Raw genomic sequence first — 115,343 nt, 5'->3', positions numbered from 1 at the left:
AATCCGTGAAAAATATCAAGAGCACCTAACTGAAAAAGGACATGAACCGTATTTTCTCGAATGTGTCATACGCTGGAATGACACCATGGAAACGCTGGAGGCAAGAATCGTCCTGAACATGGATTCCGATACGGAAATGGATGATGAAGTCTTCTTCCACTGCGATACTTTAGACAGCCTGCTGTCGCTGGCTGACAAAAGCGGGGAAGATTTTGTCATAGCAGGATGTTTCGGCTTCGGTGAATATGAAGAACTATACAGGCAAAATAAAAAGAAATAAATATGATAATCAAATGTCTAATCAACTACTAAGTCTTTTTTTTATTACGACAAACAACCATATACACGAGCATAAATATAGAATGAAATTAGGTACTAAATGTCTTACCACCGCTCCACTTTCTTCATAAACTTTATCTCTTTCTTTGTCATAAAAGAGTTTTATTTTTTGTGGATCAAACTGTATGCATTTATCTCTGGCAACTGCTACATAATATTGCTTTCCATTGAACTCTATGAGTATGGATGATGAAGTTCTACGGCGGCAATTAACTTCCAGTACAGAATAATTTTGTATTGGTTCCTCACTATGGATTATCGTTTGTCTACGGTCGTATATGAGCCACATATAGACAGCAGCTGCTAATAAGCCAATATTTATCAATATGACACTTATAAGTTCCTTATTAGTAACACGTTTCATTTCCTTGTTTTTATGAGTAAATCACGACTATTGATAATCATAGTATATCAAGAAAAACATATTCCTAAAATACCAGCTAAGATTAAGAGAAAAACGGCACACCACATTCTATTCTTGCCATAATTATTATCATACAATGCTTTATCTACTTTTGTTCGAGGCGTATTTACACCTGTGAGAAAATTTGAATATATAACTTTTTTCCTCTTAACATATTTATGTAAATCTTAATAATGCCCCCAAATAATCTGTTATCCATGCTTTTATCATATTTTCATTCTTATTGCTTTTCCTCCTATATTCCAGTTGATTTATTTAGATTGTTTCAGTAACGTACAGTTTTCATCTTTATAGTCTTGTAGCTGGGAATTGCATATTAACAAATCCAGTCTTTTATGATTTAAGACCTCCAATGCAAAGGCAATTGAAATAGAATCTGTATCTATACAATATGTAGAATCGCATTGATAAAGCTCTGTTTCATCTGTACTATTATAATCAGACCTGAGACTTCCTTCAGGTATTTCTCCATCAATCATAATTAATGACGGAGTAAAAGCCAGTTTAGAGTTTGTCTCTTTATTTGAAATAATGAAACCTACAATGATATTGGACTTTTGTTTGAGCGTAATTTTGTATTTTTTATTTTCATAATTTTCATATGAAATACGTGATGAACAAGAACATGATAGAAGCACATTAAATAGCGCGATTAGATATAAAAAAAGTTTCATAATTCATATACTATTATTTGTTTCATTATTGCTTTCATGATTGCTTATATTTATCGGGATTAACACCAATATTTCTAAATACAATAAATTACGGAGTGTTATCTATATAATTTACAATATCAAAATCACTTATATCAATTTGAGGTTGTATGTATTTTTTATCAGTCATTGGCTTATCAGAGTTCGGTGTGGTATGTGTCCCTATAATTTTATATAAATACATACCATCTTTATCGCATTTAAAATAAAAATGACGACTGTATAAATTGTTACCTCCTCCATAAAAACATTCAAGTATTACCCCTTTTCTGTGTTTCTTTATTTTCACACTAAAATTCTTTATATCTTCTGAAGAAGGGAATTTTATCTTTGCAATAGTTTTCTTGTTTTTTTCAACAAAAAGAGATTTATTATAAAATCCTTCTTCTGTAAATCTACAAAATAATTGAACAGAAAAATATGTTTTTTTATCTGTTCGTATGATAATAGCTGATTCTTTATCAACCATTTGTGGCACATATTCATTGCCTTTCACTATTTGAAAGGAATAGGTAATGAATATGATTATTATTATCAAAATACATCTCATCTCCTAAATTATCTATGATTATTCTTGGTTAGTACTATTTCTACCAAGTTAACGCCAAAGATATTATAAATCAATGGCTATCTACAAAGATATGAAACATTCCATATAATCTCTCATAAAAGACAGACTATCTTTATAATGATTGAAAATTATTCAGAATCACATATTTAGTTGAATCTTCGTTTGTATTTATGGCGAAATGATAAAATATAATATACTGAAAGTTTTGACTTGCTGTCGCTTGCTGACAAAAACGGGGAAGATTTTGTCATAGCAGGATGTTTCGGCTTCGGTGAATATGAAGAACTGAATCGATAACTAAAAACGAATGAATATGATAATTAAATGTCAGGAACACTATAACAAGGAGATGGAATACGCAAAAAGTATAGATGACAATACCTTACAACAATGCATCGAACGATTGCAACAGTGGGAAAAGAACTCGAACGGGAAATATGAAATTGAACTCTACCGGGACTTCGCACCCCATTCGTTCGGATTCGCCGAACGAACTCCCGACGGACGGACAAGAGTTGTCGGAGGAGTGCTCTATCATGGCAAACCGGACGAATCATACGCTATAATGCTTAATCCGTTCCATGGATGGAGCATACATACATGAAATCAACAATATTATTGATAATCAATAAAAAACACTATTTATTTTTGTACAGACGATGCTTCATAGTTATCTTTGTAAATATGGAAAATGCTATGGTAGTTATAACATACCTTATGAACATATGTAAGGATAATCTATTATGGCTTTCTGGACTTTCTTCAATCGAACATAAATTATAATTAATATGCTCAACCATTTAAGACAATTTTCCGTTTCATTTATGATATTACTATCATTAACTTTCTTTTTACTTTCATCTTGTACTACCGGATATGAGAATGATGGTAAAGAAGTTAGATGGCATACGTGGGATGAAGGTCGTGGACATCAGTCTTATAAAGTAAATGCGGATCCAAAGACATTCGTGACTCTGACCCATGATTATGGAAAAGATAACGTGCATGCCTTTTATTGTGGTCAAATCATAGAAAAAGCTGACGGAAAAACATTCAGAGCTATAAATAACTCTTACGCTTGTGATAAAAACTATGTGTATTCATTTGAAAAAATTATCATTGGTGCAGATCCGGCTACATTTAAAGTCCTCAGCACTTATCTGTCAGAAGACAAACATGATTATTATTGGGAAGGCAGAGCAATAACAGTAAAAGATAAGTCTTCATTTGTCCTATTAGGAAAAGATAACGACTGGCAGACGCAATGGGCAAAGGATCAGTATAATGGTTACTTTTTGCCAGGTGGAAGTATTTCAGGGATAGACTATGAAACTTTTCATCCTGCTCCAAAAACTTCAACAAACCATAGTGGAAACTACGCAGTGGATAAGAATCGAGTATATTTTGAAAATAAAGTTGTAACCAATGCGGATCCCGGTTCATTCAAAGAAGTGGATTGGAATATTGGGCAGGACAAATTTAGAGTATATAAAGGTGAAAGACCCACTCAATTAAAGGACTATAATAGTTTGAATAAAATAGGTAGGTTAATGTACACAGATGGCACTTCAATTTATGACGCTGACTTTTACATTTTGCCTGATGCTGATGCCGCTACTTTTGAATGTGTAGGAGAAAACTGGTATAAAGACAAGAAGCATGTATGGTGGAATACCTTGTCACTTCCTGATGTGGATGTAGCCACATTCAGACCAATCAAAAATTATGGTTTCAGATATGGGGAAAAAGAGGAGTGCAATAGTTGTGATTTCAATTATGGAAAAGACGCACATCATGTCTTTTTTCAGGATTCCATCATCTTAGGTGCAGACCCTAATAGTTTTGAAATAATTGATTTTCCTGATTCTGAGAGTTGGACGATATTTGATAAAAATCGTATTTATTCAGGCAATAAGACTCCCCAGTTACAGGAATATTTGATAAAAATGTATGGAAAACAATAAGGGGAAAATGTATTTTAACAGAGCATGACTTATGGCAAAGAATAAATCAAAAATCCTATTAAAGTTGCTTGTCGGATTTGTTCTCATAGCCAGTTTAGGCTTGTATTTCAATTCAGTTCTCAAAAATTGGGATATAGAACAAAATTTGGGTAGTAATTATATTTTGTGTGCCGACGGTGAAATTATTTATCAGCCGATCGATGAGAAGCCTGCCGAATATGTCATACCTTTTGGTACAGCAAGATACGGTTTTGATGATCGTTGGATTGTAGTTGAGACGAAAACACGATCAGGGTTTCATCAAACTCTTCCTCAAGATACTATTGCTGGTGAAGTATCTAACTATTGGATTATTGATAAGTCCATACCGGTTGATACAGAAAATCCTTCAATATTCGGAGATATTTATTATCAAGGTAATATTTATTCTGTTATAAGGAAAAGTCTCATAGGTCCCCTGGATTCTCTCGACTTTGAAAAAGAGACCGGAAAACGGAGTATAAAACTCATTTGGCGTAAAAAGAAATAAGCCAACAAAAATGAAACATCACAAGACTGATGACTAACTTATTGAAATAAAGGAATTCGCAATGAAACTGAGAGATAAACAATTTTGGCTTTATGAAGCAGTGGTTATTATCTGTTCTGCCATCAGTATGGTCATTTTGTGGGCCAACCATTTGTTTCACCGGTTGTTCCTCATATATCTTGGTGCAGCTTTTTGCTCCCTGTTTTTTATCGGTGGTATTATGGCGTGGAAACTATACAAAGGCAACCAATGGTGGAAACTGGCAGGATATATGCTTCTCGTCACAACCGTGATTCTTGTCATTGTCTTGTTCGGTTTTGTGTGGGACTGGCATGACATAGGAGGTCGTCCGGCAAATTTACCGCCTGATGTGGGTACATATATTACTAATAATGAATTGGTAGGAATTCTAATATTACTATGGGTAATCGTTGCACCAATCCTCTCATGCGTAATCTCATATATAACCAAACTGATTATAATATATCATGTTGGTGAAAAAGCTCGTCATTAAAAAAATGATACAAATACCGATTTGAATATACTGAAAATATTACAATGGCAATATGGCAACGATTTCAATAATAATATTACTTGCGTTACTCTTTTATTTGTTCTATTTTTCTGAACGGATGAAACGGATCAGAGAAATTGTAGCCCGCCCCATTATTGGCCTGACAATCATTGCCATTGCCAGTGTACTTTTTTTTAGTGGCTGATTACAACGGCAGATATTATGGACTAAGTCCGATAATTTTTAATCCGGTTCGCCTGCCGCAAGATGTTTCCATCATGATTGATAGATACTACAATCTCTATATAACCGGAGAAGACGAATTGGAAATTTTAGGTCCCGGTTTCCAAGAGGCCGGAACACGTCCCCTCGTTGAATCGATTCAAGATTATTCAGTCAAGGATTCAACCCTGTATATTCGTTGCATGACGGACCAAGGTATCGAAACCTATCGGTTGGATAAAGGGGAGCTTTTCTGTAAAGCAGAGAAAATAAACAATGCCAACTGGCGTACTCATCTTATCGAGAACTATAAAATATTTACTTTCATTCGAATAATGTCTATTCTTATATTCTTGATAGGTATTAGTTTGTATGGCTTTGGATTGCGCAGAAGGTAACAGATTATTTCTCAATTATCTATTAACTTATATATATTCTGAAGTTGCCTAATAAACAGAGAACTGGTAAGCGAAAACTCTCCATCATCTTTAAGTCTAATATAATATTTGTCGTGCTTGTACAAATTATAAGATTCTTTTTTATACCAAGTATATACTTGCTTGTTGGTATGATCCAATAAAGCAAAAGATATGGTATTTATTCTTGTAAGATTGTTGTCCATTATGAACGGAACATTCTTTACTGTTATATTTTCTTCAAATGGACCTCTATAAATTACCCCTTGCCGTATTATCATAAATTCATAATTTATAGATGTCAAATCAATGGAAACACCCATATCAAAGACAAATGATATGTCTTTTAGCAGGATAGAATCTGCATCGTATTTTTCATAAAAATCGGAAGTTTTGTAATAGAGATATCCCATATAATCATCTTTCGATACAAGCGAATAATCGTTTGCTTTCTTATTCGGAAAGAAAGCCAACAAACTTATAACATATACCGATAAGCATAACAACAAATATAAGGCCTTACGTAGTGACATGATAATTTAATATTATTTGAATTGCCAAGCATTACTATTCCATTTCTTTGATCCTGATATAATCTCCTAATAATCCAGTTGATTTATTTAGATTGTTTCAGTAACGTACAGTTTTCATCTTTATAGTCTTGTAGCTGGGAATTGTATATAAACAAATCCAGTCTTTTATGATTTAAGACCTCCAATGCAAAGGCAATTGAAATAGAATCTGTATCTATAATTATGATAGTCTAATACATTTTTTACACTCTCAAGTTTTAGTTAAAAACGAGCCTATTAAACTTTGTATTAGCCATATAAGCCTTTACAAAATGCTCTGAAACAGGCCCGATTATTGAATCATTATTACAGCATTTCAATTTTTCACCAGATGATTTTATAACCCACCAATTATACATTCTCCCTTTGCGTCTAATTATTATAGTTGAATCATTCCAATAAACTGCACGTACACTATCGATTACAGGGTCATGATCACTTGACAATTTACATTTTAAATAATGTGTAGCATAATAATTGTCAGGAGAATATATATAGTAGTCATCTACCAGTTTAATACTGGTTGGTGAACAACTTATAAGAAAAAAAAACAATATAAAATTAAACAATGCGCCATTCTTTGAATGAGTAACTCCCAAATGAGAGAATCGCATCAACTGTTTTTCTAATTCCTTCTTGTCCATGACTATTCTTTTGTCTGACGGTTAGTACTATTATTTCCGAATTATCGCCAAAGATATTGTAAATCAATGGCTATCTACAAAGATATGAAACATTCCATATAATCTCTCATAAAAGACAGACTATCTTTATAATGATTGGAAATTATTCAGAATCATTCGATTAACTTTTCTTTTACGGTGTCGTTTGAATACCTCTGATTTCCACGACAGACTAAATGAAATGACAGACAGATAGGCTTCTGCAATCCTTATTCAAAAACATACGGTCATAAGCCCCGCTTCACTTGATAAGTCCCTTCAGAGAAGTTAACTCGGAGGGCGAATACCTCCACGTTCAAGCCTCCGGTTTTCGGGACACAAAATTCCCTGCGGTAATTTTCCGCCCGAAAAAACGCTCCGGTATTGCCGTCCGAGTTGAGGAAAGGACCGGGACTTAGCAAGCGAAGCGACCTACGACGCATAGATACAGGTCAACATAAAAAAGAATCTGGCGGGAGAACCATGCTCCCGTATGCCTTCCCAATGGATTACGCGATCCGATTATTCCCGTAAACAGAAATCCGCCTCCTGTCACAAAAGGACACATCAATGGGGGACAAAAGCAGCTCGCTCCCAACTCTGCATAATTACAGTTTTTCCTTTTCTTCCGTGCGGTAGTGCGTACCGCCACGCCCGTGTCTGTCCGGCATGTTCCCGTCTTTTCCCTTTCCTTTTCCGTCCCTTGTTTTTCTTCCTTTCCAGCCGTTTTCTCACGCATTTTCGCTCCGTTTTCTCCGGCCTGCGGTGTAATGTGATGACACATGATGTAATGTATATCCTAACGCATTGCAAATCAATTATTTATCAAATTTTCTCCTATATATTTGCAGTGACAACATGAGTTATCAACACTAAAAATCAAATGTTATGGCAAAAAAAAATGCAAGGGAAGAACCCCCGAAACCGCAGGTCACCGAAAATGAGCAGATGAGTGACATCGTGTTCATCCTCGACAAGATGGAGCTGATTCTTGAAGCGGTATCTCAAATCGGAAAGGACGGAAAATTCAACACGGTAGCCGCCGACAAGCAGCACCGCAATTCCTTCCTGAAGATTGACCGCTATGCCGACGCCTTCGAGAACTTCATCAAGAACTTCTGGAGCCAGTTGAAAGACCCGACACGCTTCGGAATCCTCTCCGTCAAGGAAGACAGGCTGGACGACCCTGCCGTGCAGCAGGCCATCGAGGACATCGCCGCAGGAAAGAAGACAAAAGCCGTGGAGGAATTTCTCAAGCAGTACGAGATTGTTCCGCGCAACAAGGAAAACCAAAGTATCAACCAAAAAAATCAAGAAGAAATGGCAAAGAAAAATGAAACCCAGCAGCAGGCTGCCGCAGCCGACAGCCAGCCGCAGACCCAGTCCCCCCAGTACCGTTACAACGAGTCCATGATCAACTGGGAACAGCTCAAGAATTTCGGAATCTCCCGTGAATACCTCCAGGAACGCGGACTGCTCGAACAGATGCTCAAGGGCTACAAGACCAACCAGGTCGTGCCCATCAGCATGAACTTCGGCTCGGCCGTCCTGAGAACGGATGCACGTCTGTCCTTCCAGCAGTCCATGGCGGGCGAAGTGGTGCTCGGCATCCACGGTATCCGGCAGAAGCCCGACCTCGACCGACCGTACTTCGGACACATCTTCTCCGACGAGGACAAGAAGAACCTGCTTGAAACGGGAAACATGGGGCGTGTCGTGGAGCTGAAAGGACGCAACGGGGAATACATCCCTTCCTTCATCAGCATCGACAAGCTGACCAACGAGGTGGTCGCCATGAAAGCGGAGAATGCCTTCATCCCAAAGGAAATCAAGGGCGTGGAACTGACCGAGCAGGAGCAGAACGACCTGCGTGAAGGCAAGAAGGTCTATGTCGAGGGCATGATCGCCAAGTCCGGCAACGAGTTCAACGCCTTCATTCAGGTGAACGCCGAGCGCAGGGGCGTCGAGTTCATCTTCGAGAACGACAAGCTCTTCAACCGCCAGACACTCGGGGGCGTGGAACTGACGCAGAAGCAGGTCGAGGACCTGAATGCCGGAAAGGCCATCTTCGTGGAGGGCATGCAGCGCAAGGACGGCGAGGTGTTCTCCTCCTACGTGAAGCTGGACGAGGCGACGGGACGTCCGTCGTACACCCGCTACAACCCGGACTCACCGGAAGGCGCACGCGAAATCTATATCCCCAACGAAATCAACGGAGTGAAAATTACGGCGGAGGAACAGCAGCAGCTCCGTGAAGGCAAGGTGATTTTCCTCAATGACATGGTGAACCGCAAGGGAGAGGAATTCTCCTCCTTCATCAAGGCCGACCTGGAGACGGGACGCCTGAGCTACTCCCGCACACCCGACGGATTCGAGCAGCGGGCCGACTTCAAGATTCCCGAAAAGGTCTGGGACGTGCCTCTGACAAGAAAGCAGCGTGCCGACCTGCAAAGTGGAAAGGCCGTGCTGGTGGAAGGCATCAAGGGCTATGACGGGAAGACTATCTCGCAGTACGTCAAGGCCAATTTCAACCAGGGACGCCTGGACTTCTACAACGAGAATCCCGACCGCAAGCGTGACGCCTCGCAGCGCAACGTGGTGGCCAACAATCAGCGACAGGAACAGGGCAACCGCAAGTCAAAGGGAGCCAGCATTTCCTGATGACGGGCAACTGAAAAATGAATGTTGAATCAAAAAAGAAAGAAATATGAAAAAGGAAAACGGAAACGACATGCCTTTCAAGGCAGAAGACGTGAACTGGGACGAACTGCACGACATCGGCATCATGAAGGACGAGCTGGAACTCTCCGGTGAGCTGGACACCCTCCTCAAGGGAGAAAAGACGAAAGTGATGCCCCTGAAACTGGTACTACTCGGCGTGGACGTGGTGATGGACGCCACGCTCCAGCTGGTCCGCAAGGACGAGGCGCCGCTGCTGGAGATTCAGGGCGTGACGCCGCTGGGCAGATAGCCTGAAAACATTTATCAAGTAAACCGATGTCTTACCGCCGTTTCCTGTCTTCCCATGGAAAACGGGAAACGGCCTTAATTTTATCCGAACATTATGATAGCAATCATCGCAGAAAAACCGAGCGTAGGCTTGGACATAGCCCGTGTAGTCGGGGCTGATACAAGAAATGACGGCTACTGTTCCGGCAACGGATACATGGTAACCTGGGCGTTGGGACACCTCGTGTCGCTGGCCATGCCGGACGTTTACGGTTACACGAAAACGACGGCGGAGGAGCTGCCGATGCTGCCCGTACCGTTCCGCCTGGTCTCCCGCCAGATACGCACGGACAGGGGCATGGTCACGGACATCGCCGCCACGAAACAGCTGAAGGTCATCGACAGCGTGTTCTCCAAGTGTGACAGCATCATCGTGGCTACCGATGCCGGTCGCGAGGGGGAACTTATCTTCCGCTGGATATACACTTTCCTGGAATGTACGAAACCGTTCCGCCGCCTGTGGATCTCCTCGCTGACCGACGAGGCCATACGGAAAGGGCTGGAGGAACTGAAAGACGGTACGGAGTACGACAGCCTGTATGCCGCCGCCGACAGCCGCGCGAAGGCCGACTGGCTGGTGGGCATGAACGCGAGCCGTGCCCTGGCCATCGTCTCCGGCTCGTCCAACAACTCCATCGGACGGGTACAGACGCCGACGCTCGCCATGATATGTAGCCGCTACAGGGAGAACCGGAGCTTTGTCTCCACACCGTACTGGCAGCTGCACGTCACCCTGAAGAACGGGGATTCGCACCGCCGCTTCTTCCACACGGCGAACTTCAGTGACCGACAGGAAGCTGAGACGGCCTACCGCCGTATCTCTTCCGATTCCCGTGCGACGGTCACGAAGGTGGAACGCAGGAGAACCCTGCAACAGCCGCCGCTGCTCTACGACCTGACGGCACTCCAGAAGGACTGCAACGTGCATCTCGACCTGCCCGCGGCAAAGACGCTGGACATCGCCCAGTCGCTCTATGAGAAGAAACTCATTTCCTACCCGAGAACGGGAAGCCGCTACATCCCGCACGACGTGATGGCCTGCGTGCCCGGACTGCTGGAAAGAATCCTGGTCATGCCGGGATTCGCCGCCTGCGCCGGAATCCTCGACCTTGCACGTCTCAACACCCGCAGCGTGGACGACAGGAAAGTGACGGACCACCATGCCCTGATTACGACCGGCATCGCTCCCGAAGGGCTTTCTGAGGCGGAGACCGCTGTCTATACGCTGATAGCCGGACGTATGCTGGAGGCGTTCTCGCCCTGCTGCGAGAAGGAAATGCTCCTCATGGAGTGCCGTCTGGAGGGGATGGACTTCCGCTCGAAGGGTTCTTCCGTGGTCAGCCCGGGATGGCGCGGCATCTTTGGCCGGAAAGAGGACCGGGAGGATGACGAGCCGGAAACCGACGAGGGTACGGCCGTGTTTGCCGAAGGGGATACGGTCCCGGTTTCAGGCCACGGACTGGCCCAGAAGAAGACCATGCCCCGACCGCTCTATACCGAAGCCACGCTGCTGGCGGCCATGGAAACCTGCGGCAGGGAGATAGCCGACGAGCAGGCACGGGAGGCCGTGAAGGAGCTGGGAATCGGAACGCCCGCCACGAGAGCCGCCATCATTACGACCCTGTTCAAGCGCGACTACATCACCCGATCGGGCAAGAGCATCGTCCCCACGGAAAAGGGGCTGCATATCTACGAGGCGGTGAAGGAGATGCTTGTGGCGGATGTCTCCCTGACGGGAAGCTGGGAAAAGGCCCTGCTGCAGATCGAGCGGCACACGCTCACGACCGAGGCTTTCATGGCTTCCATCACGGACTACACACGCAAGGCCACCCGCGAAATCCTGAACCTCAGCCTTCCGGCAGCCTCTACTCGCACGTTCACCTGCCCCAAATGCAAGACCGGACATATCATCGTCAGGGAGAAGATTGCCCGCTGCGACAATAAAGGGTGTGGACTGACCGTGTACCGCAGGTTCCTGAACAAGGAACTGACGGACCAGCATCTGGAACAGCTCTTCTCTTCCGGCTCCACACGGCTCATCAAGGGATTCAAAGGGAAGAAGGGCGTGGCTTTCGACGCTTCGGTCACATTTGACGCCGGCTTCACCCTGACACTTTCGTTCCCCAAAAACGGGAAAAAGAAGAAATGACGTAGCCATCCCGATTCGCGGGGCAAAGGTCGCAGCCCGCCCGTTTCCACCGGCAAGGTCGGGCCTGGCGGTTTCTGGGAAAAATCATCCTCGCTGCGCTCCGGTATTTTTCCCGAAAACCTTGCCTGTGGAGGCGGACTGCAAGAAGGCCCCCGAAAACGGGAATGGCATTCCCACTAAAACATGAAGATTATGAAAGCAAAAGAACACATCAAAAAGATAGCGGGCAGCAGATGGGCAAGAACCCTCGCACTGGCCGTCACGGCAGCCGTCATTTTCAGCTGGCTCTATACACACGGCATATCTCCCGTATGGACCGCCGTAGCCATCATCTGTTTCAGGGGATTCTTCAGGTTCCTCTACCGTGTAGCCTGTCTGCTTGTGGCACTGGCCATCCTCCTGTGCATCCTGAGTTTTCTGGTCTTCTGAAATCTGACAGCATGAAACATACACGGATTTTATACATGAACCCGAAAAGTTGGACAGTTTAACATTATCAAGAGGCTCTTTTAGACAGGAACAAAGCTCGGTATTTTACCGGGCTTTATTCATTTAGCCTCAATTTGATTCAATCATAGTTAAAGTTGCGTATGAAGAGTTATATAATCGTCTAATATCAAATATTTTTGTTTATTTTGTAATCATACCGTTTCACTCTTTAATCGTTAATGTCATGAAAACGATGATTGTATTTCTAACTTGTATTTTCATAGTAGGTTGTGCAAGCAAGTCAAAACAGAAAGTAGAGGGTGCTTCAGAAGCATCCATAAACAATACAGTCGAAAAGAATGATACCTTAGAACTTTTATCGGACAATCAACAGGAAGTTACGATAAAAGAATCCGAGAAGCAGGAACAGCTTTCGGGGACAATGACATATAAACTTAAGCCCATTCCTCGTGATATTCCTACGGGGCAAGCTATCAACTCTGATTCTCTTTCCATGCGGACTGAATATGATTATTACCCCTTATCAACAACGAAAATAAAAGTAATCATAACCAATCTCTCCCATCACGAATATGAATGTGGTGAAAGCTACAGCCTTGCCTATTTCGACGAGCAGAGGAATACTTGGGAGACTTTACCAACCAATCCGATCATCAACAATATATTATGGATTTTTGTACCAGAAAACCCAACCCATGAGCAGACTATTGAACTCTATACCTCCGAAATCCCTAATCGACCGGGCAAATATCGTATTTACAAGGCTTTCAATAGAGAAACGAAAGTCGCTTATGCGGAATTTGAGTTGGTTGATAAGAAAGGAGTTAAAAGGCTTCGTGAACGAATTGACAATTATTGGAGAAAAAACAGAATGGTCTCCAACGATACCACAGCGCAAAACATTCATTCAACCTGGATTCAAAATGATGATGGCGATACGATTTATGTGGGCTTAATGAATAATACCCCTCATTTTCAAGAAATGTTCAGAAGAAAAGTCGTAAGTTATTCGGCAGTCAGTCATGGCGCAATACGATATAACGTGCCTTTTACCCAATCTGCGTCTTCCGACACTTTACACGTAACCATGCGAACCGAACTGCCTGTCTATCCGGTAGGTACTGAAGTCGTATCGGTAGAATTAACCAATAATAATCCTGGTATCTTGTTTTTTGGAGAACAATACCATGTCGTGCGCAAAGAGGGAAATCGCTGGGTATTTCTCTATGATGGCGGCGTGTGGAATGACCTTGGTCATGGATTGAAACAAGGAGGTACATCCCACTTTAAGGCCAGACTTCGCCCAGTTGTCAACGACAACAAGCCGGGAATTTATAAAGTAATCAAGGAAGTAGGTTTCAGTGGTTCTTCCCAAAAGTGGTTTATGGGTGCAGAATTTAGAATCAAATAAAGACAACTCAATGCCATCAAACATCTTTTGGCATCTCAAAAGCTGATAGTGCACCTCCGGTCAGTATACTGGACATACACTTCCAGTATAGACCTTATTGTAAACACCATTCTGAACATCGTAAGGGTCATCCATGCTTTCTTGAAGAGGATATCAAGATTATGTTCCAGCCTTAGCTTCTGGATAACTTCCGTCCAGTCTCATGCAGACTGGCTTCCCTTACTTCTACTAAAGTCTTCACTTTTTTAACAGTACATCCTCGGTACTGAATCCTTTGACTTCCTGCTGGAGCCTTTCCAGCTCAGTCATTTCTTCCAGCTTCTTTTTCCTTGATCTTCCCATAGCATCACTACTTGCCCGTCCGCAATTGCCGATCCGTAGGGCGGCTATATCAATGATTGCTGCATATTTGACATGAGCGTTAGCCAAATGCTGGGCTTCTTGTGTAATGCCGGAGGACCGTCGCACAAATACAAATTATGGAGGGATATGAGGAATCTCTCATTATTTTCCAAAAGCCGTAAGAATATATCTATAACTATCTTCCTGTTCCAATAGTCCCATGTAATGGAGACGATTTAAATAACTGTATTTTTTGACATAATAAAACCCCGAAAGTTAGATAAAAAACTTTCGGGGTTTTGAGGTTCATGTCAGATACGGGCAACTCTTTTTATATCCGTCACATTCGGAAACGATACACCAGAAAGAGGGAAAGGACGGAAAACACAGACATTGGCACTCCGGAGAACTACAGGGCAAAGTTGGCAGACGCTTCTTGTCGGACGGCAAGGTCAGGCCGCAAGCGGTTTCGGAAAAAATCATCCTCGCCGGAGGCTCCGGTATTTTTCCCGAAAACCCTGCCTTTCCGGAAGCGTCTGCCGTTGGGCCCTTGTAGTTCAGCGGGCTGCCAAAGCCCGAGTATTCACACTTAAAAAATAAAGAGTATGCAACAAGCGATCATCACCAGACAGTCACCAGCCCCGATAGGGATGCCCGTGACAAGAAGACCGAAAGTACACGTTCCGCAGCCCTCCATCAAACTGCCGCCGAGAGGAACAACCGGTCCGGTTCACATCTCAAAACTGCTGAACCCCATTCAGGAAATATGCAGACATCCGGACAGGAACAGGCTGCTGGCAGAATTTTTCAGCGAATATTGAAATTTATCGTCTAATCATTTAATATCTGAAATTATGTTTTTTACAGCAATCCACCAGATGATGACGGAAAGCGTGGACCTCACGATCGTCATCCGCAAAACAAATGGACAACTGACCGTTTCCACATTACCAAAATCGAACGGACTCAAGGACGAGGCCCAGAACCACATCGTGCCGCTGACCGTCACGGGTACACCGCAGGAACTCGACACGGGATTCCTGCAGGCCATAGCAAGACCGATACAGAAGACATGCGGACTCCTCTCCAACATGGCACAGTTCGAGGCACAGGCGGACAAGGCCGCAGCCAGCAGCAAGGCCGCCAAGGAAGCGAAATCCAAGGAGACGAAGGAGGAGCGCGAAAAACGCGAGAAGTACGAGAAACTGATGAAGAAGGCCAATGAACTGATGGCCACAAAGAACTTCAGGGAAGCCGTCAGCATGCTCACACAGGCAAAAGCCTGCGCGGACACCGCCCAACTGAAGGAAATCGAGGAGAAGATAAAGGCGGCCGATACGGAAATGAACAAGGGAAGCCTCTTCGGACTGATGGAGCAGGAAGCGCAGCCGGAACCGGCACCACAACCGGAACAACCCGTTCCACAGCAGCCTGCATACACGCAGCCACCTGTGACGGAACAGCGAAAGCCGCAGGTGCAACGTCCGCAGCAGCCGGCATACAACAGGGCACCACAGCCACCGGCACCGGGACAGGCACGGCCTGCACCTCAGAGACCGCAACAGACATACACGCAGCATCCGCAACAGCCCGGAATATGGCCGCAACAGCAGGCTCCGCAACCAGGACAGCCATTGCCGCCACAGGCGCAATACCTGAAGCGGACAACCGGACAGCAGCCTCCCCAGCCACAATATCCGCCGCAGCCTGAAATCAGGGACTGGCAGGAAGAGAGATTCATGCAGGAGGAGGAACAGCAGCAGGCGTATCTGGACGACCCGGAATCCCCGACATATAGTGAGAAGGACTACGAGGAATATGTTGATTTCCCGCAGTCCATGCTGGAACCCAAGTATTCACCTTATCATACAGTTTAAGCCATGGCACTCGAAATTAAAGGAATGACACGCTCATTCAGATTCAAGAAAGGAACAGAGTATATCACCCTCCAGGACCCTGATCCGAACATCTCGCCGGACATGATCATGAGTTACTATTCCAACCTGTATCCGGAACTGACGACGGCCACCGTACACGGTCCGGTCATCAGGGAAGACATGACGGTATATGAGTTCAAAACCACCATCGGGACAAAAGGATAAAAGGATATGGCAAAGAACAACGGAAAAAAGAAGGAATCATGTGTACGATTGGACGGATATCAGGCGGAACAGCTCGCGAGACTCATCATTGCGGAAACCGAAAGGAAAGTGCATTACGGCACGGAAAGGAAGAAACGGATTGCGGCACCCAGCGGTGCCGTAATTCTTTTCTGAACGCCACATTCCTGCCGATGTCTCCGCCGGAACTGTTCATTGACGGTACTGACGGGAAACCGCACAATCTCATCACGCAGGAAAACTACAAGTTCCTGCGTGATTCCTTTTTCAGGTATGCAAGCCTCATGAAAAAGGAGGCGGTACATGTTCCGGGGCGTACGCCCGGAGAAGGCATCGCCCGACTGCACGAAGAGATGTGCAATCTTGTAGGCAGTGACATGAATGTCAACATCGAACAGGACGGGGAAAGGCTGCTGTTCTGCCTGTGGAAATGCCACCAATGGGGAGAGTTCACGCTCTATTACTTTCCGACGAAGTTCCTGGAAAGGCTCGGGCCGGAACTGAGATGCATATCCGTCACCTTCATCCACAACCTGATGCGGGCGAACGGGATAAGTACCGTACTGGACGAGGATGACATGGACTATGCCCTGACACTGATGTCGGAGGTGGACCCGGGAGAAACGGCATCCGACCGGAAAAAGAGACGGCGGCTTCTGCACTCCTATAAGGAAGGCAGGATACACGCACTGCTTCGCAGGGTGGAAAACAAATGCTATTACAAGAACCTGCCGAAAGTGCTCGACCGGTATGAGCCGAAGGACGGATACGAACAGTCACTGGTCTCTCTTATGAAGGAAGGACTGGAGTTCCTGACGCCCGAACACGGCATCATGGAATACGGCTACGACCCATTCTACGAGGAGGAACCGGACTTCCTGCCCATGTATCTCAGCAAGCAGATCCGGGTCGTCTATGACTGCACCGACATGATAACGGAATATCTCTCGGACTATTACAACTCCTACAGCCAGGAGACATACGACATCATTCCGATCACCACCTGTGAACTGTCTCCGGAAACGGAGGAGCTGTTCCATATGGACGACTACCCGGAACGCTTCTTCAGGTGGGCGGAAAAATTCATCAACATCACAATATAAACCAATCTGAACGGATATGATAGACAGCAACGAACTGACCAGAAAGATCAAGACGCCGCTCAACCCCAGGGCGGCACTCATAGCCTATGCCTCGGAGGGGGACAAGAACTTCTTCCTTGAAATCCGGGGTATTGACGAACGGGAAAACATGACCGAAGGAAGACCGGTGACCATAGATTTCATGAACGCGCTGGTGAAGGGATACTCGGAAAGGCACAGCACCACTCCGTATGGCAAGATACCCTCCAATCTGCTCTATTGCGACCCGCGCAAGGGAAGCGAGAGATACGTGTGGTACAATCCTCCGCACAAGAGGATGATGTTCTTCAGCCCCGCGCTCAAAATAGAAAACGCGGAATATTTCCTGCCGGGAGTGATTTACGAGGCCGGTGAACACGGAATGAGAATCTATGCCTACAAGGGAAATGTTCCAGGTCCCGATACCGAGCTGTACGCCGCGCCCTTCTTCAACGTGACAGGTTCCAGCGTATGCCTGGGAAATCCCAGGATAGAACTGCCGAAGGACCTGACCTACGAAAGGCTGCTCATGTATTGGGAGAAGAAATTCTGGCTGACGGAATTCACACACTTGGGAAGCAACGGGAACCCGACAAAATCAAACCTCGTACTGGTAACAAAGGCGGCACGGGACAGAGACTTCAACCTGGACGAGCTCAAACCGCTGAACAACATGAAACTTAAAGACATACTGAAATGAAAAGGGTACATTACATCGACAACTATCTCATAAACCCGCAGCATCCGGTAACGGTAAACCTTATCGGAGCGGGAGGAACAGGCTCGCAGGTACTTACCTGCCTGGCCAGGCTTGACACGGCACTAAGGGGACTCGGACACCCCGGACTGTTCATAACCGTGTATGATTCCGACATCGTGACGGAGGCCAATATCGGACGGCAGCTCTTCAGCCCCTCGGACATCGGCCTGAACAAGGCTCAGTGTCTCGTCACACGCATGAACAACTTCTTCGGCAACGACTGGAAGGCGGTACCGGACATCTATCCGGCAGCTCTGAAGGACGCCAGACGGGATAATCTGGCCAACATAACGATTACCTGCACGGACAACATCAAGTCCCGTCTCGACCTGTGGAACATCCTGAAAGCCGTGCCGGTATCGGAATACAGAAGCTACGAGACACCCCTGTACTGGATGGACTTCGGGAATACGCAGGATACGGGACAGGTCATCCTCGGAACCGTACCGAAGAACATCAAACAACCAGCATCTAAGCTGTACGAAACGGTGGAGTCACTGAAAGTGATTACCCGCTACGTGAAATACGCGAAAGTAAAGGAGAAAGACTCCGGGCCGAGCTGCTCACTGGCAGAGGCTCTGGAAAAGCAGGACCTGTTCATCAACTCCACACTGGCACAGCTCGGCTGCAACATCCTGTGGAAAATGTTCCGCAACGGCATGATCGAGCATCAGGGGCTGTACCTGAACCTTTCAACCTTGAAAATGAATCCGATACCTGTCTGAACGCGGCTTTATGGCCTATAACATGTTAAAACTTGTTTGAAATCAAGACAAACATATATTAACTTCATTGCAGTTAGAGACAAATGTATATATTTGTATTTTGGAATATTATACAATAGGACAGCGTATTGTCTTGCCGGAACTTCCGTAATTCAGGCAAACGAAAACAGGGTCATCCGCGTTTCCACACGGGACTATAACAGGGGGCCTTATTTTTTCCTGCATCGGGAAATACGGAGAAACAGAAATATGGACTGACTGTAAAAGATAGAGTATGGACAAGATATTGGATACCCGAACCAGAGAATCTTCTGCCGACAGCTGCCGGCAGAAAGGAGAATCATGCGGGCAAACCGTCGCCCGCCAAGGTTATAACAGGCCGGAGTGCATTCTGTGTACGACGGGATAGCACGTCGGGGTGACATCCAAATTACTCACGTCCCGGAAGACTGCGCCCCACAACTTTCCGGGATTTTTTATCATAAGGCGTATGAGGAAGCTAAGTGGAATTTCATTGCAGACAAAAATCATAGCTGGTTATCTGATATTGCTGGCAGTCATCGGAAGCATGATTGCCATACTGCTCCATGAGCGCAAAAAAATGCATGACATAGCAAACGGAACCGCAGAAATACGTGAGATCCGGAATGAAGTCAACGCCATACGCCGCCACATCGTCGGAATCGCATTGCTGGGGGAATCCGCCATCGGATGGGACAGTGAGGACTTCTCGGCATACCGGAACAGGCGCCTGCACATAGACAGCCTGCTGGAACGGATGAAAGACAACGGCCTGGACCTGGTGAGCCACGAACAGATAGACACATTGCGACGGCTGCTGGAAGAGAAAGAAAGCCGCCTGTACCATCTTACGACGGTTTTTCAGGAGCAGAGGACCTCAGACAGCCTGCTCTACAACCGTCTGCCCGAGGTCATCAACAAGAGTACCCGTACACGCACAGTCACCCGCCGGAAAAACGGCATAGCAGGTTTCTTCGGCAAGAAGGAAACCGTACAGGTACCGGCTTCCACGACAGAACTGCGGCAGCTCAACCGCCAGCTGATAACCATGCAGGAAGAGCATGACAGACATATCGGACTCTATGTTGACAGCCTGCGTCTGCAAAACCTGAAACTGAACAAAAGACTGAACTCCTTCGTCACCGCCCTTGACGAACAGGTCCAGGCCGCTTTCCAAAACCGGGAAACAAGGATTGCGGAGGCAAAGGCACTTTCATTCAAGCTGTTTGCGGCCACCATCATAGTTGCCATTGTCCTGCTGATCATATCCCATCTTGTCATACAGAGGGACATACGGCGCAAGGAACATGACCGCAGTAGACTGGTGGATACGCTCAAACAGAACCGGGAACTGTCCGAAATGAGAAAGCGTATCATCGTAACGCTATCCCATGACATAAGGGGACCGCTGAACGCCATCTGCGGCAGTGCGGAACTGGCCATTGACACCAGGGAAAGAAAACGCCGCAACACCTACCTTGACAACATCATCAAATCCTCACGCCATATCACAAGACTTGCCAACAGTCTGCTTGACCTCTCCAGGCTGGACGAAGCGAAGGAATCACTGAACAGGATACCTTTCAACCTGAAAGCCTTCGTCGATGACATCAACGTGGAATACACTTGTGCGGCCAATGACAAGGGGCTGGTCTTCAAAACGGAAGCAGAGGACACCGACATCGTGGTATGCGGAGATGCGGACCGCATCCGTCAGGTGGCGGACAACCTGCTGACCAACGCGCTCAAGTTCACCCGCAACGGAACAGTCTGTTTCCGGGTAAGCTACAAGGACGGGGTAATGACCATGGAGGTGGAGGACTCGGGCATCGGCATGGACAAGGAGACGGTAGAACGCATATTCCGGCCGTTTGAGCGGGCGGCGCCAGACATTTCGCCGGAAGGATTCGGGCTCGGCCTCCCGATAACCAAGGGACTTTTGAACCTGCTCGGCGGCAGCATCTCCGTATCGAGCCATGTCGGGAAAGGCAGCCTGTTCCACACGGAAATCCCCCTTGCCATTTCCACTGAACCGGTAAAGAACAGCGTCATGCCGGCTGTGAGAAGATACAGCCTTCCCAAGCGTATCATCCTGGCGGACGACGATCCGATACAGCTGCGCATCGTCATGGAGATGCTGGAGCGGAACGGAGTATCATGCCGGACTTGCATCGGGGCGAAGGACGTGGCCGGCGAACTGCGGAAAGAACCGTATGATCTGCTGCTGACCGACATCCAGATGCACGGTACCAGCGGTTTTGACCTGCTGTACCTCCTGCGTCATTCCAATATCGGAAATTCACGCACCATCCCGGTTGCCGCCATGACCGCCCGCAACGACGTGGACGAGAGCCGCTATACAGAAGCCGGCTTTTCCGGGTGCATACGGAAACCGTTCTCCATGAACGAACTGCTGGCTTTCCTTTCCTCCATAATGGAAAGGTCGGGACAGCAGCAGGAGCAGAAGGCGGATTTCAATGCCCTGGCCGCAGACACGGGGGACATGGAATGGATGCTCAATGCCTTCATCAAGGAATCGCTCGACAACAGGACAGAACTGAAAGAAGCCCTTGAAAGCATGAAAACGGACACGGAGCGTATGAAAAACACCCTGCACCGCATGTATCCCACCTGGGAACAGCTGGGGGTGGCCTGCGAACTGGAGACATACAGCAGAATCCTGCATGACGATACTTCCGATGACCTGACCATCAGTACATATACAGAGGCCGTCATCGTAAGAATAGACCGGCTGGTAGGCGACGCGAAGAACCTGCTTTCGGAAATCAGAAGACTTGACTTAAAGAACTATACGGATGAAACACAGAATACTCATAGTTGAAGACAATATCCTGCTGGCCGGACAACAAAAGAAATGGTTCGAAAAATCCGGCTATGAAGCAGTGACAACCATAGACGAACCCGGTGCAAGGCGGCTTCTGAAAAAGGAGCCTTTCGATCTTGTCCTTTCCGATGTCCGTCTTCCGCAGGGGGACGGCATATCGCTGCTCGAATGGATGCAGAGAGAACGGATAGATGTTCCCTTCATCATCATGACCGGATATGCTTCCGTGCAGGATGCCGTCCGTGCCATCAAGATGGGAGCAAAAGACTATCTGGCCAAGCCTGTTCAGATGGATGAGCTGCAAAGTCTGATAAAGAATATCCTGCATCCACGCTCAGTCATATACGGAAAGGACAAGGGTATCCTTCCCAGGAACAGCAGGCAGATGAAAGAAGTGGAAAATCTGGTGCGTACGGTCGCGCCATTTGACATTTCCGTACTGATTCTTGGCCCGAACGGTGCAGGCAAGGAATCCGTAGCACAACGTATCCATTATTCCAGCGAACGCAGGGAAAAGCCATTTCTGGCAGTAAACTGCGGGGTCATTCCCAAAGAGCTTGCGCCCTCGCTCTTTTTCGGTCATATGAAGGGGACGTTTACGGGGGCGGACACAAACCGTGAAGGTTTTTTTGAAACGGCCCGTGGCGGGACCCTGTTCCTTGACGAGGTGGGAACATTGTCCATGGAGGTACAGAGCATGCTCCTGCGTACCTTGCAGGAAGGCACCTATATCCCTATAGGCAGCAACCGTGAGAAACACGCCGACGTAAGGATAGTGGCGGCAACCAACGAGGACCTTCAGTTGGCCATCAGGGAGAGACGCTTCCGGGAAGACCTCTACCACCGTCTGGGGGAATTTGAAATCGTCCTGCCGGCCCTGCACGAATGCCCGGAGGACATACTTCCGCTTGCCGAACATTTCAGGGAAAAGTTCTCCGGGGAACTCAAACGGCAGACCGACGGATTCAGCCGTGAGGCGGAACAACTGCTGCTCTCATACGGCTGGCCGGGAAATGTGCGAGAATTGCAAAACAAGGTCAAACGGGCCGTCCTGCTGTCCAAACAGCCGATAATCGAGTCAGCTTGTTTGAACATAAGAATCGAGGATGAGGAAGAGGGAATCTTCCTTTTTCCGGAAAATGAGACACAGGAAAAGCTGTCTATCATCAGGGCCTTGAAAATATGCACGGGCAACCGGAAACGGACGGCGGAGATGCTGCACATTGATCCGTCCACGCTGTACCGGAAAATGAAGAAATACGGACTGAACGACAAATAAAGGCAATATAGACCGGAGATGTTTTCCAGTCTGGAATAAAATGCCTACTTTTGCATAAGTCTGGCAAAATGTGGAACACATACTGCCAGCAGGAACATAAGAAAATACCGGCAGGGCTGACAGCCTCGCCGGATATTATACATAAGTCGCAAGACGTCTCAGGTAGGAATCTGGTAAATTTCAAATTGTAGAGACTTTTGCGTGTTGCTTATGCTATGCCTAATAGCGTGAGCTCATGCATGACTCTACAATGGGCTTACCAGAGCCCCTACCTGATAATGCGTGAGTCTCACGCTTTTCATTTGGAATATCAAGGTATGGCAAAGTTACAGGTTCTGATAGCAATGACATTGAACGGTTCCGTCCCTGCACGGAACGATTCCCTGCTGCAATGGATACAAAACAGCGATGACGGTTTCCCCTGCTGGCGGGACCGGTACACCCGCATGCTGTATCCGGGCTATCCGCTGGTCGACCTCATCTGTGACAAGGAACAGTCTGCACCCTCTGACATATATCTGGCTGAAATCTATGACGACAGCAGCGCGGAACTGCTGCGGGGACTGTCCCTGTACCACCTGATAGACGAGATGGTCATTTTTCTTCTTCCGATAATCAGTTCCGAAACGGTTCCCGTATCAAAACATATCTCCACGGACAAATGGGAACTGGTCAGGACAAAAACATTCAGAAACGGAATCTGCCGCCTTACTTATCGCAAAACATTGCAATAAGAGATTGCACGCCCTTGCATTTGCAATACCCCAATCAGCCCCGATTTTTCGCGGCTGATTTTTTATTTCTCTGTTTTTCAGCAATTTGCCATATTATTATGTAGCAATATGCTCCGTTGGTCCACGTTTTGGCCTATATCAAATGAAACCTGTTGCGCAACACGGTGTAAATAACGGAATTATTACACTAAAAACAGAATTCATTATGATACAGATAGACAGGGAGACATTCCAGATGATGCTCCAGAAGATAATGGAACGGTTCGACAGAATCGATGACAGGCTGAACCGCATGAACCGGCAGACAGCCGCCCTTGAAGGGGACAAGCTGCTCGACAATCAGGACATGTGCGAACTGCTTGGCGTTACAAAGCGTACCCTTGCCCGTTACCGCCAGAAGAAACTGGTTACCTATTACATGATTGACGGGCGGACCTACTATAAGGCTTCGGAGGTGCAGGAGTTTCTTAACCGGAAAGGGAAAGTCCTGCCCCTAAGAATAAAGAAAGAACTCGGTCTTGAACCCTAATCAGATGATGGTATGGAAATTATATGTATAGACAAGCGGATTTTCGACGAGTTGATTGTCCGGCTCAGTGAGATAGAGAAAAAAGTAACCCGCCTGTGCAGTCCGGCAAAAGATGCGGGACTGAAGAAATGGATGGACAACCGGGACGTGTGCGAGGTTCTCCGCATATCCAAACGCACGCTTCAGGTCTACCGTGAAAAGGGTCTGTTGCCTTACACCCGAATCAAGAACAAGATTTTCTACAGGCCGGAGGATGTGCAGAAACTGTTGGAATCACGTGATCACCCTCAAAGAAAAAAGCCATGAGTTACGATCTTATTAACAAGCAGGACCCGCGGATTGATGCCATTTTCAAAAGTCTGGAAAAGATGGAGCAAATGATAGATGGACTACAGACGGCACCAAGGCCGGCATTTCACGGTGATTATTTCCTCACGGACGAGGAGCTGTCGAAAGTATTGAAGGTCAGCAGGCGTACCCTGCAGGAATACCGTACCCTCGGCGTGATACCTTATTACCTTGTACAGGGAAAAGCCCTTTATAAAGAGTCGGACATACAAAAAGTTCTTGACGACGCTTATAAAAGATGCAGGGAAGAACAGCGATGGGTATGATGAAACGAAAGAGGCCGTCTCAAAGTGATTGGAGACGGCCTCTTTCGTTTCCGCACATGTAGAGTATTGAAAAATACTAAAGTATATAAGCAACAGAAGCTCCTAATGTTCTGTTCTTAGGACTCCCATAAATAGGATGTACAGAATTTATTCCAAGTTCATAGGAACATTTAAGTCGAACCTTTTTGTATTGAACATTTAGACAGAATATAGGACCTGTATCAATTCTATTGAATGGTCTGTACTGACTTATACTGGGTGCTGAAAAGATGTCTATACCCATTGTATAGGGCTGATTATAATTGTCTATACCGGATAGTTGTCCGCTTCCTTGAACTCCCATATTTAGAAACCATCCTATTTGTGGAATGAATGATATTTTGTTCTTTATATCCACTTTGTACCCAACAGATACAGGTATATTTAGATAATCAGCATGTGAAACCTCAATTTTTGAGATTTTTTGAGAAGCTAAATTAGTACCCTCAAGCTTTCCACCTTTTCGTTCATATGCTATTCCTGTTTCAATTAAAATGTTACTTTTAAAATTATAATCAATAATTCCACCTACTTTGAAACCGCTTTGAGGATGTGAATCAAGGCCCTTCGTTTGGAACTTATTATTAGTATATCCAACTTCTATGCCATAATTCCAATGCTGGCTATAGGCGGATATACACCAAAATAACATAGCGATAAAAAAAAGATTTTTCATATTCATATTGCTGTATTAATTAAATAGAATCAATTTACTTTTAGAGACTGACAAATGTGTCCTTCTTTTTCACAACAACTAAACTCGATTGCCACTATAGCAATAGCAGGATAAAATAATTCTTTCATTGACTTCATATTTTAAGGACGTTTTTATTTGAAACGCAGAATACCATTGATACCCCTATTTCGTAATGTTAAAGCATCTGAATTAACTGTTAATTTAGAACTAACTCCATCCTGGAAATACGATAAGAAGTCTCTGTCATTATCCGATCTGTATTCCAAGGTCGAAAACTGATCATGACAATAATAATTTGCTTCATGCCATTTCGGGGTAAAACAAAGGACACTTCTTTTACAGGACATCTCCTTTATTTGCAGACTGCCATACGTTTTTCTGTCTACGTTTTCCGGCGTTTGTCTCTTCTTCATAAAGGTCAAGATTCGTGTTCACCCCGGATTTTCTCAGACGTCTCATATCTTCGTCCACTTTCTTATCGGTTACATGAGCATAAATCTGCGTTGTGTCAAACCGGCAATGTCCCATCATCTTACTGACAGTTTCAAGAGGCACTCCCAGTGAAAGGGTGACATGCGTTCCGAAATTATGTCTTGCCTGATGGAATGTCAGATCAAAGCCATAGACTTTGCCCAATTCTCTCGTGAGCAGAATGGTATACTCACGTTTGTACAAATTGAAAACTTTATCACCTTGACGTTCTCCACGATATTTTTCTATTATCTTCAACGGAATGTCCAGTAGACGGACAGAAGAAAGCGTACCGGTCTTCTGACGATGGATATGGATCCACCAGGAGCCGTCACCTGACTGCGTAATGTCATTTACCGTCAGTCTTTTCAAATCCGCATAAGCCAGTCCTGTAAAGGTGGAGAAGATAAACATGTCACGGACAAATTGCAACTGCGGTTTTTCCACAGGAGTTGCAAGCAATGTCTTCAAATCCTCCAGTTTCATGTGGCGGCTTTTCCGTTTGGGCAGTTCCGGATGCAGACGGCAGTACGGGTCCCGTCGGATTGTACCCTGGCTTACGGCACGCATGGTCATCTTCTTCAACCTGTAAAGATGTTCATGCACGGTTTTTAAACTTAGATTGCGGTCTGTACGCAGAAAAAGTTCAAAATCATCATAAAACACACGGTCAAGATTCCGGAGCATGACATCTTCAACGCCACGCTTCTGCTGGACGAAAGCCGAAAGATGCTTGTATGAGCGTAGGTAAGAGTCATACGTCTCTTTTATCCTGTCTATGCCAACACGTTTTTTGAACTCCTCATTATGCTCCCTGAAAAGAGCCAGAAGTGTAAGGGGCTTTTGGCCGACACCCATCACGGCATTCTTCACTTGCTCGGCCGTGATGAATCCCAGGTTGCTCTTTATACGTTGATAATGCCCTTTGATTTCTTTAGTCAGATCATCTATAGCTCTGTTGACGATAAGAGCATTCCCACTACGCCCGTCAGCCCGTCCTTTTTCAGGGTTCCATATGGCCGGGTTGACAGATACCTTTGTACCTATCTGTACCCATTGAGCATCTATGCTTATCTTGCACAGCAATTGACACGTTTTGTCCTTGCGGATTTTAGTGCGGTTTATATAAAACAGTATCGCAAACGTACTGCGACGCTTGATTTCCGTATTATCCGTATTCATTTTCATAATCTTCATTCTTTAATAGGGTTATTAAATGACCACTGAAAAGCGTTCTGCAATCTTCTCGTTCAGGTTTCTTGTATCCGTATCAATCTTGTCATCTGTAACTTTGGCATAGATTTGGGTTGTCTTGATTTGTCTGTGTCCCAGCATCTTGCTGACTGTCTCAAGTGGAACTCCATGAGAAAGTGTGATTTCCGTCGCATAGGTATGACGGGCTGCATGAAAGACCAGCTTACGCTTTATACCGCAAATTTCAGCAATATGCTTCAAGTGATAATTCAGCACACAGTTTGAATACATCGGAAGCAGTTTTCCTTCAGGGGCAATATCCCGATATTTCTCTAAGATACGAAGCGGAAGTTCCATCAGCGGTATTTCAAAATCCACTCCGCTTTTTTTACGTGCGCTCTTAATCCACCATACACCGTCTTCTGCAAGAGACAAGTGTTCATTTGACAGAAGACACATGTCTATGTATGAAATCCCCGTGAAACATGAAAAGAGGAACAGATCACGCACATGATAAAGAGTCCGGTTATGCAAAGGCGTAACCATAATACGATGCAATTCTTCGGACGTGAGATATTTCTGTCTTGGCTTTGGACGGGCCAGCTCATAACCGATGAACGGATTTGCCGTAATTATACCGTCGGCGATTGCTTCGCCGACTACCGTCTTCAACCGGACGGAATGATTGACAATAGTAGACTGTGAGAGATTGCATTCTGTACGTAAATACAACACATACTTCTCGATAAATGAACGGTCCAGAGCGGTAAACGGAAGGTCTGTTACCTTGTATTGCATTTGTAAAAAGACGGCAACATGATTGTAGGAATTACGATAAGCATATAAAGTTTTTTCTGTTCGGTTAACACCTACACGCTTCTCAAAATTCCTCATGAAGTATCTGTAATAGCTCAACAAGGTTTCCTGACCTGAAGCCATGCCCAAAAGCTGATGCTTCACTTCCTCCGCAGTCACATCTTCACGGACTGCGGACATTTCCGCATAAATGCCGAGAGCTGTCGCTCGGATTTCATCAAGCTTGCTGTTGATTTCCCTGGCCGCAACACTCTTTCCACACGCCCGTCCTGATGACCATAATGATTGTGGCACACGCAGCTTTACACTGAAAGCCGTTTCAGAGTGTTTGCCGACAATGAGCCGTGCCATCACTGGGCAGTTCCCACTGGCATCCGCCTCGCTCTTTTTAAGGTAGAACGAAACCTTCACATCTTTCTGATTCATAACCTGTTCCATTGTTTGCAAAATTAATGGAGACAGAGTTGATCATCGGCATGTTAAATATCGTCAGACATCGACAAAGCTATCATCATTGACTTACAGAACCCATATTTTTCATATTTCAAAAAAAATAAGTACCTTCGTTAAGCCAAAATGATGAAACTGCGCTCTTTACGGTCGGAACAGAAAGGATTTTCAAACAATTCCATGCAACAGGAATGGGCAACGGATAGGTAGCAATTTTTCTGCTTAACTATTCAAAAAACGGCTTCAAAGCACACTTTTACGAATGTAGAATAATGCTACATAAATCCCTGAAAACCCAATAGTTTACATTATTCTTCTTAAATCCATCCGAAATCGGGCGAGTTTCACTATATTTAATAAGTACGGGGAATTTGATTCAAGTTCCCCGTCTTAAATTTGTAGAATCAATACTAAACTATATAATACGATGAAAACAAAGTTATCATTATTGGCGGCAGCCTTGTTGTTTGCATTTACAACTATTCATGCGGAAAATGAGATTACTATCGGAGTGATTCAATATGATTTGAGTGATATCGATAAAAGTTTTAAGGATTTACATGATCAGGGATTTGGCTCTTGTGAGATAAATTATAAGAGTAATACATTGACGAAAGAGTTTGCGGAACAGGTAAAGGCGGCATCTAAGAAACATCAGATCAAGGTGACTACAGTTGTGGGTGTTCCTGGTTCTAAGAGTGTCTGGAATTTCCGGCAGGGACCTGCAACGATCGGTCTGGTTCCGACAGAAGAAAGAGCAGAAAAGATAAAGGTTTACCATGAAATGATAGATTTCTGTGCAATGGCAGAGGTGCCGGCTATGCATTCTCATTTTGGTTTTATTCCGGAAGATCCGTCTTCTGCCCAGTATAAAGATTTCATCAAAGTCATGCAAGATTTAGCTAATTATGCAAAAGAACGGAATGTGATGATTTACTTTGAGACGGGTCAGGAAACACCGACTACATTGATTCGTGCCATAAAAGATATAGGTACAGGTAATGTGTTTATCAATTGTGACTTAGCCAACTTATTGATGTATGGTAAAGCTAATTCTTTGGATGCTGTGAAATTGTTTGGTCCGCTGATTAAAGAGTTTCATGCAAAAGATGGAAAATATCCGGATCCGAATAATCCATATGAATTAGGAGCCGAAGTGCCAATCCCAACAGGGGAAGTAAATTTCCCGGCTGTTATTGCCGAATTAAAGAAACAAGGCTTTAAAGGTGCGGTCACTATTGAATGTGAATTAAATGGTACACGCCATGATTATGTGGTTAAAACTCGTAAATATCTGCAGGATTTGCTGGATAAATAATATATTTGACAAATTATTAGCAGATACATCAAAAATTGTACAGAATATAATTGTTAATCAGTAAAAATAGTTACTATGGGAACGAATAGAAGGGACTTCCTGAAAACCTTAGGAGGCGTCGCATTATTTACTATTGTGCCGCGTCATGTGTTAGGAAATGGTTACATTGCACCAAGCGATCAGTTGACTAAAGGTATTATTGGTACCGGTGGTATGGGACGAGGACATGTGAATTATGGTGGAACTCGTTTGGTGGCCGTTTGCGATGTTGATGAGAATCATTTGGAATTAGGAAAGAATTTGGTAAAAGAAAAAATAGCTGCTTATCATGATTTCCGTGATTTGATATTGGATCCGAATGTGGATATTGTGCATATTGCTACACCTCCTCATTGGCATGGTATTATGTCGGTTGAGGCAGCCAAAGCTGGTAAAGATATTTGGTGTGAAAAGCCTATGACAAGAACAATCGGAGAAGGAAAACGGGTGATGGAAGCTGTAAAACAGTACGGACGTATGTTCCGTCTGAATACATGGTTCCGCTTTACCGACCAATTTTATGGTTTGGGAACACCGGTAAAACCGTTGAAGAAATTAGTACAAAGCGGATTGTTGGGTTGGCCGTTGAAAGTAACGATCAGCAAGCATACGGGCTTTGACTGGAAATTCTATTGGGTAGGTAAAGAATATCTCGAACCGCAGCCTGTACCTAAAGAATTGGATTACGATATGTGGTTAGGTCCGGCTCCTTACAAACCTTATAATGCGCATCGTGTTCATCAGACTTTCCGTGGTTATTGGGATTATGATGGTGGCGGTTTAGGTGATATGGGACAGCACTATATTGATCCGGTACAATATATATTGGATAAGGACAACACCAGTCCGGTGAAAGTAGAAGTAGATGCTCCTCAACAACACCCGGACGCTGTAGGTACATGGCGTTCGATTACTTATACATACGAAGACGGATGTCAGATTGTTTTGTGGGGCGGTGATTTCGGTGATCCGAATACGCCGTATATAGCAGGACCGAAGGGGAATGTTTATAAGAACTTTGTATGTGACATTCCTGATTGGGAAAAGAAATTATCAGACTATCCGGAACCGGAACCGCAGGTAACTGATTTTATTGAATGTATCAAGACTCGTCAGCCATTTGCCCTGAATGAACAGAATGGTTTTCGTTCTGCTACGATTGTGAATATGGGAGCTGTTGCTCTTCGCTTGAATCGTACGTTGGAATTTGATCCGGTGAAATTAGAGTTTATCAACGATGAGGCCGCTAACCGGTTGTTAGATCAACCGATGCGTGCACCATGGAATATTTAACCCATAAATTAAAAGCAGAAAAGATGAAAAAGGTATATATTTCAATCAGCGCCTTGTTGTTGTGTGCTAATTTATCGTTTGCTCAGACTCCGGCGAACCGAACAGCAAAGACCATTGCTGCAGACGTATTGGCTCAGATGCCAGCAGAACAACAGGCTGAATATAATAAACAAATCAGTGAACTGAGTGCAGCTGGTGAAGAAGCTGTATTTACGTTGATCAATATGATCAATGCTCCGGGTAAGGGCAGTAATGCTAAAGTAGATTATGCATTGAGCGGCTTAAGCCATTTCGTGATGGCTAAAGGTCAGGAGAATGCTCGTCAGGTAGTAGCTAAAGCTTATATCCAGGCATTGGATAAAGTAGAAGAACGGGAAACGAAAGCATTTATCATCCGACAGCTGCAAATCGTTGGACAGGATGATGCTGTCGAAGCACTTTCTGCCTATTTAGGTAATCCGGAATTGAGTGGACCTGCAGCACGGGCATTGGCAGCTATTGGTACTGAGAACGCCGGACAAGCCTTGAAAGCAGGTTTGATGCGTCGGATGGGAACTGCCGAAACCCAGAAAGATATATTGGAAGCCATTGCAGATGCTCAGGTAGCAGGAACAGAAGACTTGGTTAAGACTTATATTAATAATGACGATGCAGCGACAAGAAAAGTAGCCAGATACGCTTTAAGCCGTGTTGGTTCGGCTGCTTCATTATCTGTATTGGCAGATGCTGCTAAGGCTGTTAATTATACGATGGAGCCAAGTGGTGCAAATGAGGCTTACATTGCGTTGATTAAGCGTGTAGCGTCGCAGGATTCTAAAGCTGCGGAAAAGGCGGCTAAGGATTTACTGAAGCGGGCAACGAAGGCTGGTAAAACGCAGACTCGTGAGGCTGCATTACAGATATTGATTTCTTTAGCTGAAGATAAAGAGGCTGCTACCAAATTAGTCTTGACAGCATTGAAAGATGATTGCAAGGATTATCGGAATGCGGCATTAAGATATGCTTCTGATTTTGTAGATGAAGCTTCTTATATTGAAATAGCGAAGATGATGGCAAAGGCTAAGCCTGAAGTGAAAGTTGATGTCTTGAATTGGTTGGGCCGTGAAGTTAAGTGTCCGAAGAAACATGATACAATCCAGAAGTTGATGCTTCGCTTTGACCAATCATTGGCTCAGGTTTTAACCCAGCAATTGAAAGAAGATGACTTTGCTGTGCAACAGGCTGCTGTCTGGGCGATGGTGAAAATCGGAGACAAAGGTTATATTCCTACATTGGCCAATTTGTTGACAGATGCTGATAAACAAATTATTCTGCTGGCTCAAGATGCTTTGTTGGCTTTCCCGGGAGATATAGATGATGCGGTAGCAAAAGCGATCAACAAGGCTTCGGATGCCGGGAAGATTGCAGGACTGGAGTTATTGGCTGTCCGGATGGCAGACTCAAAGATCAATACCGTATTGGAACAGACAAAGTCTTCATCAGCAGAAGTAAAGAAAACAGCTTATGCTACTTTAAAGAGTGTTGTCGCAGCAAAAGACTTTACCCAGATTTGCGGTATGCTGGAATCTTCTGGTGATGAAGAAAAGGCTGATTTGCAGAATGCGGTAATTGCTTGTGTTCATTATATGCCGGAAGCAGAACAGGTAGAAACGGTTACACGCCGGATGTATCAGGCTGGTAATGTAAAGAAAGATTTATATTATAAGGTATTGGCGTCAACGAATGATCCAAAGGCATTGGAGATTATCATTGACGGATGTGAAAAGAATACTGGAGCCGGAAAAGAGGCAGCTATAGAAGCTTTGTTGGAATGGAAAGGTATTGAAGCGGCCGATTATTTGTATCAGGTGGCTCAATCTGACGGCCAATTGGCTTCCAAAGCTTTGACTCGTTATGTGAATCTGGTGGCTTCGTCGGATATGACGGGTGAGAATAAGCTGCTTCGGTTGCGTAAGGCGATGGATATTGCCAAGAATAATGAAGTAAGAGGCTTGATCTTATCGAAGGTACAGGATACAGGTACGTATTTGGCTCTGTTGTATGCTGGAGAATATCTGGATGATAAGGCCGTTCAACAACCAGCAGCCAATGCGGTGATGAACATTGCTTTGGGCCATAAGGAATATACCGGACAGAATGTAAAAGCTCTGTTGGAAAAGGTTATGCAGGTGTTGGATAATCCGGATGCTCATTATCAGAAGGAAGGTATCAAGAAACATTTGGCTGAGATGCCGGATGAAGTAGGGTTTGTTTCCATGTTCAACGGAAAGGATTTGACTGGCTGGAAAGGTTTGGTGGAAAATCCGATTGCCCGTGCAAAGATGAAACCTGCTCAGTTGGCAAAAGCTCAGGCGAAGGCAGATGAACAGATGCGTAAGGACTGGAAAGTTGAAAACGGTTGTCTGGTATTTGAAGGTTCAGGCTTTGATAACTTGTGTACCGAAAAGCAATATGGCGACTTCGAGATGTATGTAGAATGGATGCTTGATCCGGCCGGACCGGAAGCTGATGCTGGTATTTATTTGCGTGGTACGCCTCAGGTTCAGATTTGGGATACTGCTCGGGTTGATGTAGGTGCTCAGGTTGGTTCTGGTGGATTGTATAATAACCAGAAGAATGAAAGCAAGCCGACAAAGGTGGCTGATAATAAGTTGGGCGAATGGAATACGTTCTACATCAAGATGGTGGGCGACCGTGTTACCGTAGATTTGAATGGAGAACGGGTTGTCGATAATGTAATCTTGGAAAACTATTGGGATCGTAGCCTGCCTATCTTCCCGATTGAGCAGATAGAACTGCAGGCTCACGGCAGTAAGTGTTCTTTCCGTAATTTGTATATTAAGGAACTGAAACGGCAGGAGCCATTCCAGTTGTCTGAACAGGAAAAGAAAGAAGGTTTCCAAATTCTGTTCGATGGCACGAATATGTACGAATGGCAGGGTAATACAGTCGATTATGTATTGGAAGACGGTTGTATCGCCATGAATCCTTCCAAGAGTTTTGGTGGAAACTTATATACGAAGAAGGAATATGCCAACTTTATCTACCGATTTGAATTCCAATTGACACCGGGTGCTAATAATGGTGTCGGCTTGCGTGCTCCGCTGGAAGGCGATGCTGCCTATGTTGGTATGGAAAGTCAGATCTTGGATTGTGAACATCCGATTTATAAGGATATTACTCCGCTCCAGCATCATGGTTCTATTTATGGAATTATTCCAGCTAATGAAAATCATAAGAAAGCCATTAAGCCGGTAGGTGAATGGAATGAAGAGGAAATTGTTTGTGACGGAGATAATATAAAGGTAACGGTGAATGGTATTGTCATCGTAGAAGGCAATATTCGGGATGCCGTGAAGAACGGAACTCCTGACGGTCACGAGCATCCGGGTTTGTTCAATAAGAAAGGACATATCGGATTCTTAGGACATGGTTCTCCTGTTAAGTTCCGTAACATTCGCATTAAGGAACTGAAATAACAGTTACTCGATACTAAGTTTGCCGGAGTTTCTGGTGGATGGGCTTTGCCTCCACAAGAAGCTCCGGCTTTTTTATATCCGTAGTTTAGGTGATCCGTTCGAATGGAGGTTGGCTTTTCGAAAGGAAAGTTGTACATTTGTGCATCATCATTCTAATCTTAAATATAAATGTCTATGAAATCCGTATTGATTTTAGGAGCGGCAGCTGCTTTATTGGCTTCCTGTTCTTCCCAGTCAAAGAAAGAAAAGTCTTCTGCAGATATACAAAAACCGAATGTGATCTTTTTAGTGGCCGACGATATTGGCTTTGGCGACTTTAGTTGTAATGGCGCAACGGAAGTAAATACGCCGAATGTAGATAAGCTGGCTGCACAAGGTATTCGTTTTACGGATGCGCATGCGGTTGCCGCTACCAGTACGCCTTCGCGTTATTCGTTGTTTACGGGGCATTATGCCTGGCGAAGAAATGATACGGGTATTGCTGCCGGCAATGCGGGTATGGTAATTCGTCCGGAACAACCAACTGTGGCTGACATGTTTCAGTCGTGTGGTTATGTGACGGGTGCTGTCGGTAAATGGCATTTAGGGCTGGCTGATAAGACGGGCGGCCAGGATTGGAATGGCTTTATTACTCCGGGACCGAAAGATATTGGTTTTGATTATTCTTATATTATGGCGGCAACAGGCGACCGTGTTCCGTGTTGCTGGGTAGAGAATCAGCGGATTGTTAATTTGGACCCGAATGATCCGATTGATGTTAGTTATACAACCCCGTTTCCTGGGGAGCTATTGGGAAAAGACCATCCGGAATTGCTGACTAAGTTGAAACCGAGTCCGAATCACGGGCATGATCAGGCAATTGTGAACGGTATTTCTCGTATCGGATATATGAAAGGAGGTAAACAGGCTTTGTGGGAAGATGAGTTTATTGCAGACAGTATCACGACGAAAGCTGTACAGTTTATCGACCGCCATAAGGATGAACCGTTCTTCCTCTATGTCGGGACGAATGATGTGCATGTGCCCCGTTATCCGAATCCTCGCTTTCAAGGGAAAAGTGGACTGGGATTACGCGGAGACGCTTTGCTGCAGTTTGACTGGACTGTAGGTGAAATTGTGAAGGCGTTGGAGAAGAATGGCCTGACTGAAAATACATTGATTGTACTTACCAGCGATAATGGTCCGGTTGTTGACGACGGATATCAGGACCAGTCTGTTGAATTGTTGGGAAATCATCGTCCATGGGGCGATTTCCGTGGTGGAAAATACAGTAATTTCGAGGCAGGAACGCGTGTGCCGCTGATTGTTGTCTGGCCGAAGCAAGTCAAGCCGGCTGTATCGGATGCGTTGGTTTCCCATATTGATTTGTATGCTTCGATGGCGAAGTTAATGGGAAAAACACTTGAAGCAGGAGCGGGCGTAGACAGCCGGGATTATCTGGATGCTTTCTTGGGGAAGGATTTAAAAGGACGTGATTATGTAGTTGAGTTTGCCGGTGCGTTATCTGTTTCAGACGGTCAGTGGAAATACATTACCCCGAATGATAAACCGGCTTATAATAAACTGACGAATACGGAATTGGGAAATAGTCCGGAAGATCAGTTGTATGACCTGAAAGAAGATGTAGGCGAGAAGAAGAATGTAGCCGCCGAGCATCCGGAAATAGTAGCGAAGTTAAAACAGATTCTGGAAGCGGAGACCAATAAGTAAATACATAGAAAGAAGATGATGAAGGTTTTTTTATTCTCGGTGCTGCTGGCCTGTTCCTGGCAGGCAGCAGCCTTTAGACCCATGATTCAGGAAGAGAAACGTGCTGCCGAATATGTAAATCCCTTTATCGGTGCGAGTACGAATGTCCGGGATGCCGGTGCCTATCATGGCTTGGGTAAGACAATCCCGGGAGCGACTTATCCTTTTGGATTGGTACAGCTGAGCCCGAATACGATTACCGGCGGTGATAATGGTTCGGGGTATAGTGATGAGCATGAAAGTATCGAAGGTTTTGCCTTTACGCAGATGAGTGGAATCGGCTGGTATGGCGATTTAGGGAATTTCTTAGTCATGCCAACAACCGGACCGATGCATACTAATTCCGGAAAACTGGAGAATCCGGATGCCGGTTACCGTTCGCGTTATGATAAATCATCTGAACATGCCCGGGCCGGATATTATTCCGTTTATCTGTCGGACTACCGGATTCGGACAGAAGCGACGGTAGCTCAGCGGGCAGGAATGCTTCGGTTTACTTTTCCGGAAGGAAAGGATTCACGTATTCAAATTGATTTGGCACGCCGCGTAGGCGGAACTTCTACTTGGCAGGAAATCAAAGTGGTGGATGATCATACGATTTCCGGAAAGATGATTTGCACACCTGATGGAGGCGGTTGGGGAAATGGTGATGGAAAACCCGACTATACAGTTCATTTTTACGCGCAGTTTTCCAAACCGTTGAAGAATTATGGCGTTTGGTCGGTGGCTATTCCTGAAGGACAATCCCGAAAACGGGAATTTATTGAATCGGAAGCGTTTCAACAGCTGACTGCCGGAGCCGAGATTCACCGGCAGGTTTCTTCGTTTGAGGGAAAACATCTTGGTTTCTTTACCGAGTTTGCAACCAAACAGGATGAAGTGGTATTGATGAAAGCCGGAATTTCTTTCGTCAGCGAAGAGAATGCGCGTGAGAATCTGGAAAAGGAAATAAACGATTGGGACTTCGAACGGGTATTGCAACGGAATCAGCAGGCTTGGAACGAGGCTTTGTCGAAAGTGGAAGTCGCTTCGGATGATGAAGAGCTGAAGCATATTTTCTATACGGCCTTGTATCGCACCATGATTGATCCGCGTTTGTATTCGGATGCGAATGGCGAGTATATGGGCGGAGACAAGAAGATACATCAGACGGGTAGTTTTCAGAAACGGACGATCTTCAGTGGTTGGGATGTTTTCCGCAGCGAGATGCCGCTCCTGACTTTGATTCGTCCGGATGTGATCAGTGATTTGCTGAATTCGCTGATTACGTTGGCTGATGAGAGTGGAAAAGGATACTTGGAACGCTGGGAGTTCCTGAATGCCTATAGTGGATGTATGATCGGAAATCCGGCTATTTCGGTACTGCTTGATGCGTATAAGAAACAAATCCGGAACTATGATCTGGAGAAAGCCTGGCAATATGCGGAAGAGTCTTCGCGCCTGTTTGGTAATGCGAAGTACGGTTATGTGCCGGGTTCGATTTCTTCGACGCTTGAGTATGCTTATACTGAATGGTGTATGGCTGAATTGGCCAAGGCTTTGGGCAAGACTACCGAAGAAGAGTATTACCGGAAGCTGTCAAAATCGTATCAGCATATTTATGATGCTGAACACCGCAGTTTCCGCCCAAAGGATGAAAAGGGAAATTTCCTGCCTTGGCCTGAAAACGGAAGACTGACGGAAGGTTATGGTTGTGTGGAAACAAATCCTTTTCAGCAGGGCTGGTTTGTTCCGCATGATATCGAAGGTTTGGTACAGCTGATGGGCGGACGGGAAAAGGCAATTGAAGAATTGGATTATATGTTCGCCAATACGCCGACCGACTTCCTTTGGAACCAGTTCTATAACCATGCGAATGAGCCGGTACATCATGTACCTTTCCTTTTCAATCGGCTAGGACAACCTTGGAAAACACAGTATTGGACACGCTTTATCTGCCAGAAGGCTTATAAGAATGAGGTGAAAGGTTTGGTGGGGAATGAAGACGTCGGACAGATGTCGGCCTGGTATGTGTTGGCATCTATCGGGATGCACCCGATTTGTCCCGGTGATACACGAATGGAACTGAGTGCGCCTTTGTTTGACGAAGTAACGCTTCGGTTGGCCGGAGGCAAGGTCTTTACGATTCGTGTCAACGGACAATCTCCGCAGAATACGTATATTCAGTCGGCCACGCTGAACGACAAACCTTATACAAAATGCTATATTGATTATCAGGATGTCGTGCAAGGCGGTGTCTTGGAGCTTACTTTGTCTGCTCAACCCAATAAGAACTGGGGCGTAGGGGAATAAAGAGCTCCAGAATAGTTGGTTGAAGAAAAGAGAATTTGAGTTCAATTCGTTTTGCGATGAAGCAGGCCTTTTTGCAATTACATCTTGCCATTTTGTTGGCTTCTTGTTCCGGCATCTTCGGAAATCTTATTTCATTGGATCCGGTGTTGATCACCGGATATCGGATGCTGTTGGCAAGTGTGATGCTGTTACTCCTTCTGGTCATAAAATATGGCAGGATCGTTGTCGATAAAAGTAATCGTCATATTTTATGGCTAGGAGTATTATTGGCTTTTCATTGGGTATTTTTCTACGGAAGCATCAAGTATGCGAATGTATCGGTTGGAGTAGTTTGTTTTTGTTTGTCAGGTTTCTTTACGGCTCTTATTTCACCGTTGGTGAACCGGAAAAGGATTTCATGGGTCGAACTGTTGCTCAGTTCACTGACTTTGGCGGGAATCCTGCTGATTTTCCATTTTGATGCTTCTTTCCGCACTGGTATTGTATTAGGAATCATCTCTTCATTGCTGTTTGCCCTCTATGCTACGTTGAACGAACGAGTTAACCAGTCGGGACAGGTTATAAAGACGACTGCCTTACAAATGGTTGGCGGAACTTTGGCCATGGGATTGCTGTTGCCTTTTTATCGTGCGAGTAAATCTTCGCTTTCCTTGCTTCCTACATCCGAAGATTTTGTATTTCTGTTCCTGTTGGCCTTGGGCTGTACGGTTTGTATGTGCCTGTTATTAAACCGGGCTCAGAAGGTGATCAGTGCTTTTACCGTGAGCCTCAGTTTTAATTTAGAGCCAGTTTATAGTATTCTGCTGGCAGTTCTTTTGTTTGACGAAGATAAAATGTTGGGAACAGCCTTTTATATGGGCTTGGCACTGATTGTCCTTTCGTTGGTTCTTCAGATGGTGTATCAAAAATTCTCCTCTCAATAAAATTCATTTTTATGACTTAATAAAACAGATGATGCGAGATGCTTTGCCCTTTCTTTCGTTTGTCAATGCCAATATAAACGGACTTTATTCCGATTTCCCGTTATATTTTTATCGTTTCACCTTTGTGATACGATCGTCTCACGTAGGTGGAACGATCGTTCCACAGCTGTGAAGAGATCGTTCCACCCGGGTGAAACGATAAAAAATTGTCATTTAATAGATTTAGTTGACTTAAAATCTCTTTATAAATAAAAGGGGTTGACTCTAGTTTAACTTATTTATATACTGAGTTGACTCATCATTTTATGAATTTAGTTTACTTGTCGTCTATCTTCTTCCGTAGGTAGTATAAAGGAACCACAGCTTGTCCCATATTGATACTTTTATTTCGGGGATCCGATAACCTAATTTGGTCGGGTTGGAACCTTAAACTATCCATTTGCTCCACCAAGTTTGCCAAATGTATTTCTAGATCTTTCACATGTTTGAAAGTTTCTTCGGCATCGGGCACATAAAAATAGCTATGTCGACAAGTTCCATCATGGAACATCCAAATATACCATTTAATATGTTTTAAATAAGTATACTCTTCATCACTGATATTCGCGAATTCCTTTTGAAACAGTTGCTGGCAATCTCTAAACCATTTTAAAGTGCCTTCCTTTTCAAATCCCATAGGGACAATTTTTTTAGGTATTTTTTTCCGAAACTTTTCATCCTCTATTGAATAAAGGCAAACCGATTCTTTCATTTGTCGCTTTTTAAATCTTACTATTTCTTGGCCAACCGAATTCAAAGGGAAAATGTAGGATAGCGATAATAATATTAAAAGTATTCTCATCATAGGATATTTGTTTTAGTTGATAATTAATATTCGGTGGCATATATTGGGGCTATTATAAATAAATTTTATTCTTTCTCCTCTTCCTCCAATGGTCCGATTTCCGGAATGATTTTTCGGGCATCTTCGGCACTTAATGTATCCACATCTTTCAGGCGGCGTTGGATTGCACGGGTACGAACTCCCAAGACATTGTCGATTTGTCCGTTGGCAGTTTCCAGATGTTTCTTTGCCTTTTCCAGCATTCCGCCCATCGATTCAAATTCTTTTTTGACGGCTCCCAGTATCTTCCAAACCTCACCCGAATATTTCTGAATAGCAAGGGTTCGGAATCCCATCTGCAAACTGTTCAGAATAGCGGCTAGCGTAGTCGGACCTGTAACAACGACAAGATAATTGCGCTGCAAATCTTCCAGCAGGGCCGACCGGCGAACCACTTCGGCATATATTCCTTCGAAAGGCAGAAACATAATTCCGAATTCGGTCGTAGCTGGCGGATGAGGGTGAATCGCACATTACGACACACCCTTTCCTATGAATAGTTTATTACTTGTCGTCTATCTTCTTCCGTAGGTAGAAGAATGGTACGATAGTTTCTCCCATACTTTTATTTTTATATCGGGGATCCCATACCACAATTTGATCGGGTTGAAATCTTAAACTATCCATTTGCTCCACCAAGTTTGCCAAATGTATTTCCAGATCTTTCACATGCTTGAAAGTTTCTTCTGGTTCTCGTATAAGAAATGAACTGTGTTGACAAGTTCCATCATCGCAAATCCATATATACCATCTAATATGTTTTAAATAAGCATATTCCTCGTCACTGACATTCGGGAACTCCTTTTGCAATAGTCGCTGGCAATCTCTAAACCATTTTAGAGTACCTTCCCTTTCAAATGAAAAGCCTCCAAGTTTATAAGTGCGTTTTTTTCCCTCTAACTTTTCATTCTCTATTGAAAGGAAAATCGCGTCATTAACTTTTAGCTCCTTGAATTTCACTTTTTCTTGACCACCCGAAATCAAAGGGAAAATGTAGGATAGCGATAATAATAATAAAAGTATTCTCATCATAGAATATTTGTTTTAGTTGATAGTTAATATTCAGTGGCATATATTGGGGCTATTATAAATAAATTTTATTCTTTTTCGTCTTCCTCCAGCGGTCCGATTTCCGGAATGATTTTTCGGGCATCTTCGGCACTTAATGTATCCACATCTTTCAGGCGGCGTTGGATTGCACGGGTACGAACTCCCAAGACATTGTCGATTTGTCCGTTGGCAGTTTCCAGATGTTTCTTCGCCTTTTCCAGCATTCCGCCCATCGATTCAAATTCTTTTTTGACAGCTCCCAGTATCTTCCAGACTTCACCCGAATATTTCTGAATGGCAAGAGTACGGAATCCCATCTGCAAACTGTTCAGAATAGCGGCTAGCGTAGTCGGACCTGTAACAACGACATGATAATTGCGCTGCAAATCTTCCAGCAGGGCCGACCGGCGAACCACTTCGGCATATATTCCTTCGAAAGGCAGAAACATAATCCCGAATTCGGTCGTAGCCGGCGGATCCAGGTATTTGTCTGAAATATCTTTCGCCATCTTCCGGATAGTTGTTTCCAGGTTCTTCCCGGCTGTTTCGATTTGTTGCGGGTCGGCTGTATCGTACGCATCGAGTAGTTGTTCGTACATATCCTTCGGAAACTTAGCATCGATGGGCAGGTAAACACAATCAGTGAGTTCGTCTTTACCAGGCAGCTTGACGGCAAATTCGACCAACGCGTCCGAGCCTTTCTTGGTTTTTACGTTAGCTTCATACTGTTCGGGAGCCAACAGTTGCTCAAGCAACATACTTAACTGTATTTCTCCGATGTTTCCCCTCGTCTTGACATTGCTCAATACCCGTTTCAATCCGCCTACATCCTGCGCCAACGTCTGCATTTCCCCTAAGCCTTTCTGTACATTCTCCAGTTGTTCGTTGACGATACGGAACGACTGGCTGATACGTTCGTTGAGGGTTTTCTGCAGCTTTTCTTCCACCGTGATGCGGATTTCTTCCAGTCTTTTTTCCGTATGATTCACCAGAAGCTGTTGTTGTTCGTTCAGCGAAGCGAACTTTTCCCGTTGCAACGCATTGAAACTGGCGATACCGCGGTCGAATGCTGCCCGGAAGTCATTCATCGAATTTGTCAGTTCTGCCCGGTTCTCTTTGGCTACCATACGACTTTCCTCGCGGTTCAGTTTGAAATCTTCCCGAAAATTCTTTTCAATCCGGTCGAAAGCCTGCTGCATATCGTGGCGCAGCAGATCCGTTTGATTTACTGATTCCTTCTCCGACAACCGTTTCCAGATAAGAAACAGGAAAATCAGATTCAGGACTAATAAAACAAGTATGATCCAATCCATATCTTTTGTAGTTTAAATATTATCTGAAGATTCGTTTATTATTTTTGCACTGCCAAAATTAATGAATGTTTTGCAGGAACAACAAAGGCAGAATCTATTTTTCTTATAGATGATAATCTGCTTAAAAGAAGTTAAAGGGAGGAACTTTTTAAAGAAATGCTTGTTTTGTAAATGAAAAGCGTATTATATTTGTAACGCTTTGGTATTGTTGATATAATATTAAAAACAAAATCATGGCAGAAATAACATTTAAAGGAATGCCCGTTCATACGAACGGTGTTTTACCGGAAATAGGAGCAATGGCTCCCAACTTCAGAGGAGTGAAAATCGATTTGTCGGAATTGTCGTTAAGTGACTTGAAAGGCAAACGTGTCGTATTAAACGTATTTCCCAGTTTGGACACACCGGTGTGTGCCAATTCGGTAAGACGGTTTAATAAAGAGGCCGCTTCTCTTCCCAATACAGTGGTATTGGCTGTTTCAAAAGACTTACCTTTTGCTCACGGACGTTTCTGTACGACAGAAGGTATTGATCATGTAATTACCTTGTCGGCTTTCCGTTGTTCTTGTTTTGAAGACGGTTATGGCATGTTGATGACAGATGGTCCATTGAAAGGTCTTTTGGCTCGTGGGGTTATTATCGTAGACGAAACAGGAAAGGTTATTTATGAAGAACTGGTTTCTGAAGTCGTTAACGAACCGAACTACGAAGCAGCTTTAGCTGTATTGAAATAATGTAGATTATTGTTTTTCATTGGTTAAAGTTAAGGGTTAGTGTAGGAGGCTGCTGGATGTGAATCTCGCAGCCTTTGTTTTTTTCTATGCGTAAATAAACAGGTTCTTGGTCATTCTCTGTATATCTTCTGCTGTTTTTCAGAAAATAATCGTTTATTTTGCACCCGATTTAAATGATACGATAAAGTTATGTTGAATTTCATCAAGAACTGGACCTTGCCCATTGCTATGCTGGCAGGTGTCGTGGGATATCTATTGTTTGTAAATGTTCCTTTGTTAGAGCCAACTAAGCCCTTCGTAAATAGTTTAATAGCCTTCTTGACTCCTACATTGATTTTTGCCCAGTTACTGCTTACCTTCTGTAAGGTAAATGTTCGGGATTTACTGCCGGTGCGCTGGCATGGCTGGTTGCTTCTGTTTCAGATATGCTCTTGTTTGCTGATGGTAGCTGTTTTGTTACTGAGTAAACTAGATGTGGCTTATCGGGAAGTGTTTGAAGGAGCGATGGTTTGTCTGATCTGTCCTACGGCTACGGCTGCTGCGGTTATTACCGGCAAATTAGGTGGTAGTGTTTCTGCTCTGACAACCTATACGTTGTTATCCAATATTTTGGCTGCTGTGGCTGTTCCTTTATTATTCCCATTGGTCGAACCACATGCCGACTTGTCTTTTTTTACTGCTTTCCTAAAGATATTAAGTAAAGTCTTTCCATTATTACTGTGTCCGTTCTTTGCTGCCTGGCTGATTCGTTTGTATTTACCGAAACTACATCAATGGTTATTGAATTTACATGACTTGGCTTTTTATTTGTGGGCTGTCGCTTTAACCATTGTAACGGCGCAGACTTTTAAATCGTTGGTAGAAAGCGATACTCCTGCATCTGTTAAGATGCTGATTGCCTTAGCTGGCTTGTTTGCTTGTGCTGTTCAGTTCCTGTTGGGAAAGAAGATTGGTGCGCATTACCACGACCGGATCAGTGCAGGTCAGGCTTTGGGACAAAAGAATACCGTCCTGGCAATCTGGATGGCTTATACGTATTTGGATCCGGTATCGTCGTTGGCTCCCGGTTCATACGTTTTATGGCAGAACATCATCAACAGCTATCAGCTTTGGAAGAAACGGAAGAAGGAAGGGAAATGACTTTCGTAGGTAGAAATAGTGGAATACTAAATTCAGAAAGTGGGGTTATAAACGATACCCCACTTTTAGCATCAGGTCGTATGTAGCGTAATCTACTGTATCGTGATATTTGTAATCCGTTTTCCGGTTGAAGAAACGATTGGAAAGGGCTATGCTCCATTGTTTCTTGAACTGATAGGCCAGAAGAATGGAGAATACCGTCAGTCGGGCATTGCTCTTGTCGCCTTGCACACTTAATTCATTCGGATCAACCGTGCTCCAGTCTAAGTCCGGATCGTATCCTTTCCAGGTAAATATATGATAGTTTTCCAGGTTTAACAAGAGAGCTAACTGTTTGTTATAAATCAAACCGGCTCCGCCTTTAATACTGTATCCGCTTCCCAAGTTATAATCGCGTTCGCCTAACTTCATATAATCTGATAAACTGGCTCCTAATGCAATTCCGTTGGTGTACAATTCGCCATAAACCAAGGTTTTGTTTCCTGCTTCCGGATTCCTGTAATAAATTGCACCCAAACCGGCAGCCGCCGCTTCGGATATACGGTAAGGAGCAATTTGCTGGTTGTTTTTCGTGTTGATGTCAGAATCGTAGTAGTCGAAATGCTGGAAGATTCCGAACATCAGCGAACGGTTGTCTTTCTGCCATACATTCTTGCCCCACAAGGCTCCGATGGCATTCACCTGATTGATGAGCGGTTGGTGGATAACATCCAGACCTAACTTGAAACGGAACCATTCATAAGGGGCGTAATTCTCATCGTTGAAAGGATTACCATAATTCAAGGCTAAATCGAAATGCAGACTGGAAGAGCCTTTCTTTGACTTTTCTTCATCGGCTAAGAATCGGGGCCCCATGCTGAGGATCAGGTTGACAGGAACATTCGAATAACTGCGACCTTTATAACTTTTCCGTTTCCAAGATTCTCCGGTGATGAGGCGGTTGATTCCCCGCATGGGCGAAATGATGCCGGTAAGTATTTCCCGCCCGACACGTTCCCAACCGGTTGCCCGGTTGTCAATAAACAGATCTGACAGCCGATAGGTGATTTCTCCCAAAGCAACTCCACCGAAAGTAGTGGCCAACATATCATTAATCGAAGGAGCTTCATTCTCCATGAAAAATTCCCACAGCAGGCTTCCACCGGCCGAATAAGGAATAGATTGCCAGAAATTCAGACCATTGCTGCGTGCCGCGTTGAAGTATAATCCGCCATGATAAGGATGAGCAAACAGGTTGGTGGTAAATTTATCGCTGTCCCATACCGGACCGCGCCTGAAGTTACTTTTGATGGTGTTCCAGTTGATGCGGGCCCAGCTTTCTTTTACGACATACCGGTCGAATGCCCAGACAGCCAGATTCGTTCCAATTACTTCACCGGCAGCCCGAAAAGGTTTGGGTTTGGCAAAGGAAGTCGAATCGCTGATGAAATAACGGGATTCCATCTGTGGCAGATATTCTTGTCCGTAACTGTATTGAAAACAGAGAATGGAAAAGAAGATTATATAGATATATTTTAGTTTCATACGTATTTTACAAGTATTCAGTTTGCAAATATCTGTAAAAAGTAGAGCTTGGTATTGGTCTGTATGGTGAAAAAACTGACCAGTTTGTAAAGACTGGCACTTTTCTTCTGTTGGCAAAGGCTTTTTTATTCCATAAGTTGGCTGGGATAGGAAACACTTCTTATCTTTGCAGTCAAAAAGATAAAATGATAGACTTCATTACTTTATGTGATTATGTAGGAACATTTGCTTTCGCCATTAGTGGAATTCGCCTGGCTTCGGCAAAGAAATTTGATTGGTTTGGAGCCTATGTTGTAGGTGTTGTTACTGCTGTTGGCGGCGGAACCATTCGGGATGTATTACTGAATGCAACGCCATTCTGGATGATGCAGTTGTCTTATTTGGTTATTTCTGGGTTAGCGCTTCTATTCGTATTGATTTTCCGGAAATATGTAGTTCGTCTGAATAACACATTCTTTATATTTGATGCGATCGGGCTGGGGCTGTTTGCCGTGGTCGGTATAGCTAAAACCCTTGAATTTGGCTTTCCGATGTGGGTAGCCATTGTGATGGGAACGATTACCGGAGCATTTGGCGGTATGATGCGAGACATTCTGATTAACGAAGAGCCGCTTATCTTCCGGAAAGATATTTATGCCTTGGCTTGTGTATTCGGCGGGTTGATTTATTATATCTGTGTCTGCTTGGATGTTCCATTGTATTTTACACAATTCGTCTCGGCCGTATCTGTCTTTATCGCACGTGTCGTAGCTGTCAAGTATCATATCAGTTTGCCGGCTTTGAAAGGGGAAGAATAAAGAGCAGAACTGTTCTCGGCTGTCCTTTCTGAAAGGAACGAGTATCCATTTCGAAATTATTGAGAATTGATTTTGATTCTCGTTGGAATCAAATTAGAAAGTCAATAGGGTAGATTCTTTTCCTAAGATGAGTATATTTCCACTAGTTTCGTTATCTTTGTGATTCAAAAATAGAGAATATGACGGATAATAAGCAGCAGGCATCTATCTTATTGATATATACAGGTGGAACAATCGGTATGATTGAGAACCCCGAAACCGGATTGTTGGAGGTATTCGATTTTCAGCATCTGGCCGAAAATGTTCCCGAATTGAAGTTCTTGGGACATCATGTGGATACCTACCAGTTTGATCCGCCATTGGATTCGTCGGCTATGGGACCGGATTCGTGGATGAAAATCGTAAAGATTATAGCTGATACGTATCAGAAGTATGATGGATTTGTAATCTTACACGGAACGGATACCATGTCATATACGGCTTCTGCCTTGAGCTTTATGCTGGAGAATCTGGCAAAGCCGGTTATCCTGACGGGTTCCCAATTACCTATCGGCATGCTGCGGACAGATGGGAAAGAAAACCTGATTACCGCTATTGAAATAGCTGCCGCCAAAGAGAACGGGTTCCCGATTGTCCCGGAAGTCTGTGTGTTTTTTGAGAATGAATTAATGCGCGGAAACCGGACCTGCAAAGCCAATGCCGACAATTTCAATGCTTTCCGTTCGTATAATTATCCGTCGTTGGCACATGCCGGAATCCATATCAAATATGATGTGACACAGATTTATTATCCGGTATCCCGTCGTCCTTTAAAGCCTCATTACTTGCTGGATCGGAACATCGCCATTCTGAAACTTTTCCCGGGAATATCACCTTCTGTCGTGGAATCTATATTGAACATTCCCGGATTGAAAGGAGTTGTGATGGAAACATTCGGCAGTGGTAATGCTCCACTCAATAAGTGGTTTCTGGAAATGCTGGAAGATGCAGTCGGACGCGGGGTAGTAATCGTAAATGTTTCGCAATGCCGGGCAGGAAGTGTAGAAATGCACCGGTATGAAACCGGACAGAAATTGCTTGAGATTGGTGTCATCAGCGGATATGACAGTACGACAGAAAGTGCTGTAACCAAGTTGATGTTCTTGTTCGGACACGGATTGACTCCGAACGAGGTGAAAGAGCACATGAATTGTTCGTTGATTGGTGAAATCACCATTCCAGACTCATTTGTGCGCCCTTAAAAAAGTATAAAAATAGAACAACATATGAAATTGATTTTTTTTAGCCTCGCTAGTGGCAGCAGTGGTAATTGCTACTATTTGGGGACACCGGAGTACGGAATGCTGATTGATGCCGGAATAGGTATCCGTACCATTAAGAAGGTGTTGAAAGATCGCTCAATTGATATGTCGCAGATAATGGCAGTGCTGGTTACTCATGACCATGCTGACCATATTAAGACGGTGGGCTATCTGGGAGAAAAAATGAATATTCCGGTTTATACAACAGAAGGGGTTCATCGGGGAATAGCCAAAAGCCGGTATGTGGAGGAAACTCTTACCAATTCCAAACGTGTGATCGAAAAAGAGGTCCCGTTCTTTATCCGTGATTTTGAGATTACAGCTTTTCCGGTTCCTCATGATAGTACCGACAGTGTCGGATATTATATAAAGTATGGAAAGCATCGGTTTACGATTGCAACAGACGTAGGACATATTAATGAGAAAGTAAGCGAATACATCTGTAAGGCAAATCACCTGGTGCTTGAAGCCAATTATGACGAGGAAATGCTGCGATATGGAAATTATCCGCAGTTCCTGAAAGAACGGGTGGCCGGACCAATCGGGCATTTAAGTAATCAGGAAGCGGCCGAGTTTCTGGCGACACATTATTCACTTGATCTGAAGAATATCTGGCTCTGCCATTTGAGTAGAGACAACAATCATCCGGAACTGGCGTATAAAACAGTAGATATCCGTCTGTTCGAGGAAGGTATCCGGGTCGGAAAGGATGTTTCTCTGGTTGCCTTAAAGCGGACAACGCCTTCAGATGTTTATGAGTTTGATGATTAATTTGCAGAAAAAAGGAATGAAAATTTTGGTTTTTCCAAAATTGTTCCTATCTTTGCACCCGCAATCGAGAGGAAGATTGCGGTAAAGGTAATGACTTCGTAGCTCAGCTGGTAGAGCAAATGACTCTTAATCATTGGGTCGAGGGTTCGATCCCCTCCGAGGTCACCTTTAAGAAAAACAGAAGAATGACTTCGTAGCTCAGCTGGTAGAGCAAATGACTCTTAATCATTGGGTCGAGGGTTCGATCCCCTCCGAGGTCACTCTTTAAGAAAAAAGCAGAAGAATGACTTCGTAGCTCAGCTGGTAGAGCAAATGACTCTTAATCATTGGGTCGAGGGTTCGATCCCCTCCGAGGTCACAATTAGGGGATTATTAATAGAAGCCTTTTACAGGAAAATTGCTGTAAGAGGCTTTTTTGTTGTTGATTATGACGAAAACTATCTTACCGCTTTTTGTAGATTCGTCTAAAAAAGCGTATTTTTGTCGCGCAAAGAATGGATATTTTAAATATGGAAAATAAAAATAGTGGACTATTGTCGGCAGCCATGTCTTATGGATTTTCTTTGGGAATATTCTGGATTGTGAAATATTTATTCTATATGTTCAGCTTACGCTTTTCCTTTTTGGTTGTTATCTATTGGGGAATGTCGTTAGTTGTTCCTTATCTGGCTTATTTGCTGACGAAACGATATCGTGAAGATTTGGGAGGGATGATTTCTTTCGCTCAGGCGTGGCGTTTTGGCGTATTGATTTATTTGTTTGCCGCCATCTTAGTTTCCATTATGCATTATTTGTTTTATCGTTTTGTGGCTCCACCAGATTTCTTAACCTCAGCAGTGACGCAGACGATAGAATCGTTAAAGCAGATGCAGGTGGATAGCAAGGTGATCTCGTCTATCGAAGCCATGAATTTTTCACCCATACATATGGCTCTTCAGGGAATAATAAACAATATATTTTATGGTATAGTATTGTCTATTCCGGTAGCAGCCTTAGTTAGTCGGAAAGACAGTCGATCAATATAGAATAAAGAAACACAGTTATAAATAAAATAATATGGATATATCAGTTGTAATTCCGTTATATAATGAAGCTGAATCACTTCCTGAACTATATGCTTGGATTAAACGGGTGATGGAAGAAAACCATTTTTCGTATGAAGTTATTTTTGTGGATGATGGAAGTACCGATAATTCATGGGAAATCATAGAAGGGTTTCACCAGAAATCTCCGGCAGTCAAAGGAATTCGTTTCCGCAGGAATTATGGGAAATCTCCGGGTCTGCATTGCGGGTTCCAACGAGCTGAGGGTGATGTGGTAATCACGATGGATGCAGATTTGCAGGATAGTCCGGACGAAATACCTGAATTATATCGTATGATTACAGAAGACGGATATGATCTGGTTTCCGGCTGGAAGAAGAAACGGTATGACCCTCTTTCGAAAACCATTCCTACCAAGCTGTTTAATGCAACGGCTCGTCGTTTTTCTGGAATTCATAATCTGCATGATTTTAACTGTGGTTTGAAAGCCTATAAGAAGATTGTGGTGAAGAATATAGAGATTTATAATGATATGCATCGTTATATCCCTTACTTGGCTAAGATTGCTGGTTTTACGAAGATAGGAGAGAAGGTTGTTCACCATCAGGCCCGTAAGTATGGAACAACGAAATTTGGGTTGGATCGCTTTGTAAACGGCTATTTGGATCTGATTACACTTTGGTTTACTTCAAAGTTCGGAAAGAAGCCAATGCATTTCTTCGGATTATGGGGTAGTGTGATGTTCTTTGTCAGTTTCATCTCTTTGTTGATTGTCTTAGGAGCTAAAATGGTTTCCTTAATGGCGGGAATGCCTATGCGACTGGTAACAGATTCTCCTTATTTTTATGTGGCATTGACGGGTATGATTTTAGGAACTCAGTTATTCCTGGCAGGCTTTGTTGGAGAACTGATCTCCCGAAGTTCTCCCAATCGGAATAACTATAAAATAGCTGAAGAAATATAATCTGATTCTATACAAAAGGTTGTGTCTGAAAATCTCGGACACAACTTTTGCTTTTTAAGCATCTTAATATCCAATTTATCTGCTATGTCATTTTTGGAAATATTATTATTGGCAGTCGGACTGTCAATGGATAGCTTGGCCGTATCGGTAACCAGTGGAGCAATCATGAGGGAATGTTCCGCGTATCGAGTAGTTAAGGTCGCATTTGTTCTGGCCTTTTTTCAGGCAGCATTTACGTTGATTGGTTATTTGTTGGGTTTCAGCTTTCTGAAACTGATTGAAACTGTTGATCATTGGATTGCCTTTGCCTTATTGCTTTATTTAGGCGGACGGATGATTTGGGAAAGTCGTCAGGAAAAAGAAGAGGATGAAAAGATGAATCCTCTCTGTCTGAAAACTCTTTGTGGCTTAGGGATTGCTACAAGTATTGATGCTTTAGCGGTTGGTGTTTCGTTAGCGCTAATGCAAACCTCGTTGTCTGTCATTACTACTACAATTGCTATCGTCACATTCTTATTCTCGGCATTTGGTGTCTGTTTTGGGGCGAAAGTAGGAAATAAGATAGATCTGAAATTAGATTTGATAGGCGGACTGATTCTGATTGCTATTGGTGTGAAAATACTGATAGAACATTTGTTTTTAAGCTGATAGTTCTTTTTGAGATACTTCTTACCGGTAAGAACCGTAGTTAGTAGTGGATATTCTACTAACTACAATTCTTTGTTATTTAAGTTTCTTATTCATACGGACATCCGCTCCCCACATCAGTTTTTCTCGAAGCGTCTGGTAAAAAGTATGATTGTATCGTTTAATGACTTTGGTTGTATAATCAGCTTTGCTTACCTTTAGTTGGATACCTGTAGGAAATATTTCTGATCTTCCGTCTAACGAAATGAGGAATGTCCGATTCCTGCTTTCAACACCCAACGTGATTTCAAAGTCATCTGGAATCACCAAAGGACGTACGTTTAAGGAATGAGGAGCAACCGGGCTCAATACGATACTGTTATCTTGAGGAAGAATGATCGGACCATTAACACTCATGGAATATGCCGTTGAACCCGTTGGAGTCGCAATAACTAATCCGTCGGCCTGATAGGAAGTTAGGTATTCTCCATTCAGGGATGTGTGGATCGTGATCATGGATGAGGTGTCACGTTTTAACACGGCTATTTCGTTTAGTGCATAATTGTAGCCTTTATAGGCACGACTCTCTGTTTCCAGCCGAAGCAAGAAACGTTCTTCTACTTTATAATAATGCTTGAAAAGTTCTTCGAGAGTGTCTTCTACTTCTGTACTACCTATATCCGCCAGAAAACCGAGCCTGCCGGTGTTAATCCCTAAAATGGGAATATTCTGGCGATTGACTCTAGCTGCCGTTCGGAGAAATGTTCCATCGCCACCAAGACTGATAGCCACATCCAGGTCGAATATGTCGCCCGAAATAAGTCCGGCAACACAGGGTTCGAATCCAAAAGCATCCAGCAAGTAATCATGAAAAATCGTATCCACATATACTTCAGCCTCTAATGAAGCCAGTTTGCTGAATACACGCCGGATGATACTCTGTTTTTCCTGCTGATATTGACTACCGAAAATTCCTACTTTCATATATTCATGTAATGTATTAATTCATTCATTCGTTGTTGGAAAATATCATCTACCATTCCATTTTCCATAAAATGCCATACGACCGTATAATTAAAACGCTCAAAGCTCCGGATAACGGCCGAAGCATCTTCTGCATCAATTTTCAGGGTGATTAGAAGCTGTCCGTTGGTGTCTTCCGGATGGGTTTGCAAGGATAGTATATGTGCATTATTTGATTCTATGATGCGGGCAATATCCGTTACCGAATAATCGGTAGGGCTGACTTCCAGTATGATTGTACTTCCTGGAGCATCTGCCTGACAGAAATCAGCGCATACGTCAACAAGGCGTTCCCGAGTCACAACTCCTTCGTATATATCTTGATCTGATATGACTGGAAGAAGGCTTAGCTTATTCCGGGTAATCAGAGCCAGTACTTCTAATAAATGAGTTTCAAGCCTTACTGACGGCGATTCTGCTAAATATATATTCCCGATATTTACGGATAAATCCGAATATGAAAGCAATTCTTTCTCTGAAATGATTCCTTTATAGTAGAAGGAATCATCAGAAACCACCGGTAAATGCTTTAATTTGTAATCATCCATCAGGGTCAATGCATAGTCTCCCGTATCAAAACTTTTTAACACGGGGATTTCCTTTGTTATGAAATCTTTCACCAACATTTGTCTGCTTATTTCCTAAATACTGCTAATTTTGCAAATTACTAGGTACAAAAGTAATCAAAGAAAAAGATTTAATGATATACGATGACAAATTTAAGTGTAAACATTAACAAAGTAGCAACAATCCGCAATGCCCGTGGAGGTAATATGCCGGATGTGCTGAAGTTTGCCCAGGATGCAGAAGCATTCGGTGCACAAGGTATAACGGTTCATCCTCGTCCGGATGAACGTCATATACGCTACAGTGATGTGTACGGCTTAAAGCCGTTGATCAGGACGGAGTTTAACATTGAAGGATATCCGTGTGATAAATTCATTGATCTGGTATTGAAGGTAAAACCTACGCAGGTTACATTGGTGCCTGATGCTCCTGATGCGATTACTTCCAATGCCGGTTGGAACGTAAAAGATAATTTTTCGTTCCTGACAGATTTGGTAGAGCGGTTGACGGGTCATGGTATTCGGACTTCTATATTTGTGGGTACGGAGCTGGAGAATATTGAATGGGCTGCTAAGACGGGAACCGACCGGATTGAATTGTATACGGAACCTTATGCTTCTCTTTATCCGTCAGACAAGGAAGCTGCGGTTGCTCCATTTGTAGAAGCTGCTCGTTTTGCCAAAAATTTAGGATTGGGAGTAAACGCCGGTCATGATTTAAGTTTGGTGAATCTGGCATTTTTCAGTAAGAATATTCCTTTTTTGGATGAAGTATCCATTGGTCACGCTTTGATTTGCGATGCATTGTACTTGGGGTTGCAAGAAACTATCAAACAATATAAAGCTTGTCTGGAACAATAAATATTAATAAAAACCTATTTAAACGATGAGTCTATTTCTTTTATTGCAGTCAGCCGCTCAGGCTGCTGATCAGATGCCTGATTTGACACAGGTGGCAGAAACAACAGTTCCGACGGAAGCTCAGATAAATATCATTGATCTGGCTTTCAAAGGAGGGTGGATTATGGTCGTGTTGTTGTTATTGTCGTTACTGGCTATCTATATTTTTATCCAGCGTTTTCTGGTTATTAAACGGGCCGGTAAGGAAGATGAAAACTTTATGAATCGCATCAAGGATTATATACATGAAGGCAAGGTAGAATCAGCCTTGAATTTATGCCGTTCGACGAATACTCCTTCTGCTCGTATGATCGAGAAGGGTATTACTCGTTTGGGACGTCCGATGAATGATGTACTGGTTGCTATTGAAAATGTAGGTAACCTGGAAGTTGCCAAGTTGGAAAAAGGATTCCCAGTAATTGCAACGACAGCAGCAGGTGCTCCTATGTTAGGCTTCTTAGGAACTGTAACCGGTATGGTTCGTGCCTTCTTTGATATGGCAAATGCGGGTACGAATGTAGATGTCTCTCTATTATCGAGTGGTATTTATGAAGCCTTGGTAACAACTGTAGGTGGATTGGTTGTGGGTATTATTGCTTTGTTTGCATACAACTATCTGGTATCGCAGGTTGACAATGTAGTCAATAAGATGGAAGCCCGCACGATGGAATTTATGGACTTGTTGAATGAACCTGCCAATTAACGTCAAGTTCGTCCGTATTTAATTTGATTGGCTATGGGATTAAAAAGAAGAACCAAAGTATCGGAGGCCTTCAGCATGGCATCCATGACGGATGTGATTTTCCTGCTGTTGATCTTCTTTATGGTGACATCGACGGTCGTAATTCCGAATGCAATCAAGGTAACTCTGCCGCAAGCACAAAAGCAAACGGCTGCTAAACCATTAACTCGTGTTACCATCGATGCTTCGTTGAATTATTATGTGGCATTCGGCAAACAGAAGGAAGTGCAGGTTTCTTTCCAGGAGATTACGCCTTTCTTACAGGACTGCTATGCCAAAGAGCCGGAAATGTATGTGGCTTTGTATGCAGACGAAACAGTTCCTTATAAAGAAATTGTTAAGATTCTGAATATTGCAAACGAGAATAAATTCAAAATGGTACTTGCTACCAGACCGCAGAAATAATCGGATTTGGATATGTTTAATAAAGATGACATATATGGAGCAATCGGATCGTTGGCTTTCCATGCGGTCATTTTTCTGATTCTCTGGTTTACTGTCTTGAAGACGGTCGTTCCTGAGGAAGACGGAGGCGTTTTGGTTAACTTTGGAAACGTTGATTCTTCTGCCGGAACTTTCGAGCCGCAATATACAGGACAGCAACTTCCGCAAGAAACTACAACTCCGCCTCCTCCAACGCCCACTCCGAAAGTGGAAACACCTAAAGAAGATTTGTTGACGCAGGATTTGGAGGAGAGTGTTTCTTTAGATGACAAGAAGAAAAAGGAGGAGAAGCGGAAGAAAGCAGAAGAAGAGAAGAAACGGAAAGAAGCCGAAGAAAAAGAACGTATCCGTCAGCAGAAAGAAGCCGAGGCCAAGCGTATTGCCGAAGAACAGCGTAAGAAGGCCGAAGCCATCAGTAATAAGGTGGCAGGTGCGTTTGGTATTGGTAGTGCCGAAGGAAATAACCAGGGTGATGCTGAAACCGGTACAGGTAATCAGGGAAGTCCGTTTGGAAACTCCGATCATGGAGAAAATGAAGGTATCGGCGGATATGGATCCTTCAATTTGAATGGCCGTTCGATCGGTGCCGGAGGTCTGCCGCGTCCTGCTTATACGATCCAGGAAGAAGGAAAAATTGTAATTAATATAACTGTTAATCCAAAAGGAAAAGTTATATTTGCAGAGATAGGTCGAGGTACAAACATTGATAATGCTTCGATGAGGAAAAGCGCTCTTGAAGCGGCAAAGCGGGCTACTTTCAACAGTATCAGTGGAGCCAATAATCAAAGTGGTACAATTACCTACGTATATAAACTTAAATAAATTGACAAGAAGATGAAATGTGCATTTGTATTTTTAGCTTCTGGTTTTGAAGAGACAGAAGCTTTAGGAACTGTGGATGTGTTACGTCGGGCAGGCATTCAGGCTGCCACTGTTTCCATTACGGGAGAAAAGGCTGTAACAGGTTCTCATCAGATAACCGTTGAAGCAGATTATCTGCTGGAAGAAGCTCCACTGGCAAATGCTTCTGCCTTGATATTGCCGGGTGGACTACCAGGTGCAACCAATTTGAATGCTTGTGTTCCGTTGAAAGAAGCATTATTGCAGCAGTATCGTGAAGGAGGTATTGTAGCAGCTATTTGTGCGGCTCCGATGGTTTTAGGCGGATTAGGATTGCTGAAAGGACGGAAAGCTACTTGTTATCCGGGCTTTGAAGAACATCTGATTGGAGCAGAGACTCGTGGAGCTGATGTGGAAGTCGATGGAAATGTCATCACCGGAAAAGGTCCGTCGTTGGTATTTAAATTTGGATTGGCTTTGGTTGCAGCCATTAAGAGTGAGGCTGTTGCCGAAGAAGTTGCTGCTGGAATGTTGTTATAGTTGTTTCGTATAAATATTTGATCCCGGAGAGATTTTGTCTCCCGGGATTTTTTTTGTCCCAGAGCTTTGGGGAAAAGATCGTTTTTTCAGAAATTTGCCGCTCATTGGTTGAAGAGTAAAGTCATGAACAATTTGAAAGGTTTCTTTTACGGAATAGCTACTTCCGTAACATTCGGACTTATTCCGTTATTTACGTTGCCATTGATGGCGAAAGGATTAATATTTGATTCCATCCTGTTTTATCGTTTCCTTTTGGCAACGATGGCACTTGGCTTCATGATGCTGATAAAGAAAGAGTCTTTTCGGATTCAGCTGAAGGATATTCCTGTCTTGATTCTGTTGGGTTTCCTCTATACCGGCTCTGCCATGTTCCTATTTTGGGGATATAATTTTATGGGAGCCGGAGTGGCTACCACCATTCATTTTACGTATCCCATATTTGTAACCTTATTCATGTTTATTTTCTTTCGGGAAAGAGCTACGTGGATTACATGGATGGCAATTTTGCTGGCTGTTGCAGGAGTCGCTAAATTATCGATCAAAGGGGATGAACTGTCGTTTGATCCGCTGGGTATATTCATCGTTATCCTTTCTGCCGTGTCGTATGCTTCTTATATTATTGTCGTAAACAAGTCGCGTGTACATTCGATGAATGGACGAAAATTGGCCTTTTTTGTCTTTATCGTCAGCACGTTGCTTTTTGCTGTCAAAGCGTTGACAAACGAAGGCATTCAATCTGTTCCGGACAATCTGTCGTGGGTTAATTTGTTCTTGCTGGCTGTTGTCCCGACTGTGATTTCGAATATCACTTTGGTATTGGCCGTTCATCATATAGGAGGGACCTTGACTTCCGTATTAGGTGCTATGGAGCCGGTAACCGCCGTTTGTATCGGTGCCTTTGTCTTCCAGGAAGAATTTACCTGGCAATCCAGATTGGGTATTTTATTTATTATTACGGCTGTTACCTTGATAATCCTTTCCAAGACAATTCAAAAGACGTTGTCGACTGTTGTCCGGAAAATCCGTCCCCGCCATGCTTAATTGCGAATGTATCTGTTTATTTGAAATATACCGGGTTTGATGCCATGACTGGTTTATTTGAAAATGAAACTCACGAGAATCAAAAATGTTTCCCGTGAGTTTCGTTTTTGGTTTTCGGGAGTTTTGTAGTATCTTTACCTCACTTAATAGAAAGGAAATGAGATGAATTATTTGGTAAAACTTCGTCAACGGTGGGTGAGCTTTCTGCATAATGAAGCCTTGAAGGAGAAGATTTATTCTATTGTTTTCGAATCAGATACTCCGAAAGGAAAGCTGTTTGATATTGTGCTGATCGGAAGTATTATTCTGAGTATATTGCTTGTGATCTTGGAGAGCATGCATTTTTTTCCGTATTCGGCCTATGTCGTTTTGCGTGTGCTGGAATATTTGCTGACTTTGTTTTTTACTGTTGAGTATTTGGCCCGTATTTATTGTCTGAAGCAGCCGTTTAAATATATATTCAGCTTTTTCGGTATTGTTGATTTACTGGCGACTTTACCGGTTTACTTGAGCTTCTTTTTACACGGTTCTCATTATCTGTTGGTCATTCGGGCTTTTCGCCTGATTCGGATCTTCCGTATTTTCAAACTCTTTAAGTTTATTCACGAAGGTAATTTGCTATTGCGTTCTTTATGGATCAGTGCACCCAAGATTTCTATCTTTTTCTTCTTTGTTCTGATTCTTGTCACTTCAATGGGAACGATCATGTATATGATAGAAGGAACGCACCCTGATAGTGAATTCAATAATATTCCTAACAGTATTTATTGGGCGATAGTAACGATGACAACTGTCGGATATGGAGATATTACGCCGGTAACACCAATCGGACGGTTTTTCTCGGCAGTGATTATGCTGATAGGTTATACGATTATTGCAGTCCCGACAGGTATTGTATCAGCTACCATGGTCCGGCAGCATAAGGCTTTGGAAAAACGTCGCTGTCCGCGCTGTCATCGTGACGGACATGAGCCGGAATCTCTCTATTGTAAATACTGCGGGGCCAGACTCCGGCGTGAAAAAACGGAGGTAAAAGAGGCTGATGTGCGGAAAGAACAGGAATCATAAATATAAAGAATACTGAATATGAAAGGAAAACTGATTTTTATCACGGGTGCAACAAGCGGAATTGGTGAAGGTTGTGCCCGTAAGTTTGCTTCAATGGGAAGCAACCTGATATTGAACGGACGGAATACCGAAAAGCTGGAAGCCTTGAAACAGGAACTGACAGCACAAGGAGTGGACGTTTTGACATTGCCTTTCGACGTGCGAGACCGGCAGGCGATGCGGCAGGCCGTCGATTCGCTGGAAGGTAAATGGAAGCATATTGATGTGCTGATCAACAACGCCGGACTGGTAATTGGCATGGATAAGGAATACGAAGGCTCTTTAGACGAATGGGATGTCGTGATAGATACCAATATCAAAGCTTTATTGGCCATGACGCGGATGATAGTACCCGGAATGGTAGAACGGGGTTGCGGTCATGTAATCAATATCGGTTCCATTGCGGGTGATGCTGCTTATGCCGGTGGTAGTGTGTATTGTGCAACTAAGGCTGCTGTGAAAGCTTTATCCGACGGATTGCGGATTGATTTGGTTGATACACCTGTGCGTGTGACCAATATCAAGCCGGGCATGGTAGAAACGAACTTCTCTGTTATCCGTTTCCGGGGTGATAAGCAGAAAGCTGATGCTGTGTATGATGGCATCCGTCCGTTGACAGGTGATGATATAGCCGATGTTGTTTATTATGCCGCTTCGGCTCCGGCACACGTGCAAATAGCCGAAGTCTTGGTGATGCCTACTTATCAGGCTACAGGAACTGTGTGCTATCGGCAAAAATAAGCAGAGATGCATGTGATTCGTTCTCTGCTTGTCTGGCTTTGCTTCATACCCGTCGCCATCCTGAACGGCGGGTTGAGGCAGTATGTTCTTGACCGACCAAGATTATTGTCTGCCTACAATCCCATGACAGGTAATTTATGGCTGTTGGTAGTCGTAACTACTTTCGGGGCACCAAGACTTGTATATGAAAAAGAAAGGAGATAATGCAAATGGCAAAAAAAGAAGGAACAAAGCAGCATGAACTACGAAGAATACCGAACGTAGGCGTTCAGACCCAACGGGATTTGATCGCGATGGGTTACACGACGATAGACTCTTTGAAAGGTAAACGGGCAGAAGAACTTTATGCGGAGGAATGTCGTCTGCGAGGTTGTGCTATTGACCGTTGTCAACTTTATCTTTATCGGGTTGTAGTATATTTTGTGAATACTGACAATCCTGATCCTGCCAAGTGCAAATGGTGGTTATGGAAAGATGATTTTGTGAATCCATCGCCTTGTGGGGCTGTATGTACAGAATGTAACTATTATCCTTCGGCTTGTGCCGGTTGCCGAAAGATTCGGGGAAAAGCTTTTTGGTTGCCTTATACAGGAGATGATGTTTGTCCCATTTATCAATGTTGCCGGGACAAAAAGAAACAGAATTGCGGTGGATGTCCGGAGTTGCCTTGTGCTCGTTTCATGAAAGATCCGACAATATCGGACGAAGAGAATGAAGCTAATTTACGACGAATGTTGGAAAGGTTAAAGGCCTGGAAGGAATAAAAGCCTTATCCTTTGCGCTTCTGTCTGAAAAATACTATCTTCGCAAGAGGAAGATAGTTAATAATCCACGATTATGGCAAAATTATATCCAGTTGGCATACAAGACTTCAAGAAGATCCGTACGGGCGGATATGTTTATGTGGACAAGACGGCACTGCTTCATCGTCTGGTTAGTACCGGTAGTTATTATTTCTTCGGCCGTCCGCGCCGCTTTGGTAAGAGTCTGATGATTTCTACATTGGAAGCATACTTTGAGGGTAAAAAAGAACTTTTCAAAGGGCTTGCGATGGATGAGTTGGAAAAAGACTGGATTGAGCGTCCGGTTTTGCATATCGATCTTAATAGCCAGGAATATAACTCTCGTAAAAGCTTGGAAGATATTCTGGATGGTTACTTAACGCGTTGGGAAGAACAGTACGGTCGTGATCCGGGAGGTAATTCATTATCCCTTCGTTTTGGAGGTGTTATCCGTCGTGCTGCCAAACAGACGGGTCAGAATGTGGCAATTCTCATTGATGAATACGACAAACCTCTTATTCAGGCTTTAGGTAATGAAGAGTTGCAGGATGAATATCGTAATATTCTGAAGGCCTTCTATGGCAATTTGAAATCGTGCGACGGCTATATCCGCTTTGCGTTGCTGACAGGTGTGACGCGTTTCAGCCGAGTGAGTATCTTCAGCGACTTGAATAACCTGAATGATGTAACGATGGATCCGCAGTATGCTACGATGTGTGGAATTACCGAATCCGAACTTTTACCCAATTTTGAGGAAGATATTCAAGAATTGGCACAGCGACAGAAGATCAGTTTCGAGGATGCTTGTACGCTCTTACGCAATAAGTTTGACGGATATCATTTCGTTCCCGACGGTGAAGGAATCTACAATCCTTTTAGTCTGCTGAATACCTTCTACCGGATGTCGCCGGATAATTATTGGTTCAGTACCGGTACGCCTACGATCCTGGTGAAGCTCTTGCAACAGAACCATTACAATTTGAGTAACTTGGATGGAAACGTAGAAGCTTCTGCCGATAATCTGACAGGTTTGGAGAATATACAGAAGAATCCTATCCCATTATTGTTCCAAAGTGGCTATTTGACAATTAAAGATTACGACTCTCGTTTCCGCATTTATACGTTGGGTTTCCCGAACGAGGAGGTGGAACAAGGTTTTATTGACTTTTTAGTTCCGACGTATGTGAATCTGAGTGATGGTAATTCTGCTTTCCAAATTAGGAAATTTGTGGAAGAAGTAGAGAAAGGTCGTGTCGACGACTTTATGGTGCGTTTACGAAGTTTCCTGGCCGATACGCCTTACGAGCTTATCCGTGAACAGGAATTGCACTACCAGAATGTACTTTTTATTGTCTTTAAGTTATTAGGTTTTTACACCGAGGCGGAATATCATACTTCACAAGGGCGTATTGATCTTGTGGTGAAGACTTCCGACTATATCTACGTAATGGAATTCAAATTCCAGGGAACGGCAGAGGAGGCGTTGGCACAAATCAATGCCAAGAATTATGCCACTCCCTTCGCCGCCGATCCACGCACGCTTTATAAGATTGGCGTGAACTTTAGCAACGAGACACGCAATATCGAGCGGTGGGTGGTGGAGTAAAGGACTTTAATAGCTTTAAGCAATGAATTGTGATGCTTATTATGATGAATCAGTTCTCAAGATTAAACTTCAAGTAGAGATGCCATCTTTTGTCATTCGTTCTTTACAAGTAAACGAAACGCCTCTGTTGCGCGATTTCCTCTACGAAGCCATCTATGTGCCGGAAGGAGTGGTGCCGCCGCCCCGCAGTGTGGTGGACTTACCTGAATTGCAAGTTTATATTAAGGACTTTGGTGATAGGAAAGACGATTTATGTTTCGTTGCAGAGCAGGATAATCAGATAATTGGCGCTGTATGGACTCGAATAATGAATGATTATGGCCATATTGACAATCATACTCCGTCTCTTGCCATATCCTTATATGAACCATACAGGGGTAAAGGTATTGGAACTTTATTGATGAAAACCATGCTTACTGCTTTAGAAGGTAAAGGTTATCCGAAAGTTTCGCTCTCTGTCCAGAAAGAAAATTATGCAGTAACATGGTATCGAAAATTAGGATTTGATGTGGTGAGGGAGACAACAGAAGAATACATCATGGTGAAAGAATTTTAGAAAGGATTCAGAATAAAATGGTAGTTATAAAAAAGACAAAAGGAACAAACAAAGAAAATGACTTTATCTGTTCCCTGCCTACTCATTCTCGCATTCCTTCTATTTCCATCGTTTGCATTTGTTTCTTGCTTGTTCCGAATCGTTTGCCATAACGTGTCCAGTAAATATCGGCTGCCCATTGGAATAACTTCTTGGGTAAAGGCATCGTTGCCTTTATAATCTGATATTTCTGGTTGGCTATTGAATAAGCCAGTTGTTTGATGTTTCGAGTAGCGATATATTTAAAGGGTGTATTTAAAATAGCTTCTCCGCTGCCTAACATCAAAATGGAGCCGATGGTATATTGGTTTTGCCGGCAAAAGAATCGCATCATTTGAATGGCAACATGATTTTGCTGGTATTCCAAAAATCCACAGTTGATCAAGATGGAAATAACCGGTTTCCGGGAAGGCGGATTGGCTTCCAAGGTCTTCAGGAAGTGAAGAAATCCAACCGGAAGCGCATCTGCATAAAGCGGAAAGACGAAAAGTACATCCTGAAATTCATGCATGGCTTGACAAAGTTCCTGATGATTCTTGATTGTTATATGCTTGTAGATTGTTTCTTCCGGATAATACCGGCTAAAAATCTCAGCATAGCGTTTGGAATTGGATTTCGGAGCTCGGGGACTACCGTTTATGATTAAGATTTTTCCCATTTTTCAAGTACGGTTTTAACCATGCTGTCAAGCATGGCTTCTGTTACAAAAATGATTTCATAGCTGGTGAAGCTCATATTATGAGCATTCCGGGCAATCAGTTGTCTGAAGATGCCTTTTTCTTCGTTTGAAATATCGCCATAGGCAATGATCGTAGCTTGTTTGGCCTTTACAGCCCGTTGTACATGGTGCGTTTCACCTTGGTGAATCCGAATAAATGCCTGTTGAACCGGAATAGCCCGTTCTAACATCGTTTTCATAATGGTGTCGTATCCGCCGTATTTCAAGCGACTGATGTATAAAACTGCATTGCTTTGCGCAATGTAAGGATATACTTGGGTGGCATCATCGCGGATAACACATCGTCCCGGGGTTTTGGTCCAACATCCGAAACATCCCATGCAGTTGGCAATAGTCAGAGACGAAAGATCGATGTGCTTGATCTCGTCGGTGTGCTGAATAGATATATTCAGCGGCTTGTCACTCATGATTAATTTCATAGTTTGTTATTCTATTGTTTGTAGGGAAAACAGATTTTGGGCCGGATTTGTTTATTCTTAAAGATAAATATCTTCTTGTGTGAAGTCGATAGCTTCAGAACTTATTGGCCAGCCAATATCAATGGCCCGAAGATTTCCCATAATCCCATGTACCGCATGATAAATTCAACTCCGCAGGTAGCATGTTTAGGCATCTCTAAATCAGTCAGACTGGTGGCAGGCCAGGCTGCATGCGCATTTACTGAGTTAGAGTAAGGCACTTGTTCATCTTTTGGTGAATGATATAGATGGATGTATGCCTGTGGTTGAGGCGAAGCATTTAAGAGAGAGTTCTTACGTAGGGCTTCGACGATGGCTAAAACATCCGCATTGCCATTGAAGGACGGTGGCGCAAAGAAGTCGGGATGTAGTACGTGGGTTATATCGGTGCCTAATGCCTGATGCCATTCCGAAAGCGGACGAGTAGAGAATAGTTCGTTCAGCCCGTTGCTGATTACTTCCGGCGCGTATAAATTCTCATCCCGTACATCTAGTTGCTCGCCATATGCCATGCCACGTATCAGGTAAGGCGCGTAGCCGGTCCGTGAATAGGAATCTGGAGCATCGGTAGGAGAGATGAAGGTTTGCAAGGTCATTTCCAAGTCGTAAGCTCCTCCACCAGCATGGACAGCGCGGATGCTGTTCCCATTGCCGCGCCGTTCGAGTTCGAGCACGGTAGCGATGGTTGCCTGTCCGCCTTGCGAATAACCTATCAGTTCGAGGCTGTCAGTCTCTTCCTTAATTCCCTTCTGCTGCAAATATTGGCGGGCGGCCTCGATCATATCGGCACAAGCTGTTCCGGTCAGCCGGGCATGCAAGTACGGATGTTGCCGGTCAGAAGTCTGACTGGAACCATAACCTAAATAATCAGCCATGACGACAATGTGGCCGTTTACTACCGGTATCAACTCATAATAGAAGTCCTGACGTGATGGAGCCTGGTCGATATCCAATGTCACATGCTGGATGCTGAGCAAATGGTTGTAGTAAGTTGTCCCACTTGGTATGGCAATTACTCCTGAAGCCGTTACTGTAGAACCGTCGACTCCAACCGTATTATATTCGATTGCTGCCACATCAATATCGCACAGCAAACCGAGGATCAGCGCTTCGGGCAGTTGAATGCCTTCGTCTCCGATAAAGTCTGTTATCTGTGCCGCTAATTCTGTCTTATCAATATGTCTTTCTTCGATGATGTTGGTCAGATATTGGTCCTCTTCGGGCATGTCGAAAGATTCCTCTTTGCTGCAGGCAACAAAAAAGACCATCAACATTACAATCCACAGTTTGTTTGTCGTATTCCAAGTCATTTCCGTAAATTATTAGTGGTAGCTCTTTACAAAAATAGTAATTTTATAAGAAATGCTTATAAAACTTTCCTATCTTTAATCGCTGAAGTTGCTGAAGCTGAATGTGAACAGCCGATGCAAGCCAATCATTTATGGTTGACGAATTATCGAATGAGAAAAACAATAAAAACGAATAGTCATGAAGAAAGTAAAGATTACAGTGTTGAGGAAAACTCTTATTGAAGATTTAGTTAAGGAATATGGTGCCGAAGGATTAACCAAGTGTCCGATGTTGCAGGAAGGACAAGTCTTTTATGCCGACTATGCCAAACCGGAAGGATTCTGTGATGAAGCCTGGAAGGCTATTTATCAGTATGTATTCGCTTTGGCTCATGGAGCCGGTAATCAGTTATTCTATTATGGCGATTGGATTCGTAAACCGGGAGTGGCTATCTGTAGTTGTAACGATGGTTTGCGTCCGGTTATCTTTAAGTTGGAAGCTACCGATGAAGAGGCGGAAATTGATTATACTCCAGTGAAAGATTAGAGAGAGCCCTAAATATGGAGATCAGAAAACTACATGAAACTGAACAGGTACAGGCAATCTCGTTGGCATTGGATGTGTATCTCATTTGTGGAAAAGCCGACTATGATGAAGAAGGCTTAGGCGTGTTTAAGAGTTTCATTCATGATGAAGACCGTCTGCAGGAACTAACCTTTTGGGGAGCATTCGAGGAAACCGGGGCGTTGATGGGAATGTTGGCGATGCGGGAAAAAGACCAGCATCTGTCGATGTTTTTCATTCATCCCGATTATCACCGGCAAGGAATTGGACGGGCTTTGTTTACCTTTGCGATACAAGAACATCCTTATCGAAGTATTACGGTGAACTCTTCTACTTATGCCGTGCCTTTCTATAAAAGCTTGGGGTTTCTTCCTTTGGATGGACCGCAGAATTATCATGGATTGATCAGTGTGCCGATGAAGCGGACTTCTTTTCGGCTTCGCCCCTGGCAGAAATCGGATACAACGTCGTTGGCCCGGTATTTGAACAACAAAAAGATCTGGGATAATTGCCGGGATCGTCTTCCTTTTCCTTATACGGAAGATGACGCTCGTACTTTTATCGATTATGCAGTGGCCCAGCAGGGATGGAATGAGTTCTGTATTGAAATCGCTGGCGAAGCTGTCGGAAATATCAGTTTTATGCGGGGAACAGATGTGGAACGCTTCAATGCCGAAGTTGGGTATTGGTTGGCAGAACCTTTCTGGAATCAGGCTATTATGGGCGAGGCTTTGCAGGAAGCGATGCGTATATATGGGGAAAATTCAGATATAAAGCGTTGGTTTGCCCAAGTGTACGAAGGTAATAGGGCTTCCATGCGTGTTCTTGAAAAAGTAGGTTTCCGCCAAGTTGCTGTTCTTCGCAAGGCTTGTTTCAAGAACGGAGACTTTATGGATTTAAATTATTTTGAATGTTTGAAAGACGAATGGACTGGCAAATAAAACAGGTTACAACGAATAAAAAACAATTCCTCTCTTTGCTTCTTTTGGCGGACGAACAGGAATCGATGATCGACCGTTATTTGGATCGGGGCGATCTGTTTGTGATGTATGTGGATGAAGAATCGTGGATTGCCGTCGCTGTGGTAACGAATGAGGAAGAAGGTGTCTATGAACTGAAGAACCTGGCGGTCGATCCTGCCTATCAACGAAAGGGAATCGGAAGACAAATGGTTGATTTCCTTTGCCGCCATTATCAGCAAACGGGACATACCATGCTAGTGGGTACGGGCGATAGCCGACAAACGGTTTCTTTTTATCAGAGTTGTGGTTTTACTTATTCGCATACGCTTCCCGGTTTCTTTACGGAGAATTATGATCACCCGATTATTGAAGACGGGAAAGTCTTGACAGATATGATTTATTTCCGGAAAAGATTGTCCTGAGCTGTTTTTAAGTAATCGATCAGAAATATTCAATGGAGTGGAACAAGTTGAGGAGATTCTCCGATGAACGACTTTGAGACAACTTACTTCTTTCGGCAATTTTACTTGGAAAGTTCCTGCGGTATTAAAGGTTGTTTTTTCTTATAGATGATTTTGTTTTTCGTTTCTGCCTGGAATCTGATTCGAATCTCGTAGGATTTTAATTGTTTGACAGTAGTCGAAAAGCTTTACTATATTAGTCAAAAAGCTTTATTACATATATGGAAAAGCTTTATCACAGCTGTCAAACAATTAAAAGCTCACTATTTTATACGTAGATATAATATGAAACGAATTACATTCTCGTTATTTTCAGTATAAAATCAGAAAGACAGACAGCAGGATGGAGAAGAGCAAGACATTGCGAGCTGTATGGGCTAACGTCGGGTTCAGCTCTTTTCCGTTTTTGTGTCTCATTTCCTGCCAGGTCGCTATGAACAGGACAAAGAAGAGTCCGAAGGCGGCCAATATCCAAGAACTGGCTTGCAGCAAGAAAGGTAGAATCAGCAACAGGGCAATGATTCCGTTCAGCAGATACAGAATTCGCCCGAAACGACGCCCGAAAATAACAATGGTCGTCCGTTTGTTTGCTGCCTTATCCTGTATATAGTCCCGGTAATTGTTGATAACCAGAATATTGACTGATAATAAACCGACAGCAACAGAGAGAAGCAATGACAGCAACGAGAAATGCAGTGCTTGTACATAGTAAGTAAAGCAGACGGGAATAATACCGTAAAACAGCAGGACACAAACATCGCCCAGTCCGTTGTATGCCAAAGGAAACGGACCAGCAGAATAGGCAAGTACACACAAGGCAATGGCAATCCCTACCGGAATCAGTTCCCAGCCGGCAAAGAAAAGAAGCATACATCCACAAAAGCAGGCCAGCCCTAAGGTGATGAAAGTACCGGTCAGCATGCTTTTAGGCTGAATCCAGCCTTGGGCGACAGCCCGTTCTGGACCGAGGCGGTCGGCACCGTCGGCACCTTTCTTGAAATCGAAATAATCATTGGCGAAATTGCTGGCTATCTGTGCCAATAAGGCTACTAACACACAAAGTAGGGTAGGAATCCATTGGAAGTAACCGTCGCGGAAAGCCAACGCTGCTCCGACCAATACCGGACTTAAAGACGCCGGGAGCGTACGGGGACGAGCCGCTTCCAGCCACGCTTTTCCTTTACCAGGAGATGATAAATTCTTCATAACATTTATTTTGAGCACAAAATTATAACTATTTTACCAATCCACTTTTCCCTATTCCGAAAAAACATCCTATATTTGCGGCATGAAACAGTTTCTTGTCATAATCGGATTTGTGTTGAGCGCTGTGCTTTTCTTCAATCGGAATGAAAAAGTGCAGATGTTCGCCATGTCTATTGCCCAGACCAATGAAACTGTCATGGAAGAACCGGCAGATCATGATATGGAAACGTGCATAGCCGTTCTGAGCAGTGATCTGAAGAACAGTAATCTACTATCTCCGCGCCGGGTGGTTCAGACAATCACCTATAATTTTAATCTGCGGACGCAGAATCAGGTAGAGAAAACCTATCAGTTCTTGCGCTTAAAAGGACACGATTTGATTTCCAGACTACTGGAAAACGTATCTATAACTCACCATATTAATTACTCCGCCTTACTTACCCGTAACGGATATCATGTCTTTGCGTTACGGAAATTGCTGATTTAGCTTTTTTGTGATTGAAAAGGGATTAGAATGTCCCCGGGGAAATTATGCTTTCCCGGATGCGAATGGCTGTATTTGATTCTGTTTAAAACGCTGAAGAGCCTGTTCGTAGACGTGTTTTCCCATGCGTTTATCCGTTCTTATCAGGTCGCGGAGAAAGCGGCGTGACCATATGTTATTTACAAATCACAAAAAAGAAAATTATCATGGCAAAAAAATCAAATAAATTCAATCTGTTAGTTTCTATCGTATTAATCTTAGTAGGCTGTGTTTTAGCATGTAGTTCTATCATTCCAAATGATTATGTGAAGCTGATCGTTGTTTTGGCAGCTTTGGCCTATGGTTTGTATGGTATTATGAAAGCTTTAAGCTCTTCAGAAGAAACCGATGTTGTCAATAAATAATTACGAGGAAAGAATAAAATCAACTATAAATACAATCGAATAAAAAAGACGAGGAGGAAATTATCATGAAAATAAATAAAGATTTAGCTGATGCAGTAATGATGGTGGCATGTATTGTGCTGGTATTAGTCGGAACAACAACATTTGAATCTGCATCAACAAAGGCTATTATCATGACAGTACTGGCCGTTTTGGCTATTTTAATGGGTGCTGCCAGATTTTTAGGTGGTAAGAAACAGACACACTAACCCTTTTGGAAAAGTACAATTGTTGCTATTCCGTCGGGATGCCGGGATTATCTGTCGCTTATTTTTCTGCCTATTTTAAACTTGCTATAAATCATCAGATATGGAGATTATTCCAGGCGACATGTGTACCAATATGGAGAGGCTGAGGTTGAAACTTCAGCCTCTTTTTTGTCTGTTCACCATGAAATGGTCTGCATCTGGAAAAGTTTTACTATTTTTGCGCTTTCTTAACGTAAACAGACTGAATATGCGGAAATTCTTTGTTTGTGCCTTACTTTCATTGGCTGTATGGGCCGGAAAAGGGCAAAATGTGCAATTACATTATGACTTTGGCGGAGCTTTGTATGATAAAGACTTAGATGGCCGTCCGGTATTGACCAGTACGGTTGAAATGTTTAAGCCCGATAAATGGGGAAGTACTTATTTCTTTGTGGATATGGATTATACTTCTAAGGGAATTGCTTCGGCTTATTGGGAAATATCTCGTGAGTTGAGTTTCTGGAAAGCCCCATTCTCTATACATGTTGAATATGATGGTGGACTCAATAATCAGTCTTCATTCAATAATGCCTATTTAGGCGGTCTGACTTATACATTCAATTCGAAAGACTTTACGAAAGGCTTTACTTTTACCGGTATGTATAAGTATATTCAGAAATCCGAGAAACCGAATAATTTCCAGCTGACAGGAACTTGGTACATTCATTTTGCCAAGAATGGCCTCTGTACCTTCTGTGGTTTTGCCGACTGGTGGCGTGAAAAGAATCCTCATGGTAATTTTATCTTCCTGACAGAGCCACAATTTTGGTTGAATCTGAATAAATTTGAGAAAATAGACGACAAATTCAAGCTCAGCGTGGGTACGGAAGTTGAGTTAAGTCATAACTTCAGTTTCCGGAACGGATTTTATGCCATACCTACATTGGCTGTCAAATGGTCGTTTGATTAAAAGTCTACCAGCAAGCGGACATTAATTTGTCGGCCGGTCAGATAATTCGGAACGGCAAACTGATTATTGTCCGCACGTGTAATCCAATAATAGGAATTGACATTCTTCATGTCAAAGAGATTAAATACATCCAGTCCTAACCAGGCATTCTTCAGGTAGCGGAAGAAACCACGGTCGCGGATGGCATCGTCTTTTTCTATCAGTTGATAAGAAATACCCATGTCTACACGTTTATAAGCAGGTGTGCGGAAATAACCGTCTTCGTATCCTTTATTGGGAATGGTCACCGGCAGTCCACCTGATAAAACACCTTTCAGGTTCAGCTGAACACGTTTGTAACCTGGAAAGTAGTCTTGGAAGAACAGACCGATATTATAACCCGGACTGTTGGGAAGCGGGGCTTTGGTTGTTTCCCGAATTGTTTGTTCTGCTTTCATCAAAGAGAAACTGATCCAGGAGTCGGTTCCCGGAACAAATTCGCCAAAGAACTTAACATCGACACCTGCCGCGTATCCTTTGGCACAGTTCTCACCATAATATCTGATTTTTACATTATCAACCGTATAAGGAATCAGATTATCCAGTTTCTTGTAATAGAGTTCTGCCGTAACCTTAAAGTTCCGGTCGACGGCGCGAAATGTATAATCACCTCCGGCAATCACATGAATAGAACGCTGGGACTTGAGCTGGTTATTCAGTTTGACAATATCGTTTCCCTCTTCATCTGTAACAACCTGTCTTAATTCTTTATAGAAAGGCGACTGGTAATACAGACCGGTAGCTAGGCGGAACGTCAGGTCCTGATTGGCGTTGGGAATAAATCCAACCGAAACACGCGGACTGAAGATGAATTCCTTGTTATAACTCCAGTAACTACCTCGCACACCGCCTGTCACACTGAAAAGACCTTGTTTGGTGCGGAACTTGAATGCATCTTGCACGTATGCCGACAGGCGGGTACTTTCCAACTTGTTTTGTGAATATAAATTAGAAAACAGATTTACGCCGTCGCCGGTATGAGGAAGAGAGTAACCTGATGAGTCACGTTTTTCCCATTCAACAATTTTATCGCTAATCCGTTCCATTTGTACCTGTGCGCCCCATTTGATGGTGTTGTTCAAAACGCGCGCACTTCCATAATGCCCTACATTCATGACATTCGAGTGGAGACGGTTGCGGGCATGTTCCTGATAACGCCCAACAGAGAGAGCCGAGCTTCCGGCATCCATCGTTGAGTTGTCGCCGCTTCCATCATTCAGCCAGTATTCTCCGGCAATATCATATCGTTCGTCTTCTTCACTGTTGAAAGCAGAAGCCTGTATGCCCAATGTGGTATTGTCGTTAGGCTTATAGGCAAGCGTTAAGGCGCCGAATAAGGTCTGGAACTTATCGTTTTCATTACTGTTTGGAAACCAGACGGTAAACTTCTGGCTGTTTTCGATGGTCCCGAATGTAGTTTCACGGCTATGAGGCACGAAACGGTATTTGTTGGTAGCAAAGTTGCCTAAGAAAGTAGCTTCCCATTTGGGTGAAAACGCATAGGTCATATAGGTTTGTAAGTCCATGAAGCGTGGATCGTATTCCGCATCGGTATCCATTGTTCCTAATAATGAACGACCGCTTTTATAACGGAAACCAGTAACTTGGGTAAATTTCCCGGTTGAACTCCCAACATACACATTTCCTCCTAACAGACTGGCAGAAGCAGAACCTTCAAACTCTTTGGGCTTCTTGTATGTAATATCCAAAACAGAACTCATCTTGTCACCATAACGGGCTTCAAAACCACCGGCCGAGAAATTAACTTCCTGTGTCAAATCCGGATTAACGAAACTCAAGCCTTCCTGTTGTCCGGAACGGATCAGCAGCGGACGGAATACTTCAATACCATTCACATAAATGATATTTTCATCGTAACTTCCTCCACGAACGGAATATTGGGAACTCAATTCATTATTAGAAGAGACACCGGCAAAAGTAACCACCAAGCTTTCTATGCTGCCTCCAGAAGGATCGGGAAGTAATTTTACTTTGTCAGCTTGCATGGTTTCCATGGTGGATGTTTGTTTTCGGATAGCTGTCACGGCAAAGTCGCCCAAGTTGATTGATGTATAATTCATCTTTACATTGAGGCGCATGTCGGCTTGCAGGGAAGGAATAATGCGTTCAGCCTTGTTGTAACCCAGGCAGGAATAAATAAAGGTAACAGAATCTCCGGGTGTAACATTCAATGAATAGAAACCTTTTTCGTTGGTCATAGTACCATTCAGTGAATTCTTTACCAGAATGTTTACCAGTTCCAGCGGATTACCGTCGGCATCTCGCACATAACCGGTCACCTTTACCCTTTTCTGGGCATAAATTGTTGTGGATACAAGTATGAATAGCAAAGAAATAATCGTTCGTATTTTCATATTTTATGATGTTCGTCAGTTTGATGTCTGCATTCAGCTTTCTGGTTATCAACAGTCAGGTATGAATGCTGTTCTAAATGTATAAACGTAAAAAAGGTTAGAAACGTATAATCTTTCGTTTTTTTATTTGTGCAAAGGTACGCGATTCATCCTAAAATATCAAGAAAAGAACGTAAAGGCGAGTCCGCTTGGAACACCACATGGCGGATGATACAATGTGAGATAGGTTTTGATTGGTATAGTAAATGCGGATATTCCAAGCGGACTCAATAGCTGTGTGTTAATAACCGCCGCCTAATGCGTGGTATAGGTTGATGACACCTTGTATTTCATCAAAGCGGTCGGACGCGACATCCAGTTCGGCCTGTAACAGAGCCTGACGGGCAGTAAGTACTTCCAGATAGTTCTGAGAACTGTGTTGCATTAGTAATTCAGAACTGCGCAAGGCCGACTGAAGGGAAGTTGCCTGTTGTTTATCCAGCTGAATCCGTTTACGGGCTGCCTGCCATTGTACGAGGGCATCATTTACTTCGGCTCCGGCATTCAGCAGACTTTGGCGGAAAGACAGCAGAGCCTCTTCCTGTTGCGCTTTGGCTATTTCCAGGTTTGCTATGTTTTGTCCTCTATTAAATAGCGGCTGTACCAGTGAGCCGACCGCCGATAATAACCATTGTCCGGGATTGGTAATGGCCGCACCACCAGCATTGGTCCAACCGGCCGATCCGCTTAATGTAATATTCGGATAGAAAGCTGAACGTGCTGCATTTGTTGCATAATAGGCTGCTGCTAACTGAGCTTCACACTGCTTGACATCTGGCCGTCGGCTTAACAACTGTAGAGGTACACCCGTTGAAATGGAGTCGGGAAAGACCTGAGCATCTAATGTTGAACGGCCAATTTCTTGAGGGTTCATGCCTAGTAAAGTAGACAAAGAATTTTCCATCTCGTTGATTTGTTGTTCAAGTGAAAGGATAGAAGATTCTACTGAGAGTTTACTGGCTTCAGTTTGTGCCACTGCCATTTCCGTCGTTTGTCCAGCACGTTTCAATGCCTTCATTGCCCGCACATTTTCATTCCAGGTTTCAGCTGTACGTCGCGTAATATGCAGTTGTTCGTCTAACATGAGTAAACTATAATAACTGTTGGCGATTGTGGCGACCAGTTGAGTTTGTACAGCTTGTTGATAGGCTTCACTTTGTTCAAGAGCCGCTTTCGCACCTCGTTTGGCATTGAGTAACTTGCCAAAGATGTCGATTTCCCAATCTGCCGAGACTGCCAAGTCATAAGTCTTGGTGGCTTTTGCCCCATCCAAACTGCTGACAGAACCTTGCGGTGTGAACGATACAGCCGGAAGATAAGCCAGACGTGAAGTCATCAGTAGTGCTTCTGCTTCTTTCACTTTCAGATATGCGATCCCCAGATCTGTATTGTTGTTAAGGCCTGTTTCAATGAGCCGTTGTAATTGCGGATCAGTAAAAAGCTCTTTCCAAGAAAGTGAAGCTAATGACGTGGTGTCTGCAATTGGAACAGACTGGCGGTAGAGACTGTCGGAAACAGCTATATCCGGCCGTTCGTATGCCCGGTAAATATGGCAGCTACTTAGGGTTATTATACCCCATATGCATAACAATATCTTTTTCATATATCATTCTCCTTTATTCGTTTCTTTTTCAGGTTGTGGCAACTGACGTGCAGGCATGAGTTTCTCTTGTAAATATTGGAATACCATGAATAACGGTGGTACGATAAACAGCAATGCAATTGTACCAATAAGCATACCACCAACTGTACCTACACCGATAGAGATATTGCCATTGGCTCCAACACCGGTTGAGAACATCATAGGTAACATACCAAAGATCATGGTCAATGAAGTCATCAGAATCGGTCGCAAGCGAACTTGAGCGGCCGAAATGGCTGCCTGAATAATACTCATGCCGTGATGACGGCGTTCGGAAGCATATTCAGTAAGCAGGATTGCCGTCTTGGAAAGTAAGCCGATCAACATAATCAGTCCTGTCTGTAAATAAATATTGTTTTCCAGTCCGAACATCTTGGCAAAGAGGAAACTTCCAGCCAATCCGAAAGGTACAGAAAGAATCACGGCCATCGGAACAAACAGACTCTCATAAAGAGCACAAAGAATCAAATAAATAAAGACAACACAGATGACAAATACAAGCGTTGTGGTGTTACCGGTACTGGATTCTTCACGAGACATACCACCGAATTCATAACCGTATCCAGTTGGTAAAATTTGTGCTGCTACTTCCTTTACAGCTTGGATTGCCTGTCCGGAACTATAACCGGTTGCTGGTGTTCCATTGACCTGAATAGCCGAGAAAAGATTGAAGCGAGTCAGAATCTCAGAGCCGTAGATGCGGGTTAGTTTCAAATATTGATTGATAGGTGTCATTTCGCCAGAACTATTCCGTACATATATATTATGTAGAGCTTTTGTATCCAGACGAAATTCGGGTGAAGCTTGTACCATGACTCGATAGAGTTTGGAAAAGCGGTTCATGTTAGAGGCATAACTACCTCCGATATATCCGGATAAGGTATTTAAGACATCTGAGGGTGATACTCCATTTCGTTTACAAACTGCGGCATCTACCTCTACAAGATACTGTGGAAATTTTGTATCAAAAGAAGTAGTAGCTCTGGCAATTTCTGGGCGTTTATTCAGGGCATCAATTAACTGGCGAGTATATTTTAAATTCTGAACGGTTTCGTCTAACCGTTTGATGAATAAACATTTAACGGAGTATCTGAAAAGTAATGGTAACGACTAGGAAACCGTGCGATTTTCAGCGTTTTGCGGTGTTTTACTATCAAATAACTCTTTCAGGTGCAAAGATACGACAAATCTTTGATATAGTATCCAATACAAACAGTATTCGCCATTTTTTGCCTTTCGATATATACCTATTTGCTTATGCCGTTATTTTTTGCAGATTTGGATAAAAAAGGAAAGGCAAAATTCAGGAAGCATTGAAATTCTTTACTTTAGTTAGTGCAAAAATCGAATAATTTATTGTAACTTTGCAGCGGATTCGGTGTGCATATAATACCATCCCAATTAAGATAAGTCGCAACATATATAGTGGTTTTCAATATGATTATGAACAATTGTACAATATTAACAGGTAAAAACACCGTTAATATTGCATATCATAAACCTTGGTAATTTTTCCACATTCAAATCTAATTAATTCGATTTGAATGTCATTGTCTTTGTAATCCGGCATGCTATTTCAGGCTTGTCGAGAGATTTTTTGTGCTATAAAATCAAGAAACATTCAAAAGATAAAAGGAAAAATTCAAATGGAAAAAATCAGAAATTGGAAACAAGATTTCTATACAATATGGGCGGGGCAAGCTGTGTCCCTGATAACAAGTGGGGTTCTTCAAATGGCCATCATCTGGCATCTGACAAATACAACAGGGTCTGCGATGGTGTTGTCAATGGCGACCTTGGTTGGGTTTCTACCTCAAGCGGTTTTAGGTTCTGCAATCGGAGTACTTGTTGACCGCTGGAACCGGAAAATGGTCATGATTGGTGCAGATGTCATCATAGCTTGTGCTGGACTGGTACTTACCGTAATTTCCCTGTCAGCGGAACTACCTGTATGGATAGTAATGCTCATCCTCTTCATTAGAAGCGTTGGCACTGCATTCCATTCCCCTGCGTTAAGTGCGGTAACACCTCTTTTAGTGCCTGAAGAACAGTTAGTCAAATGTGCCGGCTACACCCAGTCCATCCAATCGGCAAGTTTCATCCTAAGTCCGGCAATTGCCGCTTTTCTCTATGCAAAATGGGGGTTGAATTCTGCGGTTGCCCTTGACGTATTCGGAGCAATAATTGCCTGTATCACTGTTGCAATGGTTCACATCCCAAAACAACCGATTGAAGCGCTGCAGCAAGAAAACTTTTTCACCGAACTGCGCATTGGCTATAACGCAATACGACAAAATAAAGCTCTTTTCACATTGCTTTGGATAGGAGCAATCAATATGTTCATTTATATGCCAATCAATGCGCTATTTCCGCTGATGAGTATGAATTATTTCGAGGGAAGTACCTTGCATGCTTCCGTGGTGGAAATTGTTTTTGCAGTTGGTATGTTGTTGGGCGGACTTCTATTGGGCGCATGGGGAGGTTTCAAAAAGCGCATGGCAAATATCATCGGCTCTATCTTTCTTATGGGAGTGTCATTGACTGTTTCCGGCTTGCTACCAACCAATGGTTTTATGATATTTGCGATATGTTGTACGTTGATGGGCTTTTCTGCCCCATTCTATAATGGAGTACAGACCGCGCTATTTCAAGAACAGATACAACCCGAGTATTTAGGGCGTGTTTTCGGACTTCTTGGCAGCATCATGTCGTTTGCCATGCCGCTTGGGTTGGTAGTGTCGGGTGCATTTGCAGACCAAATCGGGGTAAACCGTTGGTTTTTGTTCTCAGGTATGGCTATTCTGCTTCTCGCTATAATAGCCTTATGTCTTCCACAACTTAGAAAGGTCGACAATCAAAAACAAAAATCATGATTTATGAAACGTAACTAAATCTAAACAGCAATAAGCCTCTGATAGGGAAATACGATTATCGGAGGCTTATTGCAATCTGTTTTAACTACTTATGTAATTCCTCTACTTTTCCTTTGTGGTTGAATTGGCTGTCGTATGCTCTGCCGTAGCCTGTCGAACTGTTCCCTGAACCATTCGCCTATGGGCTGGCGGTTGATTACGAGTGTCAGTTTAGACTTGTCCGCAGGGTCTTTCACCACTTGAAAGCCTGCTCTTTCTGTCGTAAAACTCCGATTATGTTCCTCCGAATAAAGTTTGCCCTCGTATATCAAAGGCTTACCATAAGTCAATGTCGTGGTCTGCCTTTCATTGAACCCGACAAGGCGGCACAGGCTCTCTATTCTCATAATTTCCTTTGCCATAGGAAACCATGCACACAGCTTTTCGATAATGCGTTTCAAACCTGATACTTCATCTTTGTGTCTGACACTTTTTTCCGCCATCTCCTTACGGTGATTCTGCTGTATTTCCAACAACTGGCGGTTGTGCTCGGTTTGCATCGTGTGTATGCGGTTTTGCAGTATCTCAATGGTTTCCTCATGGGTGGCAACTTCCCGATACAGGGCGGTGTTCTCCCTTTCCAAAGTCTTGACCTTGTTGCTCCCGAAAAGAGAACCGACACTTTCAGCTATGTAGGTCGCTGCGGTGGTGGCTGCACCTTTCAGTTTCTCGGTCTGTACCTCTTTCTTGGCTTGTCTGAGTTCCTGTTCGGTTTCGGTTTTCTGCTCCTGTAACCGCTTGTTTTCTGCATCAAGGGCAGCGTTCTTTTTCTGTATGTCCCGATAATACTGTGTCGTGGTGGTGTGCCGTGCTTCGGAACCTCGCACACCTCGCTGTAATCCGTATTTAGCCATAACCCTTGCATAATTGTCGTGGTACGCAATCAAGGTCTGACGGTTGAACAGGTCATCGGCACACAAACGGACGGTATTTGCTTTCTTGTGATACTTCCGTTTGCCGTCTTCCTGCTCTTTCTTGGCTTTGCGCCTTTCACCTGTCACGATGGGAACAATGGCTGCATGGATATGCGGTGTCTTCTCGTCCATGTGAAGATGGGCGGCAACCACGTTCTCCCTGCCGAATGTGGCTTGCAGCCATTGGATGCTGTCGCTGCACCATTCGTCAAGTCTTCCGTTTTCCTGTATGTCCATCATGTCCTCATGTGTTCCCGACAGAACCACTCGGACTACACGGACTTGGTCATGTGTAATCTTCCGCTTGATGCCTGCCGTGTTCAGCCTGTGGGCAATCGCTTCATCCCTGCCATGAACGCCATCGGGGTATTCTATAAGTACCCTGTTCAGATGCGTTCTTGTCGGGTCTGCGTTTTTAGGTATGATTCTTCTCTCTATATGGTCGGATTGTACGGTGTCCGATGAACCTTTTGCTTTCTTTATGTCCAATGAAAAATATCCCATGTAGTTTGATTTTTACGGTTATTGTTATGAGTGTATTCTCTGCCTGTGGCATTGGCTCTCAGGGTTTCCAAAGGGATTTCCCTTTGGCTCGATAGGGAGTTTTTAGCATTACCGTGTAATGCGTGAAGAAAACGCCCTATTAAGCTATGGTATTTCTGTCTAAATACCCTTGGGAAAGCGAACCTGTTCCCCTCTATATTTTCAGCCCTTTCTTTTTCGGTGGCTGCATCATCCGCCTTGCGGATTGTACTTGCTTCTCCTCCTTTATCGGCTCTGTCGATTGGGACAAGAGTTTTTTGCACAGGTACTCGTTCAAGTCATTATACCCTGCATAGTGAACCGACATATCCTGCAAGCGGTCACCCAACATCCGTTGCAGGTTGGCGTATGCGTTCCGTCCTGCTGTGTCATTGTCAAGGAAACAGCCGATTCGGGTATAGGTTGCCAATATGCTTTCCGCTTTCGAGAGGTTGGAAACGGAGTTGAGAATGACGTAATCCTGTGCATTCAATCGTGGGTGTTGCGGATTGTTCTTTACTCGGATGGTCAGGAACGAGAGATAATCCATGAAGCCCTCGAAAAGATAACAGACGGTTCGTGGCTCTTTTTGCTGTCGGATATGGGTGATGTCCTTCGGGGCGACACATCCCTTGAAGTATCTATTACGCACTTCATACCCTCTTGCCATATTCGGGAAGCCGATGGCGAAATAGGGTTTGTCGGCATTCTCAAACCGCAGTTCCTTACACTCCCTTTTGGCGAGTTCAATGTCTATCCCCCTTTCTTGCAGATAGGCAATGAGCGCAGGTGATGACAGCTCGCCAACTCTTAATACCCGATAAGTGCGGTTGTCGGATTGCTGCTTGCCAAAAGAAAACGATGCAGGGCGGATGTATGGTGTCCGTTCCTCTATGCGCTTCAACAGGCAGGTTACATCTTCCGTATGGTAGAGTTCCGCTGCCAATGCGATGATGTTACCGCCCTTGCCAAGTCCAAAATCGTACCATTTGTTGAGTTCTGTGTTTACCTTGAAAGATGCGTCCGTTTCCTCTCTCAGCGGTGATTTGTACCAAAAGCTGCTGCCCTGTTGCTTGACGGGCGTGTAACCCAAACTTTGCAGATAGTCTGCGATTCTGATTTGTTTAACTTCTTGTATGTTCATGATATTCTATAGATTTGATGATGATTGTAAAAACGTTGATTTGTTGAATGGCTTATATAACACATTTATTTACAGAAAGATATTTGCTCAACATCTTCTCAACAAACCACTCGCCAAAAGAGAAATCAACAATCGGGTGCTGTTCCTCTCTCAACTTCTCTTTTCGATTGTTGAGATTTTGTTGAGAGTGTATATTGTTTATTGTCAGCATAGTTATATCCTTATTCATCAATTCAACAAAAAAAAGAATGATATTACAGGGATTCAAGTTGTTCCCTCGTGACAGAATAGAAACGACCGACCCGTTTTACAGGCTCATACCGACACTCCCGATTGTAGTTGAATTGGTAGGTGGTATAGGTCAGTCCGTTGGGTGCAGGCGTAAGTTTCCAACACTCCTGCAACACCTTTCGGACTTGGTGCTTCTCCACTTTTACCTGCGAGTGTACCAGCAACAGAAGAATGTCGTTGTAGCAGAACGAGAATGTGTCCGTGCCGACACTATCCATGATGTCAAGTATCAGCTCGTGCATCTCTATCTCCAGTCGGTTACGGTTGCTGCGGATTATCTTCTGCAAGGCTTCGGTATGCAACAGCGATGGAGCAAACCACATACGGCTTTCCTTTTCGGTGGATAGTGTTCTGTGTTGCAGGAAATGAAGAAAGGCGGGTATCTCCGCTTTCAGCTTTTGCAGGAAGTCGGTATCATCAGACTGCAAGCGGTCTATCTTGCGTACCCAATAGCGTGTTTCCCCTGCATCAATGATTACAGGCAAGTACTCGTTGTTGGAGCATAGCACGAACTTGGCGAAAAACGCTATCTCGTCACGGTCTTTGCCTTTGGCTTCCACCTTGTAGGAAAGTGTGGTGCTTAGGTTCTTCAACCGCTCGCTGTCCTCCCTACGGTTGAGCAGCACCTCGTCCACCACGATAAGCAGTTTGCCGGCCCAGTCGGAATTGAATTGGCTACGGAAATCCTCGTTGGTGTTAAAGGTTACATTGTTCTGAAATAGGAGTTTTAGAAAATTCAGAAATGTGCTTTTGCCTGTGTTGCGTTCCTCTGATACCAACAGCAGGATAGGCAGCTTTTGAATGGGGTACAAGTAGAGCAGTTGTAGGTAGTCCATGCCCAACTCGTATTGCTCCCCGAAGATGTGACCTACCAAAGATTGGATATGCGAGAAATCGCCCTCTTTAGGTTGGTGGTCTATCGGTTCATAGAGGTTAAGGAACTTGCCGACCACGGGATGGTAGCCGATGTGTTCGGGTACGGTGCAGAAGCCGTCATACTTGGGAACGCTGCCGATGTAGTCCTTGCCGTAGTCTTGGCGCAGGGTTTCGTTGTTCCATGCTATGCGTTTCCTTACATACCCTCCGTTCAGTTTGGGCTGCTCCACAATCTTGTAAAGCGTAGTCCCCACTCGGATGAATTCCTCCTTTGCCATGCCACCATCCGATGGCGGTCTGTGGCTGTCTTGTTGTTTGTTAGCTGACATAATCAAATGGTTTTAAGTTTGAAAAATACCAGCTACAAAAGTATAAGCATTTATCGGATAAGTTGTTACGCAAAACGCGGCAGAACGGTGACAAATAGCCCCCGAAGAAAAAACTTTCAATGGTTTGGAACGGAAGTCGGGCAGGACAGACGAAAAAACTCCCAAAAAACGAATGTGGGGATTACGCTTTTCGGGAGAAAAAATTGGAGTTCCTGTTGATATGTCGGTCAGATTATATGCTGACACGCTGGCTTGATTACTCTATTCGTGACTGAATGAATGGATTCCGTCAGTCGTGCAACCAATTCAGCTACGAGAAGTATTCGGCTTTGGCTATGCCGTTGGTGTTCAGCGAAAAGAAGATGCTTGTTTTCTCTTTTCGCAAGTACAGTCTTTCAAGAACGGCATTGCGCACCTGCTTCGCACTGTATGTGCCGATACGGAACGCAAGGGCGATTATCGTTTCAAGGCTGTAAACCTCCATGCTGCACTTGTCGGACAGTCGGATGGTATGCCTTATCTCACACTCATTCAGAATGCCGTTCTTGCAGAGTGTCTTTATCCCTGCCCTGATAGTCGGGGCGGTTACATTGAACAACTCGCAAAGCTCCCACTCACTCATGGCGGTTGCCTGTATATCTTTCGGCATAACTACATTGCCGAACTCGTTCATTGTTATGATGTTTCTTTCCTCTTTCATTATCGTTTGATTTAAGGGTTACTGAATGGCATTGCAAATGTTCTTTTCCATATCCTCCAGTTTGTGCGACAATGTTTCCATATCCTGACTAATCTTTTGGGCTGTGATTTTTGCGTAAATTTGGGTCGTTTTTATGTTGGTATGTCCCAAAAGTCGGCTGACGGTTTCAATGGGTACTCCGTTGGATAACAGCACAGTGGTCGCTGCCGAATGTCTTGCTACATGATAGGTCAAGTGGACTTTTATACCGCACAACTTGGCAATGGCTTTCAGCTTCTTGTTGCAAGTCGTGTTACTCGGCATGGGGAATACTTTATTATCTCTTGTCATACCCCTGTACTTCTCTATTATCTTTCGGGGAACATCCAACAATCGGATATTGGATTCCGTGTTAGTTTTCTTTCTTCGGGTGATAATCCACAGATTTCCGTCAAAGAATGTTTGCAGGTTGTCTTCCGTAAGGTTCTTGACATCGGAATATGCCAAACCTGTAAAGGTGGAGAACAGAAATAAATCCCTGACAAGCTCGTGTGTCTTGTCGGGCATATCGGTGTTCATCATTGTGTGTATCTCCTCTCTCGTAATATACCCTCTGTCCACGCTTTCGGGAGAGTTGATGTACCCTGCAAAGGGATTGAACGGCAGACGACCGTCATTCCTCGCTATGGAAATAATGTGTTTCAGCACAATCATGTAGCCCCAAATGGTATTGGTGCGGCATTTTTTCTCAGTACGCAGGAAATACTCGAAGTCGTTGATGAACGAGAGGTTCAACTCTTTTAACGGAATATCTTCACGCTTGTAGGTATGGGGTAGGAACTCACGGATGTGCTTGCAGACGGTAACATAACGTCGGAATGTTCCTTTTGCCCTGCTGTGTCCCACTTTCTTGGCAAATTCGCTGTTGTGTTGTTCAAACAGTTTTAGCAAGGTTTCCTGTTTGATACCGATGCCGAGATAGGCATCTTTCAACTTGGCAGCAGTGACATAACCGTCCGTCTGCATCAACTCTTGATAACGGCGGTTTATCTCCACTCTGATTTTGTCAACGGCACGGTTGATTCTTTGCGCTTCGGCACTCTTACCCGAAGCACGGTTGTTCTTCACGTCCCACAGGCGCAAGGGAACATCCATCTTGCAACTGAACTGCTTAATCTCTCCGTCCACCGTAATGCGACACATCAAAGGCAGGTTGCCGTTGGGTTTCTCACTGCCTTTCTTCACGTAGAACAATACCTTAAATGTACTTCTCATAACTCACTTTTTTTTGGTTACAAAATTAATTCATAGTGAGTTACCGACAGATACGACACATAACGCCAAACGATGCAAAATTTAGGTTTCGCAAGAAATTTGCATCATCGCACGGGTAATGATAAAGTAACTGAACTTTTGCTGCGTTTGTCCATATTCTGTCTCTTCTTGGCTTTTGAACAAGAGAAAAATATAGCGTAACGAACGCTTTTTCAGTCTGTTCGCTACGCTTTACTCAAATTTGCTATTCCGTTAGGTGTTTATTTTAATAGATCAGCAGTTGTTCCTCCTTTTTGGTCTTGTACATAGATTTCGAAACCACTGCTGACACCGTAACCTGGAATCATAGGACGAGTGAAGGCCATGATGTCTGCACTGGAAATGGTTGCTGTACGTTGGTGAATCTCGTCTATAATCTCATCGATGGCATCTTCTTTTTGTGTTCGTTCATCCCAATCTTTTAAGCGGATTGTGAACATACCGTTACAAGCTCCCTGTCCGCTCAACTGAGAGTTTCCCGTTACATTGGAGTAGTATTTAATTTGAGGAATGGAACGTATACAACTATCTACTTCGTCCATAATTACTTTTGTTTCCTGTAAACTATTACCTGGAGAAGTTCTGACATCAACAAACACTGTGCCCATATCTTCTTTGGGAACCAATCCGGTCTTGGTTGTTGTCATCAAGATAACAAGTCCAGCACAAGCCACGACTAATAAAGATGCGGCCAGCCATTTGCGTTTTAACATAAATAGTACGGCTACTTTGTATTTCATGACCAGACGATGGAATGCTGTATCAAAAGCAACATGGAAACGGGAAGAAAAACTCATTTTGTTTCCACCTTCGGTTTGGTGAGGTGTCATGATGAGGGCACAAAGGGCAGGACTTAATGTCAACGCATTCAGCAAGGAAATGGCTACGGCAGCTGCCATTGTCAGTCCGAACTGAGTATAGAATGTTCCTGTGGTTCCTCCGATAAAACTTACCGGGATGAATACAGCCATGAATACGAATGTGGTTGTTACCAAAGCCGAAGTAATACCGTCCATAGCATCGATAGTTGCCAGATAGGAGGATTTATATCCTTCGTCAAACTTGGCCTGGACAGCTTCAACCACCACAATAGCGTCGTCTACTACGGTTCCTATAACCAGTACTAAAGCGAATAGAGTCAACATGTTCAGACTAAACCCGACTATGGAAAGGAAAGCAAAAGTTCCTATCAAAGATACAATGATAGACAAGGCGGGAATAAAGGTAGAACGCATATTTTGCAGGAAAATATAAACTACAAGGACAACTAAGATAATGGCTTCGATCAATGTCTTGATAACGCTTTTGATGGAAGCATCAAGAAAGTCTTTCGTACTCATTAAGTCCACAATCTTAATTCCTTTAGGTAAAGTCTTTGAGATTTCGGCAATAGTGCGGTCTATTTCTTCAATGATTTCATTGGCATTCGAACCGGATGTCTGAGCGATCATAATGTTACAACCTGGATGGCCGTTAACTTCGCCTATATAATTATATCCTCTGGCACCTAATTCAATGGTTGCTACATCTTTTAAACGAAGAATTTCTCCGTTGGGAAGCGATTTGATGACGAGGTTCTCATAATCCACTTCTTGTTCATAGCGTCCACGGTATTTCAATACGTATTGGAATGTATTGTCAGATTCAGCTCCTAACGTACCGGTTGGTGCTTCCAAATTTTGTTCATCAAGTACGGTTGATATATCACTAGGCATCAATCCGTATTTTTTCATCTTGTTTGGATCGAGCCAAATCCGCATCGCATAGTCATCACCAAAAACACTGACATCACCTACTCCGGCAATACGAGATAGTCGAGGCTCGATATTGATTTTCATGTAGTTGGTTAGAAATAATCGATCAAAAGAATCATCTGGGCTATAAGCAGCCAATTGTTTTATATTACTGGTTTGCCGCTTTCGTACGTTGATACCACTTTTGGTAACTTCGGCTGGTAACAAACCTTGTGCTGTAGCGATACGGTTTTGTACGTTGACAGTTGCCATATCAGGATCTGTTCCCTGCCGGAAATAAATGGTAATACGCGCAGAACCACTATTAGAAGCAGTAGAGGTCATATACATCATATTTTCTACGCCATTAATAGCTTCTTCCAAAGGTACGATCACACTCTTTTGTACGGTTTCTGCATTCGCCCCTGTATAGGTAGCCGATACACTGACTGTTGGAGGAGCGATTTCTGGAAATTGTTCGATTGGCAATTGGGTAAGACCGATTATTCCTAATAGCAGGATAAGCACTGAAATGACACTCGCCAAGATAGGGCGGTCAATAAATGTTCTGATCTTCATAAGGCGTGCTTATTTTATGGGTTCGGATGATAATTCAGTATTAACGGCTGTGCCTTCGCGCATTAGACCCGCTCCTTCGGCAATGATCATATCGCCTTCAGATAAACCGGAAAGGACGATATAGGTTTTTCCGTCATTATACTTATAGACAGTAATGGGGGTTGATTGTGTTTTTCCATCAACAACTTTCCATGTAAAAACTCGATTCTGTAGTTCATAGGTAGCTGCTTGAGGAATAACTATACAATTTTTATGCACTATAGGGACTGATATGGTTCCGCTACCTCCATTCCGCAGTAAATGGCCTGCGTTAGGGAAAGTGGCACGTAGGCTCACTACGCCTGTTCCTTCATCTACTGTACCACTGATGGCATCAATGCGTCCTTCGTAGTTGTAAATTTGACCATTACTTAATGTCAGACTAACAGCTGGCATCTTTTCTTTGGCTTCTTCCAAAGATCCATATTGTTGGATGAGATCGAGCATTTGACTTTCGGCCATTGAAAAATAAGCATAGATTTGTGAGTCATCAGATACGGTAACCAGCGGTTCAGAAATATTACTGTCAACTAAAGCCCCAATACGGTATGGAATCATACTGGCTACACCGTCAACTGGACTTTTTACTTCAGTGTATGACAGATTATTTCTGGCATTGGTCTCTTCCGCTTTGGCTTGTGCTAATGCAGCTTCAGCTTCGAGTAATTGGTTACGAGCCGTCTGTCGGTCGAAATCTGATACGATGTTTTCTTTGAATAATTCTTCTTTGCTGTTGGATGTCAGGCGGGCTGTCTGTAATTTGGCTTCAGCGCTTTTTACATTGGCAAGAGCTGTTTCCAAAGCAGCTTTATATGGAACTTGGTCAATGATGAACAATACTTGTCCTTTTCGTACTAAGTCTCCTTCATTGATTAGAATATTAGTGATGGTTCCGCTCACTTGCGGGCGAATTTCTACCGATTGTTGTCCGCGTAAAGAGGCTGGATACATAGATTGTAAGGTCTGATTACTGGTCTCTACAGTCAGTGTTTTGTACTTTTCACCAGGCATTGTCTGCTTTTTTTCTCCACATGCACACAACAGCGACATGCTACATAGCATGAGGAACATACTTGTCTTCATCTTCATAATGTATAGTGTTTATATTTTGTCGTGTTTGCTACATTACAAACATATATAGAATGAATGAATTTTCAGATTAAGTGGTGATGAATGCCGGGAATGTAGTGACGAACAAACGTAAAACGTACAACCATCTATTCCCTAAATCATGTATCTTTGTAGTGAAAAATAGTTTGCCATGAAGAATGATCGTATTTCACTTTATGTAGATTTATTGTTTTGTCTGCTCATTATGCCTTTGGTTATTATGCTGTTGCCTGTTGACCGCTGGATTGTGAGCAATACGGCATTTCTGATAGCACTTATTATTTACGTATATATGCTTTATTTCGTCTATCGAAAGGCCTGTTTACCTAAACTTTTTATGGAGAAGAAATATTTGCATATTGTGTTACTGATGTTTGTTTTGATTGGATTAACAGTAGGACTTACCTATTTCCCTTATCCTTCAGTTTGGAATACCAGTACAGCGAAGACGATAGATACCCGTATACATATGCGAACGCAAACTATTTGGTTTTTCTTTTTGATGGTAACCGGATTTTCTTTGGCTATTGAGCTTACATTTGAACTGTTCAGGCAAATTCTTTCCCGACAAGAAATAGAAGTAGAGAAAAATAAAGCAGAGCTGGCACTTTACAAGGCTCAGATTAATCCTCATTTTCTCTTTAATACGTTAAACACCTTATATGCTTTGGTTTTATCTGGTTCAGAGAAGACTGAATCAGCTTTTGTGAAATTTTCCAATATTCTTCGTTATATGTACACTCAAATTCACATGGAAACTATTCCTGTGGGGCAAGAAATTGAATATATCAGGCAATACGTTGAGTTACAATCATTGCGACTAAATAGGCATACGCAGGTGAATCTGACGGTTGAGGCTGATAATGAACAGACTCCTGTTCCGCCGATGATACTCATTACATTTGTGGAGAATGCTTTTAAATATGGAACTTCATCGGAAGTTGATTGTGTGATTCATATTCATATTCGTTTGAATAAAGGCACTCTATATTTTGAAACAGAGAATCAGATTATGCGAATACGAGAGGAGAACAAACCAACTATAGGGATAGCCAATTGCAGGAAACGGTTGGATTTGCTTTATCCTGGCCGGTATAAATTATATGTAGGAGCGGAAGGGAATTTATACAAAACACATTTAACAATTCAATTACAATGAAGACAATTTCATGCATAGCCATAGATGATGAACCGATGGCATTGTTGGTCATTGAGCAATTTTGTCGCCGTAAAGGTGGAATGGAACTGACTACTTACAGTGAACCGCATGTCGGGTTGGAAGAAATCCGCCGGCGGAAGCCTGATTTGGTATTCTTGGATATTCAAATGAATAGTATCAGTGGGTTGGAGATAGCTAATTCGTTACCACGCGAATGCTGCTTTATTTTCACAACTGCTCATGCCCAATATGCTCTCGACGGCTTTAATCTCGACGCTGTTGATTTTTTGCATAAACCCTTTGCTTATGATCGTTTTGAGGTAGCCGTCGAAAAGGCGATCCGTAGATTAGACATTCGTCCAGCAACTGTTCCCGATTGTCTGGTTGTCAAGCAGGAATATAGTAATGTCAGTATTGCATTGGAGGATATTCTATATATAGAAGCTTTAGGAAACTATACCAAAATCTTTCGTGAGAGTGGCGGTTATGTTTTATCACATACTAACTTAAAAACAATTCAGGCGATGTTGCCTGTTAATTCTTTCCTGCGTATTCATCGTTCGTATGTAATTTCGGTCAAGAAAGTTGAACGATTTACTAAAAATTATATCCAATTGGAAAAGACATCGATCCTTTTGCCTATAGGGGAATGTTATGCCTCTCAAGTCAATCAAGTTCTTACGAATACGAAAGGCTTTTTGTAAATATATGCCCGATTCATATTATCTTTGTCGCATAAGAATTATTAAGCAGAATAAAGAGTATATGAAAAACTTCGCATCATTGATTAAGGATAGAAGAAGTACACGAAAATTTACCAGTCAGTTGTTGAATCCGGATCAGGTGGCTTCTATTTTGAAAGCTGCTTTGATGGCTCCTGCCTCAAAACGGAAAAATCCGTGGCAGTTTGTAGTAGTAGAGGATAAGGAGATGCTGAAGAAGTTGGCGGGATGCAAACCTCATGGTGCTGCCTTCATAGAAGGATGTGCTTTAGCAGTAGTTGTTTTGGCAAATGTGATGGAGAGTGATGTTTGGATAGAAGATGCTTCTATTGCTTCTATTTTTATGCAGTTACAGGCTGAAGATTTAGGCTTAGGCAGCTGTTGGTGTCAGATCCGAAACAGACAGACTGAGCAGGAAGAAGATGCTTCACAATATATCCGAGGTTTACTGAACATCCCATATCAATTAGAAGTGTTATCGATCATTGGTTTTGGTTATAAGGAACAACCCAGTAAACCTTTTGATGAATCCCGATTGCAGTGGGAGAAAATACATTTGGATACATATCAGTTACCAGACGAAAAACAAGAAAAAGACGAGGCATGAGAGTTGTTGTTATAGGGGCGGGTAATGTTGCCACCCATTTGTCTGTAGCCATAGCTTCTCTTGCCGATATGGAAATAATACAGGTGTATAGTCATACTGAAATCCATGCACAAGTGTTGGCTACTCGCTTACAATGTGATTATACAGCAGATCTTTCTCATATACGAAATGATGCAGATATATATCTGTTTGCTTTGAAAGATCAGGCATTGGAATCTGTTATTTGTTCGATTCCTTCCAATAATGGGTTGTGGTTACATACATCTGGCAGTATGCCCATATCTGTTTTTTCAGGTTTTACAGAGCGTTATGGCGTTTTATATCCTTTACAGACATTTTCAAAAAGCAGAGAAATCACTTTTGAGGGCATACCGTTGTTTATTGAATGTTATCGTAAAGAAGATAAAGAATTATTGGAAGGTTTGGCTCGTCGTTTGTCAGGTAATGTGTGTGAACTTTCTTCTGAGAAGCGGCGTTCTTTACACTTAGCAGCTGTTTTTGCTTGTAACTTTACAAATCACATTTATGCATTGGCAGAAGAAATACTGCAGAAAGAAGGATTATCTCGTGATTACCTGTTCCCACTGATAGATGAAACAGCCTCAAAAATACATGAGATGCCTGCTCGAGAAGCACAGACGGGACCTGCTATTCGATATGATGAAAACATCATTAATAAGCATTTGGCTATGTTGGCTGATGATTCTGCGGTGCAGACTTTGTATCGTTTATTAAGTCAGAGTATCCATAATAAACAACAATGATATGAGTACAATCAATTATGATTTGAGAAAGATAAAAGCTTTTGTATTTGATGTAGATGGTGTGTTGTCGCGTGAAGTCATTCCCTTGTCACCTGATGGTGATCCGATGAGAACTGTAAATATAAAAGATGGCTATGCCTTGCAACTAGCTGTAAAAATGGGATATGACGTGGCTATTATCACTGGTGGATATACGGAAGCTGTGCGTATTCGTTTTGAGCGTTTAGGAGTTCGTTATATTTACATGCGCAGTGCAGTTAAGATACACGATTATTACGATTTCTTGCAGAAAACAGGGCTAAAGCCGGAAGAAGTTGCATATTGTGGAGATGATATTCCTGATTATGAAGTAATGTGTAAAGTAGGACTTCCTGTAGCACCTGCAGATGCAGCGCCTGAGATTAAGAAGATAGCAAAATATATTTGTCAGAAAAATGGTGGCGACGGGATAGCCCGTGATTTGATCGAACAAACGATGAAAGCTCAGGGACGCTGGATGCAAGGAGAAGCATTTGGGTGGTAATTTATATAGTTTTGGATTATTTACAAAGACAAGTAGAGAAAGGCATGTTGGAGAACTTATCAAAATATAAAATCATTTTGGGCTCTAATTCTCCACGGAGAAAAGAGCTCTTATCTGGATTGGATATTAAATTTAATGTAAAAGTGATTCCTGGACTGGAAGAAAATTATCCGGAGACATTAGACCCTCAGGAAATACCAGTTTTTCTGTCTAAACAAAAGGCTGAAGCTTATTTATCATCATTGGATGATACTATGCTTTTGATTACTGCTGATACGATTGTTTGGAATGGAAATGCTGTAATAGGAAAACCAAAAAATAGGGCAGAAGCGATTCAAATATTACGTAGTTTATCTGGACATGAACATCATGTGGTGACAGGTGTTTGTTTGACAACAATGAAAAAGCAACTGACTTTTTCAGTTATTTCATCTGTCCGTTTTGCCTCTTTAAATGATGAAGAGATTATTTATTACGTTGACAAATATAAACCTTTTGATAAAGCTGGGGCTTATGGAATACAGGAATGGATTGGTTATGTCGGGGTTGAAAGTATTTCTGGAAGTTTCTATAATATCATGGGCTTACCTGTGCAGCGTCTTTACCAAGAGCTGAAGACATTTTGAAATCACACCGAGTTGGTTATTAGAATGGATAGCCGACAGCAAAATGCCATGCAAAGTTTCCGTCGGACACATGGAAGTTCGGATTTTTGATTGCCCACCGATCGCTTCCTCTTTGTTGAGGATCATAAGCTTTCATTCCCGTATCGAAGCGTAGTAAGAAGAAATCAAAATCGAGACGTAAGCCTAATCCGTAGGATACAGCGATTTCCTTATAAAATCGGGAAAAGTCAAAATTCCCGTTTGGATGGTCCGGATCGTTATGGAATAACCATATATTACCGGCATCCACATAGGCTGCGAGTTCGAATTTCCAGAATAATTTAGTTCGGTATTCCAAATTCAAATCCAAGCGAATATCTCCGATTTGATCGGCAAATGTTCCTGCATATTCCATACCCATGCTACCCGGGCCAAGTGAACGGACGGACCAACCACGGACACTATTGGCTCCTCCTGAGAAATAACTACGCTCAAAGGGGAGTTTTCTTGTATTACCATATGGATAACCCACACCCACACCAATATGATAAGCTACTTTATTGCGGGCGTCGATTGCCATGCTTTTGCTAAAATCAAAATCTACTTTTGTGAATTGAGAATATGGGATGCCGAACAATTCATACATACCATCCGAATTCTTCCCTTGATGAGTGAGCTTTGAAATACCATATAGTAAGTTGCCAGCCATTTCAAAGGAAAAGCGAAAAGAATGTGTATTCCTTAATTTATTTTGTGGTACATAGTTGCTAAAAGAGTATGTATAGCCAGTCCCTAATACAAATTGATCCGTAAAGTTATATAATCGGGTTGATTCAGGCAAACTGTCAGCAAACGCTCGATCCATTTTAGGCAAATGCACATAGTCAATATCGATCAATTTGAATACATGTTTCGCCTGGGTATTGAACCGGTCTTGCCAAATATAATTCCATCCACCAGACAAAATCGCGCGTTGATACTCTGGACGAGTTTGGAAACTGTAGCTTACTTTGAATTCTGTTGTTGCTCTTAAACGTCTGGCTATTCTGTCACTTAAGAAAGGAAATAAGAAATGGGGGAATGTAAGTCCGGTTTCTGCCCCTATTTCCCAATAATTTCCTACACTATTATCTGATGATGACCCTAAATTTTCATAAGCCCCTCTGATTTTAGCGGTAAAGGCTTCCGAACCTTTAAATAAATTTCGATGTTGGTAATTGATACTTGACGCAAATCCAAGGTCACCGGCAGAGTTTGTCCCTTCTAAATCAACTCCGAAACCCTGTAGTTTACTCGGAGATGTAAGAATGGTGCAATTCAATTTCAAAGAATCATTTTCCTCAAATTCCTGAAAGCGCAAATTTATGTTTTTTAAAGCTCGCAAACGGGCAAAAGAAGAATAGGTCTGTTCAACAGAGCGTTCATTGTATAGTCTGCCAGGAGCGAGATAGACAGAGCGAGCCAGTACAGATGGTCTGATAAACCGACCATTTTCCCCATATATAATTTCAATATGATTCTGATACAAGGTATCTGTGAGTTGAAGAGCATTTTCTTTTTCCGGTTTTAAAGGATCATAATCCGATAAAATCGTAATTTTATTTAAATAATAAGGCCGATGAGGCATTTCTTGAATGTTTCCATCAGGTAATAATTTACGGTATGGTTTCAGATACATTTCAAGGTCTACTACATTTTTCCGGAAAGAACTGTCTGCCAAATAAGTCAGATATTCTTTATTGAAACCATAATAACCCCTATAGCGAAGTAATTTAGTAATTCGTTCCCGCTCTTGGTCCAATATGTCACGATCAAATAAAATACTATCTTGTATCAAAGATGTATATTCATCAGAAGATGAATGAAAGGCTGTTGAAAGCCATGAATGTTTTCGCGGTTTGATACGTGCAATGCTGTCTATTGCTGGGTCGTTGAGCCGCATTTGGTAATCTCGTATACGGTAGGGCTCATTTGATTTGATTGTATAAGTCACAGTTGCTTTTTTGTACTTGCTTGTATCAATGGAATGAGTAACCTGGGCATTGATGTATCCTTTATTGACGAGGAATAGGTGAAGCTCTTTTTCTGATAGAGTAATCAGTGTTGTATCCATAAGAACAGGAGCTTCTCCCATACGGCGAAACTGTTTATTGAACCAGTTGTTTTCGTTCTTTCCAGACCAGTTATACAGATATAGCTGCCATTTCATTAATCCGAATACTTTGAAATTGGGACGTTGTTGCAGATATTCTTTCAGATCGGCTGGTTTAAATTGTTGATTGTCTGAAATAATTTCGACTTTGTCCAATAGATATTGATTATCCGGAACGAATTTGGTTGAACTACATCCGTTTAATACAAGTATACTTGTCAATGTATACAATATATATCGCAGGAACTCCTTCATTCAAATTTGTTTTGAACTACAAAAATAGTTGAATTTGCAGAATATTTCTCTATTTTTGCGAATCTAAAATATAGAATATGCTAAGTAAAAACAAAATAAAATATATTCATTCTCTGGAATTAAAGAAAAATCGGATTTCAGAAGGTGTTTTTGTTGCAGAAGGAAATAAGCTGGTGGCAGATATGCTTCCTTATTTCTCCTGTAAGTTGCTATTGGCCAAGCCTTGTTGGATGGCGACGCAAGGAGATATTTCTGCTGAAGAACTAATTGTTGCAGATGAGGATGATGTGGCTAAAGCCAGTTTCCTGAAGAATCCACAAGATGTTTTAGCTGTTTTCAATATGCCTGATTGGCATATTGAAGAAGTGTCTCCGCTTAAAGAGCTTGTTTTGGCTTTAGACGGTATTCAGGATCCGGGGAATTTAGGTACGATTGTTAGATTGGCCGACTGGTTCGGAATTGAGCATATTGTCTGTAGTAAAGATACAGTTGACGTATTTAATCCTAAAGTTGTTCAGGCGACAATGGGGGCTTTGGCTCATGTAAAAGTCTATTATACAGATCTGACGGCTTATTTAACTAATTGCAAGGAACAAGCAGTTCCTGTTTATGGAACTTTCTTGGATGGAGAAAATATGTATGAACGTACACTTACGTCTCAGGGGATTGTTCTGATGGGGAACGAAGGAAACGGTATCCGGCCAGAAATCGGAGAACTTGTAAGTGAAAGACTTTATATTCCTAATTATCCGTCGTATAGAGAGACAGCTGAATCACTCAATGTGGCAATTGCTACGGCTGTTGTTTGTGCTGAGTTCAGACGCCGCGAGCGGATGAAGTTGGATGTGAAATAGTCGAATCTTTTCTCCAAGTGCAGGGGCCACAAATGATTGTTGCTGTAAATAGGATAACAGCATAGGATATTCAGATATCTTTTTACGCCATAACAGTTGGGAGATCTCTTTTTCTGTTAGTACAGAGGAAGCTGTTACAGCCAATAATACTCCATCAAGAAAAGACGTTCCAGCTATTTCTTCTGTTAACGGAAATATCTTTTGCAGATCACCGCTTGATGCCATTTCCAAGCAGTGCATACGATATATGGTTTCTCCGACGATCACAAAATGAGCAGCCCAACGTGACATAGTTCGCTGTAAAAAGATTAATTTTCTTTTGGTTTGATATCCTTGGCACTTTCAAATCCTATAGACTTGTAGTTGTAGCGCATAAGAGAAATGCTGTCTGTATAGATTTTATAATAATCCATATCGTGATTGTTCAGATAGATGAATCCATATACACGCTTTATACGTTTTGTTGCTACACTTTTAAGCTTTGTCTGGTGATATCCATCCCGCATAATCTGATCATTAATCACCAGTGTCGTATCTCCCTGATCTAGGCAAATACGAATTTGAGGCTTATTCTTATCCTTCTGTGATATACCCCAAACATTCATTCCCAGAGTGAAGGTACTTCCAGGAGGATAGGATTCTTTTGGTTCAATATTGAATGTTGTCCCATTAAAAGGTGATTTAGGAGAGAAGGTCAGATACGTTCTTCTTGACCAGATGTCAACTGAATCATTCTTTTGGGTATCCACTTCTATCCGTTCAACATCTCCCAGGTTATGAATCCGATCATCAATATCTTCGCTGACCAGATTGTAAACCCTCATATAGATATCCAGGTTTTGTGCATACCAAGTCAGCGAACTGTCGTATTCTGCTTGAGTAATATGATATTTATTAAAGACAGATTCATATAGAGCTAACTTTTTTGCATCATCTTTATATGTTTCCTGATCTCCGTTGATGATAGCTTCGGCTATTTGCATATCCGCTAAAACAGCCCGCATCTCATTTTGAGAAAGAATATTGTCGGGAACCGGGCTACAGGCAGATAATGCGCATAAAGATGTCAATCCATATATGAACCAGTGCTTATACATATTATTTTCTTTCTTCGTTGCCTAAACTTTTAGACAAAGTATTTCTATAGAATATTAAAAGGAGAAAAACTCCGACACAAATGGCTGAATCAGCCAGGTTGAATATCGGACGGAAAAAGACAAACTCTTGTCCACCCCAAATGGGTAACCAATCAGGCCATGTCGTTTCGATCAATGGGAAATAGAACATGTCTACAACTTTTCCATGCAACCAGCCTGCATATCCGCCTCCTTCCGGGAAAAGTGTTGCTACTTGCCCATAACTATGGTCGAAAATGACTCCGTAGAAAATGGAATCTATTATGTTACCGATAGCTCCCGCCAGAATCAATGAGATACAGGCAATGAATCCAAATGGGTAATTCTTTTTTACGAGGGAATATAGATAATATCCGATAAATCCAACGGCAACAATACGGAAGATGGATAAGAACAGTTTACCGATGACTTCAATACCAAAAGCCATACCTGGATTTTCTGTGAAGCAGAGATAAAACCAAGGGGTAATCTCGATGCTTTCATGTAGTTCCAGATGTGTCTTAATCCAAATTTTCAAGATTTGGTCTAAAAGAAGGAGCAGTATTACGATGCATACTGCTCCTTTTCCTTTTGAATATTTCATTTATTTAGCGCCTCCTTGTTTTGCTTCAATACTTAATGTTGCGTGAGGTACGGCCCGCAGTCTTTCTTTCGGAATCAGTTTTCCTGTCTCACGGCAAATACCATACGTCTTGTTTTCGATACGTACCAACGCCGCCTGTAAATTCTGAATGAATTTCATTTGCCGTTGTGCCAGTCGACCTGCTTCTTCCTTGGAAAGAGTGGTTGCACCTTCTTCCAGGACTTTGAATGTAGGTGATGTATCAGCTACATCATTCCCGTCAGAATTAGTAACACCCGATCTCAACATTTCATAATCTCGTTTTGCTATTTCCAGCTTTTCTAATATGATAGCTCGAAATTCTTCGAGTTCCGCATCTGAGTATCTTGTCTTTTCTGCCATGGCAAATTTAATTTTAAGTTTAACATCTTGATTTTTTATGATAGAATGGTCTCGAATGAGTCATTCTTAACCGATTTGTCGGCAAAGATAATATAATTATTATATCATGCACATTTTTGTAAAGAAAAATGAGTGAGGGCGGGGATTTCATTCCTTTCCTCGCCCTCAGATAGATGTTTTACCGTAATTTAATGAGTCGGTCTGATATTTTCATCTGTAGTTTACCTTATTTGTCAGACTATATCTTTTCAACTTTTACAGGTAATGTGAAGTCTTCAAAATCGAGAACAGTAGCATCTGCAATCGGTTCTGTTGTTATAGTAAGACTATTGGCAAGGACTTGTGAAGTGATATAATCTTTGTAAGCCGTAACAGCTCCATCCATTTCTGGTGAAGACGCAATCGTAATGTTTACTTTGTCTGTTATGTCGAAACCGCTGCTCTTACGTAAGTTCTGAATACGGTTTACTAATTCACGGGCAAGGCCTTCTTTCTTCAGTTCATCTGTTACCGAAATATCAAGTGCTACTGTCAGACGGCCTTCGTTAGCAACCAGCCAGCCAGGAATATCCTCGGAAATGATTTCAACGTCTGTTCTTTCCAATACGGCATCTTGGCCATCTACCTGTAAGGTGAACGTACCTGCTTTTTCGAAGGCATTGATATCCTCTTGACTCATCTGCTGGATAGCAGCAGCCAGGGCTTTCATGATCTTGCCGTAACGCGGGCCAAGTTTCTTAAAGTCCGGTTTGATACGTTTTACCAGGATACCTGCTGTATTATCTACAAACTTCATGTCCTTTACGTTCACTTCGCTTAGGATAAGTGATTTTACGGCTTCAATACTTTCTTTCTGATGTTCATCCAATACCGGTACCATCAAGACATGCAACGGCTGACGTACCTTGATGTTGACTTTACGGCGTAATGCCAATACCATGGAAGATATGGTTTGGGCCATTTGCATACGTTCTTCCAGATTCTTGTCAATTTGTTCTTCGTGGCATACCGGGAAGTCTGACAAATGTACAGAATAAACATTTTCACGTCCTGTAGCTGCAATTAAATCACAGAACAACTGATCTGCATAGAACGGTGCGATTGGAGCCATCAGCTTAGCCACAGTTTCCAAGCAGGTATACAATGTCTGGTAAGCTGACAGTTTATCATCTGTCAGTCCTCCTTGCCAGAAGCGTTTACGGTTCAGGCGAACATACCAATTGCTTAAATGGTCGTTGACAAAATCAGAGATGGCACGTCCAGCACGGGTTGGTTCATAGTTGTCTAAGTAGTTGTCTACATCCTTAATCAGTGAATTAAGTAATGACAGAATCCAACGGTCAATTTCTGGACGCTTGTTCCATTCGATATCCGGCTGTGAGTAATTAAATCCATCCACATTCGCATACAGAGCGAAGAATGAATACGTATTATATAATGTACCGAAGAACTTGCGACGGACTTCTTCTACGCCTTCAATGTCGAACTTTAAGTTATCCCATGGAGAAGCATTGGTAATCATGTACCAACGTAACGGATCGGATCCGTATTTTTCGATAGTAGCAAACGGATCGACTGCATTGCCCAGACGTTTTGACATCTTGTTTCCGTTCTTGTCGAGTACCAGTCCGTTAGATACTACCGCTTTGTAGGCTACGCTGTCAAAGATCATTGTAGCGATAGCATGCAGCGTAAAGAACCAGCCACGAGTCTGGTCTACACCTTCGGCAATGAAATCGGCCGGGTAGTAAGTGCGGTTGTCTACCAGTTCTTTATTTTCGAACGGATAATGCAACTGAGCATAAGGCATAGCTCCCGAATCAAACCATACATCGATTAGATCGCTCTCTCGTTTCATCGGTTTGCCTGACGGTGATACCAACGTGATGTCGTCTACATACGGACGGTGCAGGTCTATCTTTTCGTAATTTTCTTTCGTGTAAACACCCGGCTCAAAACCTAATTTCTTATATGGGTTTTCAGTCATGAAGCCTGCGGCGATAGATTTCTCGATTTCGTTGTACAGTTCTTCCACTGAACCAATACATATTTCTTCGCCTTCCTCACTGCGCCAGATGGGAAGTGGAGTGCCCCAATAACGAGAACGGCTCAAGTTCCAGTCGTTCAGGTTCTCCAGCCATTTACCGAAGCGGCCTGTTCCGGTAGATTCCGGTTTCCAGTTGATTGTCTTGTTGAGTTCTATCATCCGGTCCTTGCAGGCTGTTGAGCGGATAAACCAGCTATCCAGCGGATAATACAGCACCGGTTTGTCTGTACGCCAGCAATGCGGATAGTTGTGTACATGCTTTTCAATCTTGAAAGCCTGGTTATTTTGCTTCATCTTCATGCAAATGTAGATGTCTAATGATTCTGCAGCCTGTGCTGCCTTTTCATCATATTTGCCATCTACTGTAAACTGCGGATCATAAGCGTTCTTTACCCAGCGGCCTTCGTATTCTTTATATTTTTCAACATCTACGCATTCAGCAACGAATTTTTCGTCCAGTTCATTCAGCAAATAGAACTTTCCTGTCAAATCAACCATTGGACGAGTTTCGCCCTTCTTGTTGATCATGAACAAAGACGGAATTCCTGCAGCTTTAGCTACGTTGGCATCATCTGCACCAAATGTCGGAGCGATATGTACGATACCTGTACCATCTTCTGTTGTTACGTAATCTCCAGGAATTACACGGAATGCTTTGGCTGAAGCTTCTTTCCAGCCATCCTCGGTTGCTTCTACCGGTTTTACCCATGGAATCAGCTGTTCGTATTCCATGCCGACCAGATCCGTTCCTTTGTATTCGCCGACAACCTTGAACGGAATCAGTTTATCACCCGATTTGTAGTCTTCAAGAGCGATTCCTTCGGCTTTCTTATTGAAGTGAGCATAAAGGAGGGGTTTTGCCAAAACCACAGTTATTTTTTCTCCCGTATATCCATTGTAAGTTTGTACGGCTACGTAATCAATCTTTGGGCCTACACAAAGTGCGGTGTTGGATGGCAAAGTCCAAGGCGTAGTAGTCCAGGCGATGAAATAGGGAGTTCCCCACTGGGCCATTTCTGGCTTCGGATTTTTCATCTTGAATTGGCCAACAACTGTTGTATCCTTTACATCCCGATAACATCCAGGTTGATTCAGTTCGTGAGAACTTAATCCTGTTCCTGCAGCTGGAGAGTACGGTTGGATGGTATAACCTTTGTATAAAAGGCCTTTGTTGTATAGTTGCTTCAACAACCACCATAAGGTTTCAATATACCGGTTATCGTAAGTGATATACGGGTTTTCCAGATCTACCCAATATCCCATTTTCTGAGTCAGGTCAGTCCATTCTTTGGTGAACTTCATGACATCTTTACGACAAGCAGCATTATAATCGGCTACCGAAATCTTTTTGCCAATATCCTCTTTGGTAATACCTAATGATTTTTCTACGCCCAATTCCACCGGCAGTCCGTGAGTATCCCAGCCTGCTTTGCGGTTTACTTTGTAACCTTTCATGGTCTTGTAACGGCAGAAAATATCTTTAATCGAACGGGCAATGACATGGTGAATACCCGGCATGCCGTTAGCAGAAGGCGGTCCTTCGTAGAATACGAAAGAAGGATGACCTTCTCGGATTTCAAGACTCTTATGGAAGACATCGCCGTCTTGCCATTTTTTCAGTATTTCCTTATTCACATTCGACAAGTCGAATTTTGAATATTCGGCAAATTTCTTACTCATATCGTGATGTTATTTGTTTTGCTACAAAAAATTACGTGCAAAGGTAGCTATTTTATTTCAAATAGGCAAAGCCGAATAGTAAGGAAGCATGATGTAAATGTGTCTCTTTTCTCTTTATATTATCGAAATGCTTATCAGAAGCAGGCCAGGAAGCTGTATGGCATAAAAAAGGTTTTAGTCATGGGTGAAATTATTCATGCCTATGAATGATTCAAAACACGCCGGCTTTTCATCAAAATACGCCGGCTTTTACTTCAAAGCCGGCGTATTTTGACAGGTTGCTTATGACAAGTTTTTAATATCTTCTAAGTCTTTGATTTGTAGTAAAATGTCGTTTATGGTTTTCAGGTTTTTCCTGTGTTTGGAAATACCGAGACCTAAACCGATCAGAAGCCCTACAAGGGATCCACATGTAATGCTGATGATAAAGTCATTGTCATCTTGAGGAAGAACGAAGAATATTTCGGCAAAGAACCAGATAACCCAGACCGCTAAAATAGGCATCATTATTTTAAAAGACTGGAGTGTTTCTTTTTTCAGAAGCAAGACATTTTTTCCACATTCAACCAGGTTTTCACCTAATAGTGATCGGATATGGGATAATTTCTTTTTGTTACGGTTCAATTTTATCATGCAAGCCAGCAGAAACAAGGCTGTGGCTGCTGCCAGCCAGTAAGAAAAACCTGCCAGCGTAAAGAAAAAGAAGCAATAGGGAATTCCGATAATGGCTACGACGATCATGATGATTGCGTCTTTGTGCATTCTGGATACTTTCTGCTGCATGGCTTGTCGGATGATGTGATCATTAATGATCGTCTGTTTTTCTAATTTCCCTTTTAATAAACAGATTTGTTGTTTCATTTCTTCCAGTTCAGGGGAGGTAATATATTTTTCCATGATAAATGTTGTTTTACTGATTAGACATCTTTTTGAGTTCTTCTTTAATACGATAAAGCCGTACGGATACGTTTTTGGCAGATATGCCGACAATGGCACCAATTTCCTCATAACTCAGATTCTCGAGCCATAGCAAGACGATGGCCCTGTCGAATAAGCCGAGTCTGTTGACCCGTTCATACAGCTGTTTGATTTGTAAGGAGTCTTTGTCGTTGTCTGTATAGAGATTGATATTTATGTTCAGGGGAATGGTGTGAGTGCGACTGCGTTTTTTCCGGTCGAATGAAATACACGTATTGAGGCTTACTTTCCACACCCATGTTTTGATTTGGCTTTGTCCGCGGAAAGAAGGAAATCCTTTCCATAAATTGACCAAAATTTCCTGAAATAAGTCGTTGACTTCCTCCGCATCTTTAGAGAACATATAGCACACGGTGTAAATGGTGTCTTTCTGCTCTTTTATTATTTGCGCAAATTCAATTTCTAATTTATCCATTGCTTTTTCGTGTTTAGAAGTTTTATTTATTCTATTAGACGCATCGGGCTGTTCAAAACTACAAAAAAATGGAATAAAATAAGGGGAAAGAAGAATTTGCCGTAATTTTGTGCCGGTTATAATATATTAAGGAAAGAGATTATATGATCAAAGCTTTGTTTTTTGATATTGATGGAACATTGGTGAGCTTTAAGACGCATACAATAGCGGCTTCGACAATGGAAGCACTCCGTAATTTGCGGGCAAAAGGAATAAAAGTATTTATAGCTACCGGCCGGCAGTTGCAATGCATTGATAATTTAGGTGATCTGGAAGTCGATGGGTATATAACACTGAATGGCGGATACTGTATTGCCGGGTCTGAAGATGTTATTTACAAGCATGCGATTCCGCAAGAAGATATTCACTCTATGCTGGAATATCAGCGGACAGTACATTCTTTTCCCTGTGCCTGTGTAACTGAAGACAAGATTGTCTTGAATTACCGGAACGAATCAGTCGATGCTTTGTATGAACAGATCCGACTGAAAGCTCCCGAAATTGGATCAATCGAAGCGCTTGCTGATAAAGAAATATTCCAGCTGATTGCCTTTTTCACAGCGGAAGAAGAGGAACGGATCATGGCCTATATGCCGAATAGCCTGGCGGCCCGTTGGAGTCCTTATTTCGCCGATGTGGTAGCAAAAGGGTGTACCAAAGCGGTTGGTATCGATCGGATCATAGAACATTATGGAATATCCTTAAAAGAGACCATGGCATTCGGTGATGGCGGAAATGATATTGCCATGTTGCAGCATGCCGGCGTGGGTGTTGCAATGGGAAATGCGATGGATGAGGTAAAGAAAGCCGCCGATTTTGTAACGACAAGTGTTGACGAGGATGGTATCGTGAATACCTTGCGTCATTTCGGATTACTCTGATCTCCGATTTTGTAGCTAAAATCCACACTGTGTACCAAAAGGAATCTTAAATTCACATTTATCATGTTAATGCCAAAAGCTCAAATGTCTGATTTTTAGTATAGTCATGATTTCGGGCTATTTCTGGTATGTGCTTTGTACTATGATTAGTGACGAGAGTCAGAAAAGAAATGTTGAATTTAAAATGTTTGAAATTATGAAAAAGGTATTAGTTGCAGTAGCATGTTTGATGAGTGTGGGTAGTTTCAGTGCATTCGCTTCAGAAACAAGTGTTGATTCTGTCATGGTAGTGAGTGAAGTGGCTCAAGATGATTTCGTCAAAGTAGAAGTAAAGGATCTGCCCGAAGCAGTAACTCAATCTATTGAAAAAGCTTATCCGGAATATACCGCGAAAGAAGCTTTCATGGCAGAAAAAGAGGAGGGCAAACAGTATAAGGTCGTGTTGGTACTTGATGATGAAGAAGTAACCGCCCTTTTCAAGGAAAATGGTGAAGAGGTAAAATAACCTGTTTCCAATTTTATAAATAGGAGAGTAGCAAGCCCGTTGCTTTTAACGCAAAGGCTTGCTACTTTTTTTGTGGCGGTTAGTCAACACCGCCACCTAATGCATTGTATAGATTAATTGTAGATTGCAAGAGCGTAAAGCGATCGGTTACCATGTTCTGCTGAGCATTGAGCAATGACTGCCGGGCAGTCAGCATTTCCAGGTAAGTCGCATTGCCGGTCTTGTATAAAGACTCAGAGGTAGTTACTGTCCGTTCCAGTTCCTTACATTGTTTGAGGTGACTGTCAAAGCTTTTTCGGGCAGATTCTGTTGCAAACAACGCGTTGTTCACTTCTTGACCTGCATCCAGGAGCGCCTGTTTGTAGTTGAGCAGGGCGATCTGTTCTTCGTCTTTCGACACACGCAGATTAGAGATAAGTTTCCCCTGATTGAATAACGGTTGCGTCAGTGATGCTATGGCTGAGAGAATCCATCCTCCCGGATTGCTTACCACTTCTCCTAACGAATTGGTCCATCCCGCGCTTCCGGAAAGGGTTAAGTTAGGATAGAATGCTGATCTGGCCTGATTGGTGCTGTAATAGGCACTGGCTAAGACCATTTCAGCTTGTACTACATCCGGGCGTTTGGATAATACACGCAACGGAATACCGATGTTGTCAGTTTCCGGGAGCTGTTGTTCTTCCAGCGAACTCCGTTCAATATGGTGGGAAGTCGTTCCGAGCAGGGTACATAGGGCATTTTCTGTCTCAAACAATTGCTTTTGTAAGTCTGTCACCGATGCTTCTAATTCATACAGACTGGCCCTTGCCTGGGTTACGGCATTTTCTGTTTCTTCGCCTACTTTAAATTTCGATTCCAATAATCTGACTTGTTCTTTCCAGACATCCAAGGTGGATGTTGTCAGTCGGATCTGTTCATCGAGTAATAATAATGTATAGTAACTGTTGGCGATGTTGGCTACCAAATCTGCGTGGACAGCCTGCTGATAAGCCTCTTGCTGCAACAACGTGGCTTGGGTTTCCTGCTTGGCATTTCGCAAGCGGCCGAAAAGATCAATTTCCCAACTGGCCTGAACCGGTAATTCATACGTCTTGACTGCTTTGCTACCGTCGGTACTTGTCAGGGCTCCTTGAGGAGACAGAGAAAGAGACGGCAGAAAAGACAATCGGGCTGCCTGCAACTGCGAGCGGGCCTGATCAACACGCAGCAGGGCTACCTGCATATCTGTATTGTTCTCTAGACCCTCCTGTATCAGGTTCTGGAGCAGAGGATCTTCAAACATCTCTTGCCATGGGATGTCTCCCAAGGTAAGAGAATCGTCAGAGGAAAGAGGAGTGTTCCTGTAAAGGCTGTCTACAGGCAATCCTTCCGGCCGCTGGTAGTTGCGGTAGATATGGCAGCTGCTCAGAAGCAGCATACTAACTAATATATAGATACACTTTTTCATAATTTTCTATCAGCTTTTCTTTTGCCCATAATTCGTTCTTCTAAGTATTGGAAAGTAATAAAGAAGGCCGGTGTGACGAAGAGTAAGGCGATTGTTCCAATCAGCATTCCTCCTACGGCACCTACACCTAAGGATGTATTACCGTTGGCGCCTACACCAGAAGCAAACATAAGCGGCAGCAATCCGAATATCATGGTGAGGGCGGTCATCAAGATCGGGCGCAGACGGACGCCGGCTGCTGAAATGGCTGCTTGCGAGAGTGACATACCTTCTTTCCGGCGTTCTGTAGCGTATTCCGTTAATAGAATAGCTGTCTTTGACAACAATCCGATCAACATGATTAATCCGGTTTGCAGGTAGATATTGTTTTCGATACCCCACATTCGGGCAAAGAAGAAGCTTCCCATCAGTCCGAACGGAACTGAAAGGATAACGGCCATCGGGATAAACAAGCTTTCATACAGGGCACAAAGTATCAAATAAATAAACAGAATACAGATCCCGTAAATGATTACTGTGTCATGCGAATTGGCCATTTGTTCTTCCTCACGTGTCATTCCGGAGAATTCATATCCGTAACCTGTAGGCAATGTCTGGGCGGCTACTTCTTTTACCGCATTGATGACATCTCCTGAGCTGTATCCGCTGACTGGCATTCCCTGTACATTAATGGACGAGAACATGTTGAAGCGTGTCAGTGATTCGGCTCCATAGGTCTTTGTCAGTTTTACGAACTGACTGACGGGAGCCATACCGTTGGTGGTCTTGACGAATACATTATCGAGAGACTGCATGCTGTTGCGGCTTTCTGACGGCGCCTGGATAATGACCCGGTACAATTTGGTGAACCGGTTGAAGTTGGAGGCGTAAATACTTCCGAAATAACCCGACAAGACTGACAGTACTTCTTCCGTCGTCGTTCCGGCACGTTGGCACTGAGCTTCGTCAACGTCTACCCGATACTGGGGGAATTTGGCACTGAATGATGTGTATGCCATCTGTATTTCGGGCCGTTGGTTTAAAGCGGCCAGGAAATTGTTGGTCACTTCACTAAGTGCATCAATCCCTTTTCCTCCTCGATCTTGCAGATACAGTTCAAAGCTGTTACCTGTACCATATCCGGAGATCATAGGTGGTGAGAAGACAAAGAGGTTCGCATTTTTGATATGAGAGGTCCGTCGGTATATTTCAGCCGAAATGGCATCTACGCTGTTTTCTTTTCCTGGGCGTTCGTCCCAATGTTTCAGCTGGATGATGAACATACCGTGTGAAGAGCCGCTTCCCGATCCCATACCAAAGCCTGCCACCTTATTGAAATCGGCTATCTGTGGGATTTCTTTCAGTTCCTTTTCTACTTTTTCCATGATACCGACGGTTTCGGCCAGGGTACTTCCAGCCGGTGTGTCGATACTGACGAAAATAGAACCCGTATCTTCAGAAGGAACCAGACTGGTCTTGGTTGTATTCATGAAGTAGAACAGAAGTGCTACGGCAACGGCAAAGGCACTCCATGCGAGCCATTTCCGTTTGATAAAGAATTTGGCTCCGCTTTTATATTTGAGTACGATCCGTTTGAAAGCCGTATCGAATGCCATACGGAACCGCGTAGAGAACTCAGGCTTTTTCCCGTCTTCCAGGATTTCATTAGGACGCAGAATCAGGGCACAAAGAGCCGGCGAGAGTGTTAATGCGTTGATGGCTGAAATACCTACCGCAACGGCCATCGTAATACCGAATTGGGTATAGAATACACCGGAAGTTCCTCCCATGAATGATACAGGTACGAATACAGCCATAAATACTAAAGTAGAAGTGACGATGGCGGAAGAGATACCCGACATGGCGTCGACAGAAGCTTTATAGGGCGAACGGGATCCTTCGTCGAAGCGCACTTGTACGGCTTCCACCACGATGATGGCATCATCTACGATGGTTCCGATCGCAAGTACGAGGGCAAACAAGGTAAGCAGGTTGATACTGAAGCCCGCGATGTAGAGGGCGGCGAACGTACCGATCAGCGACACGAATATACTGACGGTCGGGATCAGGGTAGAACGTGGGTTCTGCAAGAAGATATATACCACGAGTACAACTAAGATGATGGCTTCGAGCAAAGTCTTGATCACTTCATGGATAGAGGCATCAAGGAAGTTTTTGGTACTCATTAGCTCGACTATTTCCACATCATTCGGTAATGTTTCCTTGAGCGATTCCAGATACTTGTCGATATTGGTAATGATTTCGTTGGCATTGGTTCCGGCTGTCTGGTTAACCATACAAGTACTTCCGGGGGCTCCGTTGACAGAACCGGTATAGGTATAACTTTGCGAACCAAGTTCGACGGTGGCAATATCTTTTAATTTCAGCACACGTCCGTCGTCGTAGGCGCGGATAACGATTTCCTCAAATTCCTGTTCCTTCTCCAGTCGCCCACGGTATTTCAGGGTATACTGGTAGACATTCTCGGAATCTTCACCGATCGAACCGGTCGAGGCTTCGATATTCTGACTCGACAGGGCTGCTTCAACATCGCTGGGCTCGAGTTCATACTGGGCCATCACGTCTGGTTTTAACCAGATACGCATGGCATAGTCGCCACCCATCACATTGACTTCACCAACACCCGTGATACGCTGCAGCTGAGGCTTGACGTTAATGCTCAGGTAGTTGGTCAGGAAGGTCTCGTCGTAGGTACCGTTCGGACTGTATAGGCCGAATATCTTCAGCATACTATTCTGGCGCTTCATGGTGGTAACACCCACTTTGGTTACCTCTGCCGGCAGCAGGGAAGTGGCTGTTGATACTTTGTTTTGTACGTTGACGGCAGCCATATCCGGGTCACTGCCCTGTTTGAAATAGACGGTGATCTCTGCGCTTCCGGTATTGCTGGCGGTCGAAGTCATGTAGGTCATATTCTCTACACCGTTGATAGCTTCTTCCAGCGGGACGATCACACTCTTCTGTACCGCCTCGGCATTGGCGCCGCTGTATGTCGTCGAGACGCGGATGGTTGGCGGGGCAATATCCGGGTATTGTTCGACTGACAAGGCATAAAGCCCGATTAATCCGGCCACGAGGATGACCACCGAGATGACCATCGACAGGATAGGACGGTCGATGAAATGTTGTAGTTTCATGTTTATTCCTCCTCTGTGTTAGGTTCTGTAGCCGCAGTTGCGCTGGCGGAAATGACTGTACCGTCTTTCAGTAGGCCGGCTCCTTTTGAAACGATTACGTCGCCTGCCTGAAGCCCGCTTTCTACAATATATTCTTTTCCGTTGTTTATCTCGAAGACCTCGATGGGGGTAGATACGGCTTTGCCGTCAACAACCTTATAGGCAAATATCTTGTTTTGGATCTCGTATGTACCACCTTGGGGGATAACGATGCATTGCTGTTGCTGGTATGGAATCACCACATTGGCCGAGCCTCCGCTCATGAGCCGTTTCTCCTGGTTGTCGAACAGGGCACGCAGGCTGACGGTTCCGGTTGTCTTGTCGATCAGTCCGCTGATGACGTCTATTTTCCCGGTGTGCGGATAGGTCGACCCGTCATTCAGTTGCAGCTGGATGGGCGGGAAGGAGAGGAGGGCGCTGTCGAGCGAGCCGTATTGGGCGGTGAGCGAAAGCACCTGCTTTTCCGACATGGAGAAGTAGACATACATCTGCGAGTTGTCTGAAACCCGGATCAGCGGGTCGGTCATGCTCGAGCTCACGAGCGCTCCGATACGATAGGAAGTCATGCCGGCATACCCGTCGACCGGGCTTTTGACTTCGGTATAGGAGAGGTTATTGCGGGCATTAATCAGTTCTGCCTGGGCCTGCATCAGAGCCGCCTGAGCGCTCCGGTAGTTGTTACGGGCCGTCCGCAGTTCAAAATCAGAGATCACTTTGTCCTGATAAAGGGATTCTTTTCCTTCGAGGGTCAGCTTGGCTGTGGCCTCATTCGCTTCGGCCGTGGCGACGGAGGCTTCCGCCTGCTTCAAGGCCGCCTGATAAGGTACCTGGTCAATGACGAACAAGACTTGCCCTTTTCTTACTCGGGCACCTTCTTCCACGTAGACTTCGGTAATGGTTCCTGAGACCTGCGGACGGATTTCTACATCTTGTTTTCCTTCGATTACAGCCGAGTATTTTACCGACAACTGCCGGTCTTCCGGTTTCAATGTCAGAAGCGGATAGTCGGTCGAGCTTCCTTGCTGGAGTGTTTGGTTCTGGCATCCCGCCAGTAGCAGCACGCAGCCTAAACCTAAAACTAAATAACTTTTTGCCTTCATGTTTCGTTTGTTTGTAGTTCTTAGTGCGCAAAAATAAAAGCGAACCGATGGCCTCTATTTGGTCAAACAACCCAAGCATTTGTCCAAATGGAACTGTATTAGAATTTATTAGCAAACGGTATGTCTATTTAGCGCATCCATTTGTCCATATCAGACAAGGGCTTTATACCTTTGCCTGCGTGATGCCTGTTTCTGTTGGCTTCTCCTTATTGGCGGGCGAGACAGGCAAAGAATATTTGTTGAATGAATAGATGATGATGACACAAAAAGAACTTTTCCCTCTTTTCCCTTCTACATGCAGTCTCGACGGTTGTGTCTTGCTGCTGACTTCGCGTGAACTGGTCCGGCTCATCGGCCGGAAGATGACGGATCTCCGCCTGTTTCTCCTGGTCCGGACAGGCTGCCTCAGCCTTCGTATTGACGATGAATTTCATGAGATGCGGGCAAATGCTTTTCTCGACCTGCTGGAAGGAGTGCAAATCGAATTTCTTGACTTTAGTACCGACCTGCAGGCGTGGTGCCTGATTCCGAATTATACCTTTGCCAAAGATTCACTCAAGAATCTGCGCCCCGGACCGGATCATTATCTGGTAGATCGCCTCCACTTTCCGGTTTTGCAACTCAACGACGAGCAATTTGGACGCCTGGCCCGGCAGATGGAATTATTCGAGTCGGCGTTGATGTCGCTCGGCCATGCCTACCGGCGTGAACTGCTGTTGGTCTATTTCAAGAGTTTCATGCTCGAGGTGGGACAGATTATGCTGGAGCGGAGCCGGACGGATAATCAGTTGCCACCGGTAATTTGCAAACGCGATAGGGTGATGATGGATTTCATGAAGCTCGTCTGGCAGCATGTGTCGGTCGAGCATCAAACGGACTTCTACGCCGAGAAACTCTGCATCTCGGCGAAGCATCTTTCGCGCTTGGTCAAGGAGGTTTTGGGCAAGACGCCGCACGAAGTGATTTGCGACGAACTGATCAAGCGGGCCACCGAGCGCCTCGACGATGAGAGCATCCCCGTCAGCCAGATTGCCGAAGAGCTGCATTTTTCCGATCAGGCTGCCTTCTGCAAGTTTTTCAAGAAGCATCATGCTGTTTCTCCCATGGAATACAGGCGGAGACTGCAGGCGTCAGATTGACGCGATCGTCGGTCCGCCTGGGTTCTTTTCCAGGCAGGCCGGAATGGTTATAAAGCTTGCAATCTGAAAAATTACGGCCAAATATGTTTACTGTCAATTATTTTTTATTTAATTTGCTCACATCGTGATAGGACAATACCGACGCTATTTTGCGGAGCTTATACCTTTCAGAGACAAAACAAGGTGAAAATTATGAATTGAAGCGTACCTGTGGTCTGCTACCTTGGGCGGGTTTTCAGTATCGGACCACCTGTGATTTTCTTTTGTAAATAGATTTTGGACAGCAGATCAGGTGTGATCTTGCCTTGTAAATGAATTTTTTGTCCCGGATCACTAGTGATATTGCCTGTTTTTAGATTGATAATTGACAATTGAGAATTAAAAAGGTACGGATTCAGCGGATTAACACGGTAAATATTTATTTTAAACCGTGTTTTCCGTGAAATCCGTGCCTAATATTGTGTCTGTAATTGTCAATTCTCAATTTTCAATTCTTAATTCTTAATTCTTAATTCTTAATTCTTAATTCTCTTCATAGACCCCTTCCCGAGGCAGAGGCTTGTCGAGGTTGGCTACCCCTAAGACGGTGATGGCGGTGGCGGTTGCCGTATGCCCCAGATATTCCGGGATGTTTTTGGTAAACAGATCGCGTTCGGTATGCCATATTTCCCCATAGTTGAAATTATACCCTTTGACGTCTTTTGTGGTAAATCCGTATGTTGGGACGCCGTAGGTGGCAAACACTTCCGAATCGGTGCCACCCGCTACCTTCGGCCGTTTGCGCGGAGGCCGCACAGTCACTTCAAACGGAATGTCCGCCCGTACCTTCTGGATGGGTTGGGTTATCTTGACGAAATCATCATACATCGCCTGCGAGACAGCTATTCCGACGGGAGGTTCCGGCCCGCCGTCGCGGTTGAATACATTCATAATCTTCGGTAATTCCTGCTGATGTTTCTCGCAATAGGCTTTCGACCCTAACAGTCCGAATTCTTCCCCGGCAAAGGCGATGAAGAGGATGGTCCTCTTGGGCTTTGCTCCCGACAACGCCAACATACGGGCCGCTTCCATCATCGGGGTAATCCCTGTACCACAGTCGACGCCGCCTGTGCCGGTATCAAAAGCATCCAAGTGTCCGCAGACGATGACCTGTTCATCCGGATATTTGCTTCCCCGTATCGACGCCACCACGTTGTGGTATTTGATCGGTCCGAGCTTGAAATGATTGCGGATATCGAACTCCAGCAAGAAGTCTTCCCGCCGTTCTTTTACCATCTGGGCGATGATGTCGAACTGATGCTTGTCGAGTTTGATGTCAGGTACTTCGGGCAGGTTATCGAACGTCATGCTGTCAATCATCTTCCGGTCATAAAGCGCACGGATAGGTACTTCCGATGACTGGATGAATCCTAAGGCGCCGGCTTCGATCATCTCATGGTAGTAAAGAGCCGGGAATTCCTTGTAAGGAAGCATCTCGTTGTTTTCACCTTTCTCCCAGTTTCTTTTCCTGAGTTCGGCATTCTTTTGGTCGATTTCCTTATTCTCTTGTTTGATAGCCTGCCGGATAGAATCAGCCTGCGCTGTCCTGTCGATTGGCCAGCCGTTGTTTGTGCCGGAGATCAGGACCCAAGCACCTTTCAACTTGAGTTTGATGCGCTCGAATTCCTGGTCGGTACGGGGTTCCATCAAGACATGACCGCGCTGCACCCCTTTCGTCCCCGAAGTGTATGAAGGAGTAGCGAAATGGAGAGTCATTCCATGGTCGTGGCTCAACAGCTTCCCAAACCACGGTCCGCGGTTAAAACCGACCGAGAGTTCGCCGGCTTCTTCCAGATGAACATCCAGTCCCCACTTTTTGTATTCACGTACCATCCATTCGGCGGCATTCTCATACGCATCCGACCCGATGGGGCGTCCGCCAAAACGGTTGGTCAGTATATCCAGCTGGTGTGCGGCCTGATTATCCTGGTGTCCGATTTCAATGATTTTATCAACGACGGCTTTCTGAGCGAAGAAAGGCTGTACCCATAACGACAAAAATGCAGTACAGCATAAACATAACTTTTTCATGTGTAAAAGAATTGAATGTTTTCGGTTACAAAAGAAACGATAAAGCCAGTAAAATCAAAATAGAAAGTGCGTTTTTCTTTAATGATTTCTTTTTCATGGTATCGGTTCTATAAATTACAGGCCTGTATTTCCTTTTTGTAGTATTAAAATACAGGCCTGTATGGATGAAGATGTAAGACTCATTGAATATTAGTCCTTACCGAAGGCTACTCGCAACGAATAATCAGCAGCGATATCCAAGGATTGTTTCGATTTGATTTCAACAGATTCTTTCTGATACGGTTTTATGGCAGCCAGTTTCGTTTGCCCGATTAATTTTTCTTTTCCCCCAATATTCCCGTAAATGTACAAGACTGTAGGTGTAGAAGCTATCTGACCAAAGTTTTCGACCTCCACTTTTATCATAGACTTTCCGTCGGATGTTACGACTGATGGTTTGCGGGCAGAGAGAATTGGTTCGATGTATTTAACCCAAGGCAGGCGGGTGTAACCGAACAGCATGCTGCCATCCTTTTTCTTCCCGATAAGTTTAGGCGCAAATTCCTCTTCCGTAATGCCGTTTCCCTGTCCGTCGAAGATGACAATCAGGTCTTTCCCTGATTTCTCCGTCCGAATCGGTTTACAGCCTCTGCCAAAATTGACTTCTGTGGAAGCTCCGAAACGCAAAGAGGAAATATCTATATCTGTTTGTGGATCAAATTCTGGTTCTACTTTGATCAGCAGGCGAATTTCTTTCGTCTGAGGAGTAATGGGCTTTTTGTCCAGTAATGTCATCAGGACTCCCGGATTCAGCGGGAGGCAGATGTTCTTGGAACTATGCCGGTCGTTAGGCTTATCTTCGTTCTTCAAGGTATCAATAACGGCAAAATTTGCCTGGATTGCTCGCCCCTGTTCATCCTGAAAGATTTTTATCCGTTCATACTTGAACCAGTTCTCTTTGGTCCCGTCTTTATGAACGGCAATTCCCGGCATATAGGCTTCACCTGGATCTGTTACCCATCTGACGCCATCTTTCGAACGGAGGTAAAAGGCAACACGACCTAACCAGTCGTTGACAATTGCGTTATATTGTACCGAGTCTCTCCATACAACCGGATCTTCAAATTCTCCTTCGACTGGGGGATAAATACGTTGGTCGCTGATTTGGTTGTAGGTAGATAATCCGGTTTGACTGATCCATACACCACCTCCGCGACAAATCATCAGATAGGAACCGTCTTCACGTTGAGTAAAAGTAAGGTTTGACAAACCTTCAATGATTTTCCGATCTCTTGGATCAAAGTCTAAAGTCTGTCTGGTCCAGGGCCCGTTTATGTTGTCTGCCAGGTAATAATGGTCGATTACATATATAACATATTTCCCGGACCGTGTTTTAAAAGCTTCTGGATTATGGCCCGGACCGATGGTATCTTGGATGTGGTACGGTCCGAACCGATTGTCCGAAACTGTATGGTAGACGATGGAGTTAGGCCATTCGTGATGTCCTTTGGGAGAGTCTTCCCGCCAGCCACAGACAAAGAGATGATATTTCCCATCATCACCTTTTAATATGTTGCCTCCCCAATAAGAACGGACCTGATCTTCTATGCCATTGTCAATAAAGCGGGGAATAACTTGCTGTGCTCCCCAGGTATCGGAACTCAACTTACCGTCAGGCATAGGAAGAAAACGGTCGGCAAAACGTCCTCCTTCCACGAACTGGTCCCAGGATGCCGGTCTTTCTCGTTCGGTGACCTGTGCCGAAATCAGGGAGCTTATACAGAGGAAGGTCAGTGTGCTATACATTATTTTTCTCATACGCATATGCTTTTCAGATGAATATAAATAAGAATTAAAAGAAGTCATAACCAGAACAAAGATAGTGGATTGTTCGTTTTTATACAATGCAATGGATATTTATTCAAGTAAAAGTATGAGGTTGGGAGATTATCTTTATTTTTGCTGATAGAACTGACAAACGTTTGTAGGTATGAGTGAAAAAGCAATGATTGAAAAAGAAATATATAAAAGATTCATGGCTGGTTATCTAATCTGGATTTTGGGATTGTTGTTGCTGACATCCTGTGGCAGTCGTAAAATGGAGACTGTTTCTTTGCCGGCCGATTTCAAAGGGCCTAAAGAACTAGGACGCATTTATGGCGTAAAGATTACCGAATATGATAATATCTTTTTATACAACGAAGGGGCACGCTGGATTGGGGTTCCGCACCGCTTGGGTGGACAAACCAAGAAAGGGATAGATTGCTCCGGATTCGTAGCCATTGTTTATCGGGAGGTTTATCATAAACGTCTGTCACGTTCGTCGGCCGAGATGCTGAAGAAGGATTGCAAGAAAATCAGCCGGAGCAAGCTAAAAGAAGGCGATCTGGTCTTTTTCTATACCGGACGAGGGCGTAAAAGAAAGCCTAATCATGTGGGAATTTATCTGAAGAATGGCAAGTTCATTCATACCAGTACATCGAAAGGAGTGATGGTTAGTAATCTGAGTGAACCTTATTATATGCGTACCTGGATGTGTGGCGGACGGGTAAAGTAAAGAGATAGAATGATTAATTGTTGAAAAACTTTGTGAGATTCTTCTTTAAGATGTACCTTTGCATCCAGTAAAAAAGTAACAATAAACAGAGACAGGATATGTTGACTCTAAAAATGATTACAGAACAGACCGAGAAAGTCATTGCAGGTCTGGAGAAAAAGCACTTCAAAAATGCGAAAGAGACGATTGCGCAGGTACTCGAACTGAATGAAAAGAGAAAAAGTGCGCAAAACCAATTAGATAAGAACTTGTCTGAAGTCAATCAGCTTTCTAAGTCCATTGGCGGCCTGATGAAAGAAGGCAAGAAAGATGAGGCTGAAGCTGCCAAGAAAAAAGTATCGGAAATTAAAGAAGGCAATAAGGCTTTACAGACTGAAATGGATCAGGCTGCTGAAGATATGCAGAATCTGCTTTACAC

Annotated in this window: 111 protein-coding genes, 3 tRNA genes and 3 pseudogenes (2 of these 117 cut by a window edge); 74 read left to right on the top strand and 43 right to left on the bottom strand. The window is 43.5% G+C overall.

Annotated elements, in window-relative coordinates:
- Nucleotides 1-280, top strand: partial view of a hypothetical protein gene (locus NEE14_RS06230; protein WP_251967092.1) — the 3' portion only. 227 nt of this gene lie to the left of the window's left edge; 280 of the gene's 507 nt are visible here — the last part of the coding sequence; its start codon lies beyond the left edge, outside the window; it ends in the stop codon at nucleotides 278-280.
- A 21-nt stretch (nucleotides 281-301) separates the two neighbouring features.
- On the opposite strand, the gene NEE14_RS06225 is transcribed toward NEE14_RS06230, so the two are convergent.
- From NEE14_RS06225 to NEE14_RS06215, 3 genes are all read right to left on the bottom strand, one after another.
- Entirely contained in the window at nucleotides 302-703 is a 402-nt protein-coding gene (locus NEE14_RS06225) for a hypothetical protein (protein WP_251967093.1), read from the bottom strand.
- Between the two features lie 311 nt (nucleotides 704-1,014).
- The gene (locus tag NEE14_RS06220) at nucleotides 1,015-1,437 is read right to left on the bottom strand and encodes a hypothetical protein (RefSeq protein ID WP_055172693.1); all 423 of its coding nucleotides are present in this window, start codon (nucleotides 1,435-1,437) and stop codon (nucleotides 1,015-1,017) included.
- 88 nt (nucleotides 1,438-1,525) lie between these two features.
- Nucleotides 1,526-1,945, bottom strand: a complete 420-nt coding sequence (locus NEE14_RS06215) for a hypothetical protein (protein WP_251967094.1) — start codon at nucleotides 1,943-1,945, stop codon at nucleotides 1,526-1,528.
- A 415-nt stretch (nucleotides 1,946-2,360) separates the two neighbouring features.
- On the opposite strand from NEE14_RS06215, the gene NEE14_RS06210 reads away from it, so the two are divergent.
- The 5 genes from NEE14_RS06210 (at nucleotide 2,361) to NEE14_RS06190 (ending at nucleotide 5,674) form a co-directional block, all read left to right on the top strand.
- Nucleotides 2,361-2,651, top strand: coding sequence for a DUF4120 family protein (locus NEE14_RS06210; protein ID WP_057282046.1), 291 nt, complete (start codon nucleotides 2,361-2,363; stop codon nucleotides 2,649-2,651).
- Nucleotides 2,652-2,835: 184 nt separating this feature from the next.
- Nucleotides 2,836-4,011, top strand: coding sequence for a DKNYY domain-containing protein (locus tag NEE14_RS06205; protein ID WP_251967095.1), 1,176 nt, complete (start codon nucleotides 2,836-2,838; stop codon nucleotides 4,009-4,011).
- A gap of 31 nt (nucleotides 4,012-4,042) precedes the next feature.
- Nucleotides 4,043-4,540 (top strand): hypothetical protein, encoded by a 498-nt coding sequence (locus NEE14_RS06200; RefSeq protein ID WP_251967096.1) that lies wholly within the window; start codon nucleotides 4,043-4,045, stop codon nucleotides 4,538-4,540.
- A 61-nt stretch (nucleotides 4,541-4,601) separates the two neighbouring features.
- Nucleotides 4,602-5,054 carry a hypothetical protein gene (locus NEE14_RS06195; protein WP_251967097.1) on the top strand — a complete coding sequence of 151 codons (453 nt, stop codon included), beginning with the start codon at nucleotides 4,602-4,604 and terminating at the stop codon, nucleotides 5,052-5,054.
- Nucleotides 5,055-5,332: 278 nt separating this feature from the next.
- Nucleotides 5,333-5,674, top strand: a complete 342-nt coding sequence (locus tag NEE14_RS06190) for a hypothetical protein (RefSeq protein WP_251967098.1) — start codon at nucleotides 5,333-5,335, stop codon at nucleotides 5,672-5,674.
- A gap of 11 nt (nucleotides 5,675-5,685) precedes the next feature.
- Here NEE14_RS06190 and NEE14_RS06185 read toward each other — a convergent pair whose 3' ends face one another.
- From NEE14_RS06185 to NEE14_RS06175, 3 genes are all read right to left on the bottom strand, one after another.
- Complete coding sequence (locus NEE14_RS06185; RefSeq protein WP_251967099.1) at nucleotides 5,686-6,225, bottom strand: hypothetical protein; 540 nt, start codon at nucleotides 6,223-6,225, stop codon at nucleotides 5,686-5,688.
- 257 nt (nucleotides 6,226-6,482) lie between these two features.
- Nucleotides 6,483-6,908, bottom strand: coding sequence for a hypothetical protein (locus tag NEE14_RS06180; protein ID WP_251967100.1), 426 nt, complete (start codon nucleotides 6,906-6,908; stop codon nucleotides 6,483-6,485).
- Nucleotides 6,909-7,341: 433 nt separating this feature from the next.
- Nucleotides 7,342-7,710 (bottom strand): hypothetical protein, encoded by a 369-nt coding sequence (locus tag NEE14_RS06175; RefSeq protein ID WP_239496970.1) that lies wholly within the window; start codon nucleotides 7,708-7,710, stop codon nucleotides 7,342-7,344.
- A 104-nt stretch (nucleotides 7,711-7,814) separates the two neighbouring features.
- Between NEE14_RS06175 and NEE14_RS06170 the strand changes: the two genes are divergently transcribed.
- The 5 genes from NEE14_RS06170 (at nucleotide 7,815) to NEE14_RS06150 (ending at nucleotide 13,945) form a co-directional block, all read left to right on the top strand.
- On the top strand, nucleotides 7,815-9,587 hold the full coding sequence (locus NEE14_RS06170) for a DUF3945 domain-containing protein (RefSeq protein WP_251967101.1): 1,773 nt from the start codon (nucleotides 7,815-7,817) through the stop codon (nucleotides 9,585-9,587).
- Between the two features lie 46 nt (nucleotides 9,588-9,633).
- Nucleotides 9,634-9,897 carry a DUF4099 domain-containing protein gene (locus tag NEE14_RS06165; RefSeq protein WP_251967102.1) on the top strand — a complete coding sequence of 88 codons (264 nt, stop codon included), beginning with the start codon at nucleotides 9,634-9,636 and terminating at the stop codon, nucleotides 9,895-9,897.
- A gap of 93 nt (nucleotides 9,898-9,990) precedes the next feature.
- Nucleotides 9,991-12,084, top strand: coding sequence for a type IA DNA topoisomerase (locus tag NEE14_RS06160; protein ID WP_251967103.1), 2,094 nt, complete (start codon nucleotides 9,991-9,993; stop codon nucleotides 12,082-12,084).
- Nucleotides 12,085-12,276: 192 nt separating this feature from the next.
- Nucleotides 12,277-12,513 (top strand): hypothetical protein, encoded by a 237-nt coding sequence (locus NEE14_RS06155; protein WP_029327266.1) that lies wholly within the window; start codon nucleotides 12,277-12,279, stop codon nucleotides 12,511-12,513.
- 244 nt (nucleotides 12,514-12,757) lie between these two features.
- Nucleotides 12,758-13,945 carry an immunoglobulin-like domain-containing protein gene (locus tag NEE14_RS06150; protein ID WP_251967104.1) on the top strand — a complete coding sequence of 396 codons (1,188 nt, stop codon included), beginning with the start codon at nucleotides 12,758-12,760 and terminating at the stop codon, nucleotides 13,943-13,945.
- Nucleotides 13,946-14,182: 237 nt separating this feature from the next.
- Here NEE14_RS06150 and NEE14_RS06145 read toward each other — a convergent pair whose 3' ends face one another.
- Nucleotides 14,183-14,413 carry a hypothetical protein gene (locus tag NEE14_RS06145; RefSeq protein ID WP_251967105.1) on the bottom strand — a complete coding sequence of 77 codons (231 nt, stop codon included), beginning with the start codon at nucleotides 14,411-14,413 and terminating at the stop codon, nucleotides 14,183-14,185.
- Between the two features lie 479 nt (nucleotides 14,414-14,892).
- Here NEE14_RS06145 and NEE14_RS06140 point away from each other — a divergent pair, with 479 nt between their 5' ends.
- The 13 genes from NEE14_RS06140 (at nucleotide 14,893) to NEE14_RS06080 (ending at nucleotide 25,035) form a co-directional block, all read left to right on the top strand.
- Complete coding sequence (locus tag NEE14_RS06140) at nucleotides 14,893-15,108, top strand: hypothetical protein (RefSeq protein ID WP_005801817.1); 216 nt, start codon at nucleotides 14,893-14,895, stop codon at nucleotides 15,106-15,108.
- Nucleotides 15,109-15,141: 33 nt separating this feature from the next.
- Nucleotides 15,142-16,164, top strand: coding sequence for a PRTRC system protein E (locus NEE14_RS06135; RefSeq protein WP_251967106.1), 1,023 nt, complete (start codon nucleotides 15,142-15,144; stop codon nucleotides 16,162-16,164).
- A 3-nt stretch (nucleotides 16,165-16,167) separates the two neighbouring features.
- Nucleotides 16,168-16,389, top strand: a complete 222-nt coding sequence (locus NEE14_RS06130) for a PRTRC system protein C (RefSeq protein ID WP_005801819.1) — start codon at nucleotides 16,168-16,170, stop codon at nucleotides 16,387-16,389.
- A gap of 38 nt (nucleotides 16,390-16,427) precedes the next feature.
- The gene (locus NEE14_RS06125) at nucleotides 16,428-17,510 is read left to right on the top strand and encodes a hypothetical protein (protein ID WP_251967107.1); all 1,083 of its coding nucleotides are present in this window, start codon (nucleotides 16,428-16,430) and stop codon (nucleotides 17,508-17,510) included.
- Nucleotides 17,511-17,526: 16 nt separating this feature from the next.
- Nucleotides 17,527-18,228 carry a prokaryotic E2 ligase family D protein gene (locus tag NEE14_RS06120; protein WP_251967108.1) on the top strand — a complete coding sequence of 234 codons (702 nt, stop codon included), beginning with the start codon at nucleotides 17,527-17,529 and terminating at the stop codon, nucleotides 18,226-18,228.
- Nucleotides 18,225-19,013, top strand: coding sequence for a PRTRC system ThiF family protein (locus NEE14_RS06115; protein WP_251967109.1), 789 nt, complete (start codon nucleotides 18,225-18,227; stop codon nucleotides 19,011-19,013). Before NEE14_RS06120 ends, NEE14_RS06115 begins: the two co-directional genes overlap by 4 nt.
- Nucleotides 19,014-19,287: 274 nt before the next feature.
- A complete protein-coding gene (locus tag NEE14_RS06110) occupies nucleotides 19,288-19,422 on the top strand; it encodes a hypothetical protein (RefSeq protein WP_262483196.1) in 135 nt (44 codons plus the stop codon).
- Between the two features lie 81 nt (nucleotides 19,423-19,503).
- On the top strand, nucleotides 19,504-21,876 hold the full coding sequence (locus tag NEE14_RS06105) for an ATP-binding response regulator (protein WP_251967110.1): 2,373 nt from the start codon (nucleotides 19,504-19,506) through the stop codon (nucleotides 21,874-21,876).
- On the top strand, nucleotides 21,851-23,158 hold the full coding sequence (locus NEE14_RS06100; protein WP_251967111.1) for a sigma-54-dependent transcriptional regulator: 1,308 nt from the start codon (nucleotides 21,851-21,853) through the stop codon (nucleotides 23,156-23,158). The genes NEE14_RS06105 and NEE14_RS06100 overlap by 26 nt, the downstream gene beginning before the upstream one ends.
- A 317-nt stretch (nucleotides 23,159-23,475) precedes the next feature.
- A complete protein-coding gene (locus NEE14_RS06095; protein ID WP_251967112.1) occupies nucleotides 23,476-23,892 on the top strand; it encodes a hypothetical protein in 417 nt (138 codons plus the stop codon).
- Between the two features lie 205 nt (nucleotides 23,893-24,097).
- Nucleotides 24,098-24,421 (top strand): helix-turn-helix domain-containing protein, encoded by a 324-nt coding sequence (locus tag NEE14_RS06090; protein ID WP_251967113.1) that lies wholly within the window; start codon nucleotides 24,098-24,100, stop codon nucleotides 24,419-24,421.
- A gap of 12 nt (nucleotides 24,422-24,433) precedes the next feature.
- Complete coding sequence (locus NEE14_RS06085) at nucleotides 24,434-24,727, top strand: helix-turn-helix domain-containing protein (RefSeq protein WP_251967114.1); 294 nt, start codon at nucleotides 24,434-24,436, stop codon at nucleotides 24,725-24,727.
- Nucleotides 24,724-25,035, top strand: coding sequence for a helix-turn-helix domain-containing protein (locus NEE14_RS06080; RefSeq protein ID WP_251967115.1), 312 nt, complete (start codon nucleotides 24,724-24,726; stop codon nucleotides 25,033-25,035). The genes NEE14_RS06085 and NEE14_RS06080 overlap by 4 nt, the downstream gene beginning before the upstream one ends.
- A gap of 76 nt (nucleotides 25,036-25,111) precedes the next feature.
- On the opposite strand, the gene NEE14_RS06075 is transcribed toward NEE14_RS06080, so the two are convergent.
- From NEE14_RS06075 to NEE14_RS06065, 3 genes are all read right to left on the bottom strand, one after another.
- Nucleotides 25,112-25,756 carry a porin family protein gene (locus tag NEE14_RS06075; RefSeq protein WP_251967116.1) on the bottom strand — a complete coding sequence of 215 codons (645 nt, stop codon included), beginning with the start codon at nucleotides 25,754-25,756 and terminating at the stop codon, nucleotides 25,112-25,114.
- A 351-nt stretch (nucleotides 25,757-26,107) separates the two neighbouring features.
- Nucleotides 26,108-27,430, bottom strand: a complete 1,323-nt coding sequence (locus NEE14_RS06070; protein ID WP_251967117.1) for a site-specific integrase — start codon at nucleotides 27,428-27,430, stop codon at nucleotides 26,108-26,110.
- A 24-nt stretch (nucleotides 27,431-27,454) separates the two neighbouring features.
- Nucleotides 27,455-28,678: a site-specific integrase gene (locus NEE14_RS06065; protein ID WP_055172803.1), complete on the bottom strand. Its 1,224-nt coding sequence runs from the start codon at nucleotides 28,676-28,678 to the stop codon at nucleotides 27,455-27,457.
- A 451-nt stretch (nucleotides 28,679-29,129) separates the two neighbouring features.
- Here NEE14_RS06065 and NEE14_RS06060 point away from each other — a divergent pair, with 451 nt between their 5' ends.
- The 6 genes from NEE14_RS06060 to NEE14_RS06035 all read left to right on the top strand — a co-directional run bounded on the left by NEE14_RS06060 (nucleotide 29,130) and on the right by NEE14_RS06035 (nucleotide 39,795).
- Nucleotides 29,130-30,020, top strand: a complete 891-nt coding sequence (locus NEE14_RS06060; RefSeq protein WP_251967118.1) for a sugar phosphate isomerase/epimerase family protein — start codon at nucleotides 29,130-29,132, stop codon at nucleotides 30,018-30,020.
- Nucleotides 30,021-30,095: 75 nt separating this feature from the next.
- A complete protein-coding gene (locus NEE14_RS06055) occupies nucleotides 30,096-31,352 on the top strand; it encodes a Gfo/Idh/MocA family oxidoreductase (RefSeq protein WP_251967119.1) in 1,257 nt (418 codons plus the stop codon).
- Nucleotides 31,353-31,375: 23 nt separating this feature from the next.
- Nucleotides 31,376-34,831, top strand: coding sequence for a DUF1080 domain-containing protein (locus tag NEE14_RS06050; RefSeq protein WP_251967120.1), 3,456 nt, complete (start codon nucleotides 31,376-31,378; stop codon nucleotides 34,829-34,831).
- A 174-nt stretch (nucleotides 34,832-35,005) separates the two neighbouring features.
- Entirely contained in the window at nucleotides 35,006-36,541 is a 1,536-nt protein-coding gene (locus NEE14_RS06045) for a sulfatase-like hydrolase/transferase (RefSeq protein ID WP_251967121.1), read from the top strand.
- A 15-nt stretch (nucleotides 36,542-36,556) separates the two neighbouring features.
- A complete protein-coding gene (locus NEE14_RS06040; protein WP_251967122.1) occupies nucleotides 36,557-38,872 on the top strand; it encodes a GH92 family glycosyl hydrolase in 2,316 nt (771 codons plus the stop codon).
- A gap of 56 nt (nucleotides 38,873-38,928) precedes the next feature.
- Nucleotides 38,929-39,795 (top strand): DMT family transporter, encoded by an 867-nt coding sequence (locus tag NEE14_RS06035; RefSeq protein WP_251967123.1) that lies wholly within the window; start codon nucleotides 38,929-38,931, stop codon nucleotides 39,793-39,795.
- A gap of 316 nt (nucleotides 39,796-40,111) precedes the next feature.
- Here the strand turns inward: NEE14_RS06035 and NEE14_RS06030 are convergent, their stop codons facing one another.
- The 4 genes and pseudogenes from NEE14_RS06030 to NEE14_RS06015 form a co-directional block, all read right to left on the bottom strand.
- On the bottom strand, nucleotides 40,112-40,639 hold the full coding sequence (locus tag NEE14_RS06030) for a hypothetical protein (RefSeq protein WP_251967124.1): 528 nt from the start codon (nucleotides 40,637-40,639) through the stop codon (nucleotides 40,112-40,114).
- Nucleotides 40,640-40,704: 65 nt separating this feature from the next.
- Nucleotides 40,705-41,133: pseudogene (gene rmuC / locus NEE14_RS06025) on the bottom strand (DNA recombination protein RmuC); the annotation flags it as partial.
- A 49-nt stretch (nucleotides 41,134-41,182) separates the two neighbouring features.
- Nucleotides 41,183-41,710, bottom strand: a complete 528-nt coding sequence (locus tag NEE14_RS06020; RefSeq protein ID WP_251967125.1) for a hypothetical protein — start codon at nucleotides 41,708-41,710, stop codon at nucleotides 41,183-41,185.
- A gap of 65 nt (nucleotides 41,711-41,775) precedes the next feature.
- Nucleotides 41,776-43,041, bottom strand: a complete 1,266-nt coding sequence (locus NEE14_RS06015; RefSeq protein ID WP_251967126.1) for a DNA recombination protein RmuC — start codon at nucleotides 43,039-43,041, stop codon at nucleotides 41,776-41,778.
- A 233-nt stretch (nucleotides 43,042-43,274) separates the two neighbouring features.
- On the opposite strand from NEE14_RS06015, the gene tpx reads away from it, so the two are divergent.
- Together tpx and NEE14_RS06005 are read left to right on the top strand one after the other, a co-directional pair.
- Nucleotides 43,275-43,775 carry a thiol peroxidase gene (gene tpx / locus NEE14_RS06010; RefSeq protein ID WP_251967127.1) on the top strand — a complete coding sequence of 167 codons (501 nt, stop codon included), beginning with the start codon at nucleotides 43,275-43,277 and terminating at the stop codon, nucleotides 43,773-43,775.
- 189 nt (nucleotides 43,776-43,964) lie between these two features.
- Nucleotides 43,965-44,915 carry a bile acid:sodium symporter family protein gene (locus tag NEE14_RS06005; protein WP_251967128.1) on the top strand — a complete coding sequence of 317 codons (951 nt, stop codon included), beginning with the start codon at nucleotides 43,965-43,967 and terminating at the stop codon, nucleotides 44,913-44,915.
- A gap of 45 nt (nucleotides 44,916-44,960) precedes the next feature.
- On the opposite strand, the gene NEE14_RS06000 is transcribed toward NEE14_RS06005, so the two are convergent.
- Nucleotides 44,961-46,439 carry a DUF3943 domain-containing protein gene (locus NEE14_RS06000; protein WP_251967129.1) on the bottom strand — a complete coding sequence of 493 codons (1,479 nt, stop codon included), beginning with the start codon at nucleotides 46,437-46,439 and terminating at the stop codon, nucleotides 44,961-44,963.
- Between the two features lie 185 nt (nucleotides 46,440-46,624).
- Between NEE14_RS06000 and NEE14_RS05995 the strand changes: the two genes are divergently transcribed.
- From NEE14_RS05995 to NEE14_RS05955, 9 genes are all read left to right on the top strand, one after another.
- A complete protein-coding gene (locus NEE14_RS05995; protein WP_251967130.1) occupies nucleotides 46,625-47,236 on the top strand; it encodes a trimeric intracellular cation channel family protein in 612 nt (203 codons plus the stop codon).
- A gap of 179 nt (nucleotides 47,237-47,415) precedes the next feature.
- A complete protein-coding gene (locus tag NEE14_RS05990; protein ID WP_251967131.1) occupies nucleotides 47,416-48,477 on the top strand; it encodes an asparaginase in 1,062 nt (353 codons plus the stop codon).
- Between the two features lie 24 nt (nucleotides 48,478-48,501).
- Nucleotides 48,502-49,308 carry an MBL fold metallo-hydrolase gene (locus tag NEE14_RS05985; RefSeq protein WP_251967132.1) on the top strand — a complete coding sequence of 269 codons (807 nt, stop codon included), beginning with the start codon at nucleotides 48,502-48,504 and terminating at the stop codon, nucleotides 49,306-49,308.
- Between the two features lie 92 nt (nucleotides 49,309-49,400).
- Nucleotides 49,401-49,473 (top strand) — tRNA-Lys (locus tag NEE14_RS05980).
- 22 nt (nucleotides 49,474-49,495) lie between these two features.
- Nucleotides 49,496-49,568: transfer RNA gene (locus tag NEE14_RS05975), tRNA-Lys, on the top strand.
- 25 nt (nucleotides 49,569-49,593) lie between these two features.
- A tRNA-Lys gene (locus NEE14_RS05970) sits at nucleotides 49,594-49,666 on the top strand.
- 151 nt (nucleotides 49,667-49,817) lie between these two features.
- The gene (locus tag NEE14_RS05965; RefSeq protein WP_251967133.1) at nucleotides 49,818-50,333 is read left to right on the top strand and encodes a DUF4199 domain-containing protein; all 516 of its coding nucleotides are present in this window, start codon (nucleotides 49,818-49,820) and stop codon (nucleotides 50,331-50,333) included.
- 31 nt (nucleotides 50,334-50,364) lie between these two features.
- Nucleotides 50,365-51,315, top strand: a complete 951-nt coding sequence (locus NEE14_RS05960; protein ID WP_251967134.1) for a glycosyltransferase family 2 protein — start codon at nucleotides 50,365-50,367, stop codon at nucleotides 51,313-51,315.
- Nucleotides 51,316-51,399: 84 nt separating this feature from the next.
- Complete coding sequence (locus NEE14_RS05955; RefSeq protein WP_251967135.1) at nucleotides 51,400-51,963, top strand: manganese efflux pump MntP family protein; 564 nt, start codon at nucleotides 51,400-51,402, stop codon at nucleotides 51,961-51,963.
- 75 nt (nucleotides 51,964-52,038) lie between these two features.
- Here NEE14_RS05955 and NEE14_RS05950 read toward each other — a convergent pair whose 3' ends face one another.
- Nucleotides 52,039-52,926, bottom strand: a complete 888-nt coding sequence (locus tag NEE14_RS05950) for an NAD kinase (protein ID WP_251967136.1) — start codon at nucleotides 52,924-52,926, stop codon at nucleotides 52,039-52,041.
- Nucleotides 52,923-53,591, bottom strand: a complete 669-nt coding sequence (locus NEE14_RS05945) for a CBS domain-containing protein (protein WP_251967137.1) — start codon at nucleotides 53,589-53,591, stop codon at nucleotides 52,923-52,925. The genes NEE14_RS05950 and NEE14_RS05945 overlap by 4 nt, the downstream gene beginning before the upstream one ends.
- Nucleotides 53,592-53,675: 84 nt before the next feature.
- Between NEE14_RS05945 and NEE14_RS05940 the strand changes: the two genes are divergently transcribed.
- From NEE14_RS05940 to NEE14_RS05890, 11 genes are all read left to right on the top strand, one after another.
- Nucleotides 53,676-54,392, top strand: coding sequence for a pyridoxine 5'-phosphate synthase (locus NEE14_RS05940; RefSeq protein WP_251967138.1), 717 nt, complete (start codon nucleotides 53,676-53,678; stop codon nucleotides 54,390-54,392).
- A gap of 25 nt (nucleotides 54,393-54,417) precedes the next feature.
- Nucleotides 54,418-55,134, top strand: coding sequence for a MotA/TolQ/ExbB proton channel family protein (locus NEE14_RS05935; protein WP_422394683.1), 717 nt, complete (start codon nucleotides 54,418-54,420; stop codon nucleotides 55,132-55,134).
- A 33-nt stretch (nucleotides 55,135-55,167) separates the two neighbouring features.
- Entirely contained in the window at nucleotides 55,168-55,578 is a 411-nt protein-coding gene (locus NEE14_RS05930) for an ExbD/TolR family protein (RefSeq protein WP_022456078.1), read from the top strand.
- 12 nt (nucleotides 55,579-55,590) lie between these two features.
- On the top strand, nucleotides 55,591-56,439 hold the full coding sequence (locus NEE14_RS05925) for an energy transducer TonB family protein (protein WP_251967139.1): 849 nt from the start codon (nucleotides 55,591-55,593) through the stop codon (nucleotides 56,437-56,439).
- 12 nt (nucleotides 56,440-56,451) lie between these two features.
- The gene (locus NEE14_RS05920; RefSeq protein ID WP_251967140.1) at nucleotides 56,452-56,997 is read left to right on the top strand and encodes a DJ-1 family glyoxalase III; all 546 of its coding nucleotides are present in this window, start codon (nucleotides 56,452-56,454) and stop codon (nucleotides 56,995-56,997) included.
- 123 nt (nucleotides 56,998-57,120) lie between these two features.
- On the top strand, nucleotides 57,121-58,038 hold the full coding sequence (locus NEE14_RS05915; protein WP_251967141.1) for a DMT family transporter: 918 nt from the start codon (nucleotides 57,121-57,123) through the stop codon (nucleotides 58,036-58,038).
- Between the two features lie 162 nt (nucleotides 58,039-58,200).
- A complete protein-coding gene (locus NEE14_RS05910; protein ID WP_251967142.1) occupies nucleotides 58,201-59,106 on the top strand; it encodes an ion transporter in 906 nt (301 codons plus the stop codon).
- A gap of 18 nt (nucleotides 59,107-59,124) precedes the next feature.
- The gene (locus NEE14_RS05905) at nucleotides 59,125-59,886 is read left to right on the top strand and encodes an SDR family NAD(P)-dependent oxidoreductase (protein ID WP_251967143.1); all 762 of its coding nucleotides are present in this window, start codon (nucleotides 59,125-59,127) and stop codon (nucleotides 59,884-59,886) included.
- Between the two features lie 209 nt (nucleotides 59,887-60,095).
- The gene (locus tag NEE14_RS05900; protein ID WP_251967144.1) at nucleotides 60,096-60,650 is read left to right on the top strand and encodes a helix-hairpin-helix domain-containing protein; all 555 of its coding nucleotides are present in this window, start codon (nucleotides 60,096-60,098) and stop codon (nucleotides 60,648-60,650) included.
- A 73-nt stretch (nucleotides 60,651-60,723) separates the two neighbouring features.
- A complete protein-coding gene (locus NEE14_RS05895) occupies nucleotides 60,724-62,274 on the top strand; it encodes an ATP-binding protein (RefSeq protein ID WP_251967145.1) in 1,551 nt (516 codons plus the stop codon).
- A 79-nt stretch (nucleotides 62,275-62,353) separates the two neighbouring features.
- Complete coding sequence (locus NEE14_RS05890) at nucleotides 62,354-62,830, top strand: GNAT family N-acetyltransferase (RefSeq protein WP_251967163.1); 477 nt, start codon at nucleotides 62,354-62,356, stop codon at nucleotides 62,828-62,830.
- A gap of 82 nt (nucleotides 62,831-62,912) precedes the next feature.
- Here the strand turns inward: NEE14_RS05890 and NEE14_RS05885 are convergent, their stop codons facing one another.
- The 3 genes from NEE14_RS05885 to NEE14_RS05875 form a co-directional block, all read right to left on the bottom strand.
- Nucleotides 62,913-63,527: a hypothetical protein gene (locus tag NEE14_RS05885; protein WP_251967146.1), complete on the bottom strand. Its 615-nt coding sequence runs from the start codon at nucleotides 63,525-63,527 to the stop codon at nucleotides 62,913-62,915.
- Nucleotides 63,512-64,027 (bottom strand): flavodoxin family protein, encoded by a 516-nt coding sequence (locus NEE14_RS05880; RefSeq protein WP_251967147.1) that lies wholly within the window; start codon nucleotides 64,025-64,027, stop codon nucleotides 63,512-63,514. Before NEE14_RS05880 ends, NEE14_RS05885 begins: the two co-directional genes overlap by 16 nt.
- Nucleotides 64,028-64,128: 101 nt before the next feature.
- Nucleotides 64,129-65,376 (bottom strand): lipase family protein, encoded by a 1,248-nt coding sequence (locus tag NEE14_RS05875; protein ID WP_251967148.1) that lies wholly within the window; start codon nucleotides 65,374-65,376, stop codon nucleotides 64,129-64,131.
- A 178-nt stretch (nucleotides 65,377-65,554) separates the two neighbouring features.
- On the opposite strand from NEE14_RS05875, the gene NEE14_RS05870 reads away from it, so the two are divergent.
- The 4 genes and pseudogenes from NEE14_RS05870 to NEE14_RS05855 all read left to right on the top strand — a co-directional run bounded on the left by NEE14_RS05870 (nucleotide 65,555) and on the right by NEE14_RS05855 (nucleotide 67,304).
- Nucleotides 65,555-65,902, top strand: coding sequence for a TIGR04076 family protein (locus NEE14_RS05870; RefSeq protein WP_251967149.1), 348 nt, complete (start codon nucleotides 65,555-65,557; stop codon nucleotides 65,900-65,902).
- Nucleotides 65,903-65,916: 14 nt separating this feature from the next.
- Nucleotides 65,917-66,336, top strand: a pseudogene (locus NEE14_RS05865) (GNAT family N-acetyltransferase); the annotation flags it as partial.
- On the top strand, nucleotides 66,337-66,861 hold the full coding sequence (locus NEE14_RS05860) for a GNAT family N-acetyltransferase (RefSeq protein ID WP_251967164.1): 525 nt from the start codon (nucleotides 66,337-66,339) through the stop codon (nucleotides 66,859-66,861).
- Nucleotides 66,831-67,304 carry a GNAT family N-acetyltransferase gene (locus tag NEE14_RS05855; protein WP_251967150.1) on the top strand — a complete coding sequence of 158 codons (474 nt, stop codon included), beginning with the start codon at nucleotides 66,831-66,833 and terminating at the stop codon, nucleotides 67,302-67,304. The genes NEE14_RS05860 and NEE14_RS05855 overlap by 31 nt, the downstream gene beginning before the upstream one ends.
- 351 nt (nucleotides 67,305-67,655) lie before the next feature.
- On the opposite strand, the gene NEE14_RS05850 is transcribed toward NEE14_RS05855, so the two are convergent.
- On the bottom strand, nucleotides 67,656-68,549 hold the full coding sequence (locus NEE14_RS05850; RefSeq protein WP_251967151.1) for a 1,4-dihydroxy-2-naphthoate polyprenyltransferase: 894 nt from the start codon (nucleotides 68,547-68,549) through the stop codon (nucleotides 67,656-67,658).
- A gap of 82 nt (nucleotides 68,550-68,631) precedes the next feature.
- On the opposite strand from NEE14_RS05850, the gene NEE14_RS05845 reads away from it, so the two are divergent.
- From NEE14_RS05845 to NEE14_RS05830, 4 genes are all read left to right on the top strand, one after another.
- Nucleotides 68,632-69,036, top strand: coding sequence for a hypothetical protein (locus NEE14_RS05845; protein WP_251967152.1), 405 nt, complete (start codon nucleotides 68,632-68,634; stop codon nucleotides 69,034-69,036).
- A 203-nt stretch (nucleotides 69,037-69,239) separates the two neighbouring features.
- A complete protein-coding gene (locus NEE14_RS05840) occupies nucleotides 69,240-69,437 on the top strand; it encodes a hypothetical protein (protein ID WP_251967153.1) in 198 nt (65 codons plus the stop codon).
- Nucleotides 69,438-69,502: 65 nt separating this feature from the next.
- On the top strand, nucleotides 69,503-69,685 hold the full coding sequence (locus NEE14_RS05835; protein ID WP_251967154.1) for a hypothetical protein: 183 nt from the start codon (nucleotides 69,503-69,505) through the stop codon (nucleotides 69,683-69,685).
- A 247-nt stretch (nucleotides 69,686-69,932) separates the two neighbouring features.
- A complete protein-coding gene (locus NEE14_RS05830; protein WP_251967155.1) occupies nucleotides 69,933-70,634 on the top strand; it encodes a DUF5020 family protein in 702 nt (233 codons plus the stop codon).
- Here the strand turns inward: NEE14_RS05830 and NEE14_RS05825 are convergent.
- From NEE14_RS05825 to NEE14_RS05815, 3 genes and pseudogenes are all read right to left on the bottom strand, one after another.
- Nucleotides 70,631-73,048: a TonB-dependent receptor gene (locus NEE14_RS05825; RefSeq protein WP_251967156.1), complete on the bottom strand. Its 2,418-nt coding sequence runs from the start codon at nucleotides 73,046-73,048 to the stop codon at nucleotides 70,631-70,633. The genes NEE14_RS05830 and NEE14_RS05825 overlap by 4 nt on opposite strands.
- Nucleotides 73,049-73,328: 280 nt before the next feature.
- Nucleotides 73,329-74,690 carry a TolC family protein gene (locus NEE14_RS05820; RefSeq protein ID WP_251967157.1) on the bottom strand — a complete coding sequence of 454 codons (1,362 nt, stop codon included), beginning with the start codon at nucleotides 74,688-74,690 and terminating at the stop codon, nucleotides 73,329-73,331.
- 3 nt (nucleotides 74,691-74,693) lie between these two features.
- Nucleotides 74,694-75,767, bottom strand: a pseudogene (locus NEE14_RS05815) (efflux RND transporter permease subunit); the annotation flags it as partial.
- 608 nt (nucleotides 75,768-76,375) lie between these two features.
- Between NEE14_RS05815 and NEE14_RS05810 the strand changes: the two are divergent.
- Nucleotides 76,376-77,602, top strand: coding sequence for an MFS transporter (locus NEE14_RS05810; protein ID WP_016564142.1), 1,227 nt, complete (start codon nucleotides 76,376-76,378; stop codon nucleotides 77,600-77,602).
- An 89-nt stretch (nucleotides 77,603-77,691) separates the two neighbouring features.
- On the opposite strand, the gene mobV is transcribed toward NEE14_RS05810, so the two are convergent.
- From mobV to NEE14_RS05775, 7 genes are all read right to left on the bottom strand, one after another.
- A complete protein-coding gene (gene mobV, locus NEE14_RS05805) occupies nucleotides 77,692-79,059 on the bottom strand; it encodes a MobV family relaxase (RefSeq protein WP_251966315.1) in 1,368 nt (455 codons plus the stop codon).
- A 193-nt stretch (nucleotides 79,060-79,252) separates the two neighbouring features.
- The gene (locus NEE14_RS05800) at nucleotides 79,253-80,221 is read right to left on the bottom strand and encodes a toprim domain-containing protein (protein ID WP_016564201.1); all 969 of its coding nucleotides are present in this window, start codon (nucleotides 80,219-80,221) and stop codon (nucleotides 79,253-79,255) included.
- Between the two features lie 254 nt (nucleotides 80,222-80,475).
- The gene (locus NEE14_RS05795; protein WP_016564203.1) at nucleotides 80,476-81,717 is read right to left on the bottom strand and encodes a primase-helicase family protein; all 1,242 of its coding nucleotides are present in this window, start codon (nucleotides 81,715-81,717) and stop codon (nucleotides 80,476-80,478) included.
- A 310-nt stretch (nucleotides 81,718-82,027) separates the two neighbouring features.
- Nucleotides 82,028-82,417: a hypothetical protein gene (locus tag NEE14_RS05790; RefSeq protein WP_016564204.1), complete on the bottom strand. Its 390-nt coding sequence runs from the start codon at nucleotides 82,415-82,417 to the stop codon at nucleotides 82,028-82,030.
- Between the two features lie 18 nt (nucleotides 82,418-82,435).
- Nucleotides 82,436-83,671 carry a site-specific integrase gene (locus NEE14_RS05785; protein ID WP_016564205.1) on the bottom strand — a complete coding sequence of 412 codons (1,236 nt, stop codon included), beginning with the start codon at nucleotides 83,669-83,671 and terminating at the stop codon, nucleotides 82,436-82,438.
- A gap of 260 nt (nucleotides 83,672-83,931) precedes the next feature.
- Entirely contained in the window at nucleotides 83,932-86,022 is a 2,091-nt protein-coding gene (locus NEE14_RS05780; protein ID WP_251966316.1) for an efflux RND transporter permease subunit, read from the bottom strand.
- A gap of 9 nt (nucleotides 86,023-86,031) precedes the next feature.
- Complete coding sequence (locus tag NEE14_RS05775; RefSeq protein ID WP_251966351.1) at nucleotides 86,032-87,144, bottom strand: efflux RND transporter periplasmic adaptor subunit; 1,113 nt, start codon at nucleotides 87,142-87,144, stop codon at nucleotides 86,032-86,034.
- Between the two features lie 178 nt (nucleotides 87,145-87,322).
- On the opposite strand from NEE14_RS05775, the gene NEE14_RS05770 reads away from it, so the two are divergent.
- The 6 genes from NEE14_RS05770 to NEE14_RS05745 all read left to right on the top strand — a co-directional run bounded on the left by NEE14_RS05770 (nucleotide 87,323) and on the right by NEE14_RS05745 (nucleotide 91,572).
- A complete protein-coding gene (locus tag NEE14_RS05770) occupies nucleotides 87,323-88,330 on the top strand; it encodes a sensor histidine kinase (protein ID WP_251966317.1) in 1,008 nt (335 codons plus the stop codon).
- Entirely contained in the window at nucleotides 88,327-89,034 is a 708-nt protein-coding gene (locus tag NEE14_RS05765; RefSeq protein ID WP_251966318.1) for a LytR/AlgR family response regulator transcription factor, read from the top strand. The genes NEE14_RS05770 and NEE14_RS05765 overlap by 4 nt, the downstream gene beginning before the upstream one ends.
- A 61-nt stretch (nucleotides 89,035-89,095) precedes the next feature.
- Nucleotides 89,096-89,659 carry a nitroreductase family protein gene (locus NEE14_RS05760; RefSeq protein ID WP_251966319.1) on the top strand — a complete coding sequence of 188 codons (564 nt, stop codon included), beginning with the start codon at nucleotides 89,096-89,098 and terminating at the stop codon, nucleotides 89,657-89,659.
- The gene (locus NEE14_RS05755; protein WP_251966320.1) at nucleotides 89,656-90,423 is read left to right on the top strand and encodes a Rossmann-like and DUF2520 domain-containing protein; all 768 of its coding nucleotides are present in this window, start codon (nucleotides 89,656-89,658) and stop codon (nucleotides 90,421-90,423) included. Before NEE14_RS05760 ends, NEE14_RS05755 begins: the two co-directional genes overlap by 4 nt.
- Before the next feature lies 1 nt (nucleotide 90,424).
- The gene (locus NEE14_RS05750) at nucleotides 90,425-90,946 is read left to right on the top strand and encodes a KdsC family phosphatase (protein WP_251966321.1); all 522 of its coding nucleotides are present in this window, start codon (nucleotides 90,425-90,427) and stop codon (nucleotides 90,944-90,946) included.
- Between the two features lie 44 nt (nucleotides 90,947-90,990).
- Complete coding sequence (locus tag NEE14_RS05745) at nucleotides 90,991-91,572, top strand: Maf-like protein (RefSeq protein WP_251966352.1); 582 nt, start codon at nucleotides 90,991-90,993, stop codon at nucleotides 91,570-91,572.
- Nucleotides 91,573-91,591: 19 nt separating this feature from the next.
- Here the strand turns inward: NEE14_RS05745 and NEE14_RS05740 are convergent, their stop codons facing one another.
- Complete coding sequence (locus NEE14_RS05740; protein WP_251966322.1) at nucleotides 91,592-93,958, bottom strand: BamA/TamA family outer membrane protein; 2,367 nt, start codon at nucleotides 93,956-93,958, stop codon at nucleotides 91,592-91,594.
- Nucleotides 93,959-94,035: 77 nt separating this feature from the next.
- Between NEE14_RS05740 and NEE14_RS05735 the strand changes: the two genes are divergently transcribed.
- Complete coding sequence (locus tag NEE14_RS05735) at nucleotides 94,036-94,812, top strand: RNA methyltransferase (protein WP_251966323.1); 777 nt, start codon at nucleotides 94,036-94,038, stop codon at nucleotides 94,810-94,812.
- A gap of 308 nt (nucleotides 94,813-95,120) precedes the next feature.
- Here NEE14_RS05735 and NEE14_RS05730 read toward each other — a convergent pair whose 3' ends face one another.
- The 6 genes from NEE14_RS05730 to NEE14_RS05705 form a co-directional block, all read right to left on the bottom strand.
- Complete coding sequence (locus NEE14_RS05730; RefSeq protein WP_251966324.1) at nucleotides 95,121-95,909, bottom strand: DUF4296 domain-containing protein; 789 nt, start codon at nucleotides 95,907-95,909, stop codon at nucleotides 95,121-95,123.
- A 1-nt stretch (nucleotide 95,910) separates the two neighbouring features.
- Nucleotides 95,911-96,531: a lipoprotein signal peptidase gene (locus tag NEE14_RS05725; RefSeq protein WP_251966325.1), complete on the bottom strand. Its 621-nt coding sequence runs from the start codon at nucleotides 96,529-96,531 to the stop codon at nucleotides 95,911-95,913.
- On the bottom strand, nucleotides 96,532-96,912 hold the full coding sequence (locus NEE14_RS05720; protein WP_251966326.1) for a TraR/DksA family transcriptional regulator: 381 nt from the start codon (nucleotides 96,910-96,912) through the stop codon (nucleotides 96,532-96,534). It lies immediately after the preceding gene.
- A gap of 238 nt (nucleotides 96,913-97,150) precedes the next feature.
- Nucleotides 97,151-100,639 (bottom strand): isoleucine--tRNA ligase, encoded by a 3,489-nt coding sequence (gene ileS, locus NEE14_RS05715; protein WP_251966327.1) that lies wholly within the window; start codon nucleotides 100,637-100,639, stop codon nucleotides 97,151-97,153.
- Nucleotides 100,640-100,921: 282 nt separating this feature from the next.
- The gene (locus NEE14_RS05710; RefSeq protein WP_251966328.1) at nucleotides 100,922-101,536 is read right to left on the bottom strand and encodes a hypothetical protein; all 615 of its coding nucleotides are present in this window, start codon (nucleotides 101,534-101,536) and stop codon (nucleotides 100,922-100,924) included.
- Between the two features lie 13 nt (nucleotides 101,537-101,549).
- Nucleotides 101,550-102,032 (bottom strand): RNA polymerase sigma factor, encoded by a 483-nt coding sequence (locus NEE14_RS05705; protein WP_251966329.1) that lies wholly within the window; start codon nucleotides 102,030-102,032, stop codon nucleotides 101,550-101,552.
- Between the two features lie 143 nt (nucleotides 102,033-102,175).
- Here NEE14_RS05705 and NEE14_RS05700 point away from each other — a divergent pair, with 143 nt between their 5' ends.
- The gene (locus NEE14_RS05700; RefSeq protein WP_251966330.1) at nucleotides 102,176-102,952 is read left to right on the top strand and encodes a Cof-type HAD-IIB family hydrolase; all 777 of its coding nucleotides are present in this window, start codon (nucleotides 102,176-102,178) and stop codon (nucleotides 102,950-102,952) included.
- Nucleotides 102,953-103,148: 196 nt separating this feature from the next.
- A complete protein-coding gene (locus NEE14_RS05695) occupies nucleotides 103,149-103,457 on the top strand; it encodes a hypothetical protein (RefSeq protein ID WP_251966331.1) in 309 nt (102 codons plus the stop codon).
- A gap of 79 nt (nucleotides 103,458-103,536) precedes the next feature.
- Here NEE14_RS05695 and NEE14_RS05690 read toward each other — a convergent pair whose 3' ends face one another.
- Genes NEE14_RS05690 through NEE14_RS05680 form a run of 3 tightly spaced genes read right to left on the bottom strand, consistent with a single transcriptional unit; the run spans nucleotide 103,537 to nucleotide 109,180 of the window.
- On the bottom strand, nucleotides 103,537-104,904 hold the full coding sequence (locus tag NEE14_RS05690) for an efflux transporter outer membrane subunit (protein WP_251966332.1): 1,368 nt from the start codon (nucleotides 104,902-104,904) through the stop codon (nucleotides 103,537-103,539).
- A complete protein-coding gene (locus NEE14_RS05685) occupies nucleotides 104,901-108,041 on the bottom strand; it encodes an efflux RND transporter permease subunit (RefSeq protein WP_251966333.1) in 3,141 nt (1,046 codons plus the stop codon). Before NEE14_RS05685 ends, NEE14_RS05690 begins: the two co-directional genes overlap by 4 nt.
- Nucleotides 108,042-108,043: 2 nt before the next feature.
- The gene (locus tag NEE14_RS05680; protein ID WP_251966334.1) at nucleotides 108,044-109,180 is read right to left on the bottom strand and encodes an efflux RND transporter periplasmic adaptor subunit; all 1,137 of its coding nucleotides are present in this window, start codon (nucleotides 109,178-109,180) and stop codon (nucleotides 108,044-108,046) included.
- 47 nt (nucleotides 109,181-109,227) lie between these two features.
- Between NEE14_RS05680 and NEE14_RS05675 the strand changes: the two genes are divergently transcribed.
- Both NEE14_RS05675 and NEE14_RS05670 read left to right on the top strand, forming a co-directional pair.
- Entirely contained in the window at nucleotides 109,228-109,431 is a 204-nt protein-coding gene (locus NEE14_RS05675; RefSeq protein ID WP_338578811.1) for a hypothetical protein, read from the top strand.
- Between the two features lie 3 nt (nucleotides 109,432-109,434).
- Nucleotides 109,435-110,319, top strand: coding sequence for an AraC family transcriptional regulator (locus NEE14_RS05670; RefSeq protein ID WP_338578810.1), 885 nt, complete (start codon nucleotides 109,435-109,437; stop codon nucleotides 110,317-110,319).
- A gap of 522 nt (nucleotides 110,320-110,841) precedes the next feature.
- Here NEE14_RS05670 and NEE14_RS05665 read toward each other — a convergent pair.
- Nucleotides 110,842-112,389, bottom strand: a complete 1,548-nt coding sequence (locus NEE14_RS05665) for a M20/M25/M40 family metallo-hydrolase (RefSeq protein ID WP_251966337.1) — start codon at nucleotides 112,387-112,389, stop codon at nucleotides 110,842-110,844.
- Nucleotides 112,390-112,578: 189 nt separating this feature from the next.
- A complete protein-coding gene (locus tag NEE14_RS05660; protein WP_251966338.1) occupies nucleotides 112,579-114,186 on the bottom strand; it encodes a glycoside hydrolase family protein in 1,608 nt (535 codons plus the stop codon).
- A 217-nt stretch (nucleotides 114,187-114,403) separates the two neighbouring features.
- Here NEE14_RS05660 and NEE14_RS05655 point away from each other — a divergent pair, with 217 nt between their 5' ends.
- Together NEE14_RS05655 and serS are read left to right on the top strand one after the other, a co-directional pair.
- On the top strand, nucleotides 114,404-114,925 hold the full coding sequence (locus NEE14_RS05655) for a C40 family peptidase (protein ID WP_422394699.1): 522 nt from the start codon (nucleotides 114,404-114,406) through the stop codon (nucleotides 114,923-114,925).
- A gap of 98 nt (nucleotides 114,926-115,023) precedes the next feature.
- Nucleotides 115,024-115,343, top strand: partial view of a serine--tRNA ligase gene (gene serS / locus NEE14_RS05650; protein WP_251966339.1) — the 5' portion only. 955 nt of this gene lie beyond the right edge of the window; only the first 320 of its 1,275 coding nucleotides appear in the window; its start codon is at nucleotides 115,024-115,026; its stop codon lies off the right edge, out of view.

This window comes from Parabacteroides sp. AD58 (assembly GCF_023744375.2).
Taxonomy (GTDB): domain Bacteria; phylum Bacteroidota; class Bacteroidia; order Bacteroidales; family Tannerellaceae; genus Parabacteroides; species Parabacteroides absconsus.
This window is presented reverse-complemented; position numbering and strand designations above follow the sequence as displayed.

Coding starts and splice junctions, on each gene's coding strand:
- NEE14_RS05795 (WP_016564203.1), bottom strand. CDS start 81,717: ATGTCAGCTAACAAACAACAAGACAGCCACAGACCGCCATCGGATGGT.
- NEE14_RS05760 (WP_251966319.1), top strand. CDS start 89,096: ATGAAAAACTTCGCATCATTGATTAAGGATAGAAGAAGTACACGAAAA.
- NEE14_RS05845 (WP_251967152.1), top strand. CDS start 68,632: ATGAAACAGTTTCTTGTCATAATCGGATTTGTGTTGAGCGCTGTGCTT.
- tpx (WP_251967127.1), top strand. CDS start 43,275: ATGGCAGAAATAACATTTAAAGGAATGCCCGTTCATACGAACGGTGTT.
- NEE14_RS05710 (WP_251966328.1), bottom strand. CDS start 101,536: ATGGAAAAATATATTACCTCCCCTGAACTGGAAGAAATGAAACAACAA.
- NEE14_RS05740 (WP_251966322.1), bottom strand. CDS start 93,958: ATGAAGGAGTTCCTGCGATATATATTGTATACATTGACAAGTATACTT.
- NEE14_RS05895 (WP_251967145.1), top strand. CDS start 60,724: ATGGCAAAATTATATCCAGTTGGCATACAAGACTTCAAGAAGATCCGT.
- ileS (WP_251966327.1), bottom strand. CDS start 100,639: ATGAGTAAGAAATTTGCCGAATATTCAAAATTCGACTTGTCGAATGTG.
- NEE14_RS05800 (WP_016564201.1), bottom strand. CDS start 80,221: ATGAACATACAAGAAGTTAAACAAATCAGAATCGCAGACTATCTGCAA.
- NEE14_RS05985 (WP_251967132.1), top strand. CDS start 48,502: ATGAAATTGATTTTTTTTAGCCTCGCTAGTGGCAGCAGTGGTAATTGC.
- NEE14_RS05810 (WP_016564142.1), top strand. CDS start 76,376: ATGGAAAAAATCAGAAATTGGAAACAAGATTTCTATACAATATGGGCG.
- NEE14_RS06030 (WP_251967124.1), bottom strand. CDS start 40,639: ATGATGAGAATACTTTTAATATTATTATCGCTATCCTACATTTTCCCT.
- NEE14_RS06085 (WP_251967114.1), top strand. CDS start 24,434: ATGGAAATTATATGTATAGACAAGCGGATTTTCGACGAGTTGATTGTC.
- NEE14_RS05680 (WP_251966334.1), bottom strand. CDS start 109,180: ATGAAGGCAAAAAGTTATTTAGTTTTAGGTTTAGGCTGCGTGCTGCTA.
- NEE14_RS05670 (WP_338578810.1), top strand. CDS start 109,435: ATGATGACACAAAAAGAACTTTTCCCTCTTTTCCCTTCTACATGCAGT.
- NEE14_RS06155 (WP_029327266.1), top strand. CDS start 12,277: ATGAAAGCAAAAGAACACATCAAAAAGATAGCGGGCAGCAGATGGGCA.
- NEE14_RS05700 (WP_251966330.1), top strand. CDS start 102,176: ATGATCAAAGCTTTGTTTTTTGATATTGATGGAACATTGGTGAGCTTT.
- NEE14_RS05925 (WP_251967139.1), top strand. CDS start 55,591: ATGTTTAATAAAGATGACATATATGGAGCAATCGGATCGTTGGCTTTC.
- NEE14_RS05780 (WP_251966316.1), bottom strand. CDS start 86,022: ATGAAGATCAGAACATTTATTGACCGCCCTATCTTGGCGAGTGTCATT.
- NEE14_RS05690 (WP_251966332.1), bottom strand. CDS start 104,904: ATGAAAAAGTGTATCTATATATTAGTTAGTATGCTGCTTCTGAGCAGC.
- NEE14_RS06205 (WP_251967095.1), top strand. CDS start 2,836: ATGCTCAACCATTTAAGACAATTTTCCGTTTCATTTATGATATTACTA.
- NEE14_RS05790 (WP_016564204.1), bottom strand. CDS start 82,417: ATGAAAGAGGAAAGAAACATCATAACAATGAACGAGTTCGGCAATGTA.
- NEE14_RS06055 (WP_251967119.1), top strand. CDS start 30,096: ATGGGAACGAATAGAAGGGACTTCCTGAAAACCTTAGGAGGCGTCGCA.
- NEE14_RS06195 (WP_251967097.1), top strand. CDS start 4,602: ATGAAACTGAGAGATAAACAATTTTGGCTTTATGAAGCAGTGGTTATT.
- NEE14_RS06150 (WP_251967104.1), top strand. CDS start 12,758: ATGAAAACGATGATTGTATTTCTAACTTGTATTTTCATAGTAGGTTGT.
- NEE14_RS06225 (WP_251967093.1), bottom strand. CDS start 703: ATGAAACGTGTTACTAATAAGGAACTTATAAGTGTCATATTGATAAAT.
- NEE14_RS05870 (WP_251967149.1), top strand. CDS start 65,555: ATGAAGAAAGTAAAGATTACAGTGTTGAGGAAAACTCTTATTGAAGAT.
- NEE14_RS06065 (WP_055172803.1), bottom strand. CDS start 28,678: ATGAATCAGAAAGATGTGAAGGTTTCGTTCTACCTTAAAAAGAGCGAG.
- NEE14_RS05765 (WP_251966318.1), top strand. CDS start 88,327: ATGAAGACAATTTCATGCATAGCCATAGATGATGAACCGATGGCATTG.
- NEE14_RS05720 (WP_251966326.1), bottom strand. CDS start 96,912: ATGGCAGAAAAGACAAGATACTCAGATGCGGAACTCGAAGAATTTCGA.
- NEE14_RS05990 (WP_251967131.1), top strand. CDS start 47,416: ATGACGGATAATAAGCAGCAGGCATCTATCTTATTGATATATACAGGT.
- NEE14_RS05775 (WP_251966351.1), bottom strand. CDS start 87,144: ATGAAGACAAGTATGTTCCTCATGCTATGTAGCATGTCGCTGTTGTGT.
- NEE14_RS05750 (WP_251966321.1), top strand. CDS start 90,425: ATGAGTACAATCAATTATGATTTGAGAAAGATAAAAGCTTTTGTATTT.
- NEE14_RS06095 (WP_251967112.1), top strand. CDS start 23,476: ATGGCAAAGTTACAGGTTCTGATAGCAATGACATTGAACGGTTCCGTC.
- NEE14_RS05695 (WP_251966331.1), top strand. CDS start 103,149: ATGAAAAAGGTATTAGTTGCAGTAGCATGTTTGATGAGTGTGGGTAGT.
- NEE14_RS05745 (WP_251966352.1), top strand. CDS start 90,991: ATGTTGGAGAACTTATCAAAATATAAAATCATTTTGGGCTCTAATTCT.
- NEE14_RS05935 (WP_422394683.1), top strand. CDS start 54,418: ATGAGTCTATTTCTTTTATTGCAGTCAGCCGCTCAGGCTGCTGATCAG.
- NEE14_RS06070 (WP_251967117.1), bottom strand. CDS start 27,430: ATGAAAATGAATACGGATAATACGGAAATCAAGCGTCGCAGTACGTTT.
- NEE14_RS05820 (WP_251967157.1), bottom strand. CDS start 74,690: ATGAAAAAGATATTGTTATGCATATGGGGTATAATAACCCTAAGTAGC.
- NEE14_RS06135 (WP_251967106.1), top strand. CDS start 15,142: ATGTTTTTTACAGCAATCCACCAGATGATGACGGAAAGCGTGGACCTC.
- NEE14_RS06130 (WP_005801819.1), top strand. CDS start 16,168: ATGGCACTCGAAATTAAAGGAATGACACGCTCATTCAGATTCAAGAAA.
- NEE14_RS06080 (WP_251967115.1), top strand. CDS start 24,724: ATGAGTTACGATCTTATTAACAAGCAGGACCCGCGGATTGATGCCATT.
- NEE14_RS06015 (WP_251967126.1), bottom strand. CDS start 43,041: ATGGATTGGATCATACTTGTTTTATTAGTCCTGAATCTGATTTTCCTG.
- mobV (WP_251966315.1), bottom strand. CDS start 79,059: ATGGGATATTTTTCATTGGACATAAAGAAAGCAAAAGGTTCATCGGAC.
- NEE14_RS06005 (WP_251967128.1), top strand. CDS start 43,965: ATGTTGAATTTCATCAAGAACTGGACCTTGCCCATTGCTATGCTGGCA.
- NEE14_RS05955 (WP_251967135.1), top strand. CDS start 51,400: ATGTCATTTTTGGAAATATTATTATTGGCAGTCGGACTGTCAATGGAT.
- NEE14_RS05725 (WP_251966325.1), bottom strand. CDS start 96,531: ATGAAATATTCAAAAGGAAAAGGAGCAGTATGCATCGTAATACTGCTC.
- NEE14_RS05770 (WP_251966317.1), top strand. CDS start 87,323: ATGAAGAATGATCGTATTTCACTTTATGTAGATTTATTGTTTTGTCTG.
- NEE14_RS05890 (WP_251967163.1), top strand. CDS start 62,354: ATGCCATCTTTTGTCATTCGTTCTTTACAAGTAAACGAAACGCCTCTG.
- NEE14_RS05685 (WP_251966333.1), bottom strand. CDS start 108,041: ATGAAACTACAACATTTCATCGACCGTCCTATCCTGTCGATGGTCATC.
- NEE14_RS05915 (WP_251967141.1), top strand. CDS start 57,121: ATGAACAATTTGAAAGGTTTCTTTTACGGAATAGCTACTTCCGTAACA.
- NEE14_RS06190 (WP_251967098.1), top strand. CDS start 5,333: ATGATTGATAGATACTACAATCTCTATATAACCGGAGAAGACGAATTG.
- NEE14_RS06165 (WP_251967102.1), top strand. CDS start 9,634: ATGAAAAAGGAAAACGGAAACGACATGCCTTTCAAGGCAGAAGACGTG.
- NEE14_RS06185 (WP_251967099.1), bottom strand. CDS start 6,225: ATGTCACTACGTAAGGCCTTATATTTGTTGTTATGCTTATCGGTATAT.
- NEE14_RS05755 (WP_251966320.1), top strand. CDS start 89,656: ATGAGAGTTGTTGTTATAGGGGCGGGTAATGTTGCCACCCATTTGTCT.
- NEE14_RS05995 (WP_251967130.1), top strand. CDS start 46,625: ATGATAGACTTCATTACTTTATGTGATTATGTAGGAACATTTGCTTTC.
- NEE14_RS06075 (WP_251967116.1), bottom strand. CDS start 25,756: ATGAATATGAAAAATCTTTTTTTTATCGCTATGTTATTTTGGTGTATA.
- NEE14_RS05930 (WP_022456078.1), top strand. CDS start 55,168: ATGGGATTAAAAAGAAGAACCAAAGTATCGGAGGCCTTCAGCATGGCA.
- NEE14_RS05785 (WP_016564205.1), bottom strand. CDS start 83,671: ATGAGAAGTACATTTAAGGTATTGTTCTACGTGAAGAAAGGCAGTGAG.
- NEE14_RS05860 (WP_251967164.1), top strand. CDS start 66,337: ATGAAGCGGACTTCTTTTCGGCTTCGCCCCTGGCAGAAATCGGATACA.
- NEE14_RS06160 (WP_251967103.1), top strand. CDS start 9,991: ATGATAGCAATCATCGCAGAAAAACCGAGCGTAGGCTTGGACATAGCC.
- NEE14_RS05675 (WP_338578811.1), top strand. CDS start 109,228: ATGGCCTCTATTTGGTCAAACAACCCAAGCATTTGTCCAAATGGAACT.
- NEE14_RS06060 (WP_251967118.1), top strand. CDS start 29,130: ATGAAAACAAAGTTATCATTATTGGCGGCAGCCTTGTTGTTTGCATTT.
- NEE14_RS05735 (WP_251966323.1), top strand. CDS start 94,036: ATGCTAAGTAAAAACAAAATAAAATATATTCATTCTCTGGAATTAAAG.
- NEE14_RS05965 (WP_251967133.1), top strand. CDS start 49,818: ATGGAAAATAAAAATAGTGGACTATTGTCGGCAGCCATGTCTTATGGA.
- NEE14_RS05705 (WP_251966329.1), bottom strand. CDS start 102,032: ATGGATAAATTAGAAATTGAATTTGCGCAAATAATAAAAGAGCAGAAA.
- NEE14_RS05950 (WP_251967136.1), bottom strand. CDS start 52,926: ATGAAAGTAGGAATTTTCGGTAGTCAATATCAGCAGGAAAAACAGAGT.
- NEE14_RS05905 (WP_251967143.1), top strand. CDS start 59,125: ATGAAAGGAAAACTGATTTTTATCACGGGTGCAACAAGCGGAATTGGT.
- NEE14_RS06110 (WP_262483196.1), top strand. CDS start 19,288: ATGGACAAGATATTGGATACCCGAACCAGAGAATCTTCTGCCGACAGC.
- NEE14_RS06125 (WP_251967107.1), top strand. CDS start 16,428: ATGTGTACGATTGGACGGATATCAGGCGGAACAGCTCGCGAGACTCAT.
- NEE14_RS06140 (WP_005801817.1), top strand. CDS start 14,893: ATGCAACAAGCGATCATCACCAGACAGTCACCAGCCCCGATAGGGATG.
- NEE14_RS05840 (WP_251967153.1), top strand. CDS start 69,240: ATGGCAAAAAAATCAAATAAATTCAATCTGTTAGTTTCTATCGTATTA.
- NEE14_RS05730 (WP_251966324.1), bottom strand. CDS start 95,909: ATGTATAAGCACTGGTTCATATATGGATTGACATCTTTATGCGCATTA.
- NEE14_RS06210 (WP_057282046.1), top strand. CDS start 2,361: ATGATAATTAAATGTCAGGAACACTATAACAAGGAGATGGAATACGCA.
- NEE14_RS06120 (WP_251967108.1), top strand. CDS start 17,527: ATGATAGACAGCAACGAACTGACCAGAAAGATCAAGACGCCGCTCAAC.
- NEE14_RS05850 (WP_251967151.1), bottom strand. CDS start 68,549: ATGAAGAATTTATCATCTCCTGGTAAAGGAAAAGCGTGGCTGGAAGCG.
- NEE14_RS05910 (WP_251967142.1), top strand. CDS start 58,201: ATGAATTATTTGGTAAAACTTCGTCAACGGTGGGTGAGCTTTCTGCAT.
- NEE14_RS05655 (WP_422394699.1), top strand. CDS start 114,404: ATGGCTGGTTATCTAATCTGGATTTTGGGATTGTTGTTGCTGACATCC.
- NEE14_RS05900 (WP_251967144.1), top strand. CDS start 60,096: ATGGCAAAAAAAGAAGGAACAAAGCAGCATGAACTACGAAGAATACCG.
- NEE14_RS05855 (WP_251967150.1), top strand. CDS start 66,831: ATGTTTGAAAGACGAATGGACTGGCAAATAAAACAGGTTACAACGAAT.
- NEE14_RS06215 (WP_251967094.1), bottom strand. CDS start 1,945: ATGGTTGATAAAGAATCAGCTATTATCATACGAACAGATAAAAAAACA.
- NEE14_RS06105 (WP_251967110.1), top strand. CDS start 19,504: ATGAGGAAGCTAAGTGGAATTTCATTGCAGACAAAAATCATAGCTGGT.
- NEE14_RS06180 (WP_251967100.1), bottom strand. CDS start 6,908: ATGGACAAGAAGGAATTAGAAAAACAGTTGATGCGATTCTCTCATTTG.
- NEE14_RS06100 (WP_251967111.1), top strand. CDS start 21,851: ATGAAACACAGAATACTCATAGTTGAAGACAATATCCTGCTGGCCGGA.
- NEE14_RS05960 (WP_251967134.1), top strand. CDS start 50,365: ATGGATATATCAGTTGTAATTCCGTTATATAATGAAGCTGAATCACTT.
- NEE14_RS06000 (WP_251967129.1), bottom strand. CDS start 46,439: ATGAAACTAAAATATATCTATATAATCTTCTTTTCCATTCTCTGTTTT.
- NEE14_RS05885 (WP_251967146.1), bottom strand. CDS start 63,527: ATGGGAAAAATCTTAATCATAAACGGTAGTCCCCGAGCTCCGAAATCC.
- NEE14_RS05830 (WP_251967155.1), top strand. CDS start 69,933: ATGCGGAAATTCTTTGTTTGTGCCTTACTTTCATTGGCTGTATGGGCC.
- NEE14_RS06175 (WP_239496970.1), bottom strand. CDS start 7,710: ATGTGTCATCACATTACACCGCAGGCCGGAGAAAACGGAGCGAAAATG.
- NEE14_RS06200 (WP_251967096.1), top strand. CDS start 4,043: ATGGCAAAGAATAAATCAAAAATCCTATTAAAGTTGCTTGTCGGATTT.
- NEE14_RS06045 (WP_251967121.1), top strand. CDS start 35,006: ATGAAATCCGTATTGATTTTAGGAGCGGCAGCTGCTTTATTGGCTTCC.
- NEE14_RS06090 (WP_251967113.1), top strand. CDS start 24,098: ATGATACAGATAGACAGGGAGACATTCCAGATGATGCTCCAGAAGATA.
- NEE14_RS05660 (WP_251966338.1), bottom strand. CDS start 114,186: ATGAGAAAAATAATGTATAGCACACTGACCTTCCTCTGTATAAGCTCC.
- NEE14_RS06050 (WP_251967120.1), top strand. CDS start 31,376: ATGAAAAAGGTATATATTTCAATCAGCGCCTTGTTGTTGTGTGCTAAT.
- NEE14_RS05835 (WP_251967154.1), top strand. CDS start 69,503: ATGAAAATAAATAAAGATTTAGCTGATGCAGTAATGATGGTGGCATGT.
- NEE14_RS06020 (WP_251967125.1), bottom strand. CDS start 41,710: ATGATGAGAATACTTTTATTATTATTATCGCTATCCTACATTTTCCCT.
- NEE14_RS06115 (WP_251967109.1), top strand. CDS start 18,225: ATGAAAAGGGTACATTACATCGACAACTATCTCATAAACCCGCAGCAT.
- NEE14_RS05825 (WP_251967156.1), bottom strand. CDS start 73,048: ATGAAAATACGAACGATTATTTCTTTGCTATTCATACTTGTATCCACA.
- NEE14_RS05875 (WP_251967148.1), bottom strand. CDS start 65,376: ATGACTTGGAATACGACAAACAAACTGTGGATTGTAATGTTGATGGTC.
- NEE14_RS05945 (WP_251967137.1), bottom strand. CDS start 53,591: ATGTTGGTGAAAGATTTCATAACAAAGGAAATCCCCGTGTTAAAAAGT.
- NEE14_RS06035 (WP_251967123.1), top strand. CDS start 38,929: ATGAAGCAGGCCTTTTTGCAATTACATCTTGCCATTTTGTTGGCTTCT.
- NEE14_RS05880 (WP_251967147.1), bottom strand. CDS start 64,027: ATGAAATTAATCATGAGTGACAAGCCGCTGAATATATCTATTCAGCAC.
- NEE14_RS05665 (WP_251966337.1), bottom strand. CDS start 112,389: ATGAAAAAGTTATGTTTATGCTGTACTGCATTTTTGTCGTTATGGGTA.
- NEE14_RS06040 (WP_251967122.1), top strand. CDS start 36,557: ATGATGAAGGTTTTTTTATTCTCGGTGCTGCTGGCCTGTTCCTGGCAG.
- NEE14_RS06170 (WP_251967101.1), top strand. CDS start 7,815: ATGGCAAAAAAAAATGCAAGGGAAGAACCCCCGAAACCGCAGGTCACC.
- NEE14_RS05940 (WP_251967138.1), top strand. CDS start 53,676: ATGACAAATTTAAGTGTAAACATTAACAAAGTAGCAACAATCCGCAAT.
- NEE14_RS05920 (WP_251967140.1), top strand. CDS start 56,452: ATGAAATGTGCATTTGTATTTTTAGCTTCTGGTTTTGAAGAGACAGAA.
- NEE14_RS06220 (WP_055172693.1), bottom strand. CDS start 1,437: ATGAAACTTTTTTTATATCTAATCGCGCTATTTAATGTGCTTCTATCA.